This window comes from Salmonella sp. 32120201201600049SM, from assembly GCF_017572835.1.
GTDB classification, from domain to species: Bacteria; Pseudomonadota; Gammaproteobacteria; order Enterobacterales; family Enterobacteriaceae; genus Salmonella; species Salmonella enterica.
In genome coordinates this window covers 1-115,343 of record NZ_JAGESA010000013.1, presented here as the reverse complement: position 1 = coordinate 115,343, position 115,343 = coordinate 1, and the positions used below count along the sequence as shown (strand labels likewise).

The following is a 115,343-nucleotide window of genomic DNA, read 5'->3' as shown; positions in this document are numbered from 1 at the left end:
GTCTGGACGCCAAAACAGCACGCGCTGAATGTCGCCGAAACGCCGGAACAGATTTGCAGTATTCCGCTGCTCGTACCGTTTCAGGGAGCGAATGCCTTCCAGCAATTGTACTTTTTATTCAGTTTTGATGCTGTTCGCGGCAATATTCTTCACCTTTCCAGCAATTTCACGTTACTGTCTGCCGGAAAAAGTTTGCATTACCACTGGAAAGGAATTGCGCCGCCCGAGGGCGAGAAGGGCGATATTATTCACCGTATCGCCATTAAAGAACGGCAATTTTTACAGCGCAGTCAGTTCGATGAGATTCAGTATGGCCCGGCGGCGCTTAAACGTAACGCGCAAGGAACAATACTTCGCCCGGTCATTACGGCGCATGGTCATTTTCGGGTGCTGAAAAACCGTTTTCCTGATGTCACGACACACATCATTGCCCATGAGTGTTTTTTGCGCGGCGCGGTCATTACGGCATGGGCGGAGCGGTTTCGCCAGCGTCTCTCCTCGCTGTGGTTCGTTGAGGAAGAGATAAACGATGACGATTGCCGCGCAGAGTGGCAACTGTTAGGCAAAACATGGCAGGGATGGTGGCAAAATCAGTGGCAGCTCTGGGGGCAAGGTCACAACCGCAAAATGGTCTGTTCGTTAACCGGTTCCCACTTAGAACAAGGTGTCGCCGTTAATCTGGCGGCTAGTCGCCGCTTTGTTACCTGGCTATGGCAACAACCTGAATTCCAGCAAAGCGCCCACTATTCCGCCAAACGCGTCACGCAAATTCTGTATTTGCTGACGGAAAAATATAACTCACAATGGAATCACATTTAACCCAATGATGTAATGCCACGCATAAAAAATCACAGATTATCATTCAGAAGGCGCTATAGATTTAATCACCTCACATCCTACTTTTATACGCTGAAAAAGAATAGAACTATTTGATAAAATGGCCCTTCGTTTTAAGTTAAAATTGGCTATAAACGTTATTCACATAATCAATATTTATTATCAATTTAAATAGTTCTATACATTCTTATTTTCTATGGAAAACAAGGGATAAATATGGAAATTACTTTACCGTCAATGTCAGATAAAAAATGGACCTGCGCCGATCTCCTGAGTAGCTATCGATTCTGGGGGATCACTTTTTTCTTTTTGGTGCTCTCTTTTATCAGTTCGCTGGGATCGTCGTATGGTGTTTATTTTTGGAGTAAATCTCTGTCTATTCCAGCCGATCGTATTGGCGCCATTCTCGTTGGCGGCCAACTGGGATACCTCCTGGGTATGGTTGCCAGCTGGTTTGTCTGCCGTATAAAAAATTGTTACCCCTTCTACTTTGTTGCGCTCCTGTTAATCATTGGCGTGGTCTGTTCCTTCTGCATAAATGGCCCGTCTGACGTAGGCAGGCTTATCATAGCGCAGTTTTTAATTAATCTGGGTGTGGGGATCATAACGCTGTTAGTCCCCATGCTGCTTTTCAGCGCTATCGGCAGTGCTCAGACATTTGTTATTTTATTTAGCCTCTGCTTACTGTTCAAATTTATCATCGCTGGCTATCTGTCTATATTTATATACTCAATTCCTTATATAGGAATAATCGTAATTACTTTAGCGGTTATCGCGCTTTTGCTACTATTACCGCTCAAAAAAGAACTTTTCTATATTGCACCGCCCAAAAGGTTCTCATCAACCCAGCGACCTGAGTGCGCAGAACCCCTTGTCGTCGCATTATTGGCCTTTTTCATTCCATTTTATATTATTTATTGGTTCTTCAGAATTCACCGGGAAATGCAATTTGTGGCGCCTTCGCCCCGACTCATGACCGCATGTGGCGCGGGATGGCTGTCAGCCATTATGCCGTTTGGCACAGCCATATTGTGTCTGACGCTTAGCGACGAAATCCGCGCTCTGCTGGCGAATAAAAACGAAGATGGCGGAATACGAACCGGCTGGACACTATTCTGGGCGTTACTGCTGCCACCCGTCGGCGCGGCGATTATCCAGGCAAAAATGAACCGTTTTATTACCGCTAATACCGCGGATACTGCTGACAGAGGATAAACATGGAAGGTTTTGAGTTATTTCCAAAAATTAAAGGCGCGATCAAATGGATGGCCGAGCACAGTGACTCGGTAATTCATTTTGGCTGGAATGTTGTTGCCGCCATCATTCTACTTTTCATCGGTAAGTTAATAGCTCGCTTACTATCGAGGGGGCTGGAAAAATTACTTCTCAGGCGGCAAGTGGATGCCACTATTGTCCACTTTTTCTCCGCGCTGGTTCGCTACATCACGATAGCTTTCACGGCAGTAGCCGCTCTTGGCCGTGTCGGTATAGAAACCTCCTCAATTATTGCCGTTATCGGCGCGGCGGGTTTAGCCATTGGCCTGGCGCTGCAAGGGTCACTTTCCAACTTTGCCGCAGGCGTACTGCTTGTCTCCCTGCGTCCTTTCCGCGCCGGGGAAATTGTACAAATTGGCCTGGTTATCGGCACAGTAGAAAAGGTCCATATTTTCTCCACCACTCTGCTCACTGCGGATAGCAAAGAAGTTGTCATCCCGAATGGTAAAATTATTGCTGATAATATTATCAACTATTCACGACACCCCTATCGACGTATTGATCTGATTATTGGCGTGGATTACCAAAGCCGTATTGCTGACGTAAAAAGCGTGATACATCGTATTATTGAACAAGATCATCGCATTGATAAAACCCGCGATATTACGGTCCGCCTGGGCGAACTTGCGCCCTCTAGCCTGAATTTCTATGTTCGCGTATGGGTGCCCAACGCTCAGTACTGGAGTACTTACTACGATCTTCTGGAAAATATCAAGGAAGCAATGGATGAAAACGGCATCAATATTCCTTACCCCCGGATGGATGTCCGGGTTGAGAATGTAAAAAGCATCACGCCATAATGTTTCGTCAGCAATCGGATGGCGCTTCGTATATCAGTATCTACAGAATGACTGCATAACGTATTGATGAGGGAGCGAAGCGCAACCCGGCACTTCGCTCACGAACTTGCCTTTATTACAGCAACTGCGCCAGGCGGTTGATATCCGACTGAATCGCCCCGGCGGTCACATCTCGACCCGCGCCCGGCCCACGGATCACCAGCGGGTTATCGCGATACCAGCGGCTTTCAATAGCAAAGACATTATCGCACGGCAGCAGCGCCGCCAGCGGATGTTCCGGACGCACCGCTTCAACGCCGACGCGCGCTTTGCCATTGGCGTCGAAACGCGCCACGTAACGCAACACCAGCCCCAGTTCGCGGGCTGCCTCCAGACGCTGCACCATCTGTTCATTCAGCGCGTCGCCGTTTTCGAAAAAGTGATCGATAGACCCTTCTTCACAATGCGCCGGCACCAACGATTCTACACGCACCTGATCCGGCTCGATGTCGTATCCCGCCTCGCGCGCCAGAATCACCAGCTTACGCATGACATCTTTTCCGGAAAGATCGACGCGCGGATCGGGTTCGGTCAGCCCCTGCTGCCAGGCCTGATCCACCAGATCGGTAAACGGCACCGTGCCGTCAAATTGCAGGAACAGCCAGGATAGCGTCCCGGAGAAGATCCCGCTGATCGAGAGAATCGTATCGCCGCTGTCAATCAGATCCCGCACCGTGTGGTTGATCGGCAATCCCGCGCCCACGGTGGCGTTATACAGCCAGTAACGCCCGGTTTTTTCAAACGCGTCATGAATCTGGCGATACTTATCGCTGGCGCTTGCGCCCGCCAGTTTATTGGCGCTAATCACATGAAAACCGTGGCTGGCGAAATCCAGATACTGATCGGCCAGTTGCTCGCTTGCTGTCACATCCAGCACCACTAAATCATCATACGGATGCGCACGCATCCACAGGAATAGCGACTCTTCGTCCTGCTCAACGGCTTCATCATCAAAGAATGCCAGCGCGCGGCTGGCGTCCAGCCCTTCATAATTCAACAGGCTACGGCGGCTATCCACCACGCCCGCCAGCACAAATTCAAAACCAGTACGCGCGGAAAGCGTGCTTTGTTCACGGGCAAATAGTTCCAGCCAACGGGAGCCGATGTTCCCCTTACCGAACAGCATCAGGCCAATGCGTTTTTCGGCGCGGAAAACAGACTGGTGCAGCCCCTGAATCAGGCTCTCAGTCGGGCCGGTACGCAGCACCGCCACCAGACTGATGCCCTCCTCCGACTGCCAGGTAAACTCCACTGGCTGACCTTTCAACTGCTGCCAGAAGCGATGGCAGTGTAGCGGATTGCGAGTGACGCCCGCACCGACCATCGCCACCAGCGCCAGCCCCTGCCGCAGGCGCAATTCGCCCGGCAGCCCGACATCGTCGAGGAGTTTCAGTACGCTATCCGCTACCTCGGCGGTATAGCAGAACTGTAATAACTGGCGATCGCGATGCACGCCCACCGCCAGCGGACGCGCCTGCGCCCGTTTTAAAATGTGGTCGAGCTCTTTATGCGCCAGCCTGAAATCCTGGCTGGCGGGCACCTGAAACTCAATCAGACAGATATCATCGTGACTGGTCACGATACGCGCGCCCGTCCCGGAAGCCAGCACTCGTTCAATTCGGGTTGACCCTTGATCCGGCGTGTAGCTACAGCGCAACTGCAAATCGATATCGCTGCCGGACACTGGCTGTAGCGTACGGGCGTGCAGAACAGGCGCCGCCAGACGCGCCAGCTCGCTGGCTTCGTCCAGACGCAGCAACGGCAGCAGGCAGGCATCTTTCACTTTGCGCGGGTCGGCACTATAAACGCCCGCGACATCGCTCCAGATGGTCACGCGGGAAACGCCCGCCAGCGCGCCGATTTGCGTGGCGGAATAGTCGGAACCGTTCCGGCCTAACAGGACCGTTTCGCCGTCATGATTGCGGCTGATAAAGCCGGTCACGACCAGACGTTTGCCCGGATGCTGCGCCAGTAGCTGTTGCAATAAAGGATAAGATAGCCCTTCATCAACCTGCGGCTGTGCGGCGCGTTCGGCGCGTAAAAATGCGCGCGCGTCCAGCCAGGCGGCATCCAGCCCCTGCTGATTCAGGACGGCGGACATCAATCTCGCCGACCAAATTTCGCCGTGTCCGACAATCTCAGCATAGACGGCATCCGTTACGCCGCCGTCGAGCAAGGCGGCAAGACGTTCCAGATCGCTAATAAAAGCGCTAGTTAAGTCATCTGCCGCGTCGGCGGGAAGCAGCCCGCTAATCAGATCGCACTGGTAGCGGCGTAACGTCTGTAATACCTGATGCGCAGAAAGGCGATCGGTCTGGCTTAACTTGAGCCAGCTAATCAACTGGTTGGTGGTACTGCCTGCGGCGGACACTACCATCATATCGTCAGGCTGCGAATACTCCGCCATAATGCCTGCGACACGCAGGTAACACTTCACATCCGCCAGACTACTGCCGCCAAATTTATGCAGTTGACGACCTTTCGCCCCTGCCTGCGCAATCACACTCATGTTTACCCCTTGTTTGCAGCCCGGAAGCCATTTTCCAGGTCGGCAATTAAATCTTCGCCATCTTCAATACCGGTGGAGATACGCAGTAGCGTTTCGGAGATCCCGGCGGCGGCACGCGCCTGCGGCGACATACCGGCATGCGTCATGGTGGCGGCGTGAGAGATCAAACTTTCCACTCCCCCTAAAGATTCCGCCAGCGTAAACAGCGACAGCCCGCCCAGAAAACGACGCAGCGTCTCCTCATCCCCATCCAGTTCAAAACTCAACATTGCGCCAAAGCCTTTTTGCTGGCGCGCGGCAATTTCATGCCCCTGATTTTCCGGCAGCGACGGGTGATACAGTTTTTTCACCAACGGCTGGGTTTGCAGATATTTCACAATCGCCTGCGCGTTGCGCTGCGCCAGCTCCATACGCGGCACCAGAGTTCGCAAACCGCGCAGCAGCAGATAGCTATCAAACGCCCCGCCAGTGACGCCAATATTATTCGCCCACCACGCCAGTTCAGTGACCATTTCCGGATCTTTAGCAATCACCACGCCGGCCACGACATCCGAATGACCGTTGAGATATTTCGTGCATGAATGCAACACCAGATCGGCACCCAACGCCAGCGGATTTTGCAGCGCCGGGCTTAAAAACGTGTTATCAACGACGCTCACTGCGCCCGCCTCGCGCGCCAGCCGACAGATTTTCGCAATATCCACCACGCGTAACAATGGATTACTTGGACTTTCTACCAGTACCAGCTTCGGTTTTTCTTCCAGCGCCGCCTGTAAGGCGCGTTCATCGCCCTGATCGACAAACCGCACACGATAACAGCCGCGTGTCGCCAGACTGTCAAACAGACGATAACTGCCGCCATAGCAATCATGCGGCGCGACCAGCAGATCGCCCGGCTTGAGGAAAACTGTGGTGACCAGATGAATCGCCGACATGCCGGTATTCGTCAATACCGCGCCCGCGCCGCCTTCCAGTTCCGCTAATGCGCGCTGAACCACATCACGCGTGGGATTACCGCGGCGGGAATAATCATGCGCGCGCGGCTCATTGAAACCGGTAAAGTTATAGGTACTGGAGAGATGGATTGGCGGCACAACGCAGCCGTATTGTTCGTCATCGTTTAATCCGCTACGCACTGCGATAGTGGCCTGTTTACGCGTCATATGAAGATATTCCTGGCTGAGTCGGTGAAAGTCAGGCCACAGATTAACCACTACCACAATAGACGTCAATACATCTGGACATCTAAACTTCTTTGCGTATAGATTGAGCAAACCGCAAATAGCCGTTAAAATTATATGCATTAGCGCACATCTGCGACCGCTAACTTCGTGTCAGGGCCGCGCCACTACGGTAAACTACGCGCGATTATGGTCCGGGCTCAGGTTCAGACCTCAATATTAATGACGAAGAGGATTAAGTATCTCATGGCTGAATGGAGCGGCGAATATATCAGCCCATACGCTGAGCACGGTAAGAAGAGTGAGCAAGTCAAAAAAATTACGGTTTCCATTCCTCTGAAGGTGTTAAAAATCCTCACCGATGAACGTACGCGTCGTCAGGTGAACAACCTGCGCCACGCCACCAACAGCGAGCTGTTGTGTGAAGCATTTCTGCACGCCTTTACCGGGCAACCCTTGCCGGATGATGCCGATCTGCGAAAAGAGCGCAGCGATGAAATCCCGGAAGCGGCAAAAGAGATCATGCGTGAGATGGGGATTGACCCGGAAACGTGGGAATACTGATAGCAAAGCATGCGGTCAGAACGCCTCTGGCCGCGCTTTTTTAACGATTCCCCCTGTACACAGCTATCTCCGACATTTTTCTAACCGTTCATCTTCCCGAATAGCCCTCAGTGGATAAATTTGTCAGACATGATAAGTTTCTCTTCGTTATTTTCCTGCAAAAAATTCCCGACATGCCATAACCGATATAATTTTATTATATTTAAACTTCCAATATTTATTTAATGTTTCACGTAGCAAAGCGTACATGAATAATAATACACCGCCATATATTTACTGAACAAATAGTATAACGATAAGTATTGTTAAAAAGACCATGGACACCTCATATTTGTGACCAACATCATTATTCCCCTCCGCGGATTGTTTTACTTTTTTAAATGTTTTTTCATCTCCGATAAATAAGAAGGTTAATATACATTCATTTTATCGATAATATCGAATGGGGAAATAAATATGTTATTTACAAGGAAAGTCTTACCTGTATTATGCTGCCTGTGTTTGAGCGGCAGCGTTTTGGCCTCAGGTGTTTTAGACCCAAACAGGCCAATGGTCGCATCAGCAGATGTCATTCCAGTCCATGAGGGGCCATTAGGTATGGTCGATGTCGCCCCCTACGGCGGCGTTTTCCCATTAACAGCAATCATTAATAAAGCCAATCATAATGTACAGAACGTGAAGGTTACCGTTTTAGGGAAAGGGGAAAAAGGTATCCCGATCAGTTATGATGTCGGCCCGCAGGCTATAAATACCCATGACGGCATACCTGTATTTGGCTTGTATCCAGATTATGTCAATAAAGTTAAAGTTGACTGGACTGAAGAAGGTAAAAAACAAACTTATACGTGGTCCATTTACGCCGCACCGGTATCATTACCCTCTACTACCGGGCAAACTGCCGTTCTTCCTACGGTAGAACCGGTTAAAGTCGATAGCTCGCTTAAAAATCGCTTATATCTTTTTAACCATATAACGGGGATGCCAAGAGCCGGCCACATTATGCATGTCGCAGGCGGCGCGGCGAACTGGGATTATACCGGTATCAACTGGATTAGCGATACGAATGGCGATGTTCGCGGCTATATGAATATTGATAAATTCCGTAACCAGGATGATATAACACGCTTTGGTTCCATGATGAGCTTCCATCAGGTTAACGATGGCAATCTTATTTTTGGCCAGGGTCAACGTTACTTTAAATATGATTTCTTAGGCCGCGTTATTTCCGATAAACGACTGCCAAAAGGATTTATTGATTTTTCGCACGCCATTACCGAAACGCCGAAAGGCACCTACCTGCTGCGTGTCGCAAAAGAAAATTATCCATTAAATGGTAAATACACCATCAATACTGTGCGTGATCATATTCTTGAAGTTGACCAGAACGGCGATACCGTCGATTACTGGGATCTGCCAAAAATCCTCGACCCCTATCGTGACGACGTTATTCTGGCGATGGATCAGGGAGCGGTATGTTTGAGCGTCGATGCCGAACATTCCGGTCAGGTCATGACCAAAGAGCAGCTTGCAAAACAACCCTTCGGCGATATCGCGGGCTCCGGCCCGGGCCGCAACTGGGCGCATGTTAACTCCGTCAGCTACGATCCTCGCGACGACAGCATTATCATTAGCTCGCGCCACCAGTCTGCCATCATCAAAATTGGCCGCGATAAAAAAGTGAAATGGATACTTTCCGATCCATCCGGCTGGAAAGGCGAACTGGCGAAAAAAGTGCTGAAACCCGTAGACAGCAACGGTAAACCGCTAACCTGCGAAGCTCACCACTGCGACGGTGGATTTGACTGGACATGGACACAACATACCGGTTGGTTAGTGCCATCCAAAAGCACCGGAGGTAAAACCGTCGTGACCGCCTTTGATAACGGCGATGCGCGCGGCATGGAACAACCGGCCATGCCGTCAATGAAATATTCCCGCGGCGTGGAATATCAGATTGACGAAAAAAATATGACGGTTTCCCAAATGTGGGAATATGGTAAAGAGCGCGGTTTTGACTGGTACAGCGCCATTACTTCCGTCACGGAATATCGCCCGGAAACCAAAACGATGTTCATGTACTCGGCCACAGCGGGAATGAGCGGTACAAAACCGATCGTTTCCGTTCTGGATGAAGTCAAAGACGGTACTCAGGATGTGATGCTGGAGCTAAAAGTACACAGTAACCGTGCCGGTATGCTGGGTTATCGGGCGCTGATTATCGATCCAGAGCAGATGTTTAAAAAATAAAGCGAGATAGTAAAAGTAAAACAGGCGGAAGCTAACTTCCGCCTGAATGGTTAAAACGTATTGTAGTTATGACATTCGCTTTATTACCCTCGAAGAGGAATGCAAAAATATCAATGAATTACCAATCCGGCACCGACCCGATAAGCGCAGCGTCATTAGACAAACGCCACAACATACCGCGCCTTTGCTGGTGATATGTCATGAAAAATCTCTTTATCGCCTGGATAAGTTTATTGCTATATGGCTGCACAACCTTTCCACAAGCCGTAAAACCTACGACAGGCGGACAGCCCTCCCCGACGGAAATCTATATCGTCAGTCATGGCTGGCACACGGGAATTATTGCGCCGGCCCATGATGTTAATACCGTTCTGCCACAGCTTAAAAAACGGTTCGCTCAGGAGACGCAGTGGTATGAAATCGGCTGGGGCGATAAGGGCTTTTATCAGTCACAAGAAATAACCACCGCGCTTACGCTCCAGGCCATGTTCTGGTCATCCGGCGCGGTTATGCACATCGTCGCCTTTTCCGGTAAACCAGAACGCTATTTCGTCGGTAGCGAGATAAAATCACTGCTCCTGCACACAAACCAGCGTAACAGTCTGATGCGTTATCTGGGCCGCAGCTTTGCGCGTGACGCAGAGGGTAATCTGATTCCGTTAAAACAAGGAATTTACGGCGATAGCCAGTTTTACGCCGCGAATGGCCGCTACGGCATACTCAATACCTGCAATAAATGGACAGCTAAGGGGCTGGAAAGCGCGGGACTGACTATAAATCCTTCGTTAAAACTCACGGCAGGAAGCGTAATGAAAGCGATTACGGATCACAGAATGTGTCTGAACAAATACTGTTATCCCTAGAAAACAAAAAAAGCGCCCTGCGGCGCTTTTTTTTCTGGCGGTAACTTATTTGCTGCCAGGGATGCTGAAGCGCTTGTTGAAGCGCTCAACACGACCACCGGTATCAACAACACGCTGCTTACCAGTGAAGAACGGGTGGCATTTGCCGCACACGTCCAGGTTCAGGTCGTGACCCACGGTAGAGTGGGTTTTGATAACATTACCGCAAGAACAGGTTGCAGTAATTTCTACGTAATTCGGGTGAATACCTTTTTTCATGGGGAACCTCAGTGTAAGGCCGCGTCGCTCTTCCAGCCCTAACGCCAGACACCACGCGAAGTTAATAGTAAAGGGTTTGATGCTCACAACACGCACCAAAGGCGGCGAATCATACAGAATTTGACCACCGTATGCAAACTGATCCGCGCTCCCTTATCGTAATGTGTATACTACCCGACGAAATTTCAAGTCAGGAAGATGCTATGTCCGTCGCGCACGTTGCCTTGCCCGTTCCGCTTCCCCGAACCTTTGATTACCTGCTGCCGGAAGGCGGGGTCGCCAAAGCCGGGTGCCGCGTGCGCGTGCCGTTCGGCAAGCAGCAAGAGCGCGTGGGCATTGTCGTCTCGGTTAGCGACCACAGCGAATTGCCGCTCGATGAATTAAAATCGGTCATTGAAGTCCTGGATAACGAGCCAATCTTTTCTCCCTCCATCTGGCGCTTACTCCTCTGGGCGGCGGATTACTACCACCATCCCCTCGGCGACGTTCTGTTTCACGCTCTGCCGGTTTTATTACGTCAGGGAAAACCAGCCAGCAACGCGCCCCTATGGTATTGGTTCGCCACCGAAGAGGGGCAAGCCGTCGACATCAACAGCCTGAAACGCTCCGCCAAACAACAACAGGCGCTGGCGGCGCTGCGGCAAGGAAAGATCTGGCGCTATCAGGTAGCCGAGCTTGATTTTACTGACGCCACGCTGCAAACGCTGCGGCGTAAGGGGCTTTGTGAGCTTGCCAGTGAAACGCCCGCGTTTACCGACTGGCGGGAGCGTTATGCCGTCGCAGGAGAGCGCCTGCGGCTGAATACCGAACAGGCGACAGCGGTCGGCGCAATTCACAGCGCGTCGGACGGTTTCTCCGCCTGGTTGCTGGCAGGCGTAACCGGCTCCGGCAAGACCGAAGTGTATCTGAGCGTGCTGGAAAACGTCCTCGCCCAGGGCAAACAGGCGCTGGTGATGGTGCCGGAAATCGGCCTGACGCCGCAAACGATCGCCCGTTTTCGCGAACGTTTTAACGCGCCGGTGGAAGTGCTGCATTCCGGGCTAAACGACAGCGAGCGTCTTTCGGCATGGCTGAAAGCGAAAAACGGCGAAGCGGCGATTGTCATCGGCACGCGCTCCTCGCTGTTTACGCCGTTTAAAAATCTTGGCGTAATTGTCATCGACGAAGAGCACGACAGCTCTTATAAACAGCAGGAAGGGTGGCGCTACCATGCCCGCGATTTGGCTGTGTATCGCGCCCATAGCGAGCAGATCCCGATTATTCTCGGCTCCGCCACCCCAGCCCTGGAAACGCTATGCAACGTGCGGCAGAAAAAATACCGGATGCTGCGTCTGACGCGGCGCGCAGGCAATGCCCGTCCAGCCCTGCAGCATGTGCTGGATTTAAAAGGCCAGCGTCTTCAGGCGGGACTGGCGCCCGCCCTTATCGCCCGTATGCGCCAACATCTCCAGGCCGACAATCAGGTAATTTTATTTCTTAACCGCCGGGGATTCGCGCCCGCGCTGCTTTGCCACGACTGCGGCTGGATTGCGGAGTGCCCGCGTTGTGATCACTACTACACGCTGCACCAGGCGCAGCATCATTTACGCTGTCATCACTGCGACAGCCAGCGTCCGGTACCGCGTCAGTGCCCCTCCTGCGGCTCCACACATATGTTACCGGTTGGGTTAGGGACGGAACAGCTGGAGCAGGTGCTGGCGCCCTTCTTCCCCGGCGTGCCGATCTCACGAATCGACCGTGATACCACCAGTCGTAAAGGCGCGCTGGAGCAGCATCTGGCGGAAGTTCACCGCGGCGGAGCACGCATCCTGATAGGCACACAAATGCTGGCGAAAGGCCATCACTTTCCGGATGTCACGCTGGTGGCGTTGCTGGATGTCGATGGCGCGCTTTTTTCCGCAGATTTTCGTTCGGCGGAACGCTTCGCGCAGCTCTACACTCAGGTTTCCGGCCGCGCCGGGCGCGCGGGCAAACAGGGCGAAGTGGTGCTCCAAACGCACCATCCTGAGCATCCCCTGCTGCAAACGTTACTGTATAAAGGCTATGATGCGTTTGCGGAACAGGCGCTGGCGGAACGGCAAACGCTCCAGCTTCCGCCGTGGACCAGCCACGTCATTATTCGCGCAGAGGATCACAACAATCAGCAGGCGCCCGTCTTTCTCCAGCAGTTGCGTAATCTGATTCAGGCCAGCCCGCTATCAGACGATAAGCTGTGGATCTTAGGTCCGGTTCCGGCCCTCGCGCCAAAACGCGGCGGCCGCTATCGCTGGCAAATTTTACTTCAGCATCCTTCACGGATTCGCCTGCAACACATCATCAGCGGCACGCTGGCGTTGATCAATACGCTCCCTGAAGCGCGGAAAGTTAAATGGGTTCTGGACGTCGATCCGATTGAAGGATAGTCCTCACGATGCGAGGCGGATCGTAAAATTAAAGATCCATCACACTTTTTATGAAAATTCTGTAACCGCTTCCACGCACTATCTGATAAAAATGTTTTCGATGAGTGTTACCAGGGATAGATCTGCGCCAGCAGTTCCCAGGCGAGGAGAAAGAGTGAAATCGAACAAGCAGGTTACTGCCGCTACGATGAAGGATGTTGCGTTGAAGGCGAAAGTCTCTACAGCAACCGTATCCCGCGCGTTAATGAACCCCGATAAAGTCTCCCAGTCGACCCGTAGCCGGGTTGAACAGGCCGCGCTTGAAGTGGGTTATTTCCCGCAGTCGATGGGGCGAAATGTAAAACGCAATGAATCCCGTACGATTCTGGTGATTGTCCCGGATATTTGCGATCCCTTCTTCAGTGAAATTATCCGCGGTATCGAAGTGACCGCGGCAGAACAGGGGTATCTGGTGCTGATTGGCGATTGCGCCCATCAAAACCAGAAAGAAAAAACCTTTCTTAATCTCATCATCACCAAACAGATCGACGGCATGGTACTTCTCAGTTCCCGGCTGCCCTTTGACGCCAGCGTTGAGGAGCAGCGCAATTTGCCTCCGATGGTGATGTCGAATGAGTTTGCGCCGGAGCTTGAACTGCCGACGGTACATATCGATAACCTGACCGCCGCGTTCAATGCCATGAACTACCTGTTGGATTTGGGCCACAAGCGGATTGGTTGTATTGCGGGGCCGGAAGATATGCCGCTCTGTCACTATCGCTTACAAGGTTACGTACAGGCATTAAGACGCAGTGGCATTGTGGTCGATCCGCATTACATCGCCCGTGGCGACTTTACCTTTGAAGCAGGGGCAAACGCATTAAAGCAGTTGCTTGAGCAACCGTTGCCGCCTACCGCCGTCTTTTGTCATAGCGACGTAATGGCGCTGGGCGCCCTCTCCTGGGCCAAGCGCCAGGGTCTGAAAGTGCCTGACGATCTGTCGATTATCGGCTTTGACAATATCGCGCTGGCCGAGTTTTGCGACCCTCCGTTGACAACCGTGGCGCAGCCGCGTTTTGACATTGGTCGCGAGGCGATGCTGCTGTTGCTCGATCAGATGCAGGGGCAAAATGTGAGCAGCGGCTCGCGTTTAATGGATTGCGAGCTGATTATTCGCGGTTCTACGCGCGCTTTACCCTAAAGTAAATAGCTTTAAGACTCACCTGTCTGGTCAAAGGCCCGCCGCTTCAGTAACATGACGGGCTGACGAACGAATAAATACAGCGAAACGATAGTGGCACAACGAGATTATGTACGTCGCGGCCAACCGGCTCCTTCGCGGCGCAAAAAGAGCACCTCACGGAACTCACGGAAGAAGCAAAGCAACATGCCTGCCGTCTCGCCGGCAATGGTCGCGATTGCGGCAGCCGTCCTTGTGACCTTTATCGGCGGTCTGTACTTCATTACTCACCATAAGAAAGAAGAGTCCGAAACGCTACAAAACCAGAAAGTCACTGGCAATGGGCTTCCGCCAAAACCGGAAGAGCGCTGGCGTTACATCAAAGAGCTGGAAAGTCGCCAGCCGGGCGTGCGTACGCCAACGGAACCGTCCGCCGGCGGCGAAGTCATGAATCCGAATCAGCTCACCAGCGAACAGCGTCAACTCCTGGAGCAGATGCAGGCGGATATGCGTCAGCAGCCAACGCAACTTAACGAAGTGCCGTGGAACGAGCAGACGCCAGAACAACGCCAGCAAACGCTACAGCGCCAGCGTCAGGCGCAGCAGCAGTGGGCTCAAACGCAGCCTGTTCAGCAACCACGCACGCAGCCGCGGGTAAACGAGCAGCCGCAAACACGCACGGTACAGTCCGCCCCGGCGCAACCCGCGCGCCAAAGTCAGCCGCCGAAGCAGACGGCCTCGCAGCAACCTTATCAGGATTTGCTGCAAACGCCGGCGCATACCAGCGCGGCAGCGCCAAAAGCCGCGCCAATTACGCGCGCGCCTGAAGCGCCGAAGGCGACAGCAGAGAAAAAAGATGAACGTCGCTGGATGGTGCAATGTGGTTCATTCAAAGGCGCTGAGCAGGCAGAAAGCGTCCGCGCTCAGCTGGCGTTTGAAGGCTTTGACTCCAAAATTACCACCAATAACGGCTGGAATCGCGTGGTTATCGGGCCGGTGAAAGGTAAAGAAAATGCCGACAGCACCATTAACCGTCTGAAGATGGCGGGCCATACAAACTGCATTCGACTCGCCACCGGGGGTTGAAACCCTCAAAATCTCCCCCATCTATACTTGCATTATGCCCCGTACGCCGTACGGGGCCGCAATTCAGCATTAGTAACCAAGGGGTCTGCTCGTGACAACAATAGTAAGCGTACGCCGTAACGGCCACGTGGTAATCGCCGGTGATGGTCAGGCCACACTGGGTAACACAGTAATGAAAGGCAACGTGAAGAAAGTCCGCCGCCTCTACAACGACAAGGTCATTGCGGGCTTTGCGGGCGGTACTGCGGATGCATTCACGCTGTTCGAGCTGTTTGAACGTAAACTGGAAATGCATCAGGGGCACCTGGTCAAAGCCGCCGTTGAACTGGCGAAAGACTGGCGTACCGACCGTATGCTACGCAAACTGGAAGCGTTGCTGGCCGTCGCGGATGAAACCGCCTCGCTCATCATCACGGGTAACGGCGATGTCGTGCAACCTGAAAACGATTTAATTGCTATCGGCTCCGGCGGTCCTTATGCCCAGGCTGCCGCTCGCGCTCTGTTGGAAAATACCGAGCTCGGCGCGCGCGAAATTGCTGAAAAGGCGTTGGATATTGCAGGCGATATCTGCATTTACACCAACCATTTCCACACCATTGAAGAATTGACCGCCAAAGCGTAAGGACCTCTCATGTCTGAAATGACCCCACGCGAAATTGTCAGCGAACTGAACAAACACATTATCGGCCAGGATAACGCAAAGCGTTCCGTGGCGATTGCATTGCGTAACCGCTGGCGTCGTATGCAGCTTGATGAAGAGCTGCGCCACGAAGTAACGCCGAAAAATATTCTGATGATTGGCCCGACCGGCGTCGGTAAAACCGAAATCGCTCGTCGTCTGGCAAAACTCGCCAACGCGCCATTCATTAAAGTCGAAGCCACCAAATTCACCGAAGTGGGCTATGTCGGGAAAGAAGTGGACTCTATCATCCGCGATCTGACCGATGCCGCGGTGAAAATGGTTCGCGTACAGGCTATCGAGAAAAACCGCTATCGTGCGGAAGAGTTGGCGGAAGAACGTATTCTCGACGTGCTGATCCCACCCGCAAAAAATAACTGGGGCCAGGCCGAACAGCAGCAGGAGCCTTCTGCCGCCCGTCAAACGTTCCGCAAAAAACTGCGCGAAGGCCAGCTCGACGATAAAGAGATCGAGATTAACCTCGCCGCCGCGCCGATGGGCGTAGAGATTATGGCGCCTCCGGGCATGGAGGAGATGACCAGCCAGTTACAGTCTATGTTCCAGAACCTGGGCGGTCAGAAACAGAAACCGCGTAAGCTGAAAATTAAAGACGCGATGAAACTGTTGGTTGAAGAAGAAGCGGCTAAGCTGGTCAACCCGGAAGAGCTGAAACAGGACGCTATCGACGCGGTTGAACAGCACGGCATCGTGTTTATCGATGAAATTGACAAAATTTGTAAGCGTGGCGAAACCTCCGGCCCGGATGTTTCACGCGAAGGCGTACAGCGCGACTTACTGCCGCTGGTAGAAGGCTGCACGGTTTCGACCAAACACGGGATGGTCAAAACGGATCATATTCTGTTTATCGCCTCTGGCGCGTTCCAGGTGGCGAAGCCGTCTGATCTGATCCCGGAACTGCAGGGCCGTCTGCCGATTCGCGTTGAACTTCAGGCGCTGACCACCAGCGATTTCGAACGCATTTTGACCGAGCCAAACGCCTCCGTCACCGTGCAGTATAAAGCGCTGATGGCAACTGAAGGCGTCAATATCGAGTTCACCGATTCCGGTATTAAACGTATTGCCGAAGCCGCCTGGCAGGTTAACGAAACCACCGAAAACATCGGCGCGCGCCGTCTGCATACCGTACTGGAGCGTCTGATGGAAGAAATTTCCTATAACGCCAGCGATCTGCACGGCCAAAACATCACAATTGATGCGGAATATGTGAGCAAACATCTGGATGCGCTGGTCGCAGATGAAGATCTAAGCCGTTTTATCTTATAATCGCGTCCAATGCATTTTCATCACTGTTGATGGGGCTGAAAAGCCCCATTTTTATTGGCGCTAAATATGACTGAACAACAACAAATTAGCCGCACCCAGGCCTGGCTGGAAAGCTTACGACCCAAAACCTTACCCCTCGCCTTCGCAGCGATTATCGTCGGTACGGCCCTGGCATGGTGGCAAGGCTATTTCGATCCTCTGGTCGCGCTGCTGGCCCTTATCACCGCCGGGCTGTTGCAAATTTTATCCAACCTCGCCAACGATTACGGCGACGCTGTCAAAGGCAGTGATAAACCAGATCGCATCGGGCCGCTGCGGGGGATGCAAAAAGGCGTCATCACCCGGCAGGAGATGAAGCGGGCGTTAATCATTACCGTCGTGCTGATCTGTATCTCCGGACTGGCGCTGGTGGCGGTCGCGTGCCATACGTTAACCGATTTTGTCGGCTTCCTGATTTTGGGCGGGCTGTCGATTATCGCCGCCATCACCTACACCGTGGGTAATCGGCCCTACGGCTATATCGGGCTGGGTGATATCTCTGTCCTGGTATTCTTTGGCTGGCTAAGTGTCATGGGGAGCTGGTATCTCCAGGCGCATACGCTGATTCCGGCGCTGATTCTCCCGGCCACCGCCTGCGGTTTACTGGCGACGGCGGTGCTGAATATTAATAACCTGCGCGATATTAATAGCGACAGAGAGAACGGCAAAAACACCCTTGTAGTACGACTGGGCGATGTCAACGCGCGTCGTTATCACGCCTGCCTGTTGCTAGGCGCGCTGCTCTGTCTGGCGCTGTTTAATCTGCTCTCGCTACACAGTCCGTGGGGATGGTTGTTTATTCTGGCCGCGCCCTTGCTCATTAAACAAGCGCGCTACGTAATGCGCGAAAGGGAGCCTGCGGCAATGCGCCCGATGCTTGAACGTACCGTTAAAGGCGCGTTGTTAACCAACCTGTTATTTGTGATTGGGATACTCTTAAGTCAGTGGGCCGTTTAACTGACAAATATCAATTAACAATTGATGATTTTGCCAACAGTATACTTAGCGCGATATACTAAAAATTCTCGCAGCAACTGAACGTTAAGCCTATGAAATACGATACTTCCGAGCTTTGTGACATCTATCAGGAAGATGTCAACGTCGTGGAACCGCTGTTCTCTAATTTTGGAGGGCGGTCGTCGTTTGGCGGACAAATCATCACGGTAAAATGTTTCGAGGACAACGGGTTGCTGTACGATCTGCTCGAACAAAATGGCCGTGGTCGGGTTCTGCTGGTCGATGGCGGCGGTTCTGTCCGTCGTGCATTAGTCGATGCGGAGCTGGCGCGTCTGGCCACGCAAAATGAATGGGAAGGGCTGGTTATCTATGGCGCGGTGCGTCAGGTGGACGATCTGGAAGAGCTGGATATCGGCATTCAGGCGATCGCCGCCATTCCGGTTGGCGCCGCAGGTGAAGGCATTGGGGAAAGCGATGTGCGCGTCAATTTCGGCGGCGTGACGTTCTTCTCCGGCGATCATCTCTATGCCGACAACACCGGGATTATCCTTTCCGAAGACCCGCTTGATATCGAGTGATCAAAAAAGGCGCCTTACGGCGCCTTTTTTATGCGTTGTCGCTGATTGCCGGATGTCGGCTTACGCCTTATCCGGCCCACCGGTATCCGCATTCTAAATCCTCTATAGATTTCGCGTCAGGGCAAGGCGGCAAGTAAGTGAATCCCCAGGAGCATAGGCCACTATGTGACTGGGGTGAACGCACGCAGCCAACGCCGCCATAACGTGAAATATGACGAGGATTAGACTTCTTCCATACGACCAAGCAGCGCCTGCAAACGTTCCTGCCAGCCGCTCTGCTGTTCCTTCAGAGAATTATTTTCACGCTCGAGTTCTTCACGTTGATGCTGTGCAGACTGCACTTCCTGCGTCAGGCTGTTGTTCTTTTCTTTCAGCTCTTCAATTTCCATCTGTAACAGGGTGATGGTGTCAATCGCCTGCTGTACTTTTGCTTCCAGTTTCTCAAACACTTCTAAAGACATGATCTTACCTCTCCTGAATTGCAAGGCGACGCTTCACGTAAACGCGCACAATATATAGTGTCGATTGTATGAAGCCCCGCTCTCGCTGTCCAGCGACATACCGCGTAGATCGCGGTTTGCAGCAATTTTCATCCATCTCCTGGTAACATTCATTCAATAACTTAAAAGTGTTAACATATTGGTTAATGAAATGATTCAATTCACTCTCTTCTGCTGTCTCAAAATGCGCTTCATGGCGCGATAACGCTCATTTTATTGACGCAGTACACACATTTTGATTTCGATATTTCTCGTTTTTGCTCGTTAACGATAAATTAACAGTGTGCCTACAGGGCATCGTGGATGTCCATGACTTCCTCGCATACCAATAATCATTACATACTCTTCAGGATCCGATTATGAGTCAAACATCAACCTTAAAAGGCCAGTGCATTGCTGAATTCCTCGGTACCGGGTTGTTGATTTTTTTCGGTGTGGGTTGTGTCGCTGCGCTTAAAGTTGCCGGAGCTACTTTTGGACAGTGGGAAATCAGCGTCATCTGGGGTCTGGGGGTAGCGATGGCTATCTACCTGACGGCAGGTGTTTCTGGCGCACACCTGAACCCGGCAGTGACCATCGCACTCTGGCTATTTGCCTGTTTCGACAAACGTAAAGTTGTTCCTTTTATTATTTCTCAAGTTGCCGGCGCCTTTTGCGCAGCGGCGTTAGTTTACGGGCTTTATTACAATCTTTTTGTGGACTTCGAACAAACCCACCATATCGTCCGTGGCAGCGTTGAAAGTCTCGATCTCGCAGGCATTTTCTCAACTTACCCGAATCCTCATATCAATTTTGTGCAGGCCTTCGCGGTTGAAATGGTGATTACCGCTATTCTGATGGGGCTGATTCTGGCGCTGACCGACGACGGAAACGGCGTACCTCGCGGTCCGCTTGCGCCACTGCTCATTGGTTTACTGATCGCCGTTATCGGTGCCTCTATGGGGCCGTTGACCGGGTTTGCGATGAATCCGGCGCGTGACTTTGGCCCCAAAATGTTCGCCGGGCTTGCCGGCTGGGGTGAAATTGCGTTTACCGGCGGTAGAGACATTCCTTACTTCCTGGTGCCACTGTTTGGCCCCATCGTCGGCGCCATTCTGGGCGCGTTTGCTTATCGCAAATTTATTGGCCGTCATTTGCCGTGCGATACCTGCGTCGTGGAAGAGAAGGACTCCACCGCGACCACACAACAAAATGCTTCGCTGTAATCTGATTACGGGACAAAATTATGACTGAAAAAAAATATATCGTTGCGCTCGACCAGGGTACCACCAGCTCCCGCGCGGTCGTTATGGATCATGACGCGAATATCGTCAGCGTATCACAGCGTGAATTTGAGCAAATTTATCCTAAGCCAGGCTGGGTAGAACACGACCCGATGGAAATTTGGGCGTCCCAAAGCTCAACGCTGGTAGAAGTACTGGCTAAGGCCGATATCAGTTCCGATCAGATTGCCGCTATCGGTATCACCAACCAACGTGAAACCGCGATCGTCTGGGAACGTGAAACCGGCAAACCGATATACAACGCTATTGTCTGGCAGTGCCGTCGTACCGCCGATATTTGCGAACAGCTTAAACGCGACGGCATGGAAGATTACATCCGCGACAATACCGGTCTGGTCGTCGACCCGTACTTCTCTGGCACTAAAGTGAAATGGATCCTTGACCATGTGGAAGGTTCGCGCGAACGCGCGAAGCGTGGCGAGCTGCTGTTCGGTACGGTGGATACCTGGCTTATCTGGAAGATGACGCAGGGCCGCGTCCACGTTACGGATTACACCAACGCCTCACGAACCATGCTGTTCAACATCCATGATTTGGACTGGGACGATAAAATGCTGGACGTGCTGGATATCCCACGCGCGATGCTGCCCCAGGTACGTAAATCCTCCGAAGTCTACGGCCAGACCAATATTGGCGGTAAAGGCGGTACACGTATTCCTATCGCCGGGATTGCCGGGGATCAGCAGGCTGCGCTATTCGGCCAACTGTGCGTAAAGGAAGGAATGGCAAAGAATACCTACGGCACCGGCTGCTTTATGCTGATGAACACCGGCGAGAAAGCGGTAAAATCGGAAAACGGCCTGCTGACCACCATCGCCTGCGGCCCAAGCGGCGAAGTCAACTATGCGCTGGAAGGCGCGGTGTTTATGGCGGGAGCGTCCATTCAATGGCTGCGTGATGAAATGAAGCTCATCAGCGACGCGTTCGACTCCGAATATTTCGCCACGAAAGTGAAAGATACCAACGGTGTCTACGTGGTTCCGGCCTTCACCGGTCTGGGCGCGCCGTACTGGGACCCGTATGCCCGCGGCGCTATTTTTGGCCTGACCCGCGGCGTGAACTCTAATCACATTATCCGCGCGACGCTCGAATCCATCGCTTACCAGACCCGCGACGTACTGGAAGCGATGCAGGCCGACTCCGGTATCCGCCTGCACGCTTTGCGTGTGGACGGCGGCGCAGTGGCCAACAACTTCCTGATGCAGTTCCAGTCAGATATTCTCGGCACGCGGGTGGAACGCCCGGAAGTGCGCGAAGTGACCGCGCTGGGCGCCGCCTATCTGGCTGGTCTGGCCGTCGGTTACTGGCAGAACCTGGACGAGTTGCAGGAAAAAGCCGTCATTGAGCGAGAATTCCGCCCCGGCATTGAAACCACCGAGCGTAACTACCGTTACAGTGGCTGGAAGAAAGCGGTTAAACGCGCAATGGCGTGGGAAGATCACGACAAGTAAGGTCGCCATCCGGCAAAATCTTTGTGCGGGGGCAACTCCGCACACACATCAATTATTCCCTCCTTCCCCTGTGCTACACTGCGCGCCACTCCTTTTTGCTACGAGTTTGTTATGAGACGAGAACTTGCCATCGAATTTTCCCGTGTGACCGAAGCGGCGGCGCTGGCTGGCTACAAATGGCTGGGACGCGGCGATAAAAATACCGCGGACGGCGCGGCGGTCAACGCCATGCGTATCATGCTCAACCAGGTCAACATTGACGGCACCATCGTGATTGGCGAAGGCGAAATCGACGAAGCCCCGATGCTCTATATCGGCGAGAAAGTCGGTACCGGCCACGGCGATGCGGTAGATATCGCCGTCGATCCGATTGAAGGCACGCGCATGACGGCGATGGGTCAGGCGAACGCGCTGGCGGTGCTGGCGGTCGGCGATAAAGGCTGTTTCCTGAATGCGCCCGATATGTATATGGAAAAACTGATTGTCGGTCCGGGCGCCAAAGGGGCGATCGATCTCAATCTGCCGCTGGCGGATAACCTGCGCAACATCGCGGATGCGCTGGGTAAACCGCTTGGCGATCTGACCGTGACCATTCTGGCAAAACCGCGTCATGACGAGGTCATCGCAGAGATGGCCAAACTGGGCGTACGCGTGTTTGCCATTCCTGACGGCGACGTCGCGGCCTCAATTCTGACCTGTATGCCGGATAGCGAAGTCGACGTGCTGTACGGGATTGGCGGCGCGCCAGAAGGCGTGGTATCCGCAGCGGTGATCCGCGCGCTGGACGGCGATATGCAGGGACGTCTGCTGGCGCGCCATGACGTGAAAGGCGACAGCGAAGAAAACCGCCGCATTGGCGAACAGGAGCTGGCGCGCTGCAAAGCAATGGGCATTGAAGCGGGCAAGGCGTTATGCCTGGGCGACATGGCGCGTAGCGATAACGTTATTTTCTCCGCGACCGGCATCACGAAAGGCGATCTGCTGGAAGGAATTAGCCGGAAAGGCCATATTGCCACGACGGAAACGCTGCTGATCCGCGGCAAATCACGCACCATCCGCCGCATTCAGTCGATCCACTATCTTGATCGTAAAGATCCGGATGTGCAGGCGCATATCCTCTAGCGCATTTGTTAGTTAGAGCCTTCCAGCCTCGCGGGGCTGGAAATCTTTCTCCTGACGAACGAAGATAAGGTTAGCGATTCAGAACAGGAGAAAACCATGGCCGATTGGGTAACAGGTAAAGTCACTAAGGTGCAAAACTGGACTGACGCACTGTTCAGCCTGACCGTTCACGCCCCCATTAATCCTTTTACTGCAGGCCAATTTACCAAACTCGGACTGGAGATCGATGGCGAGCGCGTTCAGCGCGCGTATTCCTATGTCAATGCGCCTGACAATCCGAATTTAGAGTTTTATCTGGTGACGGTGCCGCAAGGAAAGCTCAGCCCGCGGCTGGCGGCGCTAAAACCTGGCGATGAGGTGCAAGTGGTCAGCGACGCGTCGGGTTTCTTTGTACTGGATGAAGTGCCTGACTGCGAGACGCTATGGATGCTGGCAACCGGAACCGCTATTGGCCCGTATTTGTCTATTCTGCAATATGGCCAGGATGTCGCGCGCTTTAAAAATCTGGTCTTGGTCCACGCCGCACGCTTCGCCGCCGATTTAAGCTATCTGCCGCTAATGCTGGAACTGCAACAGCGTTATGAAGGCAAGCTGCGCATCCAAACGGTGGTCAGCCGGGAGAGGGTGCCAGGCTCGCTTACCGGACGCGTGCCAGCGCTCATTGAAAACGGCGAGCTGGAAAAAGCCGTTGGATTGCCGATGGATAAAGAGACCAGCCACGTCATGCTGTGCGGGAACCCGCAGATGGTGCGCGATACGCAGCAACTGCTGAAAGAGACCCGACAGATGACTAAACATCTGCGCCGCCGACCGGGGCATATGACGGCTGAACATTACTGGTGATGTTTTACCGAATGGCGGCTAGGGCTTATCCGGCCTGCAAATCATCACCAATCTGTAGGCCCGGTAAGCGTCAGCGCCACCGGGCAAATTACGGTTTACCGCCCGTTTACGGTTCTGCTTTAAACTTCACGTCCTGTGTCGCTTTCCCAAACTTATTTTCCCCCTGAACACCGACAAACGCGCCCAGATCGATAAGCATCATCACCAGGATCAGCGTCGGAATAAATCGCCCGACGACCCACTGCCACATCCCCGGCAGCATCACCCAGTTTCCGGCCAGCAGCATCCACGCCAGAATCATCAGCAACGCCCACGCGCCGGAGCGTCCCCGGTCATGCAGACGTTTGACCATGACGGCGGCGGTCGGCCACAGCAGGCACACCAGGCAAAATGCCGCCGTTTGGATATCAAGCAGATTTTTCCCCGCCAGCGAAAATAGCGCCAGCATCCCGGCAAACCAGAGGCCGATCCAAATCCAGAAATCACGGCGTCCGATACGCCCTTTAAATGAGAATAACCATTGCTGTATGGTCATGTAAGTTCCTTATATTTTGCCTTCCGCTACAGTTTACCCTTTTGACAAGCCCGACAGTTATCGTTTTAATCGTGAGCAGTCCTAACGAAAGGTAAGATTGATGAAGCCAGGATGTACTCTGTTTTTACTGTTGTTTTCTGCTCTCACCGCCAGCATAACGGCGCACGCGCAGCTCTCTTCATCGACCACGACAGCGCCCTATTTGCTGGCGGGCTCGCCAACCTTTGATCTTTCTATTAGCCAGTTTCGTGAGAACTTTAACCGCCAGAATCCCGATCTGCCGCTCAATGAATTTCGCGCCATTGAGAATAGCCGCGATAAGGCGAATCTGACCCGCGCCGCCAGTAAGATTAACGAAAATCTGTATGCCTCCACGGCGCTGGAGCGCGGTACGCTCAAAGTGAAAAGTATGCAGATTACCTGGCTGCCCATTCAGGGGCCGGAACAGAAAGCGGCGAAAGCGAAAGCGCTGGAATATATGGCCGCCATTATTCGCACTGTCGCCCCGTTGCTGACAAAAGAGCAAAGCCAGAAAAAACTGCAAAAGATGCTTATCGCCGGTAAAGGTAAACACTATTACGCCGAGACCGAAGGCGCGGTACGTTATGTTGTCGCAGATAACGGCGAAAAGGGGCTGACCTTCGCGGTTGAACCGATTAAGCTGGCGTTATCTGAAAATCTGGAAGGGGCGAATTGATGACAAAAAGCAAAGCCTTTCCGGGGATGAATCTCTATACTGTTTCATAGACCATGCTGCTCTGACGAGCGGCCATCTTCCTTAATTCGCTGACTAAGCGTGGAGAAATGAAATGCGACATCCTTTAGTGATGGGTAACTGGAAACTGAACGGCAGCCGCCACATGGTAAACGAACTGGTGGCTAACCTGCGTAAAGAACTGACGGGCGTAGCAGGCTGCGACGTGGCAATCGCTCCGCCGGAAATGTATATCGATCTGGCGAAACGCGCTGCTGCCGGTAGCCACATTATGCTGGGCGCGCAGAACGTTGATCTGAACCTGTCTGGCGCATTCACTGGTGAAACTTCGGCTGAAATGCTGAAGGATATCGGCGCGCAGTACATTATTATCGGCCACTCCGAGCGTCGTACTTATCACAAAGAATCTGACGAGCTGATCGCCAAAAAATTCGCCGTACTGAAAGAACAAGGTCTGACGCCGGTACTGTGCATCGGTGAAACCGAAGCGGAAAACGAAGCGGGCAAAACAGAAGAAGTGTGCGCACGCCAGATCGACGCGGTACTGAAAACGCAGGGCGCGGCAGCCTTTGAAGGCGCGGTTATCGCTTACGAACCCGTATGGGCGATCGGTACCGGTAAATCTGCAACTCCTGCGCAGGCGCAGGCAGTGCACAAATTCATCCGTGACCACATTGCTAAAGCTGACGCAAAAATCGCTGAACAGGTCATTATCCAGTACGGCGGTTCTGTTAATGCCTCCAACGCAGCCGAACTGTTCGCGCAGCCGGACATCGACGGCGCACTGGTAGGCGGCGCTTCTCTGAAAGCTGACGCCTTCGCGGTGATCGTGAAAGCAGCAGAAGCGGCTAAGCAAGCTTAATTGCCAATCAATGTCTGATGGCGCTGCGCTTATCAGGCCTATCAGCCGAGTGCTTATGTAGGCCTGATAAGGTAAAGCCGCCATCCGGCATTTATGCTGTGGAGGGTAAGAAAGTAGTATCCCCGGCAACCTTAAACATCGCCCTCCAGCTCCGCGTATTCTCAACCAGCCGATCATCACGAAATAACGCACTACCAGAAACAGCACGATCGATGCCCTGTGCAATCAGCGAAGGCAACTGATCCTGCGTTAACGACCCATCAATAACGATAATTTTACCTTCGCGTTTATCACCAAGTAGACAGAGAAGCTGCGCCACGCGCTCGTGCAAATCACTGGAGCGCATTTTACTGCCGTATCCAGGGTTCACTGCCAGTAGTTGAATAACCTCAACGTCGCTCAGAATGGGGATAATGACATCCAGAGGCGTTGCCGGGCATAAACTAATCCCCCGGATCACCGGCATTTCACCGCCGATAACGGGCACGGTCTGCTGACCAAGCCAGCTTAGCGTATGATGCAGATGAATATCGCCTTCAGCCTGAAGCGTGATGCAGTGTGCGCCCGCCTTCACGCAGGCTTGCGCCGCCGTCCATTGATCCGCTACCATCAAATGAACATCTTTGATAAAAGTTTGCGGCAGTTGCCCAACTGCCCATGGCCCAACGGTAAACTGCGGGCAAAATTGACCATCCATCAAATCCAAATGCAACAGCGGCTGGTTTAGCGCTTCCAACTGTTGCAGATAGCGATGCAACGCAATCCACTGCCCTGCCAGAATACCCACACTAAGCGGATATGACGCTAACAATGCCACACATGCTTCGCGCGTTAATCCGGCAAACTGGCTGTTCATGAGCGCTCCTTAAGGCATCAAACCCATAAAAACTTTTTTTGTCCGCGGACCGGTCATCAACGGTTCAAGCTGCTCCACGCAAGTTTTATAGTGTGGCGTTGTCTTGTGAAAAGCGACGGCCTGTTCATCAACGTAGGCTTCATAAATATAAAATCGCGTAGGCACCTGCGGATCCTGCAGAACATCAAAACGCAAGTTACCCGGCTCTTTAATTGAGCCCAGATGATTCTGCCGAAAAACATCGATAAATTGTTCAACCTTGTCATCATGAACGTTAATTTCAACCAGCGTAACGTGCATCATTAACCCCCTGATTATTCCAAATAAAATAACCGTCATCCCCATCTCCTCGCATCGGTAAAAGATGGGGAAGCGATCTCATTTAACCTTTCTCACTCAAAAAAAGCTCATAAGCACGCTCTGCTGTTTCGTTATGATGAACGACAGCATGTACCGCTTTAATCATGGCTACCGGATCTTCTGACTGGAATATATTACGCCCCATATCTACGCCAGAAGCCCCCTGGTCAATCGCCTGATAGCACATTTCCAATGCTTCACGTTCAGGCAGTTTTTTACCGCCGGCGATGACAATCGGCACCGGACAACCTGCCGCAATACGCTCAAAACCTTTATCGACATAATACGTTTTGATAATTTGCGCCCCCATTTCCGCAGCGATACGCGTTGCCAGTGAAAAATAACGCTGGTCGCGAGCCATATCTTTACCCACCCCGGTCACTGCCATTATTGGCATCCCAACGCGTAACCCGGCATCAATCAGTTGAATAATATTTTTAATCGACTGATGTTCATGCTCACTACCAATATAAACCTGTGCGGCAGCAGCACAGCTATTCAACCGCACAGCGTCATCCATCGCCACCGCAACCGCCTCATTGCTTAATTCAGTGAGAATAGAATTCGCCCCGGACGCGCGTAAAACGACTGGTTTATTGATTGCCGGAGGTACCACACTGCGTAATATGCCGCGAGTACACATTAAGACATCAGCATATTCAAAGAGCGGCGCAATATTGATATCAATACGCTCAAGTCCGGTTGTCGGCCCCTGGAAATATCCATGGTCAAAGGCCAGCATGACCGTTTTTCTGGTCTTGGGATTAAAAATCCTCGCCAGTCTGGACTGCATTCCCCAATCCAGCGCGCCACAGCCTTTTAATGCGAACAAAGTGTTAGTTTGTGGTTTATCGGTGTGAAAATCTTTGCCATCTTTAATATCATCTAAATCAGCCATTCTTTACTCCGTCGATACATAACAGTTATCAGAAATCATATTTGTCGATATTGTCTTTGTTGAAAATGACACGCTCCGGCAATAACACAATGCCGTTACCTTTTGCCTCATAGTGATATCCCTGCTCACTATTAGGTGAAACGGTGACTTTGCCGATGCCGGGAATATCCAGTGAATCACCGACATTCATTGGCATATTTTTCAGCAACGCATTGGCGACATATACGGAAATTTTTCCCTGTTGGACGACATCCCACAGGCCAAACTCTTTAACAGTGCCGCGCTGAACATAAGGGCGCATTACATTCGGCGTACTAAAACCAACAATCGCGAGATTATTGCGTTTAAGGTTCTCCGCCGCCTGTGCCGCAGCAGGTAAAGCGTTAGCGTCAGGCGCGATGATGGCATCCAGATCGGGATACGCTTTGATGATACCTTCCGCCGTCTGGAGCGATTTCGTGGCATCGTTATAGCCAAACTGGGTAGTGACTATCTCCCACCCCGGATGTTCCTGGCTAATTTTGGCTTTAGCTTCTTTCACCCACTGGTTCTGGTCGGTCACCGTTGGGCTGGAATAGAAGAAAGCGACTTTCGCTTTCTCTTTGTCCACCTGATGAGCGGCCATCTCTACCAGCATGCTGCCGAGCTGTTTTGGCGTCCCTTGATTGATATAGTAAGAACGGCACTCCGGCTTGGTATCGGAATCCCAGGTTAATATTTTCACGCCTCTTTGCATTGCCCGCTTCAACGCCGGGCACAGGCCATCAGGCGAAACGGCAGAAACGATAATGGCGTCATACCCCTGATTGACAAAGTTATTCACCAGTTGAACCTGGCCTGAGACGCTGGGCTCTGTAGGGCCATCGTAAGTTACGTCAATGCCCAGCGCTTTTCCCGCTTCCTGCGCGCCATTGCCGCCGCTGGTAAAAAAGCCCACGCCAACCAGTTTGGGAATAAAAGCAATCCGCTCTGCCGCCTGCACGGTCATTGCCGCAGATGCCAGACCAAACGCAGTGAGTAAGGCGATCATTTTAATGCTGTGTCTTGCCATTTTTTTCTCCATAAATTTCAAAAGGAAATCATGCCTGATGCGCATTGCGACGGCGTGAGTACCATTCAAGGATTTGGTGACGATGCAAACTGACGGAACGACCAACGACAACAACAATGAGAAGCGCACCGGACAATGCGCTGGAAATTTGATTCGGCACTCCGGCCATCTGTAGCCCCTGCTGTAAAAATCCCACCAGCAGCGCCGCCAACGCGGACCCCATAATCGACCCGGAGCCACCATAAATATTGGCGCCTCCCAGCACAACCGCCGTAATGGCCGGCATCAGGAAAGAGGCGCCCAGATCCGAACGTGCGGAGCCAAAGTAAGAAACCAGTAATACGGCGGCGATAGCGGAGGCGCATCCGGTCATGGCATACACGGTATACAACGTGCGATTCACCGGGATCGCGCTGTACTGCGCGACACGGGCGCTCTGGCCAATCAGGAAAACGTTGCGTCCCATATGCGTGCGATGCATGAGCAGCCAGAAAAACAGACAGCACACAAGAAAAAAAATAAGCGGCATGGGAATACCAAGAAATGAAATATTGGCAAAGTCAGTGAACGCTGTGGGAAATCCACCAATACCTTCATAACCCGTGGCGCCAGCCATACCAGATAACAATAATGCGCTACCACCAAATAAATACATGGTTCCCAGGGTAATCACCAACGGGTTTACGCCGGTATAAATAATAAGTCCGGCATTTATCAGCCCACATATTGCGCCGAGTAGTAGGGTAATAATAATCGCTAAAGGTAGCGGCATACCGAGCTGAAACAGCACACCCAGGGTAATCGCGCATAGCCCGATGGTAGAACCAAATGAAATATCCATACCACCGCTGACAATAACCATTGTTAGCGGCAAAGCGATAATACCGATACAAATAAAATCGCTAGTGCTAAAAAGTAAGACATTAATATCTAATAAACGTGGATTAATCAGACCGAAAGCCAGAATTTCAAAGATCAATAAGGCTGCCAGCGCAATTTCCCAGCTATAGCGTCGCCATGGATTCATCATGCCACCTCTTTGTTTTTATTCTGTTGTGCGTGCGTTTTTGCTTCCGCCTGTAGTGGAGTGGGTGGTGATATAAAACGGGCATATTTCTGGCGGCGCAGATTGCGTTGTAATGCGCAACGCAGCCGCCCATCGAATACCAGTACGCCCAACAATACCAGGCCAGCAATAAAATCGTTCCACCAGGCGGGGATACGCAGCAGCACTAACACACTATCGATTTGCGTAAGAAAATAAGCGCCGAGAATAGCGCCGATGACCGTGCCTGACCCGCCTAACAGGCTAATTCCCCCCAATACGCAGGCCGCGATGGCTTTCATTTCCAGCCCCGTGCCGGTTTGATTGGGAATGAAGCCAATCTGCGAGGCAAACACGATTCCAGCCAATGCCGCCATACCGCCATTAAGTGAAAATGCCATGATGCGTACCATCTCGGTACGGACACCCAATTGCCGGGCGCCCTGCAGGTTATCGCCGGTGGCGTAAAAATTGCGGCCAAAGGCGGTTTTCGCCAGGAGCCAGGCCATAAGCAGCGCTAACACCAGGGTAAACCAGCCGATTGCGGAAATTCCCAGAAACACCGGAGCAGAGAGTTGCTTTAAGCCTGCGGGTAATCCTTCAATCCATTTCCCCCCTGTCCATAGCAGCATGATCCCACGATACAAGCCCAGCGTTCCCAGCGTGGCGACAATGGCGGGTATCTTCAACCAGGCAACCAGTACGCCATTAAAAAATCCGGCGACAATTCCTAATATTAGTGTGGCCAGGCAGGCGACCGGCAGGCTATAGCCGGCGTTTAACATCACTCCCAGCAATACCGCGCACATGCCTGTCGTCGAGCCCACCGATACATCAATATTGCGGGTGAGCATTACCATCGTCGCGCCAATCGCCAACAGCATCAAAATTTGCGCGCTACTGAAAACCATTGTCAGCGTTTGCACGCTCAAATACTGGCTATCCAGCGCGCCAGGAAACACGAATAAACAGACTATTGCCAGCAGTGCCGTCGCTTCCCGGTTATTTTGGATGAATTTCAACATGTTGCCTCCGACGCACCATGTTCGCCAAACGCAACGTGCATGATGGTATCAACGTTAATTTCCTCGCCGCATAACGCAGGCCCCCCCAGTTCCCCCTGGTGCATGACATATACGCGATCGGCCATCTGCTCTATCTCTTCCAGATCGGAGGAAATAAACAGCACTGCGACATTTTGTTGCGCGATACTGCGCAACAGCTGATAAATATCGCTGCGGGCGGAGACATCGACACCGCGGGTCGGTTCATCGACAATCAGTAATTGCGGAGAGGCTTCCAGGCATTTGGCAATCAATACTTTTTGCTGGTTACCGCCGGATAAAGTACGCGCCGCCTGTTCGGCATTATTGAGTTTGATATTTAACGCGCGGTGGTAACGTTCAAGGGTGGCGTTATCCCGCTGGGGCTTTATCCAAAATCCTTTTTGGTTGTGGGTCAGCGAACAGACATTCCATGCCAGGGAAGCGTCAAGATACAGCCCGGATGACTGCCGATCTTCCGGCAAATAGACCAGGCCGAGCTGCAACCGCTGTTGGGTTGTCAGGGCGTTAATTTCTTCGCCATTGAACAGCATCCGCCCCGCATTGACCGGTCTAATACCGTACAGCGTTTCAGCCAGTTCTGTGCGTCCCGCGCCGACCAACCCGGCCAGACCAAGGATTTCGCCTGCCCGCACCTCAAGGTTGATATTCATAAAACCTTCGCCCGTCAGTGACTCCAGCGCTAATACCGTCGCACCACGTTCGTTCTGCGGGCGGCTGCCAGGCAATTCCAGCCACAACTTTTGATTCGCGGAAAGACTGACGCCCTGCGTTGCCGGGGTGATAGCTTGAATAATCTCGTCGGTAGAAAGGTCATGCGTTTTTCCGAATAATGCGATTTTACCGTCACGCATCACGCTAACGCAGTGAGCTAACTGTCTAATTTCTGGTAGCTTATGAGAAATAAATACAATTCCGACACCCTTTTTCAGCAACTCTTGCAGACGCGTAAATAACCGGTCAGTTTCGGCTGGCGTTAACGACGCCGTGGGCTCATCAAGAATTAAGATTCGCGAGTCGCGCATCAAGCCGCGCATAATTTCAACGATCTGGCGGTCTGCAACATCAAGCGTACCCGCAGCGCTCGCCGGATCGAGTTGGCATCCCATCGCCTTTAATAGCTGCTGCATTTTTTCCGTGGAGGCCTGACGTCCCTGCAAGCCAAACAAGATATTTTCCCGCACAGATAAACTCGGAAATAACAGAGGCTCCTGGGGAACCAGGTAAATGCCATACTGGTGCGCCTTCAGAGGCGTTAAATGACTGCAACGCACACCAGCAATATCGATAGTCCCTCCATCTGGCGGGACTATACCGGCAATAATCTTCATTAATGTTGATTTACCCGCACCATTGCCGCCAAGCAATGCGTGCACCTCTCCCGCATGCAGAGTAAAGTCAATTCCCTTTAGTACTTCGACGCCGGAATAACTTTTATAAATGTTCTGCACACAAATCAGAGGGGATGCAGTATTGTGACTGATTTGCATGTTGCCTCCGCTCCCTCAATGTTGACTGACGGGACTGAACAAATGTTTTTTGAAAAAGAAATTGTTCAAAACGGTAGTAGTTATTTGGTCAAAAAACTCTCATCCAGATCACGTTTTCTGAATAAATGAATTTTTAGATGATAAATGTTCAGATTTGACGCGTTTTTGTGGCGTTAATCACGGTTATTTCGGAGTGATAACTGAACAATTGTGTTAATGATTTAGAAATGTTCAAAGTAAAGCCAGGTTATGACAATGAGCGATAATACGTTGGTATCTGATTATGGAATGTGCGAAGAAGAGCAGGTGGCGCGTATTGCCTGGTTCTACTATCACGATGGATTGACGCAGAGTGAAATCAGCGAGCGTCTGGGGCTAACCCGGCTAAAGGTTTCTCGTCTGCTGGAGAAAGGGCATCAGTCCGGTATTATTCGCGTACAAATCAACTCCCGCTTCGAAGGGTGTCTTGAGTATGAAAATGCCTTGCGCAACCACTTCGCATTGCAGAATATCCGCGTGCTGCCGGCATTACCCGATGCCGATATTGGTCTGCGCTTAGGAATCGGCGCCGCCCATATGCTGATGGAGTCACTGCGGCCACAGCAACTGCTGGCCGTCGGCTTTGGCGAAGCCACGATGACCACATTAAAACGCCTCAGCGGATTTATCTCGGCGCAACAAATCCGACTGGTCACGTTATCCGGCGGCGTGGGGCCGTATATGACCGGAATAGGCCAGCTTGATGCCGCTTGTAGCGTAAGTATTATGCCCGCGCCGCTGCGCGCATCATCGCAGGAAATTGCCTGCACGCTGCGCAATGAAAATAGCGTGCGGGATGTGATGCTCACAGCGCAAGCTGCCGATGCCGCCATCGTGGGGATTGGGGCAATTAACCAGAAAGATCAAGCCAGTATCTTAAAATCCGGCTATATCACTCAGGGTGAACAACTCATGATTGGCCGCAAAGGCGCAGTAGGCGATATTCTGGGCTATTTTTTTGATGCTCATGGCGAAATTATTCCAGACATCAAAATCCATAACGAATTAATTGGCCTGAAGTTAAATTCACTTTCCACGATCCCAACCGTGATTGGCGTCGCCGGCGGCGAACAAAAAGCAGAAGCTATTATTGCCGCTATGCGCGGTAACTATATCAATGCGCTGGTTACCGATCAGAAAACCGCAGGGAAAATAATTCAACTTATTGAAAAATAAAAAATAAAATAACACTTACCTCAATTCAATAAACAATAACTGACAGGATTTTATGTAACGATGTAAAAATAGCCGAGGATAAAAAAATGGCTCGACTCTGTACCCATACTGAATCAGGACATTACCTGATGGCTCTTGACGCCGGTACCGGTAGCGTCAGAGCAGTAATTTTTGATCTACAAGGAAAGCAAATAGCTGTCGGTCAAGCGGAATGGCAGCATCTGGCCGTGCCGGATGTGCCTGGTTCGATGGAGTTTGATCTTGCCAAAAACTGGCAACTGGCTTGCCAGTGTATCCGTCAGGCACTACAGAAAGCCGCCATCCCTGCAACGGCTATCGCTGCCGTATCGGCCTGCTCGATGCGTGAAGGCATTGTTATTTATGACAGTAATGGCGAACCAATTTGGGCCTGCGCTAATGTTGACGCCCGCGCGGCGCACGAAGTCAGTGAATTAAAAGAGCTGCACGATAACACCTTTGAGGAGGAAGTTTATCGTTGCTCCGGGCAAACGCTGGCGCTCAGCGCTATTCCGCGTCTGCTCTGGCTTGCCCACCATCGTCCGGATATTTATCATCGCGCGTCAACCGTCACTATGATCAGCGACTGGATGGCCTTTATGCTCAGCGGCGAACTGGCGGTCGATCCCTCCAACGCAGGCACGACGGGGTTATTGGATCTGGTGACCCGCAACTGGAAACGTAGTCTGTTACAGATGGCGGGCCTGCGTTCTGACATTCTCTCGCCGGTAAAAGAAACCGGGACGCTGCTCGGTCACATTTCACAGAAAGCGGCTGAACAGTGCGACCTGCAAGCGGGTACGCCGGTCATCGTTGGCGGCGGCGATGTGCAGTTAGGCTGTCTGGGGCTGGGCGTCGTACGCCCGGCGCAAACGGCCGTGCTGGGCGGAACCTTCTGGCAACAGGTCGTCAATCTTCCCGCGCCGGTCACCGACCCAAACATGAACGTTCGCATCAATCCTCATGTGATCCCCGGTATGGTACAAACCGAGTCTATTAGCTTTTTTACTGGGTTAACGATGCGTTGGTTCCGCGACGCCTTTTGCGCCGAGGAAAAACTAATCGCTGAAAGGTTAGGTATTGATGCGTATTCCCTGCTGGAAGATATGGCCAGCCGGGTGCCTCCCGGCGCGTACGGTGTGATGCCCATCTTCTCTGACGTTATGCGTTTTAAATGCTGGTACCATGCCGCGCCGTCGTTTATCAATCTGTCTATCGATCCTGAAAAGTGTAATAAAGCGACCCTATTTCGCGCGCTGGAAGAGAATGCCGCCATTGTTTCCGCCTGCAATTTACAGCAAATTGCCGCGTTTTCCGGCGTACAGGCCGACTCGCTGGTTTTTGCCGGCGGAGGATCTAAAGGCAAATTATGGAGCCAAATCCTTGCCGACGTTACGGGACTCACCGTTCACGTACCTGTCGTCAAAGAAGCTACCGCGCTAGGGTGCGCTATTGCCGCAGGCGTTGGCGTGGGTGTCTGGCCATCGCTGGCGGAAACGGGAGAAAAGCTAGTGCGCTGGGATCGGGAGCATAAACCTAATCCTGAAAATTTCGCTGTCTATCAGCAGGCCAGAGAAAAATGGCAGGCCGTTTATCAGGATCAACGCGCGCTGGTCGATGGTGGCTTAACGACATCCCTCTGGAAAGCGCCAGGCCTGTAACAGGAGAATAAGCATGCAAAAAACGAATGAGAAGAATCATGAATACCGCTTTGGCGATAATGGCCCTAAATACTTAATCCGTGGGCCGGGCTGCGATATGGGCGTCGTCATACTACAACCAGGGCAGTCATTCCCTAACCATCGCCATAATACCGCTTGTGAGATTTTTTATACCCTAAGCGGTGAAGTGTGCCTGTATCTGGAAGGAACACCTCATATCCTGCAAACTGGAGATGTTTTACAGTGCGAACCTGGGGAGGCGCATTATCTCATTAATAACGGTGATAAACCCTGGAAAGGCGTGTTTATTAAATCGCCGCATCTGGAAAATGACAGCCACCCCGCAGATCCACCGGCCTGGTAACGCCCGCGCCATCGCCAGATTTTGCCGGATAGCGCCACAAGAGCCTTGTCCGGCCTCCAACCGGCATTCGTTAATGCAATATCAAGCTGTCATTTGATGACCTGTTGGTTCAAGATATCACACTGATGATCCTGAATTTCCTCGGCAGAAGCGCGATTGAAGGTCAGTAAATTACGCTCGGTCGCCAGCAGGACAAAAGAGCCATCGCTTTGGCGTATCACCGCCAGCGCGATACATCACAGCATCCCCGCCCGCGCAGGAACTTTCCCTGGTCCCATCGCCACCACAGCAGCAAAAAATAGCAGTGCGGTCATAAACTCCGGCAGTGGCGAAGTCGCCCACAGAAGGATAGTAATGCCAACCATGATGAAAGGAAGGAACAGAGGATGGGGCAACCAGAGCGACATACCTGTCTCCTGACGATTTTTTCAGCAAGAATACGACGGACAGTCAGGCAGGTAAACGCCAGATATAGTGGGGTTATCGCAGGATTAAGCGGACAGATCAGTGATAATGAATTTCACCAAAGTATTCAGACAGCACGTAATAGCGGCAATACTCAAAAGGGCTGTCCTTCCCGGCCTGAAACGTCTGTCTGGCGACAGATAACAGCGGTTTATTGGCGGCGATTTGCAATTTTTCGCACAGGTCAGCGGAAGGTAAAATCGCCTCAACTTTTTCTATCGCCGAGTCGCTTGTGACGTTTAATAACGAATAAAGCGACGTATGCTCCAGCGCCTGCGGTGTAAGTTGCAGATCGGGAAAGAAGCTAAGATCGAGATAGATCTTTTCATGGTTAAACGGACGGTTATTCAGGCAACGAATACGCGAAATATAGAGATAGTGATGCTGTGCGGGCAGGCTCAAGCCGTCTGCCTGAGCGTCGCGCGCGCGGCGCGGCGCGATTTCCAGAATACGGTTCTCAATCGCCACGCTGGCGTCCTGGAGATCGCGGGTAATACCGCGAAACGTGTGCCCGTAGCTCACGCCTTCCGGCACCGAGCACACCACCGAACCACTCCCGCGCTGCGACGAAATAATGCCCGCATTGATTAATTCGCTCCAGGCCTGTTTAACCACAATCAGCGAGACGTTGTAGGATCTGGCAATCTCTTTTTGCGTCGGTAGTTGGCTACCCAAAGGCAAAGACCCGTTCTGGATCTGCTGACAGATGATAAAAAATAGTTGCTTATAAAGCGGAGTAAAGCTCGTTTTATCAACCTGCAAGCTGCGCACCTCACGTCTTCGCCAGCAGGGGACGTTTTACCGTCCCCGGCAGGGTGAAGTCGCTACCCTGCGATTTGCCTGGCCAGTTCTGCCAAATCGAAATGATTCATACGATCCAAAGTCGTTAAATAATCGGCGGGAAAAGCCTCCACGCCATGGAATGCGCCGGAAATCGCCCCAACCATGGTGGCGACAGTATCAGTATCATTGCCGATATTAACGCCGGAGATAATAGCATCTACGGCAGAATTCGGACAACACGCGAACAGGCCAAAGGCCGCCGGCACCGCTTCACTCACGTGCAGCCCGGAGCCAATAATATCGGCAATATCCACTATCGCCGTTTCCCAATGACGATGACGTTTACCGATATCTACGGCCAGCTCAATGCGTCGGGCAACGGAAGGCCCGGCCACCATCATCGCCCCTTGCTCCTGCGCCAGCAGATAGCCCCTTTGCGCACCGTAAATACCAGCGGCAATAATGCTGTCTGCGTTGGTCTGCGCTCTTAACGCCTCGCTGGTTGCCGCCGCCATCGCCGCTGCGCCGGACATCGCCAGCACGTTATTATGCGTAAAACGGCAAATCTGTAGCGCGCAGTCAATCGCCGCGTCAATATCACCCGGATGCAGCACCGCCGCTGGCCAAATCTTCATGGCGGCGCCGTTCGTTGCCTCCGCGTTACCCTTATTAATAATCTGTACCGACTGTTTTTCGCCTTCCAGCTCACCCTGTAAAGAGGCGCGGTTATCATTGAATATTGCCTTCATTGCCGCACGCGTCGTCGGGCCGGTAAAGTTGGCGTAGTACGGGTAATCCAGCCACTGCTGAAAAGCCTCGCGCATCGCCTCGTCGCTGACCTGGCGTTGATGGCGCAGCAGCGCATCCATAATGTACTTCGCCTGAATAAAATCATCCGTGCACATCCCCGCTTCGTTGCAGCGGCCAAACGTGTCCGCTGGCGGTTTTTGAAAGGTCGTCACCCAGCCGCCAAAATAGTCTTTTATTTGCTGCTGGGTGCGTACTTCCGTCGCGGCTCCCATCGCGTCCGCGGCGGCGGCGCCCACCAGGCATCCCAGTATTTTGTTTTGATCAACGTGCATGATGACTCCTTATTTCACGGTCATGGCTTGTGCCAGCGAATGGCTGGAAAGAAAAGTGTTTAGCTGGTCGGGAAACGGTAAAGCGGTCATTGCGCCCTTTGCCGTTACCGCCATGGCGCCGCAGGCGTTGGCATTGCTGATAGCCTCCGCCAGCAGGGCATGGTTCCAGCAATTTGCGCGGGAAAGGGTGAACAGCAGGCCGCCGACAAAAGCATCGCCTGCCCCGGTGGTATCGACGACATCGACGCGTGGTGCGGGAAAATGGAACTCCCCCTCGGCGGTAATCAACAGCGCGCCATCGGCCCCCAGCGAAATGATCGTGGTGTCACAGCCAAGATCGCGCAGGTAATAACGCGCATCCTGCCAGTGACTGGCCCCGCTGAGCTGGCACAGCTCATCTGCCGAGACTTTGCAGATAGAAGCCAGTGCGGCGGACCGGGCGATCAGTTCAGGGATTTCATCAGTATTCCCCCACATTTTGCTGCGTAAGTTGACGTCGAATAACACGTAGCCACCGGCTTCTCGCATGCGTCTCGCCCCTTCCAGACATGCTTCGCGAGCGGGACTGTCGGTGAGGCCAATTGAGCTGAAGTAAAACCATTCGTACTGCCTGAACGGCGGCAAATCCTGCGGCGAAACGTAGGTATCAGCCCCCGGATGCACCAGATAGGTAAAGCTGCGTTCCCCGTCAGCCGTCAGGTTGACGATCAGCACCGCGCTGGTCAGGTCCGCATCCAGCCTTAGAAACGTGACATCCACGCCGTTATCCTGAAAAACCTGGCGCAGGAAGCGGCCGGCGTCATCGTCACCAAGACAGCCAATAAAACCGCACTCTCCGCCCAGCCTGGCAACGCATACCCCCACGTTCGCCGACGCTCCGCCGGGGCATTTCAGATAGCTGTTCTGTTTTTCCGGCACCAGGTCAACGGAGGCATCGCCGATAACCCAAACCTTATTCATGGCCTTCATTTGCGCCTCCTTATGCCTGTTTCTGCGCCAGGGCAAGCTGAATATCACGATAATATTCGTTGTTAATCAGATACTTTTTCATAAGCAGCCCAACCGCAAGGTGAAACAGAGCCGGAATGAGCGTCATCATCAGCGCAATACCGGTGAGCGAACGCGCGCTCTGTTCAACATCGGCCTGATAGCCAAAGTGGCTCAGCAGGAATCCGAGTATCCCGCCCGCGATCCCCATCCCAAACTTCTGGAAGAAGAGGATGCCGCCAAACGCCAACCCGGAAACGCGCAGACCGGTTTTCTTTTCGCCGTAATCCACCGCTTCGGCGATAGAGGACCAGAACACCGGCATTTGCATATCGCAGAAGAAATTAATAAGAAAATAGAACGCAAACGCCAGGATAAGATTTTCACGCCCGACGGAGAAATACATCAGCGCGCTCAGGATAAAGGTAATAATCTGGGTGTAGCGGAACATCTTAATTTTGTCCCAGAACTTGGTTATCCAGGTGGTAGCGATCATCGCTAAAATAGAGGCAACGACGCCGGTAGTCAGGAAGGGTGAAATCAGACTATCTCCGCCGTTCAGATAATACTTGGCGTAATAAGCGGCAACGGAACCGCGAATAACATAACCGCACATCAGCAGCAGAATAACAACGCCGAGAATAATCCACTGATCGTTGCGTAACAGATATTTAAACTGTTTCCCCACCGATAACGACGTAATTTCCGGCTCGCTGCGTTCACGCGTGGTAAGAAAACAGAAGATAAACAGCAAGGCGCCCATCGCCCCCATCAGCCCCATCGAAAACTGGTAACCCAGCGCCTTGTTGCCCTGCCCCAGCCAGACGGCAAGCATCGGTACGACGATAGTCACCAGAAAAGCGGCAATCTTGGTCATCACAAAGCGATAACCGTTGGCGCTTAACCGTTCGACGGGGTCGCTGGTAATCACGCCAATCATCGAAATATAGGGAATGGTGATCGCGGTATAGACCAGGGTCATAAGAATATAGGTGCCATAGGCCCACGCCAGCTTGGCCATATAAGCCATATCAGGCGTAATAAACATCAAATACACGGCGAAACCAAAAGGAATGGCAAACCACAGCAGCCACGGGCGGTAACGTCCCCAGCGCGTATTCAGTTTATCGGTCAGAACCCCCATGGCCGGATCGATAATGGCATCAATCATCCGCACAACCACAAACAGTACGCCAACATCAGCGGCGCTCAGGCCGTAGATATCGGTATAGAAATAGGCGAGGAGCAGCTGCATGGCGATAATCACAACGTTTATCGCCATATCTCCCGCGCCGAAGCCGATTTTTTCCACAATAGAAAGTTTCATGTTGATATTCCTTTACGCTTAGCAGCGCAAATCTGGTGAACAATTAATGATGTCACTACATGAAATAAAAACGTTTTTATAAATAAGCCGCCTGTCCGACACGCAATGGAGGCTATGAAGAGAGTGTAACCATCCTCAAAAAGATATAAAGGTATACCTTTATATCTTTTGATCGATTTCACATATTTTTATAGACACGATCTTACCCCGGTTTTAAACCGGGATAAGAATCAATAAGATAATGAACAGGGGGTGTAACGAAAATCAGCGGGAAGACAAAATGGCGCAACTATGATCCTGAATCTCTTCCGCCGATGCGCGATTAAGCGTCAGCAGGTTACGCTCGGTCGCCAGCAGAACAAAAGAGTCGTCGCTTTGGCGTACCACCGCCAGCGCATAGCGTCCCATATGATCGCGCGCTTCCGGCACCTCTTCCGCCAGCATCATAAACGGACTACGCTGCGCCAGTTCGCTCTCGGTTACCCGGCGCGCCAGGTATTCATGCCCCATCAGGCCACCCGGCAGCGGAAGCCAGCGAGTGCTGATGCGCGTGAGATCGTTATCCAGTTGTTCCCGAACGTCAGGACGGATGCAAGAAATATGGATATGCAAATGGTCCTGTGAACGACCAAGCCGCGAATTAATCGCCAGCGAGACCGCGCTATCCGGAATATCATGCCCGTATTTTTTACTCATATAGCCGCGAGCCTGCCAGGCCAGCCAGAAAAAGTTGGGCGTAGCGGGTTCCAGCAATAGCGGGCTTTCTGTACCGTTGATACGGTAGGTGGGCATCAATAAATATTGCAACGGACCGTGACGATCTTTAAAGACGACATAGCCAGCGCGAGGTTTGACTTCCGCGCACGGCGCTGGGTTTTGATGCTGTAACTGATCGGGCAGGCATTGTTCAAGCACGATTTCCCGTAATGCATCAGGGTTGCCGGAAAATTTCCAGTAACCGACGCCCGCCGCGGCGACAATCACTATCACCGCCAGTAAAAAGTAGCCTGTTTTTTTCATGATATGCGTTCCCTGTGACCCATAGACGGGGAAGAGTAACGCAAAATTGTGGCAAAGAAAAAACCCGGTAACATAATACGTTACCGGGTTTATAAACGGTTTAGCGTTTGCTGATTTGGTCGAACGTACCGCCATTAGCGAAGTGATCTTTTTGCGCCTTCGCCCAGCCGCCAAACACCTCGTCAATGGTGAAAAGCTTCAGCTTCGGAAACGCATCGTCGTATTTTTTCGCCACGTCAGCATCGCGCGGACGGTAGAAGTTTTTCGCTGCTATCTCCTGCCCTTCCGGCGAGTAGAGATACTTCAGATACGCTTCCGCTACCGCTTTGGTGTCTTTCTTTTCCACCACTTTGTCGACCACGGAAACGGTCGGCTCTGCGAGAATAGATTCACTCGGGGTCACTATCTCAAATTTATCTTTACCCAGTTCATTCGTCGCCAGTAGCGCTTCGTTTTCCCAGGCAATCAGCACATCACCGATACCGCGTTCAACGAAAGTATTGGTTGAGCCGCGCGCGCCGGAGTCCAGCACTTCAACGTTTTTAAACAGGGCTTTGACAAAGTCCTGCGCTTTGGCCTGATCGTTATTGTTGTGGTGCAGGGCGTAGCCCCATGCCGCCAGATAGTTCCAGCGGGCGCCGCCGGAGCTTTTCGGGTTTGGCGTAATCACCGACACACCGGGTTTAATCAGATCGTTCCAGTCATGAATTTGTTTTGGATTGCCTTTGCGGACCAGGAAAACGATGGTTGAAGTGTAAGGTGCTGAGTTATCCGGCAGACGCTTGATCCAGTTTTTATCGATACGACCACGTTCCGCAATAGCGTCCACATCGTAAGCCAGCGCCAGCGTCACGACATCGGCTTCAATGCCGTTAATGACGGAAGTCGCCTGTTTACCCGAACCGCCGTGCGATTGGCGGATCACGACGTTGTCGCCGGTTTCCTGCTTCCAGTGCGCGCTAAACGCTTTGTTGTACTGCTCGTACAGCTCACGCGTTGGATCGTACGATACGTTAAGTAACTGAATATCCTTTGCCAGAATGCTGGTTGACGCCAGCAATAATGTGAACCCCACGCCCCACTTTTTCATCGCCCGACTCGCTTATGTTGTGTTGTGATGAGCAAAGCGTGCCAGAAAAAGATCCAAACATTAAAGAATAAAAAAAGATTGGCTATAACTTCGAGGAATAAATCTGAGGGATTGCCGGATGGTGGCTAGCGCCTAATCCGGCCTACACGTTTCTGCAACCTGTAGGCCTGATAAGCGTAGCGCCATCAGGCGCGCAAAAACAATCAGTACAGTTTTTTCGCGCACTCCATCCAGTCGCTTTTGAACGGACGCTTCATGTTTTCAATCGCATCGATGATGTCATGATGAACAAGCTGCTCGTTCTGGATACCGACACAACGACCGCCATGGCCTTCCAGCAGCAGGTCAATAGCATACGCGCCCATACGGGAAGCCAGAATGCGATCGTAAGGTACCGGGGAACCACCGCGCTGAATGTGGCCGAGCACCGTCGCACGCGTTTCACGGCCCGTTTCTTTTTCAATAAAGTGCGCCAGCTCGTCAACATCGCACATATGTTCGGTGATAGCGACGATAGCGTGTTTTTTCCCTTTCGCGATCCCGGCTTTGATTTCCGCCACCAGATCTTCGCGATTAAATTCAACTTCCGGCACCACGATAAACTCACAGCCGCCAGCAATAGCCGCCGCCAACGTCAGATCGCCGCAATAACGGCCCATCACCTCAACGATAGAGATACGCTGGTGAGAAGAGGAGGTGTCACGCAGACGGTCAATCGCTTCCACTACAGTGCCGAGAGCAGTGAAATAGCCGATAGTGTAGTCGGTGCCTTTGATGTCGTTATCGATAGTGCCTGGCAGACCGATGCACGGGAAGCCCATTTCAGTCAGACGTTTTGCACCCATATAAGAACCGTCGCCGCCAATAACTACCAGCGCATCGATACCGCGTTTTTTCAGGTTTTCGATCGCGACAGCGCGAATATTTTCGTCACGGAATTCCGGGAAACGGGCAGAACCGAGGAAAGTACCGCCACGGTTGATCATGTCAGATACGCTGTAACGGTCAAGCTGAACCATACGATCTTCATACAGGCCCAGATAGCCGTCATAAATGCCCATGACTTCCAGCCCTTCCGTCAACGCTGCGCGCACAACACCGCGGATTGCCGCGTTCATGCCCGGCGCATCACCGCCGCTTGTCAACACACCGATTTTCTTAATCATGACTACCTCTGAACTTTGGAATGCAAAATGAAATCTATTGCCGGAAGCCGATTTCGCACTTCGAAACGATCCAACGAATATACAGATAGTATAACAATCCCTTCCTGCTGAATTGATTCAGGTCAGGCCAAATGGCGGTAATTTATACACAAAATGCTGGCCTGGCTCACTTTTTAACAATCAATTATACAAGCTCGAACTTCCTGCCTTCCCTGGGAACGACTGAACAGGGATCCTGATGAATAATGACATCTGAACCCGGAAAACGCTGTAAAATCGCCTGCTCTACCTGGTCAGCCACAAAATGCGCCTGAACGAGCGGCAGATTATCTTCCATTTCCAAATGAATCTGAATAAAGCGAGTCGGCCCTGACTGCCGCGTGCGGAGATCGTGCGCGCCGCTGACTCCCGGCCATGACGTCACGATATCAATAATTTCCTGTCGTTCCGCATCGGGCAGCGCGCGATCCAATAATGACTGCACCGCCTCATACCCCATACGTAACGCGCTATACAAAATATAGATGCCGATACCTAACGCAAACAGGGCATCCGCACGATGCCAACCGTACCAGGATAACCCCAGCGCGATAAGAATCGCTCCGTTCATCATAACATCAGACTGATAATGAAGCATATCCGCCCGTACCGCCTGACTTTGGGTCTTGCGTACCACCCAGCGCTGAAACGTGACCAGTATAATAGTGCATATCAGAGCGATGACGGTAACGCCAATCCCCACGCCGGGGTCGTTCATTGGCGTCGGCTTAATCAGATTCTGAATACTGGTCAAAAACAGAAACAACGCCGAACCGGAAATAAACATACTTTGCGCCAGCGCCGCCAGCGACTCCGCTTTACCGTGCCCAAACGTGTGTTCATCATCTGCGGGTTGCAGCGAATAACGCACGACCAACAAATTCGTCAATGACGCGGCAATATCCACCAGCGAGTCCACCAACGCCGCCAGAATACTCACCGATCCCGTATACCACCACGCAAAAATTTTGATCAAAAGTAACGCTGATGCCATCGCCGTTGCCGCGATAGCCGCCCGGCTAACCAGCCGTCCATAGGTTTGATTCATAAATACTCCCGCTATCTTCTGCCGGTAGTATAACGGATGGTTTAAAACAGTAAGCTAATAACAGAATGACAAACTGGAGATAAAAAAAACCCCCACATCATGTGGGGGAAGACAGGGATGGTGTCTATGGCAAGGAAAACAGGGTTGTTACTGGGAACGTGAGTTGCTACTACTCAATAATTTCAACGATGAACTTTTTTGCCATTGCGCCACGTCGCGCAGTTGCTCCATTCGTTGCTGATGCTTTTCATTCAAAACCGCTTGCTGCTCCGGCGTTAACAGGCGATACATCTGGTTACGCACGCGGGCCATTTCGACCTGGCGGGCAACCTGCTCTTGCGCCATTTTTTCTGCCTGAGCGCGCACAGCGCTTTCATCAAATTTTTCTGCGGTGACAAGCCGATGCATTGTCTCCATTTCGCTAACATTAACAGGAGGCTGTTCGTGCCTTGCCTGTTGCATAAGATCTCGCATCTGCTGACGCTGATGTTCGGTTAAACTTATGCCGTCAAACATATGATTTTGCGCGCTACGCTGCGTGGCCCCGTCACCGGGGTGCCAGTTATCGCTTGTAACAACTTCAGCTGCGTGGCTTAAAAAACTGAATGCCAGCGTTGAGGCCATAACAGCAGCGGTAACTTTGCGCATCGCTTGCTCCCAAAATCTTTTCTGTCGCGATTCAACGAGAGACAGTTTACGATTCGGGCTGCAAACATGCGTCAGGGGGTGTAAAACAACGTAAAGTCATGGATTAGCGACGCCTGATGACGTAATTTCTGCCTCGGAGGTACGTAAACAATGAATAAAATCCTGTTAGTTGATGATGACCGAGAGCTGACTTCCCTGTTAAAAGAGCTCCTCGAAATGGAAGGTTTTAATGTCCTGGTGGCCCACGACGGCGAGCAGGCGCTTGAGCTTTTGGATGACAGCATCGATTTACTTTTGCTTGACGTCATGATGCCGAAGAAAAACGGTATCGATACGTTGAAAGCGCTTCGCCAGACACACCAGACGCCTGTCATTATGCTGACCGCGCGCGGCAGCGAGCTGGATCGCGTTCTCGGCCTTGAGCTGGGCGCGGACGACTATTTACCCAAACCGTTTAACGACCGCGAGCTGGTAGCGCGCATCAGGGCTATTTTGCGCCGTTCCCACTGGAGCGAACAGCAGCAGAGCAGCGACAACGGCTCGCCGACGCTGGAAGTCGATGCGCTAAGCCTTAATCCGGGTCGCCAGGAAGCCAGTTTCGATGGCCAAACGCTGGAGCTGACCGGTACGGAATTCACCCTGCTCTATTTGCTGGCGCAACACCTCGGCCAGGTGGTTTCCCGTGAACATTTAAGCCAGGAAGTGCTGGGTAAGCGCCTGACGCCGTTCGATCGCGCCATTGATATGCATATTTCTAACCTGCGCCGCAAACTGCCGGAACGCAAAGACGGTCATCCGTGGTTTAAAACATTGCGTGGTCGCGGCTATCTGATGGTTTCCGCTTCATGATAGGAAGTTTAACCGCGCGCATCTTCGCCATCTTCTGGTTGACGCTGGCGCTGGTGCTAATGCTGGTACTGATGTTGCCCAAGCTCGATTCACGCCAGATGACCGAGCTGCTGGACAGCGAACAGCGCCAGGGATTGATGATAGAGCAACATGTAGAAGCTGAACTTGCGAACGATCCGCCCAACGACCTGATGTGGTGGCGTCGCCTGTTCCGCGCGATCGATAAGTGGGCGCCGCCTGGACAGCGGTTATTACTGGTGACCTCTGAAGGACGCGTGATCGGTGCTGAACGCAGCGAAATGCAGATCATTCGTAACTTCATTGGTCAGGCGGATAACGCCGATCATCCGCAGAAGAAAAAATATGGCCGCGTAGAGATGGTGGGGCCGTTCTCCGTTCGCGACGGAGAGGATAATTACCAGCTTTACCTGATTCGACCGGCCAGCAGTTCGCAATCCGATTTTATTAATCTGCTGTTTGACCGCCCGCTTCTGTTGCTCATTGTCACGATGCTGGTCAGTTCGCCGCTCTTGCTATGGCTGGCATGGAGTCTGGCGAAACCGGCGCGTAAGTTGAAAAACGCGGCTGATGAAGTGGCGCAAGGCAACCTGCGTCAGCATCCGGAGCTGGAGGCGGGTCCGCAGGAGTTCCTCGCCGCTGGCGCCAGTTTTAACCAGATGGTGACGGCGCTGGAACGGATGATGACCTCGCAGCAGCGTTTGCTGTCAGACATCTCCCATGAGCTGCGAACGCCCCTTACGCGCCTGCAACTGGGTACCGCGCTGCTGCGTCGTCGTGGCGGCGAAAGCAAAGAGCTGGAGCGTATTGAAACCGAAGCGCAGCGTCTGGACAGCATGATCAATGACCTGCTGGTGATGTCGCGTAACCAACAGAAAAATGCGCTGGTCAGCGAAACGATGAAAGCCAATCAGCTATGGGGCGAAGTGCTGGATAACGCCGCCTTTGAAGCCGAACAGATGGGCAAGTCGTTAACGGTAAATTATCCGCCGGGGCCGTGGCCGCTCTATGGCAACCCAAACGCGCTGGAAAGCGCGCTGGAAAATATTGTTCGTAATGCGCTGCGCTATTCACATACGAAGATTGAAGTCGGCTTCTCGGTGGATAAAGACGGTATTACGATCACGGTCGATGACGACGGGCCGGGCGTCAGCCCTGAAGACCGTGAGCAGATCTTCCGTCCGTTCTATCGCACTGATGAGGCGCGCGACCGCGAGTCTGGCGGCACCGGGCTGGGGCTGGCGATTGTCGAAAGCGCCATGCAGCAGCACCGCGGCTGGGTGAAGGCTGACGATAGCCCGCTCGGCGGGTTGCGGCTCACGCTGTGGCTACCGCTGTACAAGCGAACCTAAAAACCATCGGCCTGCGAATGCAGGCCGATTTTTTATCTCGCCGTCGAGATTTACCGGGAGATTTCCGGCGCCAGAATCCACTCGGCGCTGTCATTCCACACGTCCATCCGGGTAATTTTGCCATCGCGCACTTCGAAGCGGTCGATAAAGCGGTTATCGGCAAACGGGCGACCGTCGGGCCATTCGCCATACAACGTACCGTTGGAATAAATCACAACGTAATCATCATGCTGCACCGCATCAAACTCGCCCAGCGCCTTCTTCACCCACTTGTAGCGAGCGCCGTTAAACTGCGCGATATCTGCCGCGCCCGCCATCGCCCGGCCTCCGGTGAAGATAATTTTCACCTCCGGGTGCATATACGTTGCGGCGCGTTCAGCATCGGGAATCATCGAGGCCACCAAAAATTCTTTTACGATCGCCACCGCATTTTCAGCTTCAGTCATAATCCTTCCTTTCATTTTGGCGGAGTTTTATCCCCCCACAGTCGTCTGGCGCTATCTTCAATTTTGCCGCTCAAACGACGCTTTTGCATGGTGCGGCTCCAGCTCGCCGACAGCCCAGCGGCGCTCAACAGCCGGTGATATTGTTCGTCATCAAACGGCATAGACCAGGCGATAACACCCGCTTCATGAACCGAGACATCGCTCAGACGCGACGCCAGTTCCAGCGGCGCATCGCTGGAGACCTTACCTGGCGCAATGACCCGATACAGCCAGCCGGTTTTTCCGCTGTTCTGCATAAGGAGGGCCATGTCGCTGATGGCAAAGTGGAAATTAAGTTTAAAGCATGGAGAGCGCGGCTGAGTGACCTGGATCAACGCCTCGCCCCAGCGGTAGATGTCGCCAATAAACACGTTGTGTTCGGTCATTCCGTTCGTCGACAGATTCTCGCCAAACGCCGGGGCGCAAAACAGCGTCGCCTGCTCGGGGAACTGGCGAATCCAATCAGCATAGTGTTCGCGGGGGTAATGGCATAGCGCGCGGTCGGGGCCGCCGTGGATTTTCTTTTCGGCCTGCTGATCGCCTGCCAGACCGAGCTCGGTCAGCATGAGCTCGCCGTCGATTTGCACCTTGGCGATAGCACTCGGGCGGCTGCCGTCATAGTCACGAATTTTGCCAATAAACACGTCAACCGGATAATGCATCTGCTGCTCCTTACGCGGATACAAAAAAAGCGAGTCATCAGACTCGCTTCTACAGACGTGCAATGCAAATTATTTTTTAGCGGCGAAACGCGCTGCTGCTTCGTCCCAGTTCACCACGTTCCAGAACTCTTTGATGTAGTCCGGGCGGCGGTTCTGGAATTTCAGATAGTAAGCGTGTTCCCACACGTCCAGACCCAGGATCGGGAAGCCGGAAGCACCGGAAATGGCTTCACCCATCAGCGGGGAATCCTGGTTTGCGGTAGAAACCACAGCCAGTTTGTCGCCTTTCAGCACCAGCCACGCCCAGCCGGAGCCGAAACGGGTTGCTGCTGCTTTTTCGAATTCAGCTTTGAAGTTGTCAACGGAACCGAAGTCACGCTCGATAGCCGCTTTCAGATCGCCCTGCAGAGTGGTGCCTTTTTTCAGTCCTTTCCAGAACAGGCTGTGGTTAGCGTGGCCGCCGGCGTTGTTACGCAGCACGGTTTTTTTGTCCGCTGGCACCTGGTCCAGTTTAGTAATCAGTTCTTCAACCGGCAGGTCAGCAAACTCAGGCAGGTTTTCCAGCGCCGCGTTAGCGTTGTTGACATAGGTTTGATGGTGTTTGGTGTGGTGAATCTCCATCGTCTGCTTATCGAAGTGCGGTTCCAGTGCATCATAAGCGTACGGCAGGGATGGCAGTGTATAACTCATAATCATCTCCATTATTGTCGAGCGGCACAGTGTTAACGCCGCGTAAGCAGTTGGTTCATTATAGTTAATTAAATGATATTGAAAATGATTATCAATGCCGTACTTTTTCCAGGGTTATAAACGTTACGGCATCCGCTGAAAAAAACCGTTTTTTACGCCTCCAACCGAAACCGCCTGTTGATGAATTCCTGGAAATCATGAAATGTGAAACAGGGTTTCAAAATCTTTCTTTTGGTGCCAAATTTTGTCAGCGGTGGCAAAATCAAGAAGGTTATAATTTCACACTGCAATTACATTCCCGGTAAATTATTACAATTGCGAGGGAATCATGAAGCAACCTGGTTTTATACGTCTGGCTACGTTGGCCTTACTCTCCACACTCTCTTTCTTCTCCCACGGCGAAACCATTTTGCGCCTGGCCTACGCTGAAAATAGCCAGCCGGTAAAAGATGCGTTGCACTTCCTGGGGCAGCAAGTTGAAGAGAAAACGGGCGGCGATATCAAAGTACAGTACTTCCCGGACGGACAGCTTGGCGGCGAGCGCGAACTGGTGGAGTTGACGCAGGTCGGCGTCGTCGACATCACTAAAGTGTCGTCCGGGCTGATGGAGAGTTTTTCGCCTGAGTACGGCGTGTTCTCACTTCCCTACCTGTTTGCCACCGTCGAGGAATACTACCGCGTAATGGATAACCCACAGGTGATGGAGCCTGTTTATCAGTCCACCGCCGCGCAGGGGTTTATCGGCGTAGGCTGGTATGATTCCGGTGCGCGTAATTTTTATATGAGCAAAGCGCCGGTTAAACGCATTGAGGATTTACGCGGGAAAAAGATCCGCGTCATGCAGAGTGAGACGGCGATCCAAACCCTCAAACTGCTGGGCGCTTCGCCTATCGCCATGAGCCAGGCGGAGGTCTATACCTCGTTACAACAAGGCATTCTCGACGGCGCGGAAAACAATGAGTTCGCTCTCACCATCGCCCGCCACGGCGAAGTCGCCCGTTATTACACCTACGATATGCACACCCGCATTCCCGATATCCTGCTAATGAGTACCCTCACGCTGGAAAAGCTGACGCCGGAACAGCAGCGCATCGTCGAAGCCGCCATCAAGGCGTCGATCGAATTTGAGAAAGCCGCATGGGACAAGGAAATAGAGAAAACCAGGCTGGCGGCGGTAAAAGATTTCAACGTTGAATTCTACGAGATCGACAAAAAACCCTTCCAGGAGGCAGTACAGCCTATTTACGACGGTCTGAAAAACAAACCGCGGCTTTACGGGCTGTATCAACGTATCCAGACAGCAAAAAATTAATCTAATCAGGAAATTAAGATGAACACATTCAGAAAAGGACTTGATTTATTGCTGGGCGCTATCTGTTGCCTGGTGCTGGCGATAATGGTGGGCATCGCCTGCTGGCAGGTGGTGAGCCGCTACATTCTGGGCGTTCCCAGCACCCTTACCGAAGAGATGCTGCGATTTCTCCTGGTATGGGTATCAATGCTGGGCATGGCTTTTGTCGCTGGTCAGAAACAGCATATCAGCCTGACTCTCTTACTGGATAAGGTGTCGCCGACGATTCGCGGCTGGTGGGATATTATTCTGCAGGTCATTTTTATCGCGTTTTCCATTTGGGTATTGATTATCGGCGGCTTAAAGATTTCTGCGATTTCTATGCTGCAAATCTCCCCTGCGCTGGGCATTCCGATGGGGAAAATTTATTACGCGCTCCCCTGCGCAGGCGTACTGATCATCCTCTATGGGCTGCTGAATATCGTTGACGCCCTGAAAGCTATCCATTCCGCCACGGATACCACTGAGCACACTCTGGAGAAATCACATGATTGACCCTATTTTTGCGTCCTGTACGCTAATTGCCGTCTTTGTTGTTTTACTGGCCATGGGCGCGCCTATTGGGATCTGCATCGTTATCGCCTCTTTCAGCACCATGATGCTGGTACTGCCTTTCGATATTTCGATGTTCGCCACCGCGCAAAAAATGTTCTCCAGCCTGGACAGTTTTGCCTTGCTGGCCGTGCCGTTCTTCGTTTTGTCCGGGGTGATCATGAATAGCGGGGGAATTGCCGCCCGGCTGGTCAATTTTGCCAAACTGTTTACTGGCAAACTGCCCGGCTCGCTCTCTTATACCAACATCGTCGGCAATATGATGTTCGGTGCAATTTCCGGATCGGCGATTGCCGCCTCAACCTCCATCGGCGGCGTGATGGTGCCGATGAGCGCGCGCGAAGGTTACGATCGCGGCTTTGCGGCCGCGGTGAATATCGCCTCCGCGCCGACGGGAATGTTAATTCCGCCCACCACGGCTTTTATCCTTTACGCGCTGGCAAGCGGGGGAACATCGATTGCCGCTCTGTTCGCCGGCGGTCTGGTCGCGGGAGTGCTGTGGGGCGTTGGCTGTATGCTGGTCACGCTGGTGGTCGCTAAGCGTCGAAATTATCGGGTTTTCTTCACCGTCCAAAAAGGTATGGCGCTAAAAGTTGCCGCTGAGGCCATTCCCAGCCTGCTGCTGATCGTGATTATTGTCGGCGGCATTGTGCAGGGGATTTTCACCGCCATTGAAGCCTCCGCGATTGCCGTGGTGTATACGTTATTGCTGACGATGGTGTTTTACCGCACGCTGAAAATTAAGGATTTGCCTTCGATTTTGCTCCAGACAGTGGTAATGACCGGGGTCATCATGTTCCTGCTGGCAACCTCTTCGGCGATGTCCTTCTCGATGTCGATCACCAATATTCCTGCGGCGCTGAGCGATATGATCCTCGGTATTTCCGCCAATAAACTGGTTATCCTGTTAGTCATTACCGTCTTTTTGTTGATTATCGGCGCATTTATGGATATTGGTCCGGCCATTCTGATTTTTACCCCGATTCTGCTGCCAATCATGGCTAAACTGGGCGTCGATCCGGTGCATTTCGGCATTATCATGATCTATAACCTGGCGATTGGCACCATTACGCCGCCAGTTGGCAGTGGTTTATATGTCGGGGCGAGCGTCGGTAAGGTCAAAGTTGAGGAAGTGATTAAACCGTTGCTGCCTTTTTACGGCGCGATTATCGGCGTTCTGTTATTAATTACCTACATTCCGGAAATCACACTGTTCTTACCCCGTCTACTGGGCATCATGTAAGCGCATAGTTTCCTGCACATCTCGTTGCCGGATGGCGATTCGCGTCTTATCCGGCCAACGCGCGATAATAATTATCCGCAGGTCATCACCAGGTAAAAAAAACCGGCTACCTATAAAGTAGCCGGAAAAGGGAATAAATAATAAACAGGGATAATGATTAGAATGTGTAGCCTATACCCACGCGGAAACGGGTTTGTCTTTCATCGCTGTTGCTATTGACGGAAACATTACCTACCTCAACGAATGGCGACCATTGGTCAATAATATAGGCAGTTCTGAAGTTATATTCATAGTTATCTTTGCCGCCATCGTAAAGATCATATTTATCGGCTTTCTTATAAATTCCTTCGATTGTCCAGTCAAAGTTGTTCCATTTATAACCCGCCCAGACATCCATACGATTGATGGTATCATCATCACGGATATCAGAAGAACGGCGTACATATTCAAAACGATAGCGCGCGCCAACCCACCAGCTTTCATTTAATGTCCACGTCGCGCGGAAGTAAGGCTTATAGGTAGAGTAACCGTTGCCTGTTTCCAGCACGAAACCCGGTTGCCAGGCGACATCACCGGTTTTAAATTGGTAGCTTATCGTATATTCGTTGCCCTGTGTTTCTAGGTCATTAAACGCTTTATTGGTGTCATCCCCGCCTGATTTTGAGATAGCTTCTATCGCAAAACCAACACCATTCGCAAACCGATGAGAAATATACGCACGGTCATAGTTAGCTTTACTGTCATCAAGATATTCATGACGAACATCGACATATACTGCATGCGCATTTGTTACAACAAGAGGTAATAGTAAGAAAAGAGATTTTCTCATAACAGAATCCATTTAATTTAAAATTAAAACGTTGTTTCATGTCAGACCGTTACAACCATAATACGCAATGTGAATGGCGACAATATAGACAAAGATCTTTAATTTAAAATTGGGATAATGTTCAAAAAGCAAAATAAAATAAATGAAATTCATATTCGTCATATAAAATAAAAATCAAAACACCATCAACAACGCCAATATAGGGATTTCCTTATATTTATATTTAATTGATTCCTAACGTTAATTTCAATATATTTAAATTGTAAATACAAATAAAACAACCAAATAATTACTGTATAACTACCCTTTTATCAAACGGTAAGTCAGACTATTCCCATTATGTGATCTCACGCAGCGTTTTCTTTGCATTGCTGCCAGCTAAGTCGTTTCGTGTCGTTATGATGAAGGTATTTTAGAAAACAAATATTACCCACTGATTTAAATAACATCCAGACGGTCACGATGCGCTTCGACTTTTTTAAAACGTGAAGTTAATCACTTCATTAACGTGCTGATTGCCAGAATACACCCAACGGCGGCAATCGTTATAAGGTTACCGGGCTGCGTAATTTTTAAACTCATGCAAACGGAAGGGGTATCCCGTCCATAAAAAATAATGAGGAACATGTCATGAGTAACGCGATTACGATGGGTATTTTCTGGCATTTGATAGGGGCGGCCAGTGCAGCCTGCTTCTATGCCCCGTTCAAGCAAGTGAAACAGTGGTCATGGGAAACCATGTGGTCAGTGGGCGGCATCGTCTCATGGCTTATTCTGCCGTGGGCAATTAGCGCTCTGTTACTGCCTGATTTCTGGGCCTATTATGGGCAGTTTAACCTCTCCACCCTTTTACCGGTTTTTCTGTTCGGCGCCATGTGGGGCATCGGCAATATTAACTACGGCCTGACCATGCGTTATCTCGGGATGTCGATGGGTATCGGCATCGCTATCGGCATTACGCTTATCGTCGGCACGCTGATGACGCCTATCATCAACGGTAACTTCGATGTGTTAATCCATACCGAAGGGGGGCGCATGACGCTACTTGGCGTTTTTGTCGCGCTGATCGGCGTCGGGATTGTGACGCGCGCCGGACAGTTAAAAGAACGCAAAATGGGCATTAAAGCGGAGGAGTTCAATCTGAAGAAAGGGCTTCTGCTGGCAGTGATGTGCGGTATTTTCTCGGCGGGGATGTCTTTTGCCATGAACGCCGCGAAACCGATGCATGAAGCTGCTGCCGCGCTTGGCGTTGACCCGCTCTATGTCGCGCTGCCGAGTTACGTGGTGATTATGGGCGGCGGCGCGCTGGTGAACCTCGGTTTCTGTTTTATCCGCCTGGCAAAAGTGCAAAATCTGTCGATAAAAGCCGACTTCTCGCTGGCAAGACCGTTGATTATCAGCAATATTCTGCTGTCCGCGCTTGGCGGTCTGATGTGGTATTTACAGTTCTTTTTCTATGCCTGGGGTCACGCGCGCATTCCAGCGCAATATGACTACATGAGCTGGATGCTGCACATGAGCTTCTATGTGCTGTGCGGGGGGCTTGTCGGTCTGGTGCTAAAAGAGTGGAAAAATGCTGGCCGCCGTCCCGTTGCCGTATTAAGCCTCGGCTGCGTGGTAATTATTATCGCGGCGAATATTGTCGGTTTAGGCATGGCCAGTTAATCGCTTTGATTACTGAGATGACGCCATTGGCTCGGCGTCATCCCGGTTTCCCGCGTGAACACCACTGAAAAATAATTACTATCTTCAAAACCGCACTGCATCGAAATCTCGCTAATCATCAGCGGGCTATGCTGAAGCAGATACTGCGCGTGGCAAATACGGACCTGGCGTAAATATTGATTAATCGTCATCCCGGTTTGGGCGCGAAACTGCTGCCGCAGCACCCGTTCGCTGCATTGTTCCTGCTGGCAAAACGCATCCAGCGCAAAGGGACACTCAAGGCTATTAGCCAAAGCGGTAATTAATTTATCCAACAGGGTTTCTCGGGAGGTTGCCGGAAGATCGTCGGTCGCGTAGCGATGCCGTTTTAACGTCATCACCAGTTGACCAAACAGCAATTCCGCCATCTCATTCGCCAGCGGATCGCGTCCATTACTCTCATGTTCAAGCTGGTTAATGACCTGCCGCGCCTGATTCATTCCCATACTGCCCAGCCGCCAGTGAGGATGCCACTGCGCTCCCTGAAAGCCGGGAATCATCGCCTGCCAGTTTACATTGAGTTTCAAACGCTCCGGGCAGTAAATGATATTTTGCAGCACCAGATCGTTAACGGAAGTATAGGAGTGTTTGTCTTCAGCACGAATGTAAAACAGATCGCCGCGGGTAATTCTGTATGGGCGCTCATTAAGAACGTGTAGGCCATTGCCCCGCCAGACCATCACCAGTTCACAAAACTCATGCGTATGTTCCGCAAAAACATCCTGTGGATAGCGATCGGCAACCGTAACGGCCTGCTGCTCATCAGTAAAAAAATCTTTTTTCAAAAGGATTAACTGATTTGCCACCGCAGCACCTCATGTTGAATGCTTGCCGGCTGGCGCTACGCTTATTCTGTCTACCGCTCGCCGCCGTAGGCCAGGTAAGGCGCAGCCGCCATCCGGTATTAAAGGGTATAATTATCAGCATATTGGCGACGAAAACGTTGATAGCGTTCGCGTTACTGGATTATCGCATCGCGTCCCTGACGGATATCCCGCGGCGACCAGTTAAATTCTCGGCGAAACAGAGTCGAAAAGTGGTTACTGTCGCCAAAACCGCAGCGGTACGCGATTTCTGTCACGCTATGATCGCTATGGCGCAATAAATGCCGGGCTTTGATCAAACGCAGGCGATTAAGGTAACGTTGCGGCGTCAGCCCGGTATGCTGTTTAAGCTGACGATGCAGCGTGCGTAGCGACAGCGAAAACTGTTCAGCTACCGCCTCCCAGCAGACCTCCTCCGCAAAATGGTCTTCCAGCCATGCCATCAGTTGGTTGAGTTTGGCGTCGTTATTGGTCGCGCCTTCCATCAGGCTACTGCGGCGTAACAACACCAGTAGTTGCATAAACAAAATTTCGCGATTCGCCACGGCAGGCGCATCCATGCCGTCTCCGGCGCGCTCCATCAGACCGACCAACTGGCGCACCTGCTGCAACACACTCTGATTCACCCGCCAGTGAGAAGGATAGTAACCATCCTGCTCCTGCGGCAGCAATTGATCCAACCCCGCCAGGAACTGGAAGGCGTCCGGTGAACGCCACAGTACATTCGTCAGGCATAGGTTGTCGGTATGTTCATATAAATGCCGGTCGTGATCGCGAACAAAACACACGGTACCGCCGCTGATGGTATACGGCTGCCCGTTGAATACATGAATGCCCGTACCGTGTTCCACAATCACGATTTCATGAAAATCATGATGATGTTCAGGGAAAGCGGCTTGTGGCAGACGAGGTTCAATCGCCACGGGCGCTTTACCTGATGGAAAAAAATCCACGCTATGCAGTACGGTCATGGTTGCTTCCTCCTGAATTCAACATGTCCGAATAGTAATTAAGGGTTATCGGCCTCACCTTAAATTTTTGACGCTAAAGCGCGCAAACATGGTCTTTTTTTCAAGAAAAGGCGGGAAAAAGCGGGAAATGCGGACGACATCACACCGGCCTATTAGTAGAAACTGTGAACGCTATCACGTTCATCTTTGCCTTGTTGCCAGCGGCTCATTTTCCTGTCAGTAACGAGAAGGTAGGTCTTTGAGGGCTTTTTTAGACTGTGCGCAATGACTCTAAGAAGGACCTGATTATGACTTTTCGCCATTGTGTCGCGGTTGATCTCGGCGCATCCAGCGGGCGCGTGATGCTGGCGCGTTACGACAGCAAACACCGTACCCTGACGCTACGTGAAATTCACCGTTTTGTGAACTGCCTACAAAAAACAGACGGGTTTGACACCTGGGACATCGACAGTCTGGAAAAGGATATCCGTCTTGGTCTGAAGAAAGTCTGCAATGAAGGCATTCTTATCGACAGCATCGGCATCGACACCTGGGGCGTCGATTATGTCCTGCTGGATAAACAAGGTCAGCGTGTCGGCCTGCCGGTCTCCTACCGCGATAACCGTACCACGGGCATCATGCCGCAAGCGCTGGTCCAGATCGGCAAAAGCGAAATCTATCGCCGCAGCGGGATTCAGTTTCTGCCGTTTAACACCATCTATCAGCTACGCGCGCTGACGAAACAACAGCCTGAGTTAACGGCGCAGGTCGCTCATGCGCTGCTGATGCCCGATTATTTCAGCTACCGCCTGACCGGTGAAATGAACTGGGAATACACCAACGCCACGACCACCCAGTTGGTCAATATCAATACCGATGACTGGGACGATACCCTGCTGGCGTGGACCGGCGCGAAAAAGAGCTGGTTCGGTCGCCCCTCGCACCCTGGCAATGTTATCGGCGACTGGATTTGCCCGCAGGGCAACCGTATTCCGGTGGTAGCCGTCGCCAGCCACGATACCGCCAGCGCCGTTATTGCCTCTCCGCTGGCAAATAAACATAGCTCTTACCTGTCTTCAGGCACCTGGTCGTTGATGGGTTTTGAAAGCAAAATGCCCTACACCACTGACGAGGCGCTGGCTGCCAATATCACCAACGAAGGCGGCGCGGAAGGGCGTTATCGGGTACTGAAAAACATTATGGGTTTGTGGCTGCTCCAGCGCGTGCTGAAAGAACGGCGCATTACCGATCTGCCTGCGCTTATCGCCCAAACAGAAGCGCTGCCGGCCTGCCGTTTCCTGATTAACCCGAATGACGATCGCTTTATCAATCCTGACGATATGCGAGCTGAAATCCAGGCAGCCTGTCGCGAGACCGACCAGCCCGTTCCCGTCAGCGATGCCGAACTGGCGCGCTGCATTTTCGACAGTCTGGCGCTGTTGTATGCCGACATTCTGCACGAACTGGCAAATCTGCGCGGCGAAAAATTTACCCAACTGCATATTGTCGGCGGCGGATGCCAAAACGCGCTACTCAACCAGTTGTGCGCCGATGCATGTGGTATTCGCGTGATGGCCGGGCCGGTTGAAGCCTCCACCCTTGGCAATATTGGTATTCAGCTTATGACCCTCGACGAATTAAACAACGTCGATGACTTCCGTCAGGTCGTCAGCGCTAACTACGACCTGACAACCTATATCCCTAATCCTGATAGTGAAATTGCCCGCCACGTTGCGCAGTTTCAACCCAAACGACAGACAAAGGAGCTTTGCGCATGACCACTCAACTGGAACAAGCCTGGGAACTGGCAAAACAACGTTTCGCCGCAGTAGGTATTGATGTCGAGGAGGCGCTGCGCCAGCTCGATCGCCTGCCGGTTTCCATGCACTGCTGGCAGGGCGACGATGTTGCCGGATTCGAGAACCCGGAAGGTTCGTTGACGGGCGGAATTCAGTCAACCGGCAACTATCCGGGCAAAGCGCGTAACGCCACCGAACTGCGCGCCGATCTGGAACAGGCGCTGCGTCTGATCCCAGGCCCAAAACGGCTGAACCTGCACGCCATTTACCTTGAGTCGGATACGCCGGTTGCTCGCGACCAGATCAAAGCGGAGCATTTTAAAAACTGGGTGGAGTGGGCGAAAGCGAACCGGCTGGGGCTGGATTTCAACCCCACCTGTTTTTCTCATCCACTGAGCGCTGACGGTTTTACCCTCTCTCATCCAGACGCGAAAATTCGCCAGTTCTGGATCGATCACTGCAAAGCCAGCCGCCGCGTCTCGGCATACTTTGGTGAGCAGCTCGGTACGCCGTCGGTGATGAACATCTGGATTCCGGACGGCATGAAAGACATTACCGTCGACCGTTTAGCCCCGCGCCAGCGCCTGCTGGAAGCGCTGGATGAGGTCATTAGCGAGAAATTCGACCCGGCGCACCACATCGACGCCGTTGAGAGCAAACTGTTTGGCATCGGCGCGGAAAGCTACACCGTCGGCTCCAATGAGTTCTACATGGGCTACGCCACCAGCCGTCAGACCGCGCTGTGCCTTGATGCGGGCCACTTCCATCCCACTGAAGTGATTTCCGACAAAATTTCTGCCGCCATGCTCTACGTGCCACGGCTGCTGCTGCACGTCAGCCGCCCGGTACGCTGGGATAGCGACCACGTGGTGCTCCTGGACGATGAAACCCAGGCAATTGCCAGCGAGATCGTCCGTCATAACCTGTTCGACCGTGTGCATATCGGCCTGGATTTCTTCGACGCCTCTATCAACCGTGTCGCCGCGTGGGTTATCGGTACCCGCAACATGAAAAAAGCGCTGCTGCGCGCTCTGCTGGAACCCACAGATCAACTGCGTCAGCTTGAAGCCAGCGGCGATTACACCGCGCGTCTGGCGCTGCTGGAAGAGCAAAAATCTCTGCCGTGGCAGGCCGTCTGGGAAATGTATTGCCAGCGTCACGACACGCCGGCTGGCAGCCAGTGGCTGGACAGCGTTCGCGTCTATGAAAAAGAGATCCTGAGCAAACGTAGCTGACAGCGACACCTGATCTGTAGGCCGGATAAGACGCCCGCGTCGCCATCCGGCAATAAATGAAACACGATTGCCGGATGGCGCTGCGCTTATCCGGCCTACGTAAGACCCGAATAACCTTCGGGCAATAAATGGGAACACGAACATGCAAAATATTACCGATTCCTGGTTTGTCCAGGGCATGATTAAAGCCACGTCTGATGCGTGGCTGAAAGGGTGGGACGAACGTAATGGCGGTAACCTGACGCTACGTCTCGATGAAGCCGATATCGCGCCTTTTGCGACTAATTTTCACGAAAAACCACGCTATATCGCGCTAAGTCAACCCATGCCGCTGCTGGCGAATACGCCGTTTATCGTTACCGGTTCCGGCAAATTCTTCCGCAACGTGCAGCTCGATCCGGCAGCCAATTTAGGCGTGGTCAAAATCGACAGCGACGGCGCAGGCTACCACATTCTGTGGGGCTTAACCCACGACGCGGTGCCCACCTCTGAACTCCCGGCGCATTTCCTTTCCCACTGCGAACGCATTAAAGCCACCCACGGCAAAGACCGCGTCATTATGCATTGCCATGCGACTAACCTGATCGCCCTCACCTACGTACTGGAAAACAACACTGCGCTGATCACCCGCAAACTGTGGGAAGGCAGCACCGAATGTCTGGTGGTATTCCCGGACGGTGTCGGCATTCTGCCGTGGATGGTGCCAGGCACCGATGAAATCGGCCAGGCCACCGCGCAAGAAATGCAGAAACATTCACTGGTGCTGTGGCCGTTCCACGGCGTGTTCGGAAGCGGACCTACGCTGGATGAAACCTTCGGTTTGATAGATACCGCAGAGAAATCCGCTGAGGTATTAGTCAAAATCTATTCGATGGGCGGTATGAAGCAGACCATCACGCGCGAAGAACTGGTCGCACTCGGCAAACGTTTTGGCGTGACACCGCTGGCCAGCGCCGTAGCGCTGTACTGATACCTCCCAACTCAACGCCGGATGCGGCTTTGCCTTATCCGGCCTACAGGACGGTGCGCATTTTACCGTAGGCCCGATAAGCGTAGCGCCATCGGGCAACAGGGAATTTTTTTAAGGAGAATAGTGATGAGCTTTATGTTGGCACTGCCAAAAATTAGCCTGCATGGCGCTGGAGCGATTGCCGATATGGTGAACCTCGTGGCGAATAAGCAATGGGGCAAAGCGCTGATCGTTACCGATGGTCAACTGGTAAAGCTGGGCCTGCTGGATAGCCTGTTTAGCGCACTGGATGAACATCAAATGTCTTACCACCTGTTTGATGAGGTGTTCCCAAACCCGACAGAAGAGCTGGTGCAGAAAGGTTTTGCGGCGTATCAGAGCGCAGAATGTGACTACATTATCGCCTTCGGCGGCGGCAGCCCGATCGATACCGCAAAAGCGGTGAAAATCCTCACCGCCAACCCTGGCCCTTCCACCGCCTACTCCGGCGTCGGCAAAGTGAAAAACGCCGGCGTACCGCTGGTAGCGATTAATACTACGGCAGGTACCGCGGCCGAGATGACCAGCAACGCGGTGATTATCGACTCTGCCCGTAAGGTCAAAGAGGTGATCATCGACCCGAATATCATCCCGGATATTGCCGTGGATGACGCCAGCGTCATGCTGGAAATCCCGGCGTCTGTGACCGCCGCAACCGGCATGGATGCCCTGACCCATGCGGTGGAAGCCTATGTCTCCGTTGGCGCGCATCCGCTTACCGACGCTAACGCGCTGGAAGCGATTCGCTTAATCAATTTGTGGCTACCGAAAGCGGTTGACGATGGCCATAACCTCGAAGCCCGTGAGCAAATGGCATTCGGCCAGTACCTGGCGGGTATGGCGTTCAACAGCGCCGGTTTGGGGCTGGTTCACGCGCTGGCGCACCAGCCGGGCGCAACTCACAACCTGCCGCACGGAGTCTGCAACGCTATCCTGCTGCCAATTGTCGAGAACTTTAACCGTCCGAACGCCGTCGCGCGTTTTGCCCGTATCGCACAGGCGATGGGCGTAGAGACGCGCGGTATGTCTGACGAAGCCGCAAGTCAGGAAGCGATTAACTCTATCCGTACGCTGAGCAAACGCGTCGGCATTCCAGAAGGTTTCAGCAAGCTGGGCGTCACAAAAGAAGATATCGAAGGCTGGCTGGATAAAGCCCTCGCCGACCCGTGCGCGCCGTGTAACCCGCGCACCGCCAGCCGCGATGAAGTTCGCGGGCTGTACCTGGAGGCGTTATGATCCGCAAAGCCTTTGTGATGCAGGTAAATGCCGACGCGCACGAGGAGTATCAGCGTCGTCATAACCCAATCTGGCCGGAGCTGGAAGCCGTATTAAAGTCTCACGGCGCGCATCACTACGCGATTTATCTCGATCAGGAGCGCAATCTGCTGTTCGCCACCGTTGAGATTGAATCCGAGGAGCGCTGGAACGCCGTTGCCAGCACCGACGTTTGCCAGCGTTGGTGGAAACATATGCGTGACGTTATGCCCGCGAATCCGGATAACAGCCCGGTCAGCGCAGAGCTAAAAGAGGTGTTCTATCTGCAGTAAGTCGTGTGCCCGGTGGCGCAAGCTTACCGGGCCTACGGTTTTATTTTTTGTCGGCCGGATAAGGCGGTTACGCCGCCATCCGGCAATTTCAATTCTGCTCCGCTACCAGGATAGCCTGAGTATCCGGTTCCAGCGCTTTAAAGATATGCGCCTGGTCGCCGGGATAACAAATGTAATCGCCCTCCGCCAGCTCTTCCGGCGCCTCGGTTAAGCCGACGAGGGCTTTTCCCTGCGTAACAATAATATGTTCCACCGACCCCGGCGGATGCGGATGAGAGATCCGGTCGGCCCCCGGCTGCGTCAACAGCAGATAGATATCACGCCGCGCGCCGGGCGGACACGCCGCCAGTAATATCGCCTGATAATGCGCCTGCTCCGCCACCACTTTGGTGCCTTCTCCGCGGCGAATCACCTGCGTTTTTTGTACCTGCGGCTCCAGCAGCCTGGCAAAGGGAATGTCGAGCGCGACGCATAGCGACCATAACGTCTCCAGGCTGGGGTTGCCGTTCCCTGCTTCCAGTTGTGAAAGCGTAGATTTAGCGATGCCTGCGCGCCGCGCAATCTCCGCCAGCGACAGTCCGGTTCGCTGGCGTTCGCGTACCAGACTTCTGGCAATGACGCTAATAGGTTGTGTCATAAAGCATCCAACGTTCACTATAACGAACGAAATGTTCGTCTTGTAAAGCAAATCTGTTCCGTTCATTATAATGAAAATTCGTTCGATATGACTAAAGAAGATGAAACACTATTTTTCCTGTCTCAAAGGAGACACGATAAAAGCGATATTTTTAGTGTGCCTGGCCGTGGGCGTCGTCGGCATGTCCTATGGCTCACTGGCGATGGCCTACGGTTTCCCACTGTGGGTGCCGTTTGTCCTCTCTATTTTTGTGCTGGCGGGCGCGTCCGAATTTATGTTTATCGGCATTGTTGCCAGCGGCGGCAATCCGTTAGCGGCGGCGGCGGCAGGACTGCTGGTGAATGCGCGCCACGTGCCGTTTGGCGTAACGGTGCGCGATTTGGTTGGCACCCGCGCCGCCAGCTTTTTCGGCTGCCATATTATGAATGATGAGAGCGTGGTGTTCGGCCTGTCGCAAAAAACACCCGAACAACGTAAAGCCGCCTACTGGCTATGCGGTCTGGGCGTCGCCCTATTCTGGCCGATTGGCACACTGATTGGCGCAGGTGTCGGCAAACTGCTCCCGGCCCCAGAAACCATCGGTCTGGATGCCGTATTCCCGGCAATCTTACTGGCGCTGGTGATCCCGGCGTTTAAAAACCGCACCACATTGATTCGTGGTTGCAGCGGCGCCGCGCTGTCGCTTGCCGCCGTTCCCTTTGTGGCTGCCGGATTGCCGGTGTTGCTTTCGCTGCTTGGCCTACTGGCGAGGAAAAAATAATGGGCAATATGACGCTATTTATTATCGGTATTGCTCTTTTATCTGCGGGGACCTATTTGATGCGCCTCGGCGGCGCGAAACTTGGCAGCCGTCTGGCGCTGTCTGAGCGTTCACAGGCGCTGCTCTCGGATGCGGCAACGGTGCTGCTATTCTCCGTCGCGCTGGCGACCACCTTTTACGAAGGCGAACATTTTGCCGGAATGGCGCGCGTTCTTGGGGTTGGCTTCGCCGTATTTTTAGCCTGGCGTAAAATGCCGCTTATTGTGGTGATTATCGCCGCTGCAGTGGTGACCGCGTTATTACGAATGGCGGGTATTAATTAACGTCTTACAGAATAGTTGGACGTGACACCCTATAAGTGATGAAGGCTGGGCCGCCCTATGCTGAAGTGGCCCAGAACTTTCGCATCAGGGGGATAAATGCTTTCCATATAAATGCCGATCCTCAATGACACTACCAGTACCTTCCAGCGTGACGTCAACATCTTGTGATAGCTTCAGATTACTGGTTTTTCTAATAACTCTCTTTAGTTAATGTTTACGTCAGCTATTTTTACAGATATTGCCTGATGAAGAATACATGAACGAAAAAAGCGCCTGATCGGCGCTTTTTATTGGCGTTATAGCGTAATTTTATAGGCACTTGCGCCAGCCTGTGCGCAGTTAATGTGCCGTCACTCAACGCAGGCGGTTATAATCATCCACCATCTCGTTATAACTTCTCAACGACGCCGGATAAGAATCCGCAACCATCCATCCTGTTGCAGGGTCCTGCACCCGTTTCTTTTCAAAATCAGAATACTCAACATTGTCTCTGATGCGACGAATATATTTTTTAGCTTGTAGCTGATAATCAGCCGCAGAGCTGATGAAAGAAGAATTACGGCCATCAGTATTCACTTCTTTCAATTGCGCAATCATTGTTTCCAGTTCCGCGACTTTTTTCATCATCGCTTCGGCATCAAAGGTATCGGCAGAAATAACCTTGTTGATCTGCTTTGCCGAAATCATGACAGCCAGAGAATAATAGTTAAATGTTTTGCCTTCCGCTTCTTCTATTCTCTTCAACTGTGTCAATTGCCGCCTGTCATTTATCTCCTGAATAGCCTCATGATATTTTTCCGAGACGGGTTTAAAATCCTCGATATTCTTCAGTAATGTCTGATGCAGCGCCTTACCTTTAGCAAAGGCATCATCTTTATAGTTTTCCTGGGTATAATATTTTTCCATTTCGTTAATGGTATTACCCAGCGCGGCGGCGCTATCAATATAGCTAACGGCAACGCCATCAATAGGCTCAAGTAATGGCGTTAAGGCGGCCACCTGTTTCATCTCTTTCTGGCAATTCGTTATGTAAGACTCCGTAATACCATAAATGCCATAAACCAGGCTCTCTTTCCCTGTCGGACCTTTTTTAAAGTCTTTCACCCAATCCGCGTAACGCGCCAGACTGTGCTGAACGGGCAATTGAAGTTTATTAAAACAATCGATATAGACATCCATTTTTTCACTATAAACTTCTTCAGCGTCAACCTCCGGCTGAGCTGGCGTTTCTGGCTTCGCCGCCGGGGGCTGAGTTGCCGTTTCTGGCTTCGCTGCTGGGGGCTGCGCTGGACTTTCGCCAGATTGCGTTTCCGGCGTCTGAGAAGGCGCTGGCGTCGCAGGCTGACTGCTGGCGGCCGGCGTCGCCTCGGTTTTAACATTATTGTCATCACATCCTGTTGTGCCCAGGGTCATTAGCGCAATGATTATCGCTGAGGATAATAAATTCCTTTTCATTTAATTGCCTTTTGTATATTTACGTTGGGGTTCTCTTATTTTAACGAACACATTGATATTGATAATGTTAATTATAATGAAATATGGATTAAGTATTTTTTGTGTTGAATAAATCACATACCTGTTTTTTTCATTAAAATGAATCTGTAAATTTCAATGATATTATTTATAGGTTATTCTAATGAAAAAGGATTTGTTATCATCAATTATTATCGCTATGCTGATGACTGCCGGGCTAAGCGCTTGTGATGAAAAAAAAGCGGACGAACAACCTGTAGCTCAGAGTGCGGATTCATCAGCGAGCAATACACAATCCACATCAGCGGAAAGCGCAGATGCGAACGATGTTCTTAACCAAAAGCTGAATGTTTACATTGATTGTTATAATAATCTCCAGGCAGATATTTACCGTGCTGTAAATCGTTATGCTAACACATTCGACGATTTCCGCACCGGCCCTACCGGTAAGGAAGACGATCCCTCTCCGCTGGTTCCTGTGTATCCTGCATTTATCCAGGACTGCCGGAAAGACATCAAGGCGGCGGCTGAATTAAAGCCGGCGTTTGCCTCTCTGGATAGTGCTGCTCTGGCATTTATTAATGCAGCTGGGCCACTAGCTGAAACAATCAATAGTATGAATAAATACTATGATCAAGATAACTTCAAGGATGATGCCTTTGCTGGCGCTAAAGCGTTCCATAAAACGTTTATAAAACAGTTCGATGAGTTTGATCCCATTGCGAAGAAATATATCGCCGAGATTACCATTATGAGTGGGCAGCATGCGGCTAATGAAATTAAGGCGACTGAGAAGAAAGAAGGTAAATCCATTAAGTACTATACGCTTTTGACGATGCAGGAAGCCGAGACGCTTAATGACGCTGTAGCTGATGATTCTTTTGATGTGGCGGCAGTAAGCAAACAGCTCGCTGATTTTGAAGAGCATACTCAGAAGCTAAACGAGAAGATCAACGTTGATATAGATAAACATCGTAGCTTCCCTGGTTTTATTTCTGAGCTGGAAAAATTCCAGGGCAAGGTGAAAAAACGCATTCGGCGCGTGCGCGATAACGTGGCGTATACCTCGCATGAGCAGGACTACCTCAATAGCGGCAGCGGCGATATGGTAGATGGTTCTTATGAGGCTGTGGTTAAAGCTTATAACGAGCTCATCGACACCTATAATGGCTATCATCTTGAGCGTGAGTTCTAAGCTTTTCACGCTGCAAATCGCGTGCATATGACCGCTGAACTGAGCAAATAAGTCGTTAGCGACTGTCGAAAGAGCGCCCCAGGGGCGCTTTTTTCGTTCGAAGTATTACCGGGTAGCAAGCGCCTCGTGAATGACTGGAATAAGCTGCGGTCCAGCATAAAAACGATTAAAACCTGTATGGCCTCGCCACTATACGTGTATACGTGATTCCGTTATCAAGAGAGGCTGTAAAATTGAGAAAATATATATTTTACGAAAATGTAGAGGGTACTATTTTAGTCTGCGATTAACCGCTGCGGATGGGTATAAATCGTCGCCCGACCCGGCTTACAGAACCCCACCAGCGTAAGATTACACCGTTCAGCGACGTCAACCGCGAGCGTGGTAGCAGCAGAAACCGCAAACAAAATTTCCACACCGCACATCGCCGACTTCTGCACCATTTCGTAACTCGCACGACTGGAAACCAGCGCCGCGCCTTGCCGCCATTCCTCACCTTCCGTAGCGCGGCGGCCGAGCAGTTTATCCAGCGCAACGTGGCGTCCGACATCTTCATGGCCCCCCGCCAGTTCACCCGACGGCATGACCCACGCCGCAGCGTGCGTACAACCCGTCAGCTTACCCGTCGGTTGAAAATCATTCAGATGTTTTAACGCGCGATCAAGGTTACCGAGATTAAACGTTTGGCTAAACGGCAGCGGTTGCACCGGCTTACCAATGTCATTGAGCTGTTCCACGCCACACACGCCGCAACCGGTGCGTCCGGCCAGCGCGCGACGACGCGCTTTCAGCCCCATAAATCGACGGCTGGAAAGATCAATCTGCACTTCAAGTCCGTTACAGGACGGCACAACGTCCATGCCATAGATTTCACGCGGGCTGTCAATGATCCCTTCCGACAGAGAAAACCCCATTGCGAAATGCGTCAGATCTTTCGGAGAGGCCATCATAACGACATGCGAAATGCCGTTATACACCAGTGCCACTGGCACTTCCTCGGCAACATCATCAAGTTGGGAGGACTGCAAATCCTCGCGTTTCCAGAGAGTCAACTGGCGTGAGGTTGTGAAATCAGTCACATTTAGGACTTCTTCAGACAGTATATTGTTCACTTTCTTTTAACCATATAAGAACACACACACCAACATTATGGTATTCTGTTACAACTCCTCCCGGATGGAGGAAAATTTATCCAATTCTGAACCTTTGCGGGCCCGTCCGCAAAGAAAAATAACAACCACTCCCTGAGCGTTTCGGATAGAGAAATGTGAAAGAGAAGTGACAATGTCGAAACAAGGAGCAAACCATGCAGGTCAGCAGAAGGCAGTTCTTTAAGATCTGCGCTGGCGGTATGGCAGGCACCACGGCGGCGGCACTGGGCTTCGCGCCCGGCGTAGCGCTAGCGGAAACACGGCAATATAAACTGCTGCGCACCCGCGAAACCCGTAACACCTGCACCTACTGTTCCGTTGGCTGCGGGCTGTTGATGTACAGCCTCGGCGACGGTGCGAAAAACGCCAAAGCATCTATTTTCCATATCGAAGGGGACCCGGATCATCCAGTAAGCCGTGGCGCGCTGTGCCCAAAAGGGGCCGGTCTGGTGGACTTTATCCACTCTGAAAGCCGCCTGAAATTCCCGCAATACCGCGCGCCGGGTTCAGATAAGTGGCAACAAATCAGTTGGGAAGAAGCGTTTGACCGCATCGCTAAACTGATGAAGGAAGATCGCGACGCCAACTATCAGGCGCAGAACGCCGAAGGCGTTACCGTTAACCGCTGGCTCACCACCGGGATGCTGTGCGCTTCCGCATCCAGTAACGAGACGGGTTATTTAACGCAAAAATTCTCCCGCGCGCTGGGTATGCTCGCGGTCGACAACCAGGCGCGTGTCTGACACGGACCAACGGTAGCAAGTCTTGCTCCAACATTTGGTCGCGGTGCGATGACCAACCACTGGGTCGACATCAAGAACGCCAACCTCGTCGTGGTGATGGGCGGTAACGCCGCAGAAGCTCACCCGGTCGGGTTCCGCTGGGCGATGGAAGCCAAAATTCACAACGGCGCGAAGCTGATTGTGATCGATCCGCGCTTTACGCGTACCGCGTCGGTGGCCGATTTCTATGCGCCAATACGCTCTGGTACTGACATTGCCTTCTTGTCAGGCGTGATGCTGTATCTGCTGACCAACGAAAAATACAACCGTGAATACACCGAGGCCTATACCAATGCCAGCCTGATCGTGCGTGAAGATTTTGGCTTCGATGATGGTCTGTTCACCGGCTATGACGCCGACAAGCGGCAGTACGATAAAACCAGTTGGCACTATGAGCTGGACGAAAACGGTTTTGCCAAACGCGATACGACACTGCAACACCCGCGCTGTGTCTGGAATCTGTTGAAACAGCATGTCTCGCGCTATACGCCGGACGTGGTAGAAAATATCTGCGGTACGCCGAAAGCGGACTTCCTGAAAGTGTGCGAGTACATTGCAGAAACCAGCGCAAAAGATAAAACCGCGTCGTTCCTGTACGCGCTGGGCTGGACGCAGCATTCCATCGGCGCGCAGAACATCCGTACTATGGCAATGATCCAGCTTCTGCTCGGTAACATGGGGATGGCCGGCGGCGGCGTTAACGCCCTGCGCGGTCACTCCAATATTCAGGGACTGACCGACTTAGGACTGCTGTCGCAAAGTCTGCCGGGCTACCTGACGCTGCCGAGCGAAAAACAGACCGATTTGCAAACCTATCTGGCTGCCAATACGCCGAAGCCATTGTTGAAGGATCAGGTCAACTACTGGGGCAACTATCCGAAATTCTTCGTCTCAATGATGAAGGCCTTCTTTGGTGATAAAGCGACAGCGGAAAATAGCTGGGGCTTCGACTGGCTACCGAAGTGGGACAAAGGCTACGACGTGTTGCAGTACTTCGAGATGATGAAACAGGGCAAGGTCAACGGCTATATCTGCCAGGGCTTTAACCCGGTGGCCTCATTCCCGAACAAAAACAAAGTGGTCGCATCGCTTTCCAAACTGAAGTACCTGGTGACTATCGATCCTCTCAACACAGAAACGTCCACCTTCTGGCAAAACCACGGTGAGTCGAACGACGTTGATCCCGCAAAAATCCAGACCGAAGTGTTCCGTCTGCCTTCCACCTGTTTTGCCGAGGAAAATGGTTCCATCGTTAACTCCGGTCGCTGGTTACAGTGGCACTGGAAGGGCGCGGACGCCCCGGGAATTGCCATGACCGACGGCGAAATCCTCGCCGGTATCTTCTTACGCCTGCGTAAGATGTACTCTGAACAGGGCGGCGCCAACCCGGAACAGGTGCTGAATATGACCTGGAACTACACCAAACCATACGAACCCGCCTCTGAAGAAGTGGCGATGGAAAGTAACGGTAAAGCGCTGGCCGATCTTATCGATCCGGCAACCGGCGCGGTGGTGGTGAAGAAAGGTCAACAGCTCAGTTCGTTCGCGCAACTGCGCGATGACGGTACGACGTCCAGCGGCTGCTGGATTTTCGCCGGTAGCTGGACGCCGGAAGGCAACATGATGGCGCGTCGTGATAACGCCGACCCGTCTGGTCTCGGCAACACGCTGGGCTGGGCATGGGCATGGCCGCTTAACCGCCGCATCCTCTATAACCGCGCCTCCGCCGATCCGCAGGGTAATCCCTGGGACCCGAAACGTCAGCTACTGAAATGGGAAGGCGGAAAATGGGCCGGATGGGATATTCCGGACTACAGCGCCGCCGCGCCCGGCAGCGACGTCGGACCGTTTATCATGCAGCCGGAAGGGATGGGTCGCCTGTTTGCTATCGATAAGATGGCGGAAGGGCCGTTCCCGGAACACTACGAGCCGTTTGAAACGCCGCTGGGCACTAACCCGCTGCACCCGAACGTTATCTCTAACCCTGCCGCCCGTATCTTTAAAGACGATGCCGACGCGCTGGGTAAAGCGGATAAGTTCCCGTATGTCGGAACTACTTACCGTCTGACCGAGCACTTCCACTACTGGACCAAGCACGCGTTGCTTAACGCTATCGCCCAGCCGGAACAGTTTGTGGAAATTGGCGAGAAGCTGGCGAATAAGCTCGGTATCGCGCATGGCGATACCGTGAAGGTCTCCTCGAACCGCGGCTATATCAAAGCCAAAGCGGTGGTGACCAAGCGTATTCGCACGCTGAAAGCGGACGGCAAGGATATCGATACCATCGGTATTCCTATTCACTGGGGCTACGAAGGCGTGGCGAAAAAAGGCTTTATCGCCAATACGTTAACGCCTTTCGTCGGTGATGCGAACACGCAAACGCCGGAGTTTAAATCCTTCCTTGTGAACGTGGAAAAGGTGTAACGGAGACGACCTATGGCTTATCAATCGCAAGACATCATTCGTCGTTCCGCCACTAACGGTTTCACCCCCGCGCCCCAGGCGCGGGACCACCAGGAAGAGGTGGCGAAACTCATCGACGTCACCACCTGTATCGGCTGTAAAGCGTGTCAGGTGGCGTGCTCCGAGTGGAACGACATCCGTGATGAAGTGGGCAATAACGTCGGGGTGTATGACAACCCGGCGGACTTAACTGCGAAATCCTGGACGGTGATGCGCTTCTCGGAAGTGGAACAGAACGACAAACTGGAGTGGCTGATCCGTAAGGATGGCTGTATGCACTGCGCCGATCCCGGCTGCCTGAAGGCCTGTCCGGCGGAAGGGGCGATCATTCAGTACGCTAACGGTATTGTCGACTTCCAGTCCGAGCAGTGTATCGGCTGCGGCTACTGTATCGCTGGCTGCCCGTTCAACGTCCCGCGCCTCAACCCGGAAGACAACCGCGTCTATAAATGTACGCTGTGCGTCGACCGCGTGACCGTGGGGCAAGAACCGGCCTGCGTGAAGACCTGTCCAACCGGCGCCATTCATTTTGGCTCGAAAGAGGATATGAAAACGCTGGCGGGCGAGCGGGTGGCGGAACTCAAAACCCGTGGTTATGACAACGCGGGTCTGTACGATCCGGCGGGCGTAGGCGGTACGCATGTCATGTACGTGCTGCATCATGCCGACAAGCCGAATCTGTATCACGGTCTGCCGGAAAACCCGGAAATCAGCGAAACCGTTAAGTTCTGGAAAGGCGTCTGGAAACCGCTCGCCGCGTTCGGTTTTGCCGCGACCTTTGCCGCCAGCGTCTTCCACTATGTCGGCGTCGGCCCGAACCGCGCGGAAGAGGAAGATGACAACCTGCATGAAGAGAAAGACGAGGTGCGCAAATGAAACGACGTGACACCATCGTGCGCTATACGGCGCCGGAACGCATCAACCACTGGATCGTCGCCTTCTGCTTCGTGCTGGCGGCGGTGAGCGGGCTGGGCTTTTTATTCCCATCCTTCAACTGGTTGATGCATATCCTGGGCACCCCACAACTGGCGCGAATTCTGCACCCGTTTGTGGGCGTGGTTATGTTTGCCTCGTTCATCATCATGTTTTTCCGTTATTGGCACCACAATCTAATCAATCGGGATGATATCTTTTGGGCGAAGAATATTCGTAAGATCGTCGTCAACGAGGAAGTGGGTGACACCGGGCGTTATAACTTCGGTCAGAAATGCGTATTCTGGGCGGCGATTATCTTCTTGGTGCTGTTACTGGTGAGCGGAGTGATCATCTGGCGTCCGTATTTTGCGCCTGCTTTCTCAATCCCGGTGATCCGATTCGCGTTAATGTTGCATTCTTTTGCCGCAGTAGCGTTAATTGTGGTTATCATGGTGCATATCTACGCCGCCCTTTGGGTGAAAGGCACCATTACCGCGATGGTGGAAGGCTGGGTAACCCGGTCGTGGGCGAAGAAACATCACCCGCGCTGGTACCGAGAAGTCCGCAAGACAACGGAAAAAGAAACTGAATGAGTATTCGCATAATCCCGCAAGATGAGCTGGGGTCGAGCGAGAAACGTACGGCGGATATGATTCCGCCGTTATTGTTCCCCCGACTCAAAAACGTCTACAACCGCCGCGCCGAACGTCTGCGCGAGCTGGCTGAAAATAACCCGCTGGGCGATTACCTGCGCTTTGCCGCGCTTATCGCGCACGCGCAGGAAGTGGTGCTGTACGACCATCCGCTGGAGATGGATCTGACCGCACGTATTAAAGAAGCGAACGACCAGGGCAAACCGCCGCTGGATATCCACGTGCTGCCGCGTGATAAGCACTGGCAAAAACTGCTGCATTCGTTAATTGCCGAGCTAAAACCCGAGATGAGCGGCCCCGCGCTGGCGGTGATTGAGAACCTGGAGAAAGCCTCAGAGCAGGAGCTGGAGCAGATGGCCAGCGCGCTGTTTGCCTCGGATTTTGCCTCCGTCAGCAGCGATAAAGCCCCGTTTATCTGGGCCGCGCTCTCCCTTTACTGGGCGCAAATGGCCAGCTTGATTCCAGGCAAAGCCCGCGCGGAATACGGTGAAGCGCGCCAGTATTGCCCGGTGTGCGGTTCGATGCCGGTCTCCAGCATGGTGCAGATCGGCACCACGCAGGGGCTGCGTTATCTGCACTGTAACCTGTGCGAAACCGAATGGCATGTCGTGCGCGTAAAATGCAGTAACTGCGAACAGAGCCGCGACTTACACTACTGGTCGCTGGAAAATGAGCAGGCTGCGGTGAAAGCCGAAAGCTGCGGCGATTGCGGGACTTACCTGAAGATTCTCTATCAGGAAAAAGACCCGAAAGTAGAAGCAGTGGCCGACGACCTCGCCTCGCTGGTGCTGGACGCGCGCATGGAGCAGGAAGGGTTCGCCCGCAGTTCCATCAACCCGTTCCTGTTCCCGGGGGAAGGGGAATAAGTTCTCTGGTATACCGGCTAGCAATCTACGTTAGCCGGATCATTGCTCAATAACGCAATGCTTGTATAACGTTTCTCGGGTCGTTGGCAATGGCGCGAAGTAACGCTTTGGCTGGCCCTGTCGGTGAACGTCTTCCTTGCTCCCAGTTGCGCAGCGTATCCACGTTGACCGAAATCAGCTCTGCAAACTTAGATTGCGACAACCCAGATGCCTGCCGTATTTCTTTAATCTTCATTGCATCAATATGAAAGGTACGAGAAGGTTCACGGGTCCCTTCAATGATTTCATTCATTTGAGACATACTTTGAGTTAATCGCTCAAATAACACTTTATCCATCTACCACCTCTCATTCAGCATACGAAGCACCGCTTTTTCCTGCGGCGTGAGATCATCTTTAATGCCTTTTTGATAAATCAGAAGCAAGCGAATCTCATACCGTTGACTACGGTGAAAATAGATAATTCGCACGCCACTACGCTTTCCTTTGCCTCGCGCTCCCCAGCGCATTTTTCTCAGGCCGCCCGTTTCCTGAATGACATCACCACAATCTGGATGCTGAGCCATAAAAACCTGAAGCTTATGGTATTCATCATCATCGAGCAGTTTTTTAACATCTTCAGTAAAGAGTTCCGTTTCTATAAATTGCATATTCCATACGCCATTGGCTTATAGTAGTGAAAATAATCTATACGTCAATGGCGTATAGCATCATCATTTCACAGTACAAAAATTAAAAACCCAGCGCCAACCGCATTTCATTTTTTGCGAACCTCTATCCAGAATCATTATCCCCTCATTTCACCACTTTCCATCCCCAACAAATCAGGTTATAAACTGTACATACATACAGCTTAAGGAGCCTTATATGCCACTGGAAAAAGGAATTGCCGAACTGGTCGCCGGGTTTATCGCTGCGGGCCGCCCTTCTTCACGAGAGCAGAATATTGATGATCGGAGAGCGGGTTATATTGCCAGCACGTCGCTGGCGGATGAGAAAGAAATTCGGGTGAGTTCGGAAGATATCGTGCTGGAAGGGATGACATTTCGCGTCGTTTCGCCGCCAAACGCATCCGGTTCTCTACCCTGTATCCTCTACTATCACGGCGGCTGTTTTGTTAGCGGCGGCTTTCTGACTCATGACCCCCAGCTACGGCAACTGGCCTGGAAAAGCGGCTGTAAGGTGATTGCCATTCAGTATCGCCTTGCGCCAGAGCACACCTTTCCTGCGGCTCATGACGACGCTGAACGCGGGGCCAATATCGTCTATCAATACGCGGAGCAGTTAGGCATCGATCGTGAACGTATCACGCTTGCTGGCGATAGCGCAGGCGGGCATTTGGCATTGGTCAGCGCGCTACGCCTGAAATCCACCGCCCACTGGTCTCCGGCGAAGCTGCTGTTGATCTACCCGATGCTTGACGCTACCGCCAGTTTCCCCAGCTATGCCAGCAACGGGCAAGACTACATCATCACCCGCGATACGCTGTTATCGGGTTTCGAAATGTATCTCCAGGGTACCGACCTCCGCCACCCGGAAGCCAGTCCGATATGGCGTGAAGATTTTGCCGGTTTACCGCCGGTGCATATCCTCACCGCAGAGTTCGACCCACTGCGTGATGAAGGCGAAGCGCTATATCACCGTCTGAACGACCAGGGCGTGGCGTGTACTTGCCAGCGCTATCTCGGTGTTATCCATGGCTTTTTCCAGCTCGGAGGCGTGAGCCAGGCGGCACGAAGCGCCATGCGAGATGTGGCCTGGCGTGTTGTAAGTCCATCAACAGGCAAAATGACCTAAAATTCAATTTTGTTTTCAACTTGAAAACTGGATAACGTTGCGCTAAATTGTTTTCAGGTTGAAAACTTTGTAATGGAACTACATTGTGCATGTTATCAGCCGAAAACCGTTCAATGAAGCGATGCTCATGTATCCAAACCATGAGCTTGCTCTCACTGAGTTGCTGAATGTTCTGGAGAAAAAAACATTCACTCAGCCTGAAGAGATGAAGCGGTATATTCCTTCACTGGATAATTTTAAGTACAGAGATAAATGGTGGGTGATTGATGTTTCTGGTAACAGCCTGAGACTCATTTCCTACATAGATTTCAGGTTACATAAGATATTTGTGAAACATATCGTTTCCCATGCCGAATATGACAAACTGACCGCATACTATCGGGGTAATAAAGAATGAGAACTCATCGTCAGATGGATGCAACCAGCGCAAAAAAGATCGTTGATACCTTCAGCGATGCGGTAAAAACCGTCCCACTGATGGGGGAAGACCGAAATGACAATGAGTATCGCAGGGCACTAGCGCTAGTGGAGTTTCTGGTCGACCACGACGATCTTGAAAACCCACTATTTGAATTGCTCTGTGCCCGAATCAGTGAATACGAAAAACATGCGCCGGAATTCAAAGCACTCAACCAACACCTGGAGAAAACGCCCCCTGGCGTTTCAGTATTGCGAACGCTCATGGATCAATACGGTCTCAAAGCAGCAGATCTTGCCAACGAACTTGGTTCTAAATCGAACGTCAGCAACATCTTAAATGGCCGCAGAGCACTAACGGTTAATCATATTAAAGCGCTTACACAACGCTTCAAACTACCAGCAGATGCCTTCATCGAGTAGTTGGATATGTCCAGCTACTCCTCCTCATTCCCGCCCTCTTCATACGGGCCGAACGGTTTCGCAGGTAGTACGATATAAATGCCTTCGAAAATTGCTCCGGCGGTCTCGCCGCCCAACAGTTCAACCTGCAACTGGACACGCGCTTTTTTACCCCGCGCCAGCCTGTCCAAATCACCGCTTAGCGACCCCAAATCAGCCACGGCGTTTGGCTTTCCGCTAATGGGTTTACTGTAGCGAATATGGGCGTCAGCAAGAATAATCGTCCCGCCCAGGTGGCGTTCACGGAGCATCAGCCAGATAAGTCCCCATCCGGTCAGCGTCGCCAGGGAGAACAGGCTGCCGGCAAACACCGTGTGATGCGGATTTTGATTACCGGTTTCCGGCATCGTGGTGATAAATTTTTGCCCGGTGTACTGCTGAATGCGCACCCCCATCTTTTCACTCAATGGAATGTGCTCATACCAGGCCTGCTGAAGCTGCCCGCACCAGTCGCCGCGATGCAGGATATCATCCAGCGATGCTACCGGTTTAATCATCAGAAAATGGCGGATTGGCGTGGTTGTGGGCGTAGTAATCTCCCCCTGATTGACAAACCCGAGTTTGGCAAAGAACTCAACCGCATCTTCGCGCGCACTGCAGGTGACGCGCTTAACGCCTTCCTGGCGGGCGACAGACTCCAGGGTCATCGCCATTAATGTCCCCAGCCCTTTATCCTGTACCGAGGGATGTACAGCCATAAAACGGATAGACGCCTCGTTATCTGCATTGATATACAGGCGGCCCACTGCTACTAAATTTCCTTCTTCGTCCACCACCATTTGATGGTGCGCCAACGCATCCCAGCCATCCCGTTCCGACCCTTTCGGCTGGTGCAGCGGTTTACGCAGCATCTCCCAGCGAAACTGGTAGTAACGTTCTAATTCTTCTTCTGTTTGCGGAACTCGAAGGTGATACATAGCCGTACTCTCTCTTGTTATCCGCGGCCACGCCGGAAGCTGACTCATACCTGGAGCCAGAATGTCACGGGACCGTCATTAACCAGCTCAACCTGCATATCGGCAGCGAAGCGTCCGGTTTGCGTGTTTATCGCCTGCTGGCGGCAGCCTTCGACAAAATATTCATAAAGCGCCTGCGCGCGATCCGGCGCAGCCCCGCCGGAAAAGCTTGGTCGCATACCGCGCTCGGTATCTGCCGCCAGCGTAAACTGCGACACCACCAGCACGCTGCCGCCAGCCTGTTGTACATTCAGATTCATCTTGCCGTCAGCATCGCTGAAGATACGGTATCCCAGCACGCGCTCGCACAGACGATTCGCTTTTTGTTCGTCATCTTCTTTTTCGACACCCAATAACACCAAAAGTCCTGGGCCGATTTCACCCGTCACCTCGTCCTCCACGGTGACGCTGGCACGGGTTACGCGTTGAATTAATGCAATCATGGTTGGTCAGCTTCTTCTTGTTCTGCGGCTTGTTTGAGTTTTCGGTATTCCCCGAGAGTGACAGTTATTTCTGCGCCAAGCAAGACTATACACCAGGTCCAGTATACCCAGACAAACAGGATAGGGATCACTGCCAGTACGCCATAAATGAGCTGATATGACGGGAACATGGTGATATAAAGCGCGAAACCTTTCTTTCCGGCCTCGAACAGCAACGCTGCGACAAACGCGCCGACAAGGGCGTCACGGTTCGGTACGCGAGTTGTTGGGACAATACTGTAAAGTAACCAGAATGAGATCCACGAGAGCAGCAGCGGAAGGATGCGCAATACATTGTCGATGACCGTATTCAGATCGCTGGCCCAGCGTAAAGAAAGCAGGTAGGAGCTGATCGCCAGGCTGGCACCGGCGAGAAGCGGGCCGAGCGTGAGGATCATCCAGTACACCGCAAAAGAGTACACTTTTGGCCGTGTGCGTTTGCTGCGCCAGATAGTGTTTAAGGCGCTATCAATGGCGTACATCAACAGCAATGCCGTCACAATCAGTCCACAGGCGCCCACCGCCGTCATTTTGTTGGAGTTAGCGACAAACTGCTCAATATAGCGCTGAATCACGTCTCCGGTGGCTGGCATAAAGTTAGCAAAAATAAAATGGCGTAACTGAATGCTGACATCAGAAAACATCGGAAAAGCAGCGAAAAGGGCAAAAACGACGGCAATAAGCGGTACTAAGGAGAGTAATGAGACATAGGCGAGATTTCCCGCCAGAGTCGTCATATTATCCTCATCGATACGCTGCCATAATAGCTTGAGCCAGGCCCGAACAGGGCGCGTATGGCGTCCAGCTTTTTGGTGAACGGTTTTTAGCATAACAGCTTCGCGAAATAGTCAGGGATGGTGGCTTTATCCTTCACCAGAATGCTGGTGATCCCCAACTGGTTGGCCCCTTCTATATTATCGGCATTGTCGTCGAAAAAGACCGCATCGGCAGCGGAAAAACCTTCTTTCTGCAGGACGTGCTGATAAATACGCGCTTCCGGCTTACGCATTCCCAAATTCTGCGATAAATAGATATGGTCGGCGGCAGCGCGCACCTCCGGGTATTCCTCCGGCCAGAAGTGGGTATGCAGTCGGTTAGTATTGGATAACACCACCACGCGATGCCCCTGCTCGCGCAGTTTATGCATGATAGCAATCACTTCGGGCCGTAATCCGACAAATACCGCCTGCCAGCCGTGCGCAAATTGTTCATAACTGAGCGATAACGCCATTTCATGACAGAAAGCTTCAGCAAACGCTTCGTCCGTTATCTCACCGCGTTCATGTTGGTGAAAAGTCTCGCCCATCGTAAATTTTTGCTTCAGCGAAGCCAGCGGTACTCGACTCAGGTCGCTCCACACACCTAATACGCGGTTAAAGTCGATGTCGACAATCACATTACCTAAATCAAAGATGTAGAGCATGTCATTCTCCTTGCTAACCGGGGATGAATAACTGTAGCGGGAAAGGAGAAGTTTGACTATGTATCCCTTTATAAATCAATTAACAAAAAGACAATAGAAACGCAGACGATGCCCAATATCGCCTGCATCACAGCGCCGTTTTATTGGCCGGATAAAGCGCTGACGCGACCCTCCGGCGCAAGGGCGCTTGTCACGCTGAAACAGCGTCGTCCAGCGAAGGACTCACCTGAACCACTTCGATTTGCTGGGATTGAAGTAAATTCTGTAATGCCGGACCGGGATACTCGTCCGTAAACAGAGCGGTAATCTGTGACACATTGCCGATCTCAACCGCCGCAGAAGCATGGTATTTCGTATGATCGGCGGCCAGCAGAATATGTCGCGAGTGGGCCATCATGGTTTTCACTACGCTGGCTTCGTTGACATCAAACTCCAGTAACGCGCCATCGCTCTCTATCGCGCCTACGCTGGTGACGAGGTAGTCCGCCCGGAACCCCGCAACAAACGCCGCCGCGGATGGCCCGATAATGCCGCTATTATGCGGGCGCAGCGTGCCGCCAGGCACCATCACTTCAAAGCGAGGGTTATTATAAAGAATGTGCGCGACGCGCAGGCTATTGGTGATAATGCGCAGATGATTATGGTTGAGCAGCGCGCGCGCCACCTGCTCAACCGTCGTTCCAATCGTGATAAATATCGTGGAGCCATCCGGAATATAGTCAGCCACGGCTTCCGCAATGGCTTTTTTCTCTTGCGTCCAGGAGACCTCTCGCTGCTCAAAGGCGGTATTGACCACACTGGACGCTCTGCCAGCGCCGCCGTGATGACGCGTAATCAGCCCCTGCTCGCTTAATTTACGAATATCGCGGCGAACCGTCTGGGTAGAGACCTCCAACAAACTGGCTAACTCATCGATATTCATATAGCCGCGCTCATCAATAAGCATTAACAGCCGATCGTGTCGCGGATTACCGGTCAGTTCGGTAAGACTCATGAGCATTCCTCTAAAAGCTTCCTACTGCTCATATTATACAAAAAGTGACAAGAAAGATCGGGTTTGCTCACAATCAGGGATACCCGCCCGGCCACCTGGGCGAGTACACTTCAGCGCGGCAACGCCGCTGGCGAATCTGACAGCCTCTTCGATGGCGTATCCGCTTGCCAGGCCAAATGCCAGTGCGCCATGAAAAACATCGCCCGCGCCGGTAGTATCCACCACCTCCACGGTAAAACCCGGTTGGTGGCGTACCGCCGCTTTTTCCAACCAGTTGCAGCCTTCACTGCCTCGCGTGACATAGACATGTCCATTTGTGAGCATTTGTGCTTTTTTTAGCGCATCAATGGCTTCGCTCATCCCCGTCAGGCGTGCCAGCCCTGGCTCGGAGAAGGCGGCGTGGTCGCTTAATGCCACCAGCTCGCTAATATCCTGCGGCGTAATATCGCCATCAAGAACAGTCATGACGCCAGCCTGACGCGCCAGCGTAAACGCCTGTTTTGCGCCGTCATGCCAGCGCACATCCGCCAACACCACATCCCACTGCGAAAAATCGATGTCGTTAAGCCAGTCGGCGTCAGGTAATAAATCCGGGCTGGGATAATTAACGATAATCCGCTCTCCTTTGGCATCCACCATAATCGCTGACTGCGACGACATGGCCTGCGTGTAGCGGCGGGTATAGCGGGTATTTACCCCCAGGGATTCCAGTTCCGCCAGCAGGCTGTTTCCGGTGTCGTCATCGCCCACACGGCCAATAAAGTCCACCTGCGCGCCCAATTTCGCCGCAGCCACGGCAGCGGTCGCCGCAGGCCCGCCGCCCACTTCCGTATAGCGCTTCGCCACATATTTACCCCCTTCTGTCGGTAATCCTTCCACGTAATAGATGCGATCCATCACGGTAATACCTACACAAGCAATACGAACCATGGTCATTCCTCAAGCATTTTCGATGTGCTCATTTTAATTTCACGAAATGTTTAAAAAGTGACGGCTGTCAATTTTTTGACTATAAATTACAAATACGATCACAAACAGACAGAAAAAGGCTCATTAATGACAAAAAAATGACACCACCGTGTTCAGGAGAACGATATGGCAGTTATAGCATTTATCGGGTTGGGACAGATGGGCTCCCCTATGGCGAGCAATCTGCTAAAGCAGGGCCATCAACTCAGCGTCTTCGATGTTAATCCCGACGCCGTACAGCGTCTGGTAGACAAAGGCGCGCAACCTGCAAGCAGCCCGGCTCAGGCAACCATCGGCGCTGAATTTGTTATCACCATGCTCCCGAACGGCGATCTGGTTCGTTCCGTTTTGTTTGGCGAGCAAGGCGTTTGTGAAACTCTTTCCCGTGAAGCGCTGGTCATTGATATGTCCACTATTCATCCGTTGCAAACCGATAAGCTGATTGCCGACATGCAGAGCAAAGGGTTCAGCATGATGGATGTGCCGGTAGGCCGGACATCCGACAACGCGATTACCGGCACATTGTTGCTGCTGGCAGGCGGTACGGCGGAGCAAGTAGAGCGTGCTACCCCTGTTCTGATGGCGATGGGTAATGAGCTGGTCAACACCGGCGGCCCGGGAATGGGTATTCGCGTAAAACTGATCAACAACTACATGAGTATTGCGCTAAATGCGCTCTCCGCCGAAGCCGCCGTGCTGTGTGAAGCGCTGGGGCTTTCCTTCGACGTGGCTTTAAAAGTGATGAGCGGCACTGCCGCAGGCAAAGGGCATTTCACCACCACCTGGCCGAATAAAGTGATGAAAGGAGATCTGTCTCCCGCCTTCATGATCGATCTGGCGCACAAAGATCTTGGCATCGCGTTGGATGTCGCCAATCAACTGCACGTACCGATGCCGCTCGGCGCCGCCTCCCGTGAAGTTTATAACCTGGCGCGGGCCGCAGGCCGCGGTCGGGAAGACTGGAGCGCCATCCTGGAACAGGTGCGCATCAGCGCCGGGCTGACCGCCAACGTAAAAAAGTAACGACTGTATAAAGGAAAATTGAATGAACAACTACACCATCAAAGACATTACGCGAGCATCCGGCGGGTTTGCCATGCTGGCTGTCGATCAGCGCGAGGCGATGCGTTTAATGTTTGCTGCTGCTGGTGCGAAAACACCCGTTGCCGATAGCGTGCTGACGGATTTCAAAGTGAATGCGGCGAAAATTCTTTCCCCGTATGCCTCTGCCGTTCTGCTGGATCAGCAGTTCTGTTATCGCCAGGCCGTAGAACAAAACGCGGTCGCTAAAAGCTGCGCCATGATCGTCGCGGCGGATGATTTCATCCCGGGCAACGGTATTCCCGTTGATAACGTGGTCATTGATAAAAAAATTAATGCGCAGGCGGTAAAACGGGATGGCGCGAAAGCCTTAAAACTGTTGGTGCTGTGGCGCAGCGACGAAGACGCGCAGCAGCGTCTGGATATGGTCAAGGAATTCAACGAATTATGCCACTCCAATGGTTTGCTGAGCATTATCGAACCGGTTGTACGTCCGCCGCGCTGCGGCGACAAGTTCGATCGCGAGCAGGCGATTATCGATGCGGCCAAAGAGCTGGGCGACAGCGGCGCCGATCTTTACAAAGTTGAAATGCCGCTCTACGGCAAAGGCGCGCGCTCCGATCTTCTTACCGCCTCACAACGCCTGAATGGGCATATCAATATGCCGTGGGTCATCCTCTCTTCCGGTGTGGACGAAAAACTGTTCCCTCGCGCGGTCAGGGTCGCCATGGAAGCTGGCGCATCCGGGTTCCTGGCGGGACGCGCGGTCTGGTCATCAGTGATTGGTTTACCGGATACCGAGCTGATGCTACGTGATGTTTCTGCGCCTAAGTTGCAACGTCTGGGCGAGATCGTCGATGAAATGATGGCGAAACGTCGTTAATACGAGGATGAAAGAATGAAATGGTTTAACACGTTGAGCCACAACCGCTGGCTGGAGCAGGAAACCGACCGCATCTTTAATTTCGGTAAAAACGCCGTGGTGCCGACAGGCTTCGGCTGGCTGGGAAATAAAGGGCAAATTAAAGAAGAGATGGGCACCCATCTTTGGATCACGGCGCGTATGTTGCACGTTTATTCCGTGGCGGCGTCGATGGGCCGACCGGGCGCTTATGATCTGGTCGATCATGGCATCAAAGCCATGAACGGCGCGCTGCGCGATAAAAAATACGGCGGCTGGTATGCCTGCGTTAACGATCAGGGCGTGGTGGATGCCTCTAAACAGGGTTATCAACACTTCTTCGCCTTGCTGGGCGCGGCCAGCGCCGTCACGACCGGGCATCCTGAAGCCAGGAAATTGCTGGATTACACCATAGAAGTGATTGAGAAATACTTCTGGAGTGAAGAAGAGCAGATGTGCCTGGAGTCCTGGGACGAAGCCTTTAGCAAAACCGAAGACTACCGTGGCGGCAACGCCAATATGCACGCCGTCGAAGCGTTCCTGATTGTTTATGACGTTACCCATGACAAAAAATGGCTGGATCGCGCGCTGCGTATCGCGTCGGTAATTATTCATGATGTGGCACGCAACGGTGATTACCGCGTCAATGAGCACTTCGATTCACAGTGGAACCCTATCCGCGACTACAACAAAGATAATCCTGCCCACCGTTTCCGCGCCTACGGCGGTACGCCAGGTCACTGGATTGAGTGGGGCCGTCTGATGCTCCATCTCCATGCTGCGCTGGAGGCCCGCTTCGAAACGCCGCCCGCCTGGCTGCTGGAGGATGCGAAAGGTCTGTTCCATGCCACTATCCGCGACGCCTGGGCGCCAGATGGCGCAGACGGCTTTGTCTACTCAGTCGACTGGGACGGTAAACCTATCGTACGTGAACGCGTGCGCTGGCCGATTGTGGAAGCGATGGGGACAGCCTACGCCCTCTACACCCTGACGGGCGATAGCCAGTATGAAGAGTGGTATCAGAAATGGTGGGACTACTGCATTAAGTACCTGATGGACTATGAAAATGGTTCCTGGTGGCAAGAGCTGGACGCCGATAACAAAGTGACCACCAAAGTGTGGGACGGCAAGCAAGATATTTACCATCTGCTGCACTGTCTGGTCATTCCTCGTCTGCCACTGGCGCCGGGCCTGGCTCCGGCGGTCGCGGCGGGTCTCCTGGATATCAACGCGAAATAGGTCATGAGGATGGCAGCCATGCATAGCGGTGGAAAAACTATTCAGCTTAATGCGGGCCATTACCAGGCGAAAATCGTCACGGTTGGCGCAGGTCTGGCGGAACTGACTCATCATGGACGTCATGTGGTCATCCCGCATAAACCGGAAGAAATACCCATGGCGCATCTGGGGAAGGTATTGATTCCCTGGCCAAATCGCGTGACAAATGGCTGCTACTCCTATAACGGCAAAGTTTTCCAGCTTGCCGTTAACGACCCGGTTTCGCAGACCGCCATTCACGGTCTGTTAGCCTGGCGAGACTGGCAGATTAATTATCAGTCGGCGACGGAAGCGTCGCTAACGATTTTTCTGCCGCCCTCTTACGGCTATCCCTTTGCGTTGATATCGGAAGTGATTTATCGGTTAGATGCCGCCAGTGGGCTGCACGTATTGATTCGTACGCAAAACATTGGCGATGAATCAGCCCCTTATGGCGCGGGCGCACATCCTTATTTGACTTGTAACCTGCAAAGCATCGATAGCTGTGTATTAACACTGCCGGCAAGCGAAGAATTGCCCGCAGGCAGAGATTTTTCCGCATCATGCCTGCTCGGCGAAACGCGCCTTGATCATGCGGTTAAGACCGCGACTGCCCCGGCGGAGTGGGAGGTCAGACTTACCAGCCCAACGCAGAACATGTCTACATTTTTACGCAGCACCCAGCCCTGGCTACAGATCTATACCGGCGAAAAACTCAGCCGAAAAGGTCTCGCGGTAGAGCCTATGAGCTGCCCGCCCGATGCATTTAATTCCGGGATCGCACTGATTCATCTTGCCCCAAAAGCGATCCATCAACTGCATTTTTCCATCGGCTGCGACTAGCCCAAATGGATTACCGAATTACCCTACATTCACGGAGATTACAATGAATTCTCTACCACAACGGTCAACCGATTTTGAACTGACAACATCACAGGATGGTTTTGCGCTTAGCTGGCAACAGCGCCTGATTTTACGCCACAGCGCCGAAAATCCCTGTCTGTGGATTGGCGCGGGCGTTGCCGACATTGACATGTTTCGCGGCAACTTTAGCATCAAAGACAAACTTAACGAAAAGATTGCATTAACGGAGGCCACCGTCAGCGAGCTACCTGACGGCTGGCTGGTACAATTCAGCCGTGGCGCAACAATTAGCGCCACCCTTCGCATCTCCACCGATGAGGCGGGACGCCTGCAGCTGGATCTGCAAAACGACGACCTGCACCATAACCGTATCTGGTTACGCCTCGCAGCTAATCCAGACGACCATATCTACGGCTGCGGCGAACAGTTCTCTTATTTCGATTTGCGCGGCAAGCCGTTCCCGCTGTGGACCAGCGAACAGGGCGTTGGCCGTAATAAAACCAGCTATGTCACCTGGCAGGCAGACTGTAAAGAGAACGCCGGCGGCGACTATTACTGGACCTTCTTCCCGCAACCGACCTTTGTCAGCACGCAGAAGTATTACTGCCACGTCGATAATAGCTGCTATATGAATTTCGACTTCAGCGCGCCGGAGTATCACGAACTGGCGCTGTGGGAAGATAAAACTACGCTGCGTTTTGAGTGTGCCGACACCTACATCGCCCTGCTGGAAAAACTGACTGCGCTGTTAGGTCGCCAGCCGGAGCTGCCGGACTGGGTTTACGACGGCGTCACGCTAGGCATTCAGGGCGGTACGGAAGTTTGTCAGCAAAAACTGGATACCATGCGCAACGCAGGCGTAAAAGTGAACGGTATTTGGGCGCAGGACTGGTCCGGTATCCGCATGACCTCCTTTGGCAAGCGCGTGATGTGGAACTGGAAGTGGAATAGCGACAACTATCCGCAACTGGATAGCCGGATCAAACAGTGGAAAGAAGAAGGCGTACAGTTCCTCTCTTATATCAACCCATACGTCGCCAGTGATAAAGACCTCTGCGCCGAGGCGGCGAAACACGGCTATCTGGCGAAAGACGCCACGGGCGGCGACTATCTGGTCGAGTTTGGCGAATTCTATGGCGGCGTGGTCGATCTGACCAATCCTGAAGCTTACGACTGGTTCAAAGACGTCATCAAAAAGAACATGATCGCGCTCGGCTGCAGCGGCTGGATGGCGGATTTCGGCGAATATCTGCCGACCGACACGTATCTGCACAACGGCGTCAGCGCCGAGATCATGCATAACGCCTGGCCTGCGCTGTGGGCGAAATGTAACTACGAAGCGCTACAGGAGACCGGCAAGCTCGGCGAGATCCTGTTCTTTATGCGTGCGGGTTACACCGGCAGTCAGAAATATTCCACCATGATGTGGGCAGGCGACCAGAACGTTGACTGGAGCCTTGATGATGGTCTGGCCTCTGTAGTGCCTGCGGCATTGTCGCTGGCGATGACCGGCCATGGTCTGCATCACAGCGATATCGGCGGCTACACCACCCTGTTTGACATGAAACGCAGCAAAGAGTTGCTGCTGCGCTGGTGCGATTTCAGCGCCTTTACGCCGATGATGCGCACCCATGAAGGCAACCGCCCCGGCGATAACTGGCAGTTTGACGGCGACGCGGAAACTATTGCCCACTTTGCCCGCATGACCACCGTCTTTACCACGCTGAAACCGTATCTCAAGCAGGCGGTGGCGCAAAACGCGGCTACCGGTCTGCCGGTCATGCGTCCGCTATTCCTGCACTACGAGAACGATGCCGCAACCTACACCCTGAAATATCAATATCTGCTCGGTCAGGATCTGCTGGTCGCGCCGGTTCACGAGCAGGGGCGTTGCGACTGGACGCTGTACCTGCCGGAAGATCACTGGGTGAATATCTGGACCGGCGAAGCTCACCACGGCGGTGACATTACCGTGGATGCGCCCATTGGCAAACCGCCGGTCTTCTATCGCGCGAAGAGCGAGTGGGCTTCACTTTTTGCTTCTTTACGGAATATCTAATACGGCTCGCCCGCAGGGAAACCTGCGGGCAGATGGAGAAGAATAATGAGTCAAACATCATCGAATCCGGCAACCCTACGCTTGCCGTTTAAAGAAAAACTTGCCTATGGACTGGGGGATTTAGGTTCCAATATCCTGTTAGATATCGGGACCCTCTATTTACTCAAATTTTATACCGATGTGCTGGGTTTACCAGGGACTTACGGCGGGATCATTTTCCTGATCGCCAAATTTTTTACCGCATTTACCGATATGGGTACCGGCATTATGCTCGACTCGCGGCGTAAAATTGGTCCGAAGGGCAAATTCCGCCCGTTCGTGCTTTACGCGGCATTTCCGGTAACGCTACTGGCGATTGCTAACTTTGTCGGCACACCGTTTGAGGTGACGGGAAAAACCGTCGTCGCAACGATGCTGTTTATGCTGTACGGGCTGGTTTTCAGCATGATGAACTGCTCGTATGGCGCGATGGTGCCCGCGATTACCAAGAACCCGGATGAACGCGCCTCGCTTGCCGCCTGGCGTCAGGGCGGCGCCACTCTCGGCCTGCTGCTGTGTACCGTTGGCTTTGTGCCGGTCATGAACCTGATCGAAGGCAATGCCCAACTCAGCTATATTTTCGCCGCCACGCTATTTTCATTGTTTGGCCTGCTATTTATGTGGCTGTGCTACGCCGGCGTTAAAGAGCGCTACGTCGAAGTGAAACCTGTCGATAACGCGCAAAAGCCCGGATTATTGCAGTCGTTCCGCGCCATCGCCGGTAACCGTCCGCTGTTTATTCTGTGTATCGCCAACCTTTGTACTCTCGGCGCCTTCAACGTCAAACTGGCGATTCAGGTTTATTACACCCAGTACGTTCTTAACGACCCGATCCTCCTCTCCTGGATGGGCTTCTTTAGCATGGGCTGTATTTTTATCGGCGTCTTTTTGATGCCCGGCGCAGTAAGGCGTTTTGGCAAGAAGAAAGTCTATATCGGCGGGCTGTTAATATGGGTGGCGGGCGATCTGCTCAACTACTTCTTTGGCGGCGGCTCGGTCAGTTTTGTCGCCTTCTCCTGCCTGGCGTTCTTCGGTTCCGCCTTCGTCAACAGCCTGAACTGGGCGCTAGTCTCGGACACAGTGGAATATGGTGAATGGCGCACCGGCGTCCGCTCGGAAGGGACGGTTTACACCGGCTTCACGTTCTTCCGTAAGGTCTCCCAGGCGCTGGCAGGGTTCTTCCCCGGCTGGATGCTGACGCAAATCGGTTATATCCCGAATGTGGTGCAATCGGCAGGCACCGTCGAAGGCCTACGCCAGTTGATCTTTATATATCCTTGCGTGCTGGCGGTCATCACCATTATTGCGATGGGCTGTTTCTACAACCTCAACGAGAAGATGTACGTGCGAATTGTGGAAGAGATTGAGGCCCGGAAACATACGGTTTAACAACAATAAAATATAACGCCCTGCGGGGCGTTTTGAGAGGCGATTATGTCTAATCATGATCCGCTAACGCTAAAGTTGAGCCTGCGGGAAAAATGCGCCTATGGCGTGGGCGATTTCGGCTCAAATCTGATGCTGTGTATCGGTACGCTGTATCTACTGAAGTTTTATACCGATGAACTCGGGATGCCTGCATATTACGGTGGAATTATCTTTCTGGTGGCGAAATTCTTCACTGCTTTTACCGATATGCTCACCGGCGTATTGCTGGATTCACGACGTAATATTGGCGCAAAAGGAAAGTTTCGGCCTTTTATTCTGTATGCGTCATTTCCGGTGGCTCTGGTTGCTACTGCGCAATTCTTTGCCACTCACTTTACTTTACCCGTTAAAACAGCCTTCGCGACGGTGCTGTTTATGTTGTTCGGTCTGTTCTACAGCCTGATGAACTGCTCATACGGCGCGATGGTACCCGCTATTACCAAAAATCCGCATGAGCGGGCCCAGCTCGCCGCATGGCGACAAGGCGGCGCTACCATTGGCCTTCTTCTTTGTACCGTAGGTTTTATGCCCATTCAGGCGCTGTTTACCCGTTCCCCTTCGCTGGGTTATCTGATTGCAGCAGTCATTTTTTCGGTCTGCGGGCTGTTCAGCATGTGGTGGTGCTTTAGCGGGGTGAAAGAACGGTATATCGAAACCGTACCTGACACGCATAAACCCAGCATATTGAAGTCCTTCTGCGCGATTTTTCGTAATCCGCCGCTGCTGGTGCTCTGCGTTGCCAATTTGTGCACGCTGGCCGCCTTTAATATCAAGCTGGCCATTCAGGTTTATTACACTCAATACGTGCTGAACGATATTCATTTGTTGTCATGGATGGGTTTTTTCAGCATGGGCTGTATCCTGATTGGTGTTTTATTAGTACCTGCTGTGGTAAAACGCTTCGGGAAAAAACAGGTTTATCTTGGTGGTCTGATATTGTGGGCCGTTGGCGATATCCTGAATTTTATCTGGGGCGGAACGTCATTCCTGTTTGTTATTTTCTCTTGTATCGCCTTCTTCGGTACCGCTTTCGTCAACAGCCTGAACTGGGCACTGGTTCCGGATACGGTTGACTACGGTGAATGGAAAACGGGTATTCGCGCTGAAGGCTCGGTGTATACGGGTTATACCTTTTCCCGCAAAATTTCCGCTGCGCTTGCTGGCTTTTTGCCAGGTATTATGCTGACGCAAATCGGTTATATCCCCAACATAGCTCAAAGTGACACCACGTTGCTTGGTTTGCGTCAGCTCATTTTTTTATGGCCTTGCGGTCTTGCCATTATCGCAGCACTAACGATGGGCTTTTTTTATAAGCTCAATGAACAACGTTTCGCTTTTATTATCGAGGAAATTGCCCAACGAAAGAAAACAGGTAATCAAATTGTCGCGACTAATAATAAACAAAGTATTTCTACTGTAAATAATTAAACGACGCTTGCCGCTTTATCCATCCCGATGGATGGCGGCTTCCCTATATTTGAAAAATGGATTTATTATGAAATCTCTGAATACTCTAGTGATATTAACTTCAGTAATATCCACCTCTGTTTTTGCTGGCGCTTATGTAGAAAACCGTGAGGCCTATAACCTGGCGTCTGACCAAATGGAGTTTATGCTGCGCGTCGGCTATAACTCCGATATGGGGGCCGGAATTATGTTGACCAATACCTATACGCTACAGCGTGATGATGAATTAAAGCACGGTTATAATGAGATTGAGGGCTGGTATCCATTATTTAAACCTACAGATAAATTAACCATCCAGCCTGGCGGGTTAATAAACGACAAAAGCATTGGTTCCGGCGGCGCCGTCTATCTGGATGTTAACTATAAATTTACCCCGTGGTTTAATCTTACGGTACGTAACCGATATAATCACAATAATTATAGTTCAACCGATTTGAATGGCGAACTGGATAATAATGACAGCTATGAAATCGGTAACTATTGGAATTTTATCATTACCGATAAATTTTCTTATACCTTTGAACCACACTATTTTTACAACGTTAATGATTTTAATAGTAGTAATGGTACGAAGCATCATTGGGAAATCACTAATACCTTCCGTTATCGTATCAATGAACACTGGTTGCCCTACTTTGAATTACGCTGGTTAGATCGTAACGTGGGCCCCTACCATAGAGAGCAAAACCAGATTCGTATCGGGGCGAAGTATTTCTTCTGATATTATTGCCTCTATTTTACGAATCAGCATCACAGCGGGTAGTTGTTCTGCCCGCTCATTCATCCTGAATCAGACTCCCGATATCCCGCCCCTAAGCGCCATGATAATATTCACAAAGCGTTTTACCGTATTCATGCTTATAGAGAAGGGAAACAAATGAATAAGCGATTTAATATTGATTGGGACAATGAATTAACCCAGGAACAGCTCATTAATTTGATTTTAACCGATGAAGATCTGCCAAAGCTTCGCTCACTGACCATTGGTAACTGGGGTGATTGTTGGGAAGACGAAACCTGCCAGCCTATTATTGATATGATTGTGGAGAACGCCCCCCGCTTTTCTCACCTGGAATCACTGTTTATCGGTGATATGGAGAGCGAAGACTGCGAGATCTCCTGGATTAAACAAGGTGACTATTCCAGGCTCTATGCGGCGTTACCCAATCTGAAAGAACTGATTATTAAAGGCGCGTCGGATCTGCGACTGGGCGCTATACATCATGAGAAACTGGAGCACCTGGAAATCATTTCCGGCGGCATCCCTTCTAATGTGCTTGCCGAACTACAAAATGCGCAGCTCCCTGCATTAAAAACGCTGAAGCTCTTCCTGGGCGTAGAGGAATACGGTTTTGACGGTTCGCTGGATGACGTGATGGCGCTGGCATCGAAAGATCTTTTCCCTCAGCTCACCCATCTGGGGTTGATGAACAGCGAAGAGCAGGATGATATCGCCCGCCGGGTGCTGGAAAGTAATATCCTGCCGCAGCTTAACGTGCTGGAACTCTCATGCGGTACCTTAACGGATAACGGCGCAGAGGCGCTGCTGGAGCATAAAGACCGAATTGCGCATCTGGAAACACTCGATCTCCACCACCACTATTTGACGCCGGAGATGCAGGAAAAGCTAAAAGCCACACTGCCGATAAACCTGAATCTTTCAGAAGCTCTGGAGCCTGATGATTACGATGGCGATATTTATATGAATGCGATGTACACCGAGTGATTGTGTTGGGGAATGTGCACATTCCCCTACTCACTGATAAAGGGATTTATTGTGATTACGCTCATTGGCCCCCATCAGAGCAAGCGCACGCATTATTTTATGCAGGCTGCCGCCACACTTGGGGAATCCGTCACGGCGCTGACTCATCCGCAAGCGCTGGACGCTTCGCTGACCTCTGGCATCGTTAAAATCGACCCGCCAGTACACAGTGAAACTGACATCCGCAAAATAAACGCGATCGGTCTGGACTATATCCATTTTTTGCAGAATATGGCGGCGCGTCCTGGCGTCACCTGGCTTAACCATCCGGCGGGCCTCATTCACCTGTTGGATAAAAAACGCTGCAAGCGGCGCTTACTGGAACACGGCATCCCCACGCCGCCGTTGGTAGCGGAAGACGTAAAAAGCTTTGCACAGCTCACCGCCATCATGGAGGAAAAAAGGGTCGCCAGCGTGTTCATTAAGCCCTCGCTGGGTTCTGGCGCGGCGGGCGTTATCGCTTTGCGCCGCCACCCTGATGGCATAAAGCAGGTGCTTTACAGCGCGATTGCCATATCAGGACAACAGCTATTTAACAGCAAAAAAATCCAACAGTATCGTCAGAAAGAAGATATCCAGCTCATTATTGATGGCGTTCTTCAGCAGGAAAACCTCGTCGAACAGTGGCTGCCCAAAGCCAGCGTAAAGCATAAAACCTATGATTTACGCATCGTCTGCCTGGATGGCGAAATTATCTGGCGAGTGGTCAGAACCTCCTCGCAGCCCATTACTAACTTACATCTGCAAAACCAGGCTTACTGCTTCGAAAGTCTGGAGTTATCTGCCGCAAAAGCGACTGAGATCGATACGCTCTGTCAAAATGCCATGCGGCTTTTTCCTGGCATTCGCTTAGCGGGTATTGATGTTTTACTTACTACCAGCCTGACGCCGTATATTATTGAAATTAATGGCCAGGGTGATTTGATTTATCAGGATGCACAGCAGAATAATCTAATTTATCAGGCGCAAATCCGGGCCATGAGGAAGCAAAATGTATAATTCAATGGATGAAGTCCCCGTCTCGCTACACGCGTCGATTGACACAGGCGATGGCGAATTCGATATGAATACGCTAATTAGTAATAACGCTCATATTCTTTTTATTGTGCTGGACTCGTTACGCTACGATATTGCGCTTCAGGAACAAACCGCCGGAAATACGCCAAACCTTAATCATTATGGACAATGGACGAAATGCGAGGCGGCCGGTAATTTTACCTGGCCTTCGCATCACGCCATGTTTTCAGGTTTTATGCCAAAACCTATTGATGATACCGTTAATCAGACCATGCTGTTTTTCCCAAAAGATATCGGACTTGGTCGTAAAGGGCCGAAAAATGCATTTGCCTTTGATGACGCAACATGGATAAAAAGTCTGGAAAATAAAGGCTACCAGACCATCTGTATTGGCGGCGTCTCTTTCTTTAATAACCGCTCCGGCATGGGAAAAGTGTTCCCGTCGATGTTTAAAGAGAGTTACTGGCATCCACGCTTTGCCTGTACGGTTAAAGAGAGTATGGATAACCAGATCCATTATATCCAGAAAATCATGGCCGAACGTGCTGGCAGCCAACCGGTCATGATGTATATCAATATCGACACGATTCATTACCCTAACCATTTTTACGTGGAGGGCGCGGCCCCTGGCGATACCGTTGAGACCCATGCCGCCGCGCTACGCTATATCGACGCCCGCATCGACGGATTACTGAACATTTTCCGCCAAACTGGCGGCGAAACGTTCGTTATTGTCTGCTCCGATCACGGTACCTGCTATGGCGAAGACGGGAAATATTTCCATAGTTTTAATCATCCGATCGTTAATACCGTTCCCTATATGCATTTCTTGCTGAGCGGTAATCATTAATATGAATAACAATGATATTTATCGTCAGTATATGTACAGTTATCCGCATAAGACGGCTTATCGGGAGCTGGAGAACGTCAGTTTTAGCGAAGTAAAACAGCGCATTTACGAGCACGACACACATCTGTATGTTCATATGCCGTTTTGTCAAAGTCGCTGCGGGTTCTGTAATTTATTTACCTGCACAGGCGCAGATAATACGTTCATTGATAGCTATATCGACGCGATTATTACCCAGGGCCGACAAATGGCGCTGGCGCCCGTCCACTGGGCAAGCTTTACCGTAGGCGGCGGCACACCTCTGCTATTAAATATTGCGCAATTAGAAAAGTTATTTTTTTCCGCCTTTGATGTGCTCAATGTTGACTGGAATATTTATAAAACGATTGAAACTTCCCCTACGGATACCACAGCAGAAAAAGTAGCGCTATTAAACGCCTTTTCCGTTAATCGCGTCAGTATTGGCGTACAAAGTTTTCATGATGGCGAGTTACATACGCTGCATCGCCGCCACAATGCCGCCAGCGCGCACCAGGCGCTGGAATGGCTAAAGGCAGGTCATTTTCCATCACTCAATATTGATATTATTTACGGCATTCCCGGCCAGACTCACGCAAGCCTGACGGAATCGTTACATCAGGCGCTCGTTTATCAACCGGAAGAGCTGTTTCTTTATCCGCTTTATAATATGCCTCGCCAGGAAAATATGCATGGCTACTACGTTTTAGCCCGCGATCTTTTACGCAACGCGGGCTACACCCAAACGTCCATGCGCCGTTTCGTCCTTAATCCAGCGCCATCCGCCGCGGCGGAAAGCTGCGGATTTGAAAACTCACTGGCGCTCGGCGCGGGCGGCAGAAGTTATCTTGGCAATCTGCATTACTGTTCACCGTGGTCGTCGAACCTGCAAACATCACGAAAAATCATTCAGGCGTTTATCGACAGCCCGGATAAAACCGTCATTAATCACGGTTATCTGCTCCCCCCTGATGAAATGAAACGCCGCTTTATCATTAAAAATCTATTTTTCTGGCAGGGACTTTCTCTTAGCGATTATCAGCAATATTTTGCCAGCGATGCGCTAAGGGATTTCCCCGACCTGGAACGCTTTATACAGCAAGGTTACTGTTATCAGAATGGCAGTCGCCTCCGGCTAACGGAGACCGGTATGGCATTATCCGATTGCCTTGCTCCTGTGTTCGTTTCGCCTGAGGTGATGCTACGGGAGAATCGGCAGAGATGAGCGCCCCCGCCCTGCGCGATATTCACACGCTGTTTTATCGCGGCTATCTTAAATCGTGTAATTATCATTGCGGCTATTGCCCGTTCCATAAACACGCCCGTAACGATAAAAAACGCGACGAAGCCGCGCTATGGCGCATGGTTGACCATTTGCCTCTTTTAGGTACGCCGTTGAATGTGATGATTACGCCTTATGGCGAGGCGCTACGCTTGCGTTATTACATGGCGGCGTTGGCAGAAATTAGCCGCTATCCTCATGTTCAGGCGGTCGGCATACAAACTAACGCCTCTTTTTCGTTAATGTCATTGCTGGAATCATTTCGTGTTGGCGGCGGAGATATCTCAAAGCTTCGGTTATGGTGTTCTTTTCATCCCTCACAAATTACCGCTGAGCGCTTTCTCCAGCAGTGTTTAGCGCTCTCTGCCGCCGGAATAACCTGGTGCGCGGGGGCTGTCGCCAGTATGAAAGATATCGACCAGTTTCGTTGGCTACGCCAGCGGTTGCCTGACCAGAATTATTTTTGGTTTAACGCCAACGAGTGTGCCAATACCCGGCATACCGTTGAGGAAACCATCGCCTTCGGCGAACTCGATCCGCTGTATGTGATTGAAACACAGCAGTGGCCAGCGCAGCTGGATATCTGTACCGCAGGAAGAAAAAGTATTTTTATGAATGCAGAAGGCGATCTTTTTGCTTGTCATATCAGCAAAATTAAAATGGGTAATTTATATCAGCAACGGCTTAATTCTCCCGCCTGCCAGGCAAAACAATGCCACTGTTTTCTCGCTTATCAGCACCGTCTCGATATTCCATTGCTGAATCACCTGGATGCCTCACGCTGTTTTAGGATCGGACGCTCATGCGATATCGTTTAATCGCTTTTGATCTTGATGGAACGCTGCTAAACCGTAATAAACAAATTCTGCCAGAGTCGCTAACCGCTATCCGTCAGATTCAGGACATGGGCTGCCGAATAATGCTTGTTACTGGTCGCTCTCATCGTGAAGCCTATGCGTATTATCAAACGCTGGCGCTCACCGAACCGATGATCTGTTGTAACGGAAGCTATATTTATCAACCGGCTCAACAGCAGATCCTTGATCCGCTGCCGCTGACGCACTTACAAACGGAAAAAATACTGGCGCGGGTATATCCGCTTAAACCGACAATTCGTGCTGATGATAAAATAATCTTTCAGGCTGATGAGCTAAGCAGTAGGGAGAATATTTGGCAAATCAGCGTCGTTCATCGGCACATAAAACAACTACAAAATATTGCTGAGTTTATACAGCATGAATTACAGCTAAGCTGTACCTGGTCCTGGCATCATCAACTGGATATTCTCCAGAAGGGGTGTAGCAAAGGACAAAGCCTCGCCAGATATGCACAGCAACAGCATATCGCAATGCGCGAAGTGATGGCGTTTGGCGATAATGATAACGATGCGGAAATGCTACGTTTAGCCGGATTGGGCGTCGCGATGGGGAATGCCAGCGCCCGGGCAAAGGTGTATGCGGATAGCGTCATTGGTCGGCATAATACGCCAGCGATTGCTGATTTTTTGGTAACCTTATCCCTTTCTCAACGTGAATAAAAAAACCCCGCCGAGCTTTCATTTCGGCAGGGTTTTTATCCGTAAGAGCGTTAATTACTCTTCTTTCTGACCACGGTTCGCACGGCGGCGATCGTTTTCCGTCAGGTGACGTTTACGGATACGGATAGAGGTTGGGGTGACTTCTACCAGTTCGTCGTCATCAATGAACTCCAGCGCTTGCTCAAGGCTCATTTTAATTGGCGGAACCAGAATCACCGCTTCATCCGTACCGGACGCACGCATGTTGGTCAGTTTCTTACCGGTCAGGCAGTTTACCGTCAGGTCGTTGGAGCGACTGTGAATACCAATAATCTGGCCTTCATAAACTTCCGCGCCGTGACCCAGGAACAGCTTACCGCGATCCTGCAAACCGAACAGCGCAAACGCCACCGCTTTACCCTGACCGTTGGAGATCAGTACGCCGTTCTGACGCTGGCCCACTTCACCCGGACGAATATCGTCGTAATGGCTGAAGGTGGAGTACAGCAGACCCGTACCGGAAGTCATGGTCATGAATTCTGAACGGAAACCAATCAGCCCGCGGCTTGGGATCACGTAGTCGAGACGTACGCGGCCTTTACCGTCCGGATTCATGTTTTTCAGATCGCCTTTACGCTCGCCCAGCGCCTGCATGACAGACCCCTGGTGCTGCTCTTCGACGTCCAGCGTCACGTTTTCGTACGGCTCTTGTTTACGACCGTCGATTTCACGGAAGATAACTTTCGGACGGGAAACCGCCAGTTCGAAACCTTCACGACGCATATTTTCAATCAGCACGGACAGGTGCAGTTCGCCACGACCGGATACACGGAACGCATCCGCATCTTCGGTTTCTTCAACGCGCAGCGCCACGTTATGCACCAGCTCTTTGTTCAGACGGTCAAGAATCTGACGAGAAGTCACAAACTTACCTTCTTTACCGCAGAACGGCGAGGTGTTAACGCAGAAGAACATAGACACGGTCGGCTCATCAACGGACAGCGCCGGCAGCGCTTCAACGTTCTGCGGGTCGCAGATGGTGTCGGAAATGTTCAGCTCGCCCAGACCGGTGATCGCAATGATATCGCCCGCTTCGGCGATATCGCTGTCGATACGCTCCAGACCCAGATGCGTCAGCACTTTACCTACTTTCGCGTTACGGGTTTTCCCTTCACTATCGATGATAGTGACCTGCTGGTTCGGCTTCACTTTGCCGCGTTTGATACGGCCGATGCCGATAACGCCAACGTAGTTGTTGTAGTCCAGCTGGGAGATCTGCATCTGCAACGGACCATCGAGGTCAACGTCCGGCGCCGGAACATGATCAACGATCGCCTGATACAGCGGGGTCATGTCTTCCGCCATATCTTCGTGGTCCAGACCCGCGATACCGTTCAGCGCCGAAGCGTAGATGATCGGGAAGTCCAACTGTTCGTCGGTCGCGTCGAGGTTAACAAACAGGTCGAATACCTGGTCAACAACCCAGTCAGGGCGCGCGCCAGGACGGTCAACTTTGTTGATAACCACAATGGGTTTCAGGCCATGAGCAAAGGCTTTTTTGGTCACGAAGCGCGTTTGCGGCATCGGGCCGTCAAATGCGTCAACCACCAGCAGCACAGAGTCAACCATGGACATGACGCGCTCTACTTCACCACCGAAGTCAGCGTGCCCGGGAGTATCAACGATGTTGATACGGTAATCATTCCATTTAATAGCGGTGTTTTTAGCGAGGATAGTAATACCACGCTCTTTCTCCAAATCGTTGGAGTCCATCACTCGCTCTTGAGTTTCGGCACGCGCGTCGAACGTACCGGATTGCTGGAGCAGCTTATCAACCAGGGTAGTTTTACCATGGTCAACGTGCGCGATGATGGCGATGTTACGCAAATTTTCGATCACAACTTTGCCTCAGGCATTAGAAATAGCGCGTTATTGTACACGGATTAATCGCACTACAAAACAGGATCACAAACATCCTCCGCAAACAAGTATTGCAGAGTCTCTTTGTGATCGCTTTCACGGAGCGTTAAAAGGGTGGCTTGCGTTCTATTGCACCAATGTGGTGCTTAATGTTCACATTGAAGCACTATTTTGGTGCAACATAGTCACCGTGGTGCAGCCCTTTTGCACGATGGTGCGCATGATAACGCCTTTTGGGGGCAATGTGAAAGTTGGCACAGATTTCGCTTTATATTTTTACGGCGACACGGCCAGCAGAATTGAAGATCTCGTTACCACGACGACCGACCATGACCAATCCGGGAGAGTACAAGTATGTCCGCTGAACACGTTTTGACGATGCTGAACGAGCACGAAGTGAAGTTTGTCGATCTGCGCTTCACCGATACCAAAGGCAAAGAACAGCACGTCACGATTCCTGCTCATCAGGTAAATGCCGAATTCTTTGAAGAAGGCAAAATGTTTGACGGCTCCTCTATCGGCGGCTGGAAAGGCATTAACGAATCCGACATGGTGCTGATGCCAGACGCATCCACCGCAGTGATTGACCCGTTCTTCGCGGACTCTACCCTGATTATCCGTTGCGACATCCTGGAGCCTGGCACTCTGCAAGGTTATGACCGTGACCCACGTTCCATCGCAAAACGTGCGGAAGACTACCTGCGCGCGACCGGTATCGCCGATACCGTCCTGTTTGGGCCGGAACCTGAATTCTTCCTGTTCGACGACATCCGCTTCGGCGCATCTATCTCCGGCTCACATGTGGCGATTGACGATATTGAAGGCGCCTGGAACTCCTCTACCAAGTACGAAGGCGGCAACAAAGGCCATCGTCCGGGCGTGAAAGGCGGTTATTTCCCGGTTCCGCCAGTTGACTCCGCGCAGGATATCCGTTCTGAAATGTGTCTGGTCATGGAGCAGATGGGCCTGGTCGTTGAAGCGCACCACCACGAAGTAGCGACCGCAGGTCAGAACGAAGTGGCGACCCGCTTTAACACCATGACCAAAAAAGCCGACGAAATTCAGATTTACAAATATGTCGTGCATAACGTGGCTCACCGCTTCGGTAAGACCGCGACCTTTATGCCAAAACCGATGTTCGGCGATAACGGTTCCGGTATGCACTGCCACATGTCGCTGGCGAAGAACGGCACCAACCTATTCTCTGGCGACAAATATGCCGGCCTGTCTGAACAAGCGCTGTACTACATCGGCGGCGTCATCAAACACGCCAAAGCCATCAACGCCCTGGCGAACCCGACCACCAACTCCTACAAGCGTCTGGTCCCGGGTTACGAAGCGCCGGTGATGCTGGCCTACTCCGCCCGTAACCGTTCCGCCTCCATCCGTATTCCGGTGGTGGCGTCTCCGAAAGCGCGCCGTATCGAAGTTCGCTTCCCGGACCCGGCGGCTAACCCGTATCTGTGCTTTGCCGCCCTGCTGATGGCCGGTCTGGACGGGATTAAGAATAAGATTCACCCGGGCGAAGCCATGGACAAAAACCTGTATGACCTGCCGCCGGAAGAAGCGAAAGAGATCCCACAGGTAGCGGGTTCTCTGGAAGAAGCGCTGAACGCGCTGGACCTGGACCGCGAGTTCCTGAAAGCAGGCGGCGTGTTCACTGATGAAGCGATCGATGCGTATATTGCGCTGCGTCGCGAAGAAGATGACCGCGTGCGTATGACCCCGCACCCGGTAGAGTTTGAGCTGTACTACAGCGTTTAATCGTATATTAAAAATCCGACGAATTTCGCGTTGCTGCAAGGCGGCAACTGAGCACATCCCCAGGAGCATAGATAGCGATGTGACCGGGGTAAGCGAAGGCAGCCAACGCAGCAGCAGCGTGAAAGGCGTCAGGAGTTTTTGAGTTGCCGTGGAAACTTTCAGCCCATCCCAGGATGGGCTTTTTTCTCCACCAACAATCTGATCTCACGCGCTTTTTAGTAGTAAAAAGCTATAATGCACTAAAATGGTGCAACCTTTTCCAGGAGACTGCTGAATGGCAAGCGGCATACAGCCCGATGCTGGGCAGATCCTCAATTCGTTAATCAACAGCGTGCTGGTGGTCGACGACGCGCTGGCAATCCATTACGCCAATCCTGCCGCGCAGCAGTTGCTCGCGCAAAGCTCACGCAAACTGTTCGGGACGCCGTTACCTGAACTGTTGAGCTATTTTTCGTTAAACATTGACCTGATGCGCGAAAGTTTAGCGGCAGGGCAAGGCTTTACCGATAACGAAGTGACGCTGGTGATTGATAGTCGCTCGCATATTCTCTCTTTGACCGCCCAACGTCTGCCCGACGATTTTATACTGCTCGAAATGGCGCCGATGGATAACCAGCGTCGTCTGAGTCAGGAGCAGTTGCAGCACGCGCAGCAAATCGCCGCCCGCGATCTGGTGCGCGGTCTGGCGCACGAAATCAAAAATCCGCTCGGCGGCCTGCGCGGCGCGGCGCAGCTACTCAGCAAGGCGCTGCCCGACCCGGCGCTAATGGAATATACCAAAGTCATCATTGAACAGGCCGACAGGCTACGCAACCTTGTCGATCGTTTGCTGGGGCCGCAGCACCCGGGAATGCACATTACCGAGAGCATACATAAAGTCGCGGAGCGCGTGGTGGCGCTGGTGTCGATGGAACTGCCGGATAATGTCCGGCTTATCCGCGATTATGACCCCAGTCTGCCAGAACTGCCGCACGACCCGGAACAAATTGAGCAAGTACTGCTGAATATTGTCCGCAATGCCTTGCAGGCGCTGGGGCCGGAAGGCGGCGAAATTACGCTGCGTACGCGTACCGCCTTCCAGTTAACGCTGCATGGCGAACGCTATCGCCTGGCGGCGCGTATAGACGTTGAAGACAATGGGCCGGGCATTCCTCCCCATTTACAGGATACGCTGTTCTACCCGATGGTCAGCGGTCGCGAAGGCGGCACCGGGCTTGGGTTATCTATCGCCCGCAATCTTATCGATCAACACGCCGGCAAAATTGAATTTACCAGTTGGCCGGGGCATACCGAGTTTTCGGTTTACCTGCCGATTCGGAAATAGAGGTGTTTATGCAACGAGGAATAGTCTGGGTCGTCGATGATGATAGTTCCATCCGTTGGGTGCTTGAACGTGCTCTCGCCGGGGCAGGGTTGACCTGTACCACCTTTGAGAATGGTAATGAAGTACTGGCTGCGCTGGCCAGTAAAACGCCGGACGTCTTGCTGTCGGATATCCGAATGCCGGGAATGGACGGGCTGGCGCTATTAAAGCAGATTAAACAGCGTCACCCGATGCTTCCGGTCATCATTATGACCGCGCATTCCGATTTAGATGCCGCCGTGAGCGCCTATCAGCAGGGGGCGTTTGATTATCTGCCTAAACCGTTTGATATTGATGAAGCCGTCGCTCTGGTCGAGCGCGCGATTAGCCACTATCAGGAGCAGCAGCAGCCGCGTAATATCGAGGTTAACGGCCCGACAACAGACATGATAGGCGAAGCGCCCGCCATGCAGGATGTGTTTCGCATTATTGGTCGGCTGTCGCGTTCTTCGATTAGCGTGCTGATTAACGGCGAATCAGGAACCGGGAAAGAACTGGTCGCCCATGCGCTTCACCGCCATAGCCCACGCGCCAAAGCGCCGTTTATCGCACTCAATATGGCGGCCATCCCGAAAGATTTGATTGAATCCGAACTGTTTGGCCATGAGAAAGGCGCTTTTACCGGGGCGAATACCATCCGGCAGGGCCGTTTCGAGCAGGCTGACGGCGGCACGCTGTTTCTGGACGAAATTGGCGATATGCCGCTGGATGTCCAGACTCGTCTGTTACGCGTGCTGGCTGACGGACAGTTCTACCGCGTGGGCGGGTACGCGCCGGTAAAAGTCGATGTGCGCATTATCGCCGCCACCCACCAGAACCTCGAACGACGCGTTCAGGAAGGGAAATTCCGCGAAGACCTGTTCCACCGCCTGAACGTGATTCGTATCCATCTTCCGCCGTTGCGCGAGCGCCGTGAGGATATTCCGCGCCTGGCGCGCCATTTTTTGCAGGTCGCCGCCCGTGAATTAGGTGTGGAAGCCAAATTATTACATCCGGAAACCGAAACGGCGTTAACGCGCCTGGCATGGCCTGGTAACGTGCGTCAGTTAGAAAATACCTGCCGCTGGCTCACCGTCATGGCCGCCGGACAGGAGGTATTGATCCAGGATTTACCGGGCGAACTGTTTGAAGCCTCGGCGCCGGATAGCCCGTCCCACCTGCCGCCGGATAGCTGGGCTACATTACTGGCGCAATGGGCGGACCGCGCCTTGCGATCCGGTCATCAAAACCTGCTTTCTGAAGCGCAGCCAGAACTGGAGAGAACGCTACTGACCACGGCGTTACGCCATACGCAGGGTCATAAACAGGAAGCCGCCAGGCTGCTCGGTTGGGGGCGAAACACCCTAACGCGGAAGTTGAAAGAGCTGGGAATGGAGTAAACATTACCCGCGAGTGTAAAGATTAATAATTGAGCGCAAAACGCTGCTATTTTGCGCTTTACTGTTCCGATGAGTTCAGTATGATCATGCCCGGCAAACGGGGGGATTCATTATGTTAGAATCTATTATTAATCTGGTATCGAGTGGAGCGGTCGACAGCCACACGCCACAAACTGCGCTAGCCGCCGTGTTGTGTGCCGCGCTGGTGGGACTGTTCAGCTGACAATGTGCCGGATGGCGCTAATGCTTATCCGGCCTACAGGTTGTCGCAACGTGTAGGCCCGGTAAGCGCAGCGCCACCGGGCAACCCGGCTAAATGACGCGCGAGAACTGCTGCATCCGCGCTTTCTGGCGCAGATACGCGTCAAAGCACATGCAGATATTGCGGATCAGCAAACGACCTTTCGCCGTCACCTGAATTCCCTTCTCGCTAATATCCACCAGCCCATCTTTCGCCAGCGGCGACAGTAACTGCAAATCTTCGGCAAAATACTCAGCGAAATGCAAACCCCACTGCTGTTCGACAGCGTTAAAATCCAGGCGGAAGTTACAAATCAGCGCCTTGATAACATCGCGACGAATGCAATCATCACGGGTCAGCGTAATACCACGCCATAGCGCATTGCCCCGCTCATCCACTTGCTGGTAATAACGCTTCAGCTCTTTCTGGTTCTGCATGTAGCCATCGCCAATCATGCTGATAGCAGAAACCCCCATCCCCAGCAGATCGGTATCGCCCTGGGTCGTATAGCCCTGAAAATTACGGTGCAGCACGCCTTCGCGCTGCGCGACGGCCAGTTCGTCGTCCGGACGGGCAAAATGGTCCATCCCGATAAACTGATAACCAGCCTGAGTAAGCGATACGATGGTCTCCTGCAAAATATCCAGTTTCTGCTGCGCGCTGGGTAAATCGGCATCTTTAATTTTACGCTGGGCGGCAAAAAGCGTTGGCAGATGCGCATAGTTAAAGACGCTCAAACGATCGGGGTTCAGTTCCGTCACACGCTTCAGCGTGAAAGCGAAGCTTTCCGGCGTCTGTTTCGGTAGACCGTAGATCAAATCGATATTGGTCGAGGTAAAGCCGATATCGCGGGCGTGATTAAGCAGCGCAAAGATGAATTCTTCATCCTGCTCGCGGTTAACCAGGCGCTGCACCTCTTTATTAAAGTCCTGCACGCCCATACTCAGGCGGTTAAAACCTTCCGCACGTAAATGATCGAGCACATCCAGCTCAATTTCACGGGGATCGACTTCGATCGAGATTTCCGCGTCGGTATTAAAGTGGAAATTTTCACGCAACAGCGTCATTAAGCGGCTGATTTGCGCTTTATTCAGGTAAGTAGGCGTACCGCCGCCCCAGTGAAGCTGGCTGACATGACGGTTTGCAAACAGCGGCGCGCGATGACGAATTTCCTGCTCAAGCGCGTCAAGATACTGGTCAGCTTTATGCTGTTGGCGGGTGACAATCTTGTTGCAGCCGCAGAAATAACACAACTTGTGACAAAACGGGATATGCACATACAGCGAGAGCGGACGTTCAGGATAACGCGCCACAGCCTGCAAGAATGCGGCGTCCTCGAAGTCTTCAGAAAACTCCAGCGCGGTTGGGTACGAGGTATATCGTGGCCCGGAATAGTTATATTTCTGGATCAGGGCCAGATCCCAGTCTATTTGCTGTTCAGACATGCTCACTCCTTCCGATGGCGTCTCTGGCGGGTACGGCGTACTGGCTTCACGCCATGACGGGCGGCAAGCCGGCTGCGCAGCCATTTCTGTCGCCGCGACAATCGCTGTAGTTTAACGAATAACCACACCAGATAACATATAACCGGAAGGGTTATAAGCAGGACGGGCAAGCCCACGGTGTAAACCCGTTAGTTGCCGCCTCTTAGCAGGCGCATCATATCTTCCTGCTTCTCGTCCTCTTCGTCGTCTTCTTCGTCGTCATCGTAAGACAGACCAAGCTTCTGCATCAGTTCATCAATACGATCCAGTTTGGCATCTACCCAGGCTTGATCTTCCGCACTCAGGGTTTCGCCCGCTTCCAGACGTTCTAACAGCGCATCCAGGCGCTCATCCGTTTCCAGTAAATCCAACTCCGTCTGCGGTGAAAGCATAGGTTTCTCACTTTTCGGTTTATGCTGTTGGGTCACTTTTTCAGTCACGCCCAATGGAACAGGTGTTTTACTGCCAATACGTGGATCTTTTTGTTGATTCTGATTGCCGCCGCCCGAAGCGGAATTGCCGCCCGCCGCGCGACTTCCCGGCGCATGACCGCGATGTTTTTTCAGGCGTTTACGGTCGCGCGCCTCCTGGTTTAACTCTTCACGCGTTTTACGACGCTGTTTGCCAAAGGCTTTACTGCGCGGTGCAGAGGTTGGTTTTTTCATGATGTCAGATCTTTAAGCCGTTTTATTCAGTATAGAATTGAGGCGGAATCTAGCAGAAAGCAAGCAAAGAAAAAAGGCGACAGAGTAATCTGCCGCCTTTTTTCTTGACTCACGACCCTTAACGGGTTCCACCATCCCTGTTGGCTATCAACACGCCCTGTTTTTCCCTTAGCCTGGAACATTCCATGTTGTTTCCATTTCCTTTTACTAACGTCTCCGGACGTTTGTCTTCCTGACAATCCTGTGTCTTCGCCTCCTGGCGCTCCTGACCCTCATCCTGAGTCGTTGATCCTGTTAGCGTCCTCGCTATGTGCATTACTTTACTCTTTTGGGGTAAACTCACAAGATACCGACACGGCAAATCCCTTTTTTTCAGACAATTACCTTTCTATAAATTCATGATTTAACTATATTAACTGGCTTTGAGCCTGACAACGACTCTGTCATGTCGCATAAGTGCAATGGTCAATGTCTCACAAAGCGTATGGCTTTTACTTACAGCACCGCCGCGCCGAAAAATCCGTCTTTTGCTGGCGTTCAGGTATAATCGCCACAATGCTTTGACTGACGGAGACGACCGCTTTGACTAACCTGAATTATCAACAGACGCATTTTGTGATGAGTGCGCCTGATATTCGCCATTTACCTTCCGATTGCGGAATTGAAGTGGCTTTTGCTGGCCGTTCCAATGCAGGCAAATCCAGCGCCCTGAACACATTGACCAACCAAAAAAGCCTGGCGCGCACCTCTAAAACGCCGGGCCGTACCCAATTGATTAACCTATTTGAAGTCGTAGATGGCAAACGGTTGGTCGACCTGCCGGGCTATGGCTACGCGGAAGTCCCGGAAGAGATGAAACGCAAGTGGCAACGCGCGCTGGGGGAATATCTGGAGAAACGTCAAAGCCTACAGGGCTTAGTCGTTTTAATGGATATCCGCCATCCGTTGAAAGACCTCGATCAGCAGATGATCCAGTGGGCTGTAGAGAGCAATATCCAGGTTCTGGTTCTGCTGACCAAAGCGGACAAACTGGCCAGCGGCGCGCGCAAGGCGCAGTTGAATATGGTACGTGAAGCCGTGCTGGCTTTTAATGGCGATGTGCAGGTAGAAGCGTTTTCCTCGCTGAAAAAGCAGGGAGTGGATAAGTTACGTCAGAAACTGGATAGCTGGTTTAGCGAACTGGCACCGGTCGAAGAGATTCAGGACGGGGAATAATCACCCGCTATGCCGGATGGCGCCGCTGCGCGTCTTATCCGGCCTACGGTGTGAGCGAAATTTTTCTTACGCCCAATAAAAAACGCCCCAGTCATAAACTGACTGGGGCGGCTAAAATATTCAGCCAAATCCGATTACGTGAAGTAAAAGGTCTGAAAGATAGAACATCTTACCTCTGTACCCTACGTGAATAACTTTACTCTTTTTTGAGCAACACAGAAAGACCTTTTCGTAATTTTTTTTCATTCTTTACATAGGGAATTCTAATACCCATCACAAAACCCCCGTGCTTATGTTGCTTAATTACGAAAAAAGCGCGTTATTCCTTAAATGCTTAGTGCGCTTGATCCCAATTTTCCCCGCTACCGACTTCCACCAGCAACGGCACATCAATACGCGTGCAGTTTTCCATCAACTGATGGATACGTTTTGCTACCGCATCTAAGTCGTCTTTATGCACCTCGAACACTAATTCATCGTGTACCTGCATAATCATCCGCACACGTGGCTGCTCGGCCTGTAGCCAGGCATCGACGGCAATCATGGCGCGCTTGATGATATCGGCAGCCGTTCCTTGCATGGGAGCATTGATCGCCGCGCGTTCCGCCCCCGCGCGCCGCGCCGCGTTGCTGGATTTAATATCCGGCAGGTAAAGGCGGCGTCCCTCCAGCGTTTCCACATAGCCTTGTTCTTTTGCCTGAGCGCGGGTGCGCTCCATATATTCCAGCACGCCAGGGTAGCGTTCGAAGTAGAGATCCATATACTTCTGCGCCTCTTTACGCGGAATATTAAGCTGGCGAGAAAGACCGAAGGCGCTCATCCCGTAAATCAGGCCAAAGTTAATGGCTTTCGCACTTCGGCGCTGTTCCCCGGTCACGCTATCCAGCGGCAAGCCAAAGACTTCCGCCGCCGTTGCACGGTGAATATCTTTCCCTTCGGCGAACGCCGTGAGCAGCCCTTTATCACGGGAAAGATGCGCCATAATACGCAGCTCAATCTGTGAATAGTCCGCAGACACGATGAGATAATCCTCAGGCGCAATAAATGCCTGACGAATGCGGCGGCCCTCTTCATTGCGTACCGGAATATTTTGCAGGTTCGGATCGGTGGACGATAAACGTCCCGTCGCCGTTACCGCCTGATGATAGGACGTATGGACGCGCCCGGTTTTCGGGTTAATCATCAGCGGCAGCTTATCGGTATAGGTGGATTTTAGCTTCGCCAGACCACGATACTCCAGAATCACTTTCGGCAGCGGATAGTCCAGCGCCAGCTCTTCCAGCACCTCTTCCGACGTTGACGGCGCGCCGCCTGGCGTTTTCTTCAGCGGCTTAATACCCTGCTTTTCAAACAGGATGGTCTGCAACTGCTTCGTCGAGGACAGGTTGAACGCCTCGCCCGCAATGTCATGCGCTTTCTTTTCCAGTTCCGCCAGACGTAGCGTGATTTCTTCCGAATGTTTGTGCAGGACGGCAGGATCGATTTTTACGCCATTGCGCTCAACGCGTGACAGTACAGGCACCAACGGCATTTCGATGTTTTCGAAAACATTCAGCGGGCCTTTGTGCTGCTGGAGCTCAGGCCACATTTTGAGATGCAACTGTAACGTGACATCCGCATCTTCTGCCGCATAGCGCCCCGCTTCCTCCAGTGCGATCTGGTTAAAGGTGAGCTGGTTTTTACCTTTACCGGCAATGTCTTCAAAGGTGATAGTTTTGTGCTTCAGCCAACGATCGGACAAACTGTCCATATCATGGCGTCCGGCGACGCTGTTCAGAATGTAAGACTCAAGCATGGTATCGAAGGCGATACCGCGCAGCTCAATACCGTAATTTTGCAAGACGCCGCGATCGTACTTGAGGTTTTGCCCCACTTTGCGCACTTTTTCATCTTCCAGCAGCGGCTTCAGCAGTTCCAGAGCACGCTGGCGGGAGATTTGATCCGGAGCGTCCAGATAATCATGCGCGACAGGTACATACGCGGCAACGCCAGGTTCGATAGCAAACGAGAGGCCCACCAGGTTGGCGGCGATATTATCCAGACTGTCGGTCTCCGTGTCGAAAGCAAAAACTGGCGCTTTTTTCAGCTTTTCAATCCAGCTTTCCAGCGTAACGTCGTCCAGAATCGTGACATAATTTTCATAAGAGAGCGCCGCTGCCGGTTCGCTGGGCGATTCATCAATAACGACCGTTTCCTGCGGTTTGGCCGCCGGTTTCGCGCCCTTTGCCTGTAGCCACTTGCCTGACTCAACGTCCGCCGTCCAGCGCTTAAACTCATATTTTTTAAACAGGCCCAGCAGTTCATCCGCAATCGGCTGCTGCACTTCAAGCTGTTCGCAGGTCAGCTCCAGCTCAACATCCGTTTTAATGGTGGCGAGTTTATAAGACAGGTACGCTACGTCTTTATTCTGCGCTAATTTAGCGGCCATCGTTTTGGCGCCGCGGAAAGTGAGACCGGCAATTTTTTCCGGCTCGGCGTACAGCGTATCCAGGCCGCCCAATCCCTGAAGCAAGGCTTGCGCCGTCTTCTCACCCACGCCTGGTACGCCTGGAATATTATCCGAGGAGTCCCCCATCAGCGCCAGAAAGTCGATAATCAGCTCCGGCGGCACGCCGTACTTATTAACGACTTCATCCGGGCCGAGGATGGTGTTAGTCATGGTGTTGATCAGCGTAATATTCGGCGTCACCAACTGTGCCATATCTTTATCGCCGGTGCTGATTAATACCGGACGCCCCACCTTCTCCGCTTCTCGCGCCAGTGTACCGATAACGTCATCCGCTTCTACGCCAGAGACCGCCAGCAGAGGTAACCCCATGGCTTTAACCATGGCATGTAACGGCTCTATTTGCGCACGCAGATCATCCGGCATCGGAGGACGATGCGATTTGTAATGTTCAAAGAGCTCATCACGGAAGGTTTTTCCTTTGGCGTCAAACACCACCGCAGCATGCGTCGGCTGATACTGCATGATCAGGCTGCGCAACATGTTGAGGACACCATACATTGCGCCCGTAGGTTCTCCCGCGCTGTTGGTTAACGGCGGAAACGCATGATAGGCGCGATAGAGATAGGATGAGCCATCTACGAGAATAAGTGGGTTTTCTGGGATCTGAACCATAATGTCCGTGCCTGTTTAACAGATTATGGTTAAAGGATGCCACATACAGGAGGAAAACTTGAGTTTTTCGCCGCATTTGCGGAAAAGTTTTGTCGATCTTCAGGATCGCTCGCAAAACAACCTGTGGATAACTTTGTGTGTAAATTCTTACCATTACTTTAAAATCAGCGCGATAGCCTTCTCGTCTTAATAATTAACCATTATTTTCAATGAGTTGTTAACATCACGTTTTTCTGATTATCTGATTCATGCCGTTATCATAATGTGGATAGTTGTTACGAGTGTTTCTATTTCACTCAGCGCCATCATTAGCATCGTTTTCTGATAGAATCAGCCTCTTGCGCCCTTTTCGCGCACCGTTTATGGCTAACTTTTGAATAATTTATTATGACGAGAATACTCGCGGCTATCACGCTCCCATTGAGTATCGTATTGACCATCCTGGTCACTATTGTTTGCTCAGTACCGATCATCGTTGCCGGTATGGTAAAGCTTCTTTTGCCTGTTCCCGGTATCTGGCGCAAGGTCTCCATTTTCTGCAATTTCATGATGTATTGCTGGTGTGCTGGTCTTGCAGCGCTGTTACGCCTTAATCCGCACTTGCAATGGGATGTAGAAGGGTTAGAAGGGCTGAGCAAGAAAAATTGGTATTTACTGATTTGTAATCATCGCAGCTGGGCCGATATCGTTGTGCTTTGCGTTCTGTTCCGCAAGCATATCCCAATGAATAAGTACTTTCTTAAACAGCAATTGGCCTGGGTGCCGTTCATCGGCCTGGCGTGCTGGGCATTAGATATGCCGTTTATGAAGCGCTACTCCCGTAGCTACCTGCTCCGACACCCCGATCGACGCGGCAAAGATGTTGAAACAACTCGTCGCTCTTGCGAAAAGTTTCGTCGGTATCCCACCACTATCGTTAACTTTGTTGAAGGCTCGCGATTTACGCATGAGAAACGTCAGCAAACTCATTCACCTTATCAACATCTGTTGCCGCCAAAAGCAGCCGGTATTGCAATGGCGATTAATGTTTTAGGCTCACAGTTCGATAAGCTGCTTAATATTACGTTGTGTTACCCAAACAACGATCGTCACCCCTTCTACGATATGCTAAGCGGTAGGCTGACGCGTATTGTTGTTCGGGTGCAACTGGAACCCATAAATGAAGAACTGCACGGCGATTACGTGAACGACAAAACATTCAAACGCCGTTTTCAACGTTGGCTTAATACGCTGTGGGATAAGAAAGATATACAGATAGAAGAGATTAAAACATCTTATAAAAACGCCGGTCAGTGACCGGCGTTCTTTTTATTTTTTATCAACCAAATATTTCACAGTATCAGCATACTGCTGAACAAAAACATCCATGCTGCTGGTATCCATGCCTTGTGGGTTAATCTGGTATTTGCCATTGACGAACATCGCCGGAACGCCCTGCAGTTGCAGGTCAGCCGCGGCTTTCTCCTGTTGCGCAACCAGTGATTTCACCACGAAGCTGTTCCATGCCGCATCGTAATCTTCGCCCTTGACGCCCGCATCAACGAACACTTTACGGATATCCGCGGCAGATTGTACTGTCTGGGTTTTCTGTACGGCTTCAAACAGCGGGACCGTGACTTTATCTTCTACACCCAACGCCATCGCCACCGCCCATGCCTGGGTGAGCTCCTTGCCCAACGGCCCCAGGAACTCAACGTGGTACTTGGTCATTTTGGTGCCTTCCGGCAGCTTTTTCTTCACATTGTCAGACACATGAAGCACTTCTTCAAACTGATAACAATGTGGGCAGTAGAAGGAGAAAAACTCCAGTACCTGGGGTTCGCCAGCGACCGGTTTATCCAGCGTGATATACTGTTTACCGTCGCTGATCTGTGCTGCCGAGGCGCTAAAAGCTAAAACCATACCAGCCAGCGCCAGCCAAATCTTTTTCATGATCAACTCTCTCCGATTAATACATTGGCGTTAATTGTAAAGGGGGTTCGTGCAAAATTTTAGTCTGCTCAATAAAAGTCGTTGTCTGTCGCTGCCAGTAATCTTCCCCTGTTAACCAGGGAAAGTTTTTTGGAAACGCAGGATCGCCCCAACGACGAATCAACCAGGCAAGATAATAAACTAAACGCATGGCGCGTAAAGGTTCAATGAGACCAATTTCAGCCGTATCGAACTCACTAACTTCTTCATAAGCTTCAATAATGGTTTCAAGCTGCATTCGCTGTTCGGCTTTGTCGCCGTTCAGCAGCATCCATAAATCCTGTATCGCCGGACCGTTACGGGCATCATCTAAATCGACAAACAGCGGTCCATCACGCCATAGAATGTTGCCGGCATGACAATCGCCGTGCAATCGCAGCGTGGCGAAATCGGTGCGCCAGCATTCGGTAACTGCAGACAGTAGAGTATCAGTGGCTTTCAGGAAAGCCGCTTTTTGCCCGGAGGGAATCAGTGCGGCATCTTCGAATACCTGGCGAGGTTCAAAAAGATACTCTGCAAGCCCAATGTCAGGCCGGAAAGTGAAAGGACGTTTTCGCCCCGTCTGATGCAATCGACCAAGATAACGCCCTACCGCCTCCATCTGATCGATATTATCTGCTTCAAACTGACGACCGCCTACGCTGGGGAAAATGGCATAATGATAGCCCTGATGCGCTAACAGTGTCTGGCCATTAAACGCGAGCGGAGCAGCAACCGGAACCTCATCCTTCACCAGTTCAAGCGCGAATTGGTGTTCTTCCCGAATTTGATCAACAGACCAGCGTTCAGGACGATAAAACTTAACGACAAAACGTCGACGGTCTTCATCCTGAAACTGATAGACGCGGTTTTCATAACTGTTTAGTGGAGTCAGCCCGGAATCCACCCTGATCCCCTGTTCAAACAGCGCATCCATGATGGTTTCCGGGTGTAGCGTCTGGAAAGTAAAAGCGTTGTCGTTCATCCCATCATCCGGAAAATACTACGAATGATTCAGGATATCATTTCGTGGCGATTTCGGTGGCGCCGCTTACAAGGTTTTACTCTTTAATAACGCCGCGGGCGCGTAAAAGCGCCGTTTTAAAGTCCTCTTCATAGTCTTTTTGAATCCCTGGAATGGCGGCGTCTTTGGCGGAATCGCGCATTTTCAGATGGTAGATCAGGATATCATCAGTTAAATCTTCCAGTTTGCCGTCAAAACCTGACTCTTTCGCCAGTTTCTGCAAAAATTGCGTCAGATTAAGATCAGGCTCTTTCTGCCAGGCTGGCTGGAGGAGTTCAATGACTTCATTCAGGCGTTTACATTTCATAGCTGTGCTCCTTATTCTTGATACAGACACGGTAGCAGGGTCAATCCCACAATAAAAGAGGCGATATCGGTGAATCTGGATGAAGTAATAACCGGCGTGGTGCTGGCAGGCGGTAAAGCCCGGCGGATGGGAGGTGCGGATAAAGGTCTGCTTGAACTGAACGGGAAACCGCTCTGGCGACACGTTGCCGACGCGCTCGCGCCACAACTTGCAACGGTCGTCATTAGTGCTAATCGCCATCTGGATATCTACCAGGCCAGCGGCCTGAAAGTCATTCCGGATTCAATCGCTGACTTTCCCGGTCCGCTGGCGGGTATGCTTTCCGTTTTTCAGCAGGTAGCAAGCGACTGGTTTCTGTTTTGTCCCTGTGACAATCCCTGTATCCCCCACAACCTGGTCGATCGTTTAGCAGCGCAGCGTCATGGCGCACCCGTGGTTTGGGTTCATGATGGAGAGCGCGATCATCCAACGATCGCGTTGATTAATCGTGCCGTTGAGCCCCAGTTGACAGCTTATTTGCAAGCAGGCGAGCGGCGGGTAATGATTTTTATGCGCCAGGTAGGCGGACACGCCGTTGATTTCAGCGATTGTAAGGAGGCATTTGTGAACGTCAACACGCCGGAGGAACTCGCGCAGTGGCAAAAGAGACCATGACACCGCTACTCGCCATTGCCGCGTGGAGCGGCACGGGAAAAACAACACTGCTGAAAAAACTGATCCCAGCACTTTGTGCGCACGGTATTCGGCCAGGGCTGATTAAGCATACCCATCATGATATGGATGTCGATAAACCGGGTAAAGATAGCTACGAGCTGCGTAAAGCCGGGGCGGCACAGACGCTGGTTGCCAGTCAGCAGCGCTGGGCGTTAATGACTGAAACGCCGGGGCAAGAAGAGTTGGATCTGGCATGGCTGGTGAGCCGGATGGATGCATCAAAGCTGGATATGGTGCTGGTAGAAGGGTTTAAACACGAAGCAGTTGCGAAGATCTTACTTTTTCGTCAGGGATGTGGGCACAGCGAGGAGGAATTGATTCTTGATGAGCATGTTATTGCGGTTGCCAGTGATATTCCACTTGCCGTAGCGGTACCCGTTTTGGATCTTAATGATGTATCGCAGATTTCTGTCTTCATTTTGCGGTGGTTAGAGAAAGCACGTTCCTTGTAGGCCGGATAAGGCGAAGCTGCCATCCGGCGGTGCCGGTTGCCTGATGGCGCTGCGCTTATCAGGCCTACATTTTTACAGTTACCGCACACGCAAAAAAGCCCATCCTGACGGACGGGCTTCTTCACTAAATTGATGCCTGGCAGTTTATGGCGGGCGTCCTGCCCGCCACCCTACGGGCCGTTGCTGCGCAACGAGTGCTCACCGACAGACTACAGATAAAACAAAAGGCCCAGTCTTTCGACTGAGCCTTTCATTCTATTTGATGCCTGGCAGTTCCCTACTCTCGCATGGGGAGACCCCACACTACCATCGGCGCTACGGCGTTTCACTTCTGAGTTCGGCATGGGGTCAGGTGGGACCACCGCGCTACGGCCGCCAGGCAAATTCTTTGTGCTCTGTACGCAATTCTTTATCGCATCAGCGGCGTTGCCTGCGCTCGTAAAGTCAGTCACATACTTCTGTATGCTCCTTCCTTTCCTTCGCTTGCCGCCTTGCTGCTGCGCAAATTATTGCGTACTCAACTCTGAATCAGTGCTGAAAATCGTCTCTCATCCGCCAAAACATCTTCGGCGTTGTAAGGTTAAGCCTCACGGTTCATTAGTACCGGTTAGCTCAACGCATCGCTGCGCTTACACACCCGGCCTATCAACGTCGTCGTCTTCAACGTTCCTTCAGGAGA

General features: G+C 52.1%; 111 protein-coding genes, 2 rRNA genes and 2 pseudogenes (1 of these 115 running past the window's edge). 65 read left to right on the top strand and 50 right to left on the bottom strand.

The window, feature by feature from the left end; genetic code table 11:
- The 3 genes from J4650_RS20300 to mscS form a co-directional block, all read left to right on the top strand.
- A protein-coding gene (locus J4650_RS20300) for a hypothetical protein (protein WP_001134811.1) crosses the window boundary here: on the top strand, window positions 1-819 show its 3' portion. 306 nt of this gene lie to the left of the window's left edge; the window shows 819 of its 1,125 coding nt (coding positions 307-1,125); its start codon lies beyond the left edge, outside the window; the stop codon is at window positions 817-819.
- Window positions 820-1,053: 234 nt separating this feature from the next.
- Window positions 1,054-2,052, top strand: coding sequence for a hypothetical protein (locus J4650_RS20295; RefSeq protein WP_023993650.1), 999 nt, complete (start codon window positions 1,054-1,056; stop codon window positions 2,050-2,052).
- Between the two features lie 2 nt (window positions 2,053-2,054).
- Entirely contained in the window at window positions 2,055-2,912 is an 858-nt protein-coding gene (gene mscS, locus J4650_RS20290) for a small-conductance mechanosensitive channel MscS (RefSeq protein ID WP_000398251.1), read from the top strand.
- Window positions 2,913-3,027: 115 nt separating this feature from the next.
- On the opposite strand, the gene J4650_RS20285 is transcribed toward mscS, so the two are convergent.
- Window positions 3,028-5,460, bottom strand: coding sequence for a bifunctional aspartate kinase/homoserine dehydrogenase II (locus tag J4650_RS20285; protein ID WP_000110805.1), 2,433 nt, complete (start codon window positions 5,458-5,460; stop codon window positions 3,028-3,030).
- A 2-nt stretch (window positions 5,461-5,462) separates the two neighbouring features.
- Window positions 5,463-6,623: a cystathionine gamma-synthase gene (gene metB / locus J4650_RS20280; protein WP_000197213.1), complete on the bottom strand. Its 1,161-nt coding sequence runs from the start codon at window positions 6,621-6,623 to the stop codon at window positions 5,463-5,465.
- Window positions 6,624-6,887: 264 nt separating this feature from the next.
- Here metB and metJ point away from each other — a divergent pair, with 264 nt between their 5' ends.
- From metJ to J4650_RS20265, 3 genes are all read left to right on the top strand, one after another.
- Window positions 6,888-7,205, top strand: coding sequence for a met regulon transcriptional regulator MetJ (gene metJ / locus J4650_RS20275; RefSeq protein WP_000852811.1), 318 nt, complete (start codon window positions 6,888-6,890; stop codon window positions 7,203-7,205).
- A 456-nt stretch (window positions 7,206-7,661) separates the two neighbouring features.
- Window positions 7,662-9,452 (top strand): aryl-sulfate sulfotransferase, encoded by a 1,791-nt coding sequence (locus J4650_RS20270; protein ID WP_000899644.1) that lies wholly within the window; start codon window positions 7,662-7,664, stop codon window positions 9,450-9,452.
- 200 nt (window positions 9,453-9,652) lie between these two features.
- A complete protein-coding gene (locus J4650_RS20265; protein WP_023993651.1) occupies window positions 9,653-10,315 on the top strand; it encodes a TIGR02117 family protein in 663 nt (220 codons plus the stop codon).
- A 45-nt stretch (window positions 10,316-10,360) separates the two neighbouring features.
- Here J4650_RS20265 and rpmE read toward each other — a convergent pair whose 3' ends face one another.
- Entirely contained in the window at window positions 10,361-10,573 is a 213-nt protein-coding gene (rpmE, locus tag J4650_RS20260; protein WP_000715284.1) for a 50S ribosomal protein L31, read from the bottom strand.
- 203 nt (window positions 10,574-10,776) lie between these two features.
- Between rpmE and priA the strand changes: the two genes are divergently transcribed.
- The 7 genes from priA (at window position 10,777) to rraA (ending at window position 18,757) form a co-directional block, all read left to right on the top strand.
- Window positions 10,777-12,975 carry a primosomal protein N' gene (priA, locus tag J4650_RS20255; RefSeq protein ID WP_023993652.1) on the top strand — a complete coding sequence of 733 codons (2,199 nt, stop codon included), beginning with the start codon at window positions 10,777-10,779 and terminating at the stop codon, window positions 12,973-12,975.
- Between the two features lie 154 nt (window positions 12,976-13,129).
- Window positions 13,130-14,155: a DNA-binding transcriptional regulator CytR gene (cytR, locus tag J4650_RS20250; RefSeq protein WP_000841337.1), complete on the top strand. Its 1,026-nt coding sequence runs from the start codon at window positions 13,130-13,132 to the stop codon at window positions 14,153-14,155.
- 93 nt (window positions 14,156-14,248) lie between these two features.
- Window positions 14,249-15,220: a cell division protein FtsN gene (gene ftsN / locus J4650_RS20245; RefSeq protein WP_000068814.1), complete on the top strand. Its 972-nt coding sequence runs from the start codon at window positions 14,249-14,251 to the stop codon at window positions 15,218-15,220.
- Window positions 15,221-15,311: 91 nt separating this feature from the next.
- Window positions 15,312-15,842: an ATP-dependent protease subunit HslV gene (gene hslV / locus J4650_RS20240; protein WP_000208240.1), complete on the top strand. Its 531-nt coding sequence runs from the start codon at window positions 15,312-15,314 to the stop codon at window positions 15,840-15,842.
- Window positions 15,843-15,851: 9 nt separating this feature from the next.
- Window positions 15,852-17,183 (top strand): HslU--HslV peptidase ATPase subunit, encoded by a 1,332-nt coding sequence (gene hslU / locus J4650_RS20235; protein WP_001293360.1) that lies wholly within the window; start codon window positions 15,852-15,854, stop codon window positions 17,181-17,183.
- Window positions 17,184-17,249: 66 nt separating this feature from the next.
- The gene (gene menA, locus J4650_RS20230) at window positions 17,250-18,179 is read left to right on the top strand and encodes a 1,4-dihydroxy-2-naphthoate polyprenyltransferase (RefSeq protein WP_000139639.1); all 930 of its coding nucleotides are present in this window, start codon (window positions 17,250-17,252) and stop codon (window positions 18,177-18,179) included.
- 92 nt (window positions 18,180-18,271) lie between these two features.
- Complete coding sequence (gene rraA / locus J4650_RS20225; protein WP_000872918.1) at window positions 18,272-18,757, top strand: ribonuclease E activity regulator RraA; 486 nt, start codon at window positions 18,272-18,274, stop codon at window positions 18,755-18,757.
- A gap of 221 nt (window positions 18,758-18,978) precedes the next feature.
- Here rraA and zapB read toward each other — a convergent pair whose 3' ends face one another.
- On the bottom strand, window positions 18,979-19,218 hold the full coding sequence (gene zapB / locus J4650_RS20220) for a septal ring assembly protein ZapB (protein ID WP_000051370.1): 240 nt from the start codon (window positions 19,216-19,218) through the stop codon (window positions 18,979-18,981).
- Between the two features lie 398 nt (window positions 19,219-19,616).
- On the opposite strand from zapB, the gene J4650_RS20215 reads away from it, so the two are divergent.
- The 4 genes from J4650_RS20215 to fpr all read left to right on the top strand — a co-directional run bounded on the left by J4650_RS20215 (window position 19,617) and on the right by fpr (window position 23,956).
- Window positions 19,617-20,462, top strand: a complete 846-nt coding sequence (locus J4650_RS20215) for an MIP/aquaporin family protein (RefSeq protein ID WP_000084285.1) — start codon at window positions 19,617-19,619, stop codon at window positions 20,460-20,462.
- 20 nt (window positions 20,463-20,482) lie between these two features.
- Window positions 20,483-21,991, top strand: a complete 1,509-nt coding sequence (gene glpK / locus J4650_RS20210) for a glycerol kinase GlpK (RefSeq protein ID WP_000136811.1) — start codon at window positions 20,483-20,485, stop codon at window positions 21,989-21,991.
- A 111-nt stretch (window positions 21,992-22,102) separates the two neighbouring features.
- On the top strand, window positions 22,103-23,113 hold the full coding sequence (glpX, locus tag J4650_RS20205; protein ID WP_001250624.1) for a class II fructose-bisphosphatase: 1,011 nt from the start codon (window positions 22,103-22,105) through the stop codon (window positions 23,111-23,113).
- 96 nt (window positions 23,114-23,209) lie between these two features.
- On the top strand, window positions 23,210-23,956 hold the full coding sequence (gene fpr / locus J4650_RS20200) for a ferredoxin--NADP(+) reductase (RefSeq protein WP_023993653.1): 747 nt from the start codon (window positions 23,210-23,212) through the stop codon (window positions 23,954-23,956).
- Between the two features lie 106 nt (window positions 23,957-24,062).
- On the opposite strand, the gene J4650_RS20195 is transcribed toward fpr, so the two are convergent.
- Entirely contained in the window at window positions 24,063-24,491 is a 429-nt protein-coding gene (locus J4650_RS20195) for a DUF805 domain-containing protein (RefSeq protein WP_000155237.1), read from the bottom strand.
- A 100-nt stretch (window positions 24,492-24,591) separates the two neighbouring features.
- Here J4650_RS20195 and J4650_RS20190 point away from each other — a divergent pair, with 100 nt between their 5' ends.
- Both J4650_RS20190 and tpiA read left to right on the top strand, forming a co-directional pair.
- Entirely contained in the window at window positions 24,592-25,188 is a 597-nt protein-coding gene (locus J4650_RS20190) for a YiiQ family protein (RefSeq protein WP_000802241.1), read from the top strand.
- 112 nt (window positions 25,189-25,300) lie between these two features.
- The gene (gene tpiA, locus J4650_RS20185) at window positions 25,301-26,068 is read left to right on the top strand and encodes a triose-phosphate isomerase (RefSeq protein WP_001216339.1); all 768 of its coding nucleotides are present in this window, start codon (window positions 25,301-25,303) and stop codon (window positions 26,066-26,068) included.
- 91 nt (window positions 26,069-26,159) lie between these two features.
- Here the strand turns inward: tpiA and J4650_RS20180 are convergent, their stop codons facing one another.
- From J4650_RS20180 to lsrA, 7 genes are all read right to left on the bottom strand, one after another.
- The gene (locus J4650_RS20180; RefSeq protein ID WP_023993654.1) at window positions 26,160-26,924 is read right to left on the bottom strand and encodes an epimerase; all 765 of its coding nucleotides are present in this window, start codon (window positions 26,922-26,924) and stop codon (window positions 26,160-26,162) included.
- A 9-nt stretch (window positions 26,925-26,933) separates the two neighbouring features.
- Window positions 26,934-27,224, bottom strand: coding sequence for a (4S)-4-hydroxy-5-phosphonooxypentane-2,3-dione isomerase (gene lsrG, locus J4650_RS20175; protein ID WP_001543603.1), 291 nt, complete (start codon window positions 27,222-27,224; stop codon window positions 26,934-26,936).
- Between the two features lie 82 nt (window positions 27,225-27,306).
- Window positions 27,307-28,182, bottom strand: a complete 876-nt coding sequence (lsrF, locus tag J4650_RS20170) for a 3-hydroxy-5-phosphonooxypentane-2,4-dione thiolase (protein ID WP_000774146.1) — start codon at window positions 28,180-28,182, stop codon at window positions 27,307-27,309.
- A gap of 28 nt (window positions 28,183-28,210) precedes the next feature.
- Window positions 28,211-29,233: an autoinducer 2 ABC transporter substrate-binding protein LsrB gene (gene lsrB / locus J4650_RS20165; RefSeq protein WP_000090737.1), complete on the bottom strand. Its 1,023-nt coding sequence runs from the start codon at window positions 29,231-29,233 to the stop codon at window positions 28,211-28,213.
- Window positions 29,234-29,261: 28 nt separating this feature from the next.
- Window positions 29,262-30,263, bottom strand: a complete 1,002-nt coding sequence (lsrD, locus tag J4650_RS20160) for an autoinducer 2 ABC transporter permease LsrD (protein WP_072100810.1) — start codon at window positions 30,261-30,263, stop codon at window positions 29,262-29,264.
- The gene (gene lsrC, locus J4650_RS20155) at window positions 30,260-31,303 is read right to left on the bottom strand and encodes an autoinducer 2 ABC transporter permease LsrC (protein ID WP_000911133.1); all 1,044 of its coding nucleotides are present in this window, start codon (window positions 31,301-31,303) and stop codon (window positions 30,260-30,262) included. Before lsrC ends, lsrD begins: the two co-directional genes overlap by 4 nt.
- Window positions 31,297-32,832 (bottom strand): autoinducer 2 ABC transporter ATP-binding protein LsrA, encoded by a 1,536-nt coding sequence (gene lsrA / locus J4650_RS20150; RefSeq protein ID WP_001167248.1) that lies wholly within the window; start codon window positions 32,830-32,832, stop codon window positions 31,297-31,299. The genes lsrC and lsrA overlap by 7 nt, the downstream gene beginning before the upstream one ends.
- A gap of 255 nt (window positions 32,833-33,087) precedes the next feature.
- Here lsrA and lsrR point away from each other — a divergent pair, with 255 nt between their 5' ends.
- The 3 genes from lsrR (at window position 33,088) to J4650_RS20135 (ending at window position 36,090) form a co-directional block, all read left to right on the top strand.
- Entirely contained in the window at window positions 33,088-34,047 is a 960-nt protein-coding gene (lsrR, locus tag J4650_RS20145) for a transcriptional regulator LsrR (RefSeq protein WP_001283049.1), read from the top strand.
- A gap of 86 nt (window positions 34,048-34,133) precedes the next feature.
- On the top strand, window positions 34,134-35,726 hold the full coding sequence (gene lsrK / locus J4650_RS20140) for an autoinducer-2 kinase (RefSeq protein ID WP_023993656.1): 1,593 nt from the start codon (window positions 34,134-34,136) through the stop codon (window positions 35,724-35,726).
- Between the two features lie 13 nt (window positions 35,727-35,739).
- Entirely contained in the window at window positions 35,740-36,090 is a 351-nt protein-coding gene (locus tag J4650_RS20135; protein ID WP_001173080.1) for a cupin domain-containing protein, read from the top strand.
- An 89-nt stretch (window positions 36,091-36,179) separates the two neighbouring features.
- Here J4650_RS20135 and J4650_RS20130 read toward each other — a convergent pair.
- The 11 genes and pseudogenes from J4650_RS20130 to cpxP all read right to left on the bottom strand — a co-directional run.
- Window positions 36,180-36,320, bottom strand: a pseudogene (locus tag J4650_RS20130) (CDP-diacylglycerol diphosphatase); the annotation flags it as partial.
- A gap of 51 nt (window positions 36,321-36,371) precedes the next feature.
- Window positions 36,372-36,497: pseudogene (locus tag J4650_RS20125) on the bottom strand (hypothetical protein); the annotation flags it as partial.
- 97 nt (window positions 36,498-36,594) lie between these two features.
- A complete protein-coding gene (locus J4650_RS20120) occupies window positions 36,595-37,317 on the bottom strand; it encodes a GntR family transcriptional regulator (RefSeq protein WP_001528882.1) in 723 nt (240 codons plus the stop codon).
- Between the two features lie 62 nt (window positions 37,318-37,379).
- The gene (locus J4650_RS20115) at window positions 37,380-38,420 is read right to left on the bottom strand and encodes an ADP-ribosylglycohydrolase family protein (protein WP_000557881.1); all 1,041 of its coding nucleotides are present in this window, start codon (window positions 38,418-38,420) and stop codon (window positions 37,380-37,382) included.
- Between the two features lie 9 nt (window positions 38,421-38,429).
- Complete coding sequence (locus tag J4650_RS20110; RefSeq protein ID WP_021294116.1) at window positions 38,430-39,389, bottom strand: aminoimidazole riboside kinase; 960 nt, start codon at window positions 39,387-39,389, stop codon at window positions 38,430-38,432.
- A 10-nt stretch (window positions 39,390-39,399) separates the two neighbouring features.
- Window positions 39,400-40,734: an MFS transporter gene (locus J4650_RS20105; protein ID WP_000777314.1), complete on the bottom strand. Its 1,335-nt coding sequence runs from the start codon at window positions 40,732-40,734 to the stop codon at window positions 39,400-39,402.
- A 264-nt stretch (window positions 40,735-40,998) separates the two neighbouring features.
- Window positions 40,999-41,754 carry a CDP-diacylglycerol diphosphatase gene (locus J4650_RS20100; protein ID WP_000750762.1) on the bottom strand — a complete coding sequence of 252 codons (756 nt, stop codon included), beginning with the start codon at window positions 41,752-41,754 and terminating at the stop codon, window positions 40,999-41,001.
- A gap of 100 nt (window positions 41,755-41,854) precedes the next feature.
- Entirely contained in the window at window positions 41,855-42,844 is a 990-nt protein-coding gene (locus J4650_RS20095; protein ID WP_000758711.1) for a sulfate ABC transporter substrate-binding protein, read from the bottom strand.
- 203 nt (window positions 42,845-43,047) lie between these two features.
- Window positions 43,048-44,010 (bottom strand): 6-phosphofructokinase, encoded by a 963-nt coding sequence (gene pfkA / locus J4650_RS20090; RefSeq protein WP_000591793.1) that lies wholly within the window; start codon window positions 44,008-44,010, stop codon window positions 43,048-43,050.
- 184 nt (window positions 44,011-44,194) lie between these two features.
- Window positions 44,195-45,097 carry a CDF family cation-efflux transporter FieF gene (gene fieF / locus J4650_RS20085; RefSeq protein WP_001077320.1) on the bottom strand — a complete coding sequence of 301 codons (903 nt, stop codon included), beginning with the start codon at window positions 45,095-45,097 and terminating at the stop codon, window positions 44,195-44,197.
- 147 nt (window positions 45,098-45,244) lie between these two features.
- Entirely contained in the window at window positions 45,245-45,745 is a 501-nt protein-coding gene (gene cpxP / locus J4650_RS20080) for a cell-envelope stress modulator CpxP (RefSeq protein ID WP_001233463.1), read from the bottom strand.
- Between the two features lie 150 nt (window positions 45,746-45,895).
- Here cpxP and cpxR point away from each other — a divergent pair, with 150 nt between their 5' ends.
- The gene (gene cpxR / locus J4650_RS20075) at window positions 45,896-46,594 is read left to right on the top strand and encodes an envelope stress response regulator transcription factor CpxR (RefSeq protein ID WP_001033731.1); all 699 of its coding nucleotides are present in this window, start codon (window positions 45,896-45,898) and stop codon (window positions 46,592-46,594) included.
- Window positions 46,591-47,964, top strand: a complete 1,374-nt coding sequence (gene cpxA / locus J4650_RS20070; RefSeq protein WP_000580402.1) for an envelope stress sensor histidine kinase CpxA — start codon at window positions 46,591-46,593, stop codon at window positions 47,962-47,964. Before cpxR ends, cpxA begins: the two co-directional genes overlap by 4 nt.
- 50 nt (window positions 47,965-48,014) lie before the next feature.
- Here cpxA and J4650_RS20065 read toward each other — a convergent pair whose 3' ends face one another.
- From J4650_RS20065 to sodA, 3 genes are all read right to left on the bottom strand, one after another.
- Window positions 48,015-48,410, bottom strand: a complete 396-nt coding sequence (locus tag J4650_RS20065; RefSeq protein ID WP_000133440.1) for a nuclear transport factor 2 family protein — start codon at window positions 48,408-48,410, stop codon at window positions 48,015-48,017.
- 11 nt (window positions 48,411-48,421) lie between these two features.
- Window positions 48,422-49,111, bottom strand: a complete 690-nt coding sequence (gene yiiM / locus J4650_RS20060) for a 6-hydroxyaminopurine reductase (RefSeq protein ID WP_000559229.1) — start codon at window positions 49,109-49,111, stop codon at window positions 48,422-48,424.
- A 69-nt stretch (window positions 49,112-49,180) separates the two neighbouring features.
- Window positions 49,181-49,801 carry a superoxide dismutase [Mn] gene (gene sodA / locus J4650_RS20055; protein WP_000122632.1) on the bottom strand — a complete coding sequence of 207 codons (621 nt, stop codon included), beginning with the start codon at window positions 49,799-49,801 and terminating at the stop codon, window positions 49,181-49,183.
- A 328-nt stretch (window positions 49,802-50,129) separates the two neighbouring features.
- Here sodA and J4650_RS20050 point away from each other — a divergent pair, with 328 nt between their 5' ends.
- Genes J4650_RS20050 through J4650_RS20040 form a run of 3 tightly spaced genes read left to right on the top strand, consistent with a single transcriptional unit; the run spans window position 50,130 to window position 52,947 of the window.
- Entirely contained in the window at window positions 50,130-51,113 is a 984-nt protein-coding gene (locus J4650_RS20050) for a TRAP transporter substrate-binding protein (RefSeq protein ID WP_023993687.1), read from the top strand.
- An 18-nt stretch (window positions 51,114-51,131) separates the two neighbouring features.
- Window positions 51,132-51,647, top strand: a complete 516-nt coding sequence (locus J4650_RS20045) for a TRAP transporter small permease (protein ID WP_001091413.1) — start codon at window positions 51,132-51,134, stop codon at window positions 51,645-51,647.
- A complete protein-coding gene (locus J4650_RS20040) occupies window positions 51,640-52,947 on the top strand; it encodes a TRAP transporter large permease (protein ID WP_023993688.1) in 1,308 nt (435 codons plus the stop codon). Before J4650_RS20045 ends, J4650_RS20040 begins: the two co-directional genes overlap by 8 nt.
- Before the next feature lie 157 nt (window positions 52,948-53,104).
- Here the strand turns inward: J4650_RS20040 and J4650_RS20035 are convergent, their stop codons facing one another.
- On the bottom strand, window positions 53,105-53,788 hold the full coding sequence (locus J4650_RS20035) for an oligogalacturonate-specific porin KdgM family protein (protein WP_000378721.1): 684 nt from the start codon (window positions 53,786-53,788) through the stop codon (window positions 53,105-53,107).
- A gap of 618 nt (window positions 53,789-54,406) precedes the next feature.
- Here J4650_RS20035 and rhaT point away from each other — a divergent pair.
- Entirely contained in the window at window positions 54,407-55,441 is a 1,035-nt protein-coding gene (gene rhaT / locus J4650_RS20030) for an L-rhamnose/proton symporter RhaT (protein WP_000063533.1), read from the top strand.
- On the opposite strand, the gene rhaR is transcribed toward rhaT, so the two are convergent.
- Together rhaR and rhaS are read right to left on the bottom strand one after the other, a co-directional pair.
- Window positions 55,438-56,286, bottom strand: coding sequence for an HTH-type transcriptional activator RhaR (rhaR, locus tag J4650_RS20025; RefSeq protein ID WP_000013290.1), 849 nt, complete (start codon window positions 56,284-56,286; stop codon window positions 55,438-55,440). The two genes, rhaT and rhaR, sit on opposite strands and share 4 nt — an antisense overlap.
- Before the next feature lie 152 nt (window positions 56,287-56,438).
- The gene (gene rhaS / locus J4650_RS20020; protein WP_000217112.1) at window positions 56,439-57,275 is read right to left on the bottom strand and encodes an HTH-type transcriptional activator RhaS; all 837 of its coding nucleotides are present in this window, start codon (window positions 57,273-57,275) and stop codon (window positions 56,439-56,441) included.
- 287 nt (window positions 57,276-57,562) lie between these two features.
- On the opposite strand from rhaS, the gene rhaB reads away from it, so the two are divergent.
- From rhaB to rhaM, 5 genes are all read left to right on the top strand, one after another.
- Window positions 57,563-59,032 carry a rhamnulokinase gene (gene rhaB, locus J4650_RS20015; protein ID WP_023993689.1) on the top strand — a complete coding sequence of 490 codons (1,470 nt, stop codon included), beginning with the start codon at window positions 57,563-57,565 and terminating at the stop codon, window positions 59,030-59,032.
- A complete protein-coding gene (locus J4650_RS20010; protein WP_023993690.1) occupies window positions 59,029-60,288 on the top strand; it encodes an L-rhamnose isomerase in 1,260 nt (419 codons plus the stop codon). The genes rhaB and J4650_RS20010 overlap by 4 nt, the downstream gene beginning before the upstream one ends.
- 142 nt (window positions 60,289-60,430) lie before the next feature.
- On the top strand, window positions 60,431-61,258 hold the full coding sequence (rhaD, locus tag J4650_RS20005; RefSeq protein ID WP_001179690.1) for a rhamnulose-1-phosphate aldolase: 828 nt from the start codon (window positions 60,431-60,433) through the stop codon (window positions 61,256-61,258).
- 126 nt (window positions 61,259-61,384) lie between these two features.
- Window positions 61,385-62,533 carry a lactaldehyde reductase gene (gene fucO / locus J4650_RS20000; protein WP_023993691.1) on the top strand — a complete coding sequence of 383 codons (1,149 nt, stop codon included), beginning with the start codon at window positions 61,385-61,387 and terminating at the stop codon, window positions 62,531-62,533.
- Window positions 62,530-62,844, top strand: a complete 315-nt coding sequence (gene rhaM, locus J4650_RS19995) for an L-rhamnose mutarotase (protein WP_000619478.1) — start codon at window positions 62,530-62,532, stop codon at window positions 62,842-62,844. The genes fucO and rhaM overlap by 4 nt, the downstream gene beginning before the upstream one ends.
- Window positions 62,845-62,932: 88 nt before the next feature.
- Here rhaM and J4650_RS19990 read toward each other — a convergent pair whose 3' ends face one another.
- Window positions 62,933-63,481, bottom strand: coding sequence for an XRE family transcriptional regulator (locus tag J4650_RS19990; protein ID WP_001517951.1), 549 nt, complete (start codon window positions 63,479-63,481; stop codon window positions 62,933-62,935).
- Between the two features lie 100 nt (window positions 63,482-63,581).
- Here J4650_RS19990 and J4650_RS19985 point away from each other — a divergent pair, with 100 nt between their 5' ends.
- A complete protein-coding gene (locus tag J4650_RS19985; protein ID WP_000683586.1) occupies window positions 63,582-64,241 on the top strand; it encodes an AzlC family ABC transporter permease in 660 nt (219 codons plus the stop codon).
- Window positions 64,241-64,564, top strand: a complete 324-nt coding sequence (locus tag J4650_RS19980) for an AzlD domain-containing protein (RefSeq protein WP_000527677.1) — start codon at window positions 64,241-64,243, stop codon at window positions 64,562-64,564. The genes J4650_RS19985 and J4650_RS19980 overlap by 1 nt, the downstream gene beginning before the upstream one ends.
- Window positions 64,565-64,918: 354 nt before the next feature.
- Here the strand turns inward: J4650_RS19980 and J4650_RS19975 are convergent, their stop codons facing one another.
- Window positions 64,919-66,019, bottom strand: coding sequence for a YiiG family protein (locus J4650_RS19975; protein WP_023994499.1), 1,101 nt, complete (start codon window positions 66,017-66,019; stop codon window positions 64,919-64,921).
- A gap of 181 nt (window positions 66,020-66,200) precedes the next feature.
- Here J4650_RS19975 and J4650_RS19970 point away from each other — a divergent pair, with 181 nt between their 5' ends.
- Window positions 66,201-67,232, top strand: coding sequence for a YiiG family protein (locus J4650_RS19970; protein ID WP_000710967.1), 1,032 nt, complete (start codon window positions 66,201-66,203; stop codon window positions 67,230-67,232).
- 275 nt (window positions 67,233-67,507) lie between these two features.
- Here the strand turns inward: J4650_RS19970 and fdhD are convergent, their stop codons facing one another.
- A complete protein-coding gene (fdhD, locus tag J4650_RS19965) occupies window positions 67,508-68,344 on the bottom strand; it encodes a formate dehydrogenase accessory sulfurtransferase FdhD (protein WP_001059746.1) in 837 nt (278 codons plus the stop codon).
- A gap of 194 nt (window positions 68,345-68,538) precedes the next feature.
- On the opposite strand from fdhD, the gene fdnG reads away from it, so the two are divergent.
- From fdnG to fdhE, 4 genes are read left to right on the top strand one after another with little or no spacing between them, the layout of a single operon-like run.
- On the top strand, window positions 68,539-71,589 hold the full coding sequence (fdnG, locus tag J4650_RS19960) for a formate dehydrogenase-N subunit alpha (RefSeq protein ID WP_077248424.1): 3,051 nt from the start codon (window positions 68,539-68,541) through the stop codon (window positions 71,587-71,589).
- Window positions 71,590-71,601: 12 nt separating this feature from the next.
- Window positions 71,602-72,504 carry a formate dehydrogenase subunit beta gene (gene fdxH / locus J4650_RS19955; RefSeq protein WP_000331361.1) on the top strand — a complete coding sequence of 301 codons (903 nt, stop codon included), beginning with the start codon at window positions 71,602-71,604 and terminating at the stop codon, window positions 72,502-72,504.
- Window positions 72,501-73,136: a formate dehydrogenase cytochrome b556 subunit gene (gene fdoI / locus J4650_RS19950; protein ID WP_000829025.1), complete on the top strand. Its 636-nt coding sequence runs from the start codon at window positions 72,501-72,503 to the stop codon at window positions 73,134-73,136. The genes fdxH and fdoI overlap by 4 nt, the downstream gene beginning before the upstream one ends.
- Window positions 73,133-74,062: a formate dehydrogenase accessory protein FdhE gene (gene fdhE, locus J4650_RS19945; protein WP_000027730.1), complete on the top strand. Its 930-nt coding sequence runs from the start codon at window positions 73,133-73,135 to the stop codon at window positions 74,060-74,062. Before fdoI ends, fdhE begins: the two co-directional genes overlap by 4 nt.
- Before the next feature lie 46 nt (window positions 74,063-74,108).
- Here the strand turns inward: fdhE and J4650_RS19940 are convergent, their stop codons facing one another.
- Complete coding sequence (locus J4650_RS19940; protein WP_000362050.1) at window positions 74,109-74,399, bottom strand: DNA-binding transcriptional regulator; 291 nt, start codon at window positions 74,397-74,399, stop codon at window positions 74,109-74,111.
- A complete protein-coding gene (locus J4650_RS19935; protein ID WP_001159630.1) occupies window positions 74,400-74,711 on the bottom strand; it encodes a cytotoxic translational repressor of toxin-antitoxin stability system in 312 nt (103 codons plus the stop codon).
- Window positions 74,712-74,928: 217 nt separating this feature from the next.
- Between J4650_RS19935 and J4650_RS19930 the strand changes: the two genes are divergently transcribed.
- From J4650_RS19930 to J4650_RS19920, 3 genes are all read left to right on the top strand, one after another.
- The gene (locus J4650_RS19930) at window positions 74,929-75,858 is read left to right on the top strand and encodes an alpha/beta hydrolase (protein ID WP_021294279.1); all 930 of its coding nucleotides are present in this window, start codon (window positions 74,929-74,931) and stop codon (window positions 75,856-75,858) included.
- Between the two features lie 85 nt (window positions 75,859-75,943).
- Window positions 75,944-76,255, top strand: coding sequence for a type II toxin-antitoxin system HigB family toxin (locus J4650_RS19925; protein ID WP_000558166.1), 312 nt, complete (start codon window positions 75,944-75,946; stop codon window positions 76,253-76,255).
- Window positions 76,252-76,698: a type II toxin-antitoxin system HigA family antitoxin gene (locus tag J4650_RS19920; protein WP_001259011.1), complete on the top strand. Its 447-nt coding sequence runs from the start codon at window positions 76,252-76,254 to the stop codon at window positions 76,696-76,698. The genes J4650_RS19925 and J4650_RS19920 overlap by 4 nt, the downstream gene beginning before the upstream one ends.
- Before the next feature lie 14 nt (window positions 76,699-76,712).
- Here J4650_RS19920 and fabY read toward each other — a convergent pair whose 3' ends face one another.
- The 6 genes from fabY to J4650_RS19890 form a co-directional block, all read right to left on the bottom strand.
- On the bottom strand, window positions 76,713-77,654 hold the full coding sequence (fabY, locus tag J4650_RS19915) for a fatty acid biosynthesis protein FabY (protein WP_001518251.1): 942 nt from the start codon (window positions 77,652-77,654) through the stop codon (window positions 76,713-76,715).
- A 44-nt stretch (window positions 77,655-77,698) separates the two neighbouring features.
- Window positions 77,699-78,136 (bottom strand): D-aminoacyl-tRNA deacylase, encoded by a 438-nt coding sequence (dtd, locus tag J4650_RS19910; protein WP_023993693.1) that lies wholly within the window; start codon window positions 78,134-78,136, stop codon window positions 77,699-77,701.
- Window positions 78,133-79,005 carry a virulence factor BrkB family protein gene (locus J4650_RS19905; protein ID WP_000921423.1) on the bottom strand — a complete coding sequence of 291 codons (873 nt, stop codon included), beginning with the start codon at window positions 79,003-79,005 and terminating at the stop codon, window positions 78,133-78,135. Before J4650_RS19905 ends, dtd begins: the two co-directional genes overlap by 4 nt.
- Complete coding sequence (yihX, locus tag J4650_RS19900) at window positions 78,999-79,598, bottom strand: glucose-1-phosphatase (protein ID WP_000965698.1); 600 nt, start codon at window positions 79,596-79,598, stop codon at window positions 78,999-79,001. The genes J4650_RS19905 and yihX overlap by 7 nt, the downstream gene beginning before the upstream one ends.
- A 190-nt stretch (window positions 79,599-79,788) precedes the next feature.
- Window positions 79,789-80,592 (bottom strand): DeoR/GlpR family DNA-binding transcription regulator, encoded by an 804-nt coding sequence (locus tag J4650_RS19895; protein WP_000059693.1) that lies wholly within the window; start codon window positions 80,590-80,592, stop codon window positions 79,789-79,791.
- 33 nt (window positions 80,593-80,625) lie between these two features.
- Entirely contained in the window at window positions 80,626-81,522 is an 897-nt protein-coding gene (locus J4650_RS19890) for a sugar kinase (protein ID WP_001520529.1), read from the bottom strand.
- A gap of 165 nt (window positions 81,523-81,687) precedes the next feature.
- Here J4650_RS19890 and yihU point away from each other — a divergent pair, with 165 nt between their 5' ends.
- The 14 genes from yihU (at window position 81,688) to J4650_RS19820 (ending at window position 97,086) form a co-directional block, all read left to right on the top strand.
- Window positions 81,688-82,584: a sulfolactaldehyde 3-reductase gene (gene yihU, locus J4650_RS19885; protein WP_000268248.1), complete on the top strand. Its 897-nt coding sequence runs from the start codon at window positions 81,688-81,690 to the stop codon at window positions 82,582-82,584.
- A 22-nt stretch (window positions 82,585-82,606) separates the two neighbouring features.
- Window positions 82,607-83,485 carry a sulfofructosephosphate aldolase gene (yihT, locus tag J4650_RS19880; RefSeq protein ID WP_001067413.1) on the top strand — a complete coding sequence of 293 codons (879 nt, stop codon included), beginning with the start codon at window positions 82,607-82,609 and terminating at the stop codon, window positions 83,483-83,485.
- Between the two features lie 15 nt (window positions 83,486-83,500).
- The gene (gene yihS / locus J4650_RS19875; protein ID WP_000870942.1) at window positions 83,501-84,742 is read left to right on the top strand and encodes a sulfoquinovose isomerase; all 1,242 of its coding nucleotides are present in this window, start codon (window positions 83,501-83,503) and stop codon (window positions 84,740-84,742) included.
- Window positions 84,743-84,745: 3 nt separating this feature from the next.
- Window positions 84,746-85,603, top strand: a complete 858-nt coding sequence (locus J4650_RS19870; RefSeq protein ID WP_023993694.1) for an aldose-1-epimerase — start codon at window positions 84,746-84,748, stop codon at window positions 85,601-85,603.
- Window positions 85,604-85,646: 43 nt separating this feature from the next.
- On the top strand, window positions 85,647-87,683 hold the full coding sequence (locus J4650_RS19865; RefSeq protein ID WP_023993695.1) for an alpha-glucosidase: 2,037 nt from the start codon (window positions 85,647-85,649) through the stop codon (window positions 87,681-87,683).
- Window positions 87,684-87,728: 45 nt separating this feature from the next.
- Window positions 87,729-89,111 (top strand): MFS transporter, encoded by a 1,383-nt coding sequence (locus J4650_RS19860; RefSeq protein WP_000084250.1) that lies wholly within the window; start codon window positions 87,729-87,731, stop codon window positions 89,109-89,111.
- Window positions 89,112-89,156: 45 nt separating this feature from the next.
- Complete coding sequence (locus tag J4650_RS19855; protein ID WP_000064891.1) at window positions 89,157-90,578, top strand: MFS transporter; 1,422 nt, start codon at window positions 89,157-89,159, stop codon at window positions 90,576-90,578.
- A 67-nt stretch (window positions 90,579-90,645) separates the two neighbouring features.
- Entirely contained in the window at window positions 90,646-91,338 is a 693-nt protein-coding gene (ompL, locus tag J4650_RS19850; RefSeq protein WP_000838828.1) for a porin OmpL, read from the top strand.
- Between the two features lie 156 nt (window positions 91,339-91,494).
- Window positions 91,495-92,343, top strand: a complete 849-nt coding sequence (locus J4650_RS19845) for an STM4015 family protein (protein WP_023993696.1) — start codon at window positions 91,495-91,497, stop codon at window positions 92,341-92,343.
- Between the two features lie 12 nt (window positions 92,344-92,355).
- Window positions 92,356-93,381: an STM4014 family protein gene (locus tag J4650_RS19840; protein ID WP_000337354.1), complete on the top strand. Its 1,026-nt coding sequence runs from the start codon at window positions 92,356-92,358 to the stop codon at window positions 93,379-93,381.
- The gene (locus J4650_RS19835; RefSeq protein ID WP_023993697.1) at window positions 93,374-94,249 is read left to right on the top strand and encodes an STM4013/SEN3800 family hydrolase; all 876 of its coding nucleotides are present in this window, start codon (window positions 93,374-93,376) and stop codon (window positions 94,247-94,249) included. Before J4650_RS19840 ends, J4650_RS19835 begins: the two co-directional genes overlap by 8 nt.
- 1 nt (window position 94,250) lies before the next feature.
- Window positions 94,251-95,492, top strand: a complete 1,242-nt coding sequence (locus J4650_RS19830; protein WP_001062063.1) for an STM4012 family radical SAM protein — start codon at window positions 94,251-94,253, stop codon at window positions 95,490-95,492.
- On the top strand, window positions 95,489-96,367 hold the full coding sequence (locus tag J4650_RS19825) for an STM4011 family radical SAM protein (RefSeq protein WP_001520166.1): 879 nt from the start codon (window positions 95,489-95,491) through the stop codon (window positions 96,365-96,367). The genes J4650_RS19830 and J4650_RS19825 overlap by 4 nt, the downstream gene beginning before the upstream one ends.
- A complete protein-coding gene (locus tag J4650_RS19820) occupies window positions 96,352-97,086 on the top strand; it encodes a Cof-type HAD-IIB family hydrolase (protein ID WP_001270585.1) in 735 nt (244 codons plus the stop codon). The genes J4650_RS19825 and J4650_RS19820 overlap by 16 nt, the downstream gene beginning before the upstream one ends.
- A 54-nt stretch (window positions 97,087-97,140) precedes the next feature.
- On the opposite strand, the gene typA is transcribed toward J4650_RS19820, so the two are convergent.
- Complete coding sequence (typA, locus tag J4650_RS19815) at window positions 97,141-98,964, bottom strand: ribosome-dependent GTPase TypA (RefSeq protein ID WP_000572064.1); 1,824 nt, start codon at window positions 98,962-98,964, stop codon at window positions 97,141-97,143.
- A 375-nt stretch (window positions 98,965-99,339) separates the two neighbouring features.
- Between typA and glnA the strand changes: the two genes are divergently transcribed.
- From glnA to J4650_RS19795, 4 genes are all read left to right on the top strand, one after another.
- Window positions 99,340-100,749, top strand: a complete 1,410-nt coding sequence (gene glnA, locus J4650_RS19810; RefSeq protein ID WP_001271699.1) for a glutamate--ammonia ligase — start codon at window positions 99,340-99,342, stop codon at window positions 100,747-100,749.
- Window positions 100,750-101,023: 274 nt separating this feature from the next.
- Window positions 101,024-102,073 (top strand): nitrogen regulation protein NR(II), encoded by a 1,050-nt coding sequence (gene glnL, locus J4650_RS19805; protein ID WP_000146190.1) that lies wholly within the window; start codon window positions 101,024-101,026, stop codon window positions 102,071-102,073.
- 8 nt (window positions 102,074-102,081) lie between these two features.
- Window positions 102,082-103,491: a nitrogen regulation protein NR(I) gene (gene glnG / locus J4650_RS19800; RefSeq protein ID WP_001188782.1), complete on the top strand. Its 1,410-nt coding sequence runs from the start codon at window positions 102,082-102,084 to the stop codon at window positions 103,489-103,491.
- Window positions 103,492-103,603: 112 nt separating this feature from the next.
- Window positions 103,604-103,714, top strand: coding sequence for a YshB family small membrane protein (locus tag J4650_RS19795; protein ID WP_001578131.1), 111 nt, complete (start codon window positions 103,604-103,606; stop codon window positions 103,712-103,714).
- An 89-nt stretch (window positions 103,715-103,803) separates the two neighbouring features.
- Here the strand turns inward: J4650_RS19795 and hemN are convergent, their stop codons facing one another.
- From hemN to J4650_RS19780, 3 genes are all read right to left on the bottom strand, one after another.
- Window positions 103,804-105,177, bottom strand: a complete 1,374-nt coding sequence (gene hemN / locus J4650_RS19790) for an oxygen-independent coproporphyrinogen III oxidase (RefSeq protein WP_000003528.1) — start codon at window positions 105,175-105,177, stop codon at window positions 103,804-103,806.
- A 188-nt stretch (window positions 105,178-105,365) separates the two neighbouring features.
- A complete protein-coding gene (gene yihI / locus J4650_RS19785; protein ID WP_000743296.1) occupies window positions 105,366-105,881 on the bottom strand; it encodes a Der GTPase-activating protein YihI in 516 nt (171 codons plus the stop codon).
- A 118-nt stretch (window positions 105,882-105,999) separates the two neighbouring features.
- Window positions 106,000-106,224, bottom strand: a complete 225-nt coding sequence (locus tag J4650_RS19780; RefSeq protein WP_001541209.1) for a hypothetical protein — start codon at window positions 106,222-106,224, stop codon at window positions 106,000-106,002.
- 239 nt (window positions 106,225-106,463) lie between these two features.
- Here J4650_RS19780 and yihA point away from each other — a divergent pair, with 239 nt between their 5' ends.
- Entirely contained in the window at window positions 106,464-107,096 is a 633-nt protein-coding gene (yihA, locus tag J4650_RS19775; protein WP_000183327.1) for a ribosome biogenesis GTP-binding protein YihA/YsxC, read from the top strand.
- A gap of 334 nt (window positions 107,097-107,430) precedes the next feature.
- On the opposite strand, the gene polA is transcribed toward yihA, so the two are convergent.
- A complete protein-coding gene (polA, locus tag J4650_RS19770; protein WP_000249960.1) occupies window positions 107,431-110,217 on the bottom strand; it encodes a DNA polymerase I in 2,787 nt (928 codons plus the stop codon).
- A gap of 387 nt (window positions 110,218-110,604) precedes the next feature.
- Here polA and J4650_RS19765 point away from each other — a divergent pair, with 387 nt between their 5' ends.
- A complete protein-coding gene (locus J4650_RS19765; protein ID WP_000196902.1) occupies window positions 110,605-111,513 on the top strand; it encodes an acyltransferase in 909 nt (302 codons plus the stop codon).
- A gap of 12 nt (window positions 111,514-111,525) precedes the next feature.
- Here the strand turns inward: J4650_RS19765 and dsbA are convergent, their stop codons facing one another.
- The 3 genes from dsbA to J4650_RS19750 form a co-directional block, all read right to left on the bottom strand.
- Entirely contained in the window at window positions 111,526-112,149 is a 624-nt protein-coding gene (dsbA, locus tag J4650_RS19760; protein WP_000725364.1) for a thiol:disulfide interchange protein DsbA, read from the bottom strand.
- A gap of 16 nt (window positions 112,150-112,165) precedes the next feature.
- A complete protein-coding gene (locus tag J4650_RS19755) occupies window positions 112,166-113,152 on the bottom strand; it encodes a serine/threonine protein kinase (protein ID WP_000999264.1) in 987 nt (328 codons plus the stop codon).
- 76 nt (window positions 113,153-113,228) lie between these two features.
- Window positions 113,229-113,498, bottom strand: coding sequence for a YihD family protein (locus tag J4650_RS19750; RefSeq protein WP_000649858.1), 270 nt, complete (start codon window positions 113,496-113,498; stop codon window positions 113,229-113,231).
- Between the two features lie 69 nt (window positions 113,499-113,567).
- Here J4650_RS19750 and mobA point away from each other — a divergent pair, with 69 nt between their 5' ends.
- Window positions 113,568-114,152, top strand: a complete 585-nt coding sequence (gene mobA / locus J4650_RS19745; RefSeq protein WP_001046894.1) for a molybdenum cofactor guanylyltransferase MobA — start codon at window positions 113,568-113,570, stop codon at window positions 114,150-114,152.
- Window positions 114,149-114,664, top strand: a complete 516-nt coding sequence (gene mobB, locus J4650_RS19740) for a molybdopterin-guanine dinucleotide biosynthesis protein MobB (RefSeq protein ID WP_023994502.1) — start codon at window positions 114,149-114,151, stop codon at window positions 114,662-114,664. The genes mobA and mobB overlap by 4 nt, the downstream gene beginning before the upstream one ends.
- Before the next feature lie 264 nt (window positions 114,665-114,928).
- Here the strand turns inward: mobB and rrf are convergent.
- Window positions 114,929-115,044: ribosomal RNA gene (gene rrf, locus J4650_RS19735) — 5S ribosomal RNA — on the bottom strand.
- Between the two features lie 196 nt (window positions 115,045-115,240).
- Window positions 115,241-115,343 (bottom strand): 23S ribosomal RNA (locus J4650_RS19730); the annotation flags it as partial.

Bases quoted from the DNA above. Each gene is read 5' to 3' on its own strand.
- J4650_RS20295 (WP_023993650.1), top strand. From the start codon at position 1,054: ATGGAAATTACTTTACCGTCAATGTCAGATAAAAAATGGACCTGCGCC.
- mscS (WP_000398251.1), top strand. From the start codon at position 2,055: ATGGAAGGTTTTGAGTTATTTCCAAAAATTAAAGGCGCGATCAAATGG.
- J4650_RS20285 (WP_000110805.1), bottom strand. From the start codon at position 5,460: ATGAGTGTGATTGCGCAGGCAGGGGCGAAAGGTCGTCAACTGCATAAA.
- metB (WP_000197213.1), bottom strand. From the start codon at position 6,623: ATGACGCGTAAACAGGCCACTATCGCAGTGCGTAGCGGATTAAACGAT.
- metJ (WP_000852811.1), top strand. From the start codon at position 6,888: ATGGCTGAATGGAGCGGCGAATATATCAGCCCATACGCTGAGCACGGT.
- J4650_RS20270 (WP_000899644.1), top strand. From the start codon at position 7,662: ATGTTATTTACAAGGAAAGTCTTACCTGTATTATGCTGCCTGTGTTTG.
- J4650_RS20265 (WP_023993651.1), top strand. From the start codon at position 9,653: ATGAAAAATCTCTTTATCGCCTGGATAAGTTTATTGCTATATGGCTGC.
- rpmE (WP_000715284.1), bottom strand. From the start codon at position 10,573: ATGAAAAAAGGTATTCACCCGAATTACGTAGAAATTACTGCAACCTGT.
- priA (WP_023993652.1), top strand. From the start codon at position 10,777: ATGTCCGTCGCGCACGTTGCCTTGCCCGTTCCGCTTCCCCGAACCTTT.
- hslU (WP_001293360.1), top strand. From the start codon at position 15,852: ATGTCTGAAATGACCCCACGCGAAATTGTCAGCGAACTGAACAAACAC.
- menA (WP_000139639.1), top strand. From the start codon at position 17,250: ATGACTGAACAACAACAAATTAGCCGCACCCAGGCCTGGCTGGAAAGC.
- rraA (WP_000872918.1), top strand. From the start codon at position 18,272: ATGAAATACGATACTTCCGAGCTTTGTGACATCTATCAGGAAGATGTC.
- zapB (WP_000051370.1), bottom strand. From the start codon at position 19,218: ATGTCTTTAGAAGTGTTTGAGAAACTGGAAGCAAAAGTACAGCAGGCG.
- J4650_RS20215 (WP_000084285.1), top strand. From the start codon at position 19,617: ATGAGTCAAACATCAACCTTAAAAGGCCAGTGCATTGCTGAATTCCTC.
- glpK (WP_000136811.1), top strand. From the start codon at position 20,483: ATGACTGAAAAAAAATATATCGTTGCGCTCGACCAGGGTACCACCAGC.
- glpX (WP_001250624.1), top strand. From the start codon at position 22,103: ATGAGACGAGAACTTGCCATCGAATTTTCCCGTGTGACCGAAGCGGCG.
- fpr (WP_023993653.1), top strand. From the start codon at position 23,210: ATGGCCGATTGGGTAACAGGTAAAGTCACTAAGGTGCAAAACTGGACT.
- J4650_RS20195 (WP_000155237.1), bottom strand. From the start codon at position 24,491: ATGACCATACAGCAATGGTTATTCTCATTTAAAGGGCGTATCGGACGC.
- J4650_RS20190 (WP_000802241.1), top strand. From the start codon at position 24,592: ATGAAGCCAGGATGTACTCTGTTTTTACTGTTGTTTTCTGCTCTCACC.
- tpiA (WP_001216339.1), top strand. From the start codon at position 25,301: ATGCGACATCCTTTAGTGATGGGTAACTGGAAACTGAACGGCAGCCGC.
- J4650_RS20180 (WP_023993654.1), bottom strand. From the start codon at position 26,924: ATGAACAGCCAGTTTGCCGGATTAACGCGCGAAGCATGTGTGGCATTG.
- lsrG (WP_001543603.1), bottom strand. From the start codon at position 27,224: ATGCACGTTACGCTGGTTGAAATTAACGTTCATGATGACAAGGTTGAA.
- lsrF (WP_000774146.1), bottom strand. From the start codon at position 28,182: ATGGCTGATTTAGATGATATTAAAGATGGCAAAGATTTTCACACCGAT.
- lsrB (WP_000090737.1), bottom strand. From the start codon at position 29,233: ATGGCAAGACACAGCATTAAAATGATCGCCTTACTCACTGCGTTTGGT.
- lsrD (WP_072100810.1), bottom strand. From the start codon at position 30,263: ATGATGAATCCATGGCGACGCTATAGCTGGGAAATTGCGCTGGCAGCC.
- lsrC (WP_000911133.1), bottom strand. From the start codon at position 31,303: ATGTTGAAATTCATCCAAAATAACCGGGAAGCGACGGCACTGCTGGCA.
- lsrA (WP_001167248.1), bottom strand. From the start codon at position 32,832: ATGCAAATCAGTCACAATACTGCATCCCCTCTGATTTGTGTGCAGAAC.
- lsrR (WP_001283049.1), top strand. From the start codon at position 33,088: ATGAGCGATAATACGTTGGTATCTGATTATGGAATGTGCGAAGAAGAG.
- lsrK (WP_023993656.1), top strand. From the start codon at position 34,134: ATGGCTCGACTCTGTACCCATACTGAATCAGGACATTACCTGATGGCT.
- J4650_RS20135 (WP_001173080.1), top strand. From the start codon at position 35,740: ATGCAAAAAACGAATGAGAAGAATCATGAATACCGCTTTGGCGATAAT.
- J4650_RS20115 (WP_000557881.1), bottom strand. From the start codon at position 38,420: ATGCACGTTGATCAAAACAAAATACTGGGATGCCTGGTGGGCGCCGCC.
- J4650_RS20110 (WP_021294116.1), bottom strand. From the start codon at position 39,389: ATGAAGGCCATGAATAAGGTTTGGGTTATCGGCGATGCCTCCGTTGAC.
- J4650_RS20105 (WP_000777314.1), bottom strand. From the start codon at position 40,734: ATGAAACTTTCTATTGTGGAAAAAATCGGCTTCGGCGCGGGAGATATG.
- J4650_RS20100 (WP_000750762.1), bottom strand. From the start codon at position 41,754: ATGAAAAAAACAGGCTACTTTTTACTGGCGGTGATAGTGATTGTCGCC.
- J4650_RS20095 (WP_000758711.1), bottom strand. From the start codon at position 42,844: ATGAAAAAGTGGGGCGTGGGGTTCACATTATTGCTGGCGTCAACCAGC.
- pfkA (WP_000591793.1), bottom strand. From the start codon at position 44,010: ATGATTAAGAAAATCGGTGTGTTGACAAGCGGCGGTGATGCGCCGGGC.
- fieF (WP_001077320.1), bottom strand. From the start codon at position 45,097: ATGAATCAAACCTATGGACGGCTGGTTAGCCGGGCGGCTATCGCGGCA.
- cpxP (WP_001233463.1), bottom strand. From the start codon at position 45,745: ATGCGCAAAGTTACCGCTGCTGTTATGGCCTCAACGCTGGCATTCAGT.
- cpxR (WP_001033731.1), top strand. From the start codon at position 45,896: ATGAATAAAATCCTGTTAGTTGATGATGACCGAGAGCTGACTTCCCTG.
- cpxA (WP_000580402.1), top strand. From the start codon at position 46,591: ATGATAGGAAGTTTAACCGCGCGCATCTTCGCCATCTTCTGGTTGACG.
- J4650_RS20065 (WP_000133440.1), bottom strand. From the start codon at position 48,410: ATGACTGAAGCTGAAAATGCGGTGGCGATCGTAAAAGAATTTTTGGTG.
- yiiM (WP_000559229.1), bottom strand. From the start codon at position 49,111: ATGCATTATCCGGTTGACGTGTTTATTGGCAAAATTCGTGACTATGAC.
- sodA (WP_000122632.1), bottom strand. From the start codon at position 49,801: ATGAGTTATACACTGCCATCCCTGCCGTACGCTTATGATGCACTGGAA.
- J4650_RS20050 (WP_023993687.1), top strand. From the start codon at position 50,130: ATGAAGCAACCTGGTTTTATACGTCTGGCTACGTTGGCCTTACTCTCC.
- J4650_RS20045 (WP_001091413.1), top strand. From the start codon at position 51,132: ATGAACACATTCAGAAAAGGACTTGATTTATTGCTGGGCGCTATCTGT.
- J4650_RS20040 (WP_023993688.1), top strand. From the start codon at position 51,640: ATGATTGACCCTATTTTTGCGTCCTGTACGCTAATTGCCGTCTTTGTT.
- J4650_RS20035 (WP_000378721.1), bottom strand. From the start codon at position 53,788: ATGGATTCTGTTATGAGAAAATCTCTTTTCTTACTATTACCTCTTGTT.
- rhaT (WP_000063533.1), top strand. From the start codon at position 54,407: ATGAGTAACGCGATTACGATGGGTATTTTCTGGCATTTGATAGGGGCG.
- rhaS (WP_000217112.1), bottom strand. From the start codon at position 57,275: ATGACCGTACTGCATAGCGTGGATTTTTTTCCATCAGGTAAAGCGCCC.
- rhaB (WP_023993689.1), top strand. From the start codon at position 57,563: ATGACTTTTCGCCATTGTGTCGCGGTTGATCTCGGCGCATCCAGCGGG.
- J4650_RS20010 (WP_023993690.1), top strand. From the start codon at position 59,029: ATGACCACTCAACTGGAACAAGCCTGGGAACTGGCAAAACAACGTTTC.
- rhaD (WP_001179690.1), top strand. From the start codon at position 60,431: ATGCAAAATATTACCGATTCCTGGTTTGTCCAGGGCATGATTAAAGCC.
- fucO (WP_023993691.1), top strand. From the start codon at position 61,385: ATGAGCTTTATGTTGGCACTGCCAAAAATTAGCCTGCATGGCGCTGGA.
- rhaM (WP_000619478.1), top strand. From the start codon at position 62,530: ATGATCCGCAAAGCCTTTGTGATGCAGGTAAATGCCGACGCGCACGAG.
- J4650_RS19990 (WP_001517951.1), bottom strand. From the start codon at position 63,481: ATGACACAACCTATTAGCGTCATTGCCAGAAGTCTGGTACGCGAACGC.
- J4650_RS19985 (WP_000683586.1), top strand. From the start codon at position 63,582: ATGAAACACTATTTTTCCTGTCTCAAAGGAGACACGATAAAAGCGATA.
- J4650_RS19980 (WP_000527677.1), top strand. From the start codon at position 64,241: ATGGGCAATATGACGCTATTTATTATCGGTATTGCTCTTTTATCTGCG.
- J4650_RS19975 (WP_023994499.1), bottom strand. From the start codon at position 66,019: ATGAAAAGGAATTTATTATCCTCAGCGATAATCATTGCGCTAATGACC.
- J4650_RS19970 (WP_000710967.1), top strand. From the start codon at position 66,201: ATGAAAAAGGATTTGTTATCATCAATTATTATCGCTATGCTGATGACT.
- fdxH (WP_000331361.1), top strand. From the start codon at position 71,602: ATGGCTTATCAATCGCAAGACATCATTCGTCGTTCCGCCACTAACGGT.
- fdoI (WP_000829025.1), top strand. From the start codon at position 72,501: ATGAAACGACGTGACACCATCGTGCGCTATACGGCGCCGGAACGCATC.
- fdhE (WP_000027730.1), top strand. From the start codon at position 73,133: ATGAGTATTCGCATAATCCCGCAAGATGAGCTGGGGTCGAGCGAGAAA.
- J4650_RS19940 (WP_000362050.1), bottom strand. From the start codon at position 74,399: ATGGATAAAGTGTTATTTGAGCGATTAACTCAAAGTATGTCTCAAATG.
- J4650_RS19935 (WP_001159630.1), bottom strand. From the start codon at position 74,711: ATGCAATTTATAGAAACGGAACTCTTTACTGAAGATGTTAAAAAACTG.
- J4650_RS19930 (WP_021294279.1), top strand. From the start codon at position 74,929: ATGCCACTGGAAAAAGGAATTGCCGAACTGGTCGCCGGGTTTATCGCT.
- J4650_RS19920 (WP_001259011.1), top strand. From the start codon at position 76,252: ATGAGAACTCATCGTCAGATGGATGCAACCAGCGCAAAAAAGATCGTT.
- fabY (WP_001518251.1), bottom strand. From the start codon at position 77,654: ATGTATCACCTTCGAGTTCCGCAAACAGAAGAAGAATTAGAACGTTAC.
- dtd (WP_023993693.1), bottom strand. From the start codon at position 78,136: ATGATTGCATTAATTCAACGCGTAACCCGTGCCAGCGTCACCGTGGAG.
- J4650_RS19905 (WP_000921423.1), bottom strand. From the start codon at position 79,005: ATGCTAAAAACCGTTCACCAAAAAGCTGGACGCCATACGCGCCCTGTT.
- yihX (WP_000965698.1), bottom strand. From the start codon at position 79,598: ATGCTCTACATCTTTGATTTAGGTAATGTGATTGTCGACATCGACTTT.
- J4650_RS19895 (WP_000059693.1), bottom strand. From the start codon at position 80,592: ATGAGTCTTACCGAACTGACCGGTAATCCGCGACACGATCGGCTGTTA.
- J4650_RS19890 (WP_001520529.1), bottom strand. From the start codon at position 81,522: ATGGTTCGTATTGCTTGTGTAGGTATTACCGTGATGGATCGCATCTAT.
- yihU (WP_000268248.1), top strand. From the start codon at position 81,688: ATGGCAGTTATAGCATTTATCGGGTTGGGACAGATGGGCTCCCCTATG.
- yihT (WP_001067413.1), top strand. From the start codon at position 82,607: ATGAACAACTACACCATCAAAGACATTACGCGAGCATCCGGCGGGTTT.
- yihS (WP_000870942.1), top strand. From the start codon at position 83,501: ATGAAATGGTTTAACACGTTGAGCCACAACCGCTGGCTGGAGCAGGAA.
- J4650_RS19870 (WP_023993694.1), top strand. From the start codon at position 84,746: ATGAGGATGGCAGCCATGCATAGCGGTGGAAAAACTATTCAGCTTAAT.
- J4650_RS19865 (WP_023993695.1), top strand. From the start codon at position 85,647: ATGAATTCTCTACCACAACGGTCAACCGATTTTGAACTGACAACATCA.
- J4650_RS19860 (WP_000084250.1), top strand. From the start codon at position 87,729: ATGAGTCAAACATCATCGAATCCGGCAACCCTACGCTTGCCGTTTAAA.
- J4650_RS19855 (WP_000064891.1), top strand. From the start codon at position 89,157: ATGTCTAATCATGATCCGCTAACGCTAAAGTTGAGCCTGCGGGAAAAA.
- ompL (WP_000838828.1), top strand. From the start codon at position 90,646: ATGAAATCTCTGAATACTCTAGTGATATTAACTTCAGTAATATCCACC.
- J4650_RS19845 (WP_023993696.1), top strand. From the start codon at position 91,495: ATGAATAAGCGATTTAATATTGATTGGGACAATGAATTAACCCAGGAA.
- J4650_RS19840 (WP_000337354.1), top strand. From the start codon at position 92,356: ATGTGCACATTCCCCTACTCACTGATAAAGGGATTTATTGTGATTACG.
- J4650_RS19835 (WP_023993697.1), top strand. From the start codon at position 93,374: ATGTATAATTCAATGGATGAAGTCCCCGTCTCGCTACACGCGTCGATT.
- J4650_RS19830 (WP_001062063.1), top strand. From the start codon at position 94,251: ATGAATAACAATGATATTTATCGTCAGTATATGTACAGTTATCCGCAT.
- J4650_RS19825 (WP_001520166.1), top strand. From the start codon at position 95,489: ATGAGCGCCCCCGCCCTGCGCGATATTCACACGCTGTTTTATCGCGGC.
- J4650_RS19820 (WP_001270585.1), top strand. From the start codon at position 96,352: ATGCGATATCGTTTAATCGCTTTTGATCTTGATGGAACGCTGCTAAAC.
- glnA (WP_001271699.1), top strand. From the start codon at position 99,340: ATGTCCGCTGAACACGTTTTGACGATGCTGAACGAGCACGAAGTGAAG.
- glnL (WP_000146190.1), top strand. From the start codon at position 101,024: ATGGCAAGCGGCATACAGCCCGATGCTGGGCAGATCCTCAATTCGTTA.
- glnG (WP_001188782.1), top strand. From the start codon at position 102,082: ATGCAACGAGGAATAGTCTGGGTCGTCGATGATGATAGTTCCATCCGT.
- J4650_RS19795 (WP_001578131.1), top strand. From the start codon at position 103,604: ATGTTAGAATCTATTATTAATCTGGTATCGAGTGGAGCGGTCGACAGC.
- hemN (WP_000003528.1), bottom strand. From the start codon at position 105,177: ATGTCTGAACAGCAAATAGACTGGGATCTGGCCCTGATCCAGAAATAT.
- yihI (WP_000743296.1), bottom strand. From the start codon at position 105,881: ATGAAAAAACCAACCTCTGCACCGCGCAGTAAAGCCTTTGGCAAACAG.
- polA (WP_000249960.1), bottom strand. From the start codon at position 110,217: ATGGTTCAGATCCCAGAAAACCCACTTATTCTCGTAGATGGCTCATCC.
- J4650_RS19765 (WP_000196902.1), top strand. From the start codon at position 110,605: ATGACGAGAATACTCGCGGCTATCACGCTCCCATTGAGTATCGTATTG.
- dsbA (WP_000725364.1), bottom strand. From the start codon at position 112,149: ATGAAAAAGATTTGGCTGGCGCTGGCTGGTATGGTTTTAGCTTTTAGC.
- J4650_RS19755 (WP_000999264.1), bottom strand. From the start codon at position 113,152: ATGAACGACAACGCTTTTACTTTCCAGACGCTACACCCGGAAACCATC.
- J4650_RS19750 (WP_000649858.1), bottom strand. From the start codon at position 113,498: ATGAAATGTAAACGCCTGAATGAAGTCATTGAACTCCTCCAGCCAGCC.
- mobB (WP_023994502.1), top strand. From the start codon at position 114,149: ATGACACCGCTACTCGCCATTGCCGCGTGGAGCGGCACGGGAAAAACA.